This is a genomic window from Dactylosporangium sp. NPDC005555, assembly GCF_040605635.1.
Classification (GTDB): Bacteria; Actinomycetota; Actinomycetes; order Mycobacteriales; family Micromonosporaceae; genus Dactylosporangium.
The window spans coordinates 1-100297 of record NZ_JBEXDG010000003.1; the positions used below are offsets into that span (position 1 = coordinate 1).

Annotated in this window: 95 protein-coding genes, 1 pseudogene and 2 riboswitches; of the genes and pseudogenes, 22 read left to right on the forward strand and 74 right to left on the reverse strand. The window is 72.6% G+C overall.

Going from position 1 to position 100297, the window contains the following annotated elements; translation table 11 throughout:
- Window positions 1-631 precede the first annotated feature (631 nt).
- Window positions 632-1900 carry a tyrosine--tRNA ligase gene (gene tyrS, locus ABZS58_RS04295; protein ID WP_354777448.1) on the reverse strand — a complete coding sequence of 423 codons (1269 nt, stop codon included), beginning with the start codon at window positions 1898-1900 and terminating at the stop codon, window positions 632-634.
- A 119-nt stretch (window positions 1901-2019) separates the two neighbouring features.
- Here tyrS and ABZS58_RS04300 point away from each other — a divergent pair, with 119 nt between their 5' ends.
- From ABZS58_RS04300 to ABZS58_RS04310, 3 genes are read left to right on the forward strand one after another with little or no spacing between them, the layout of a single operon-like run.
- Entirely contained in the window at window positions 2020-2340 is a 321-nt protein-coding gene (locus tag ABZS58_RS04300; protein ID WP_354777450.1) for an antibiotic biosynthesis monooxygenase, read from the forward strand.
- 3 nt (window positions 2341-2343) lie between these two features.
- Complete coding sequence (locus ABZS58_RS04305) at window positions 2344-3840, forward strand: class I SAM-dependent methyltransferase (protein WP_354777452.1); 1497 nt, start codon at window positions 2344-2346, stop codon at window positions 3838-3840.
- A 32-nt stretch (window positions 3841-3872) separates the two neighbouring features.
- Window positions 3873-4829 (forward strand): NADP-dependent oxidoreductase, encoded by a 957-nt coding sequence (locus ABZS58_RS04310; RefSeq protein ID WP_354777454.1) that lies wholly within the window; start codon window positions 3873-3875, stop codon window positions 4827-4829.
- A gap of 114 nt (window positions 4830-4943) precedes the next feature.
- On the opposite strand, the gene ABZS58_RS04315 is transcribed toward ABZS58_RS04310, so the two are convergent.
- Together ABZS58_RS04315 and ABZS58_RS04320 are read right to left on the reverse strand one after the other, a co-directional pair.
- Window positions 4944-5723 carry an SGNH/GDSL hydrolase family protein gene (locus ABZS58_RS04315; protein ID WP_354777456.1) on the reverse strand — a complete coding sequence of 260 codons (780 nt, stop codon included), beginning with the start codon at window positions 5721-5723 and terminating at the stop codon, window positions 4944-4946.
- Window positions 5723-6094: a helix-turn-helix domain-containing protein gene (locus tag ABZS58_RS04320; RefSeq protein ID WP_354777458.1), complete on the reverse strand. Its 372-nt coding sequence runs from the start codon at window positions 6092-6094 to the stop codon at window positions 5723-5725. The genes ABZS58_RS04315 and ABZS58_RS04320 overlap by 1 nt, the downstream gene beginning before the upstream one ends.
- A 69-nt stretch (window positions 6095-6163) precedes the next feature.
- Here ABZS58_RS04320 and ABZS58_RS04325 point away from each other — a divergent pair, with 69 nt between their 5' ends.
- Complete coding sequence (locus ABZS58_RS04325) at window positions 6164-6799, forward strand: NAD(P)H-binding protein (protein WP_354777460.1); 636 nt, start codon at window positions 6164-6166, stop codon at window positions 6797-6799.
- Window positions 6800-6833: 34 nt separating this feature from the next.
- Here ABZS58_RS04325 and ABZS58_RS04330 read toward each other — a convergent pair whose 3' ends face one another.
- Together ABZS58_RS04330 and ABZS58_RS04335 are read right to left on the reverse strand one after the other, a co-directional pair.
- On the reverse strand, window positions 6834-7448 hold the full coding sequence (locus tag ABZS58_RS04330; RefSeq protein ID WP_354777462.1) for a hypothetical protein: 615 nt from the start codon (window positions 7446-7448) through the stop codon (window positions 6834-6836).
- A 64-nt stretch (window positions 7449-7512) separates the two neighbouring features.
- On the reverse strand, window positions 7513-8217 hold the full coding sequence (locus ABZS58_RS04335) for a hypothetical protein (RefSeq protein WP_354777463.1): 705 nt from the start codon (window positions 8215-8217) through the stop codon (window positions 7513-7515).
- Between the two features lie 120 nt (window positions 8218-8337).
- On the opposite strand from ABZS58_RS04335, the gene ABZS58_RS04340 reads away from it, so the two are divergent.
- The 3 genes from ABZS58_RS04340 to recQ all read left to right on the forward strand — a co-directional run bounded on the left by ABZS58_RS04340 (window position 8338) and on the right by recQ (window position 11853).
- Window positions 8338-9420, forward strand: coding sequence for a hypothetical protein (locus ABZS58_RS04340; RefSeq protein WP_354777465.1), 1083 nt, complete (start codon window positions 8338-8340; stop codon window positions 9418-9420).
- A 168-nt stretch (window positions 9421-9588) separates the two neighbouring features.
- The gene (locus ABZS58_RS04345; protein ID WP_354777467.1) at window positions 9589-9939 is read left to right on the forward strand and encodes a YciI family protein; all 351 of its coding nucleotides are present in this window, start codon (window positions 9589-9591) and stop codon (window positions 9937-9939) included.
- A 75-nt stretch (window positions 9940-10014) separates the two neighbouring features.
- Window positions 10015-11853, forward strand: coding sequence for a DNA helicase RecQ (gene recQ / locus ABZS58_RS04350; protein ID WP_354778026.1), 1839 nt, complete (start codon window positions 10015-10017; stop codon window positions 11851-11853).
- Between the two features lie 140 nt (window positions 11854-11993).
- On the opposite strand, the gene asnB is transcribed toward recQ, so the two are convergent.
- Window positions 11994-14114 carry an asparagine synthase (glutamine-hydrolyzing) gene (asnB, locus tag ABZS58_RS04355; RefSeq protein WP_354777469.1) on the reverse strand — a complete coding sequence of 707 codons (2121 nt, stop codon included), beginning with the start codon at window positions 14112-14114 and terminating at the stop codon, window positions 11994-11996.
- Between the two features lie 189 nt (window positions 14115-14303).
- Between asnB and ABZS58_RS04360 the strand changes: the two genes are divergently transcribed.
- A complete protein-coding gene (locus ABZS58_RS04360) occupies window positions 14304-16475 on the forward strand; it encodes a transglycosylase domain-containing protein (RefSeq protein WP_354777471.1) in 2172 nt (723 codons plus the stop codon).
- Between the two features lie 10 nt (window positions 16476-16485).
- Here ABZS58_RS04360 and ABZS58_RS04365 read toward each other — a convergent pair whose 3' ends face one another.
- A complete protein-coding gene (locus ABZS58_RS04365) occupies window positions 16486-17328 on the reverse strand; it encodes a C39 family peptidase (protein ID WP_354777473.1) in 843 nt (280 codons plus the stop codon).
- Window positions 17329-17484: 156 nt separating this feature from the next.
- Window positions 17485-17627: riboswitch (cyclic di-AMP (ydaO/yuaA leader) on the reverse strand.
- Window positions 17628-17916: 289 nt separating this feature from the next.
- On the opposite strand from ABZS58_RS04365, the gene ABZS58_RS04370 reads away from it, so the two are divergent.
- The 3 genes from ABZS58_RS04370 to ABZS58_RS04380 all read left to right on the forward strand — a co-directional run bounded on the left by ABZS58_RS04370 (window position 17917) and on the right by ABZS58_RS04380 (window position 20556).
- Window positions 17917-18774, forward strand: a complete 858-nt coding sequence (locus tag ABZS58_RS04370; protein WP_354777475.1) for a hypothetical protein — start codon at window positions 17917-17919, stop codon at window positions 18772-18774.
- A 110-nt stretch (window positions 18775-18884) separates the two neighbouring features.
- Entirely contained in the window at window positions 18885-20024 is a 1140-nt protein-coding gene (locus tag ABZS58_RS04375; protein WP_354777477.1) for an Ig-like domain-containing protein, read from the forward strand.
- A 133-nt stretch (window positions 20025-20157) separates the two neighbouring features.
- A complete protein-coding gene (locus tag ABZS58_RS04380) occupies window positions 20158-20556 on the forward strand; it encodes a cupin domain-containing protein (RefSeq protein ID WP_354777479.1) in 399 nt (132 codons plus the stop codon).
- 56 nt (window positions 20557-20612) lie between these two features.
- Here the strand turns inward: ABZS58_RS04380 and ABZS58_RS04385 are convergent, their stop codons facing one another.
- The 5 genes from ABZS58_RS04385 to ABZS58_RS04405 all read right to left on the reverse strand — a co-directional run bounded on the left by ABZS58_RS04385 (window position 20613) and on the right by ABZS58_RS04405 (window position 25575).
- A complete protein-coding gene (locus ABZS58_RS04385) occupies window positions 20613-21209 on the reverse strand; it encodes a DNA-3-methyladenine glycosylase (protein WP_354777481.1) in 597 nt (198 codons plus the stop codon).
- Window positions 21206-21850: a TetR/AcrR family transcriptional regulator gene (locus ABZS58_RS04390; RefSeq protein WP_354777483.1), complete on the reverse strand. Its 645-nt coding sequence runs from the start codon at window positions 21848-21850 to the stop codon at window positions 21206-21208. The genes ABZS58_RS04385 and ABZS58_RS04390 overlap by 4 nt, the downstream gene beginning before the upstream one ends.
- Window positions 21851-21922: 72 nt before the next feature.
- Window positions 21923-23548, reverse strand: coding sequence for an MFS transporter (locus ABZS58_RS04395; protein ID WP_354777485.1), 1626 nt, complete (start codon window positions 23546-23548; stop codon window positions 21923-21925).
- Window positions 23549-23687: 139 nt separating this feature from the next.
- A complete protein-coding gene (locus ABZS58_RS04400; protein ID WP_354777487.1) occupies window positions 23688-24452 on the reverse strand; it encodes a GNAT family N-acetyltransferase in 765 nt (254 codons plus the stop codon).
- Window positions 24453-24456: 4 nt separating this feature from the next.
- On the reverse strand, window positions 24457-25575 hold the full coding sequence (locus ABZS58_RS04405) for a M20 family metallopeptidase (protein ID WP_354777489.1): 1119 nt from the start codon (window positions 25573-25575) through the stop codon (window positions 24457-24459).
- 120 nt (window positions 25576-25695) lie between these two features.
- On the opposite strand from ABZS58_RS04405, the gene ABZS58_RS04410 reads away from it, so the two are divergent.
- A complete protein-coding gene (locus ABZS58_RS04410; protein ID WP_354777491.1) occupies window positions 25696-28464 on the forward strand; it encodes a BTAD domain-containing putative transcriptional regulator in 2769 nt (922 codons plus the stop codon).
- Here ABZS58_RS04410 and ABZS58_RS04415 read toward each other — a convergent pair.
- The 3 genes from ABZS58_RS04415 to ABZS58_RS04425 form a co-directional block, all read right to left on the reverse strand.
- Complete coding sequence (locus ABZS58_RS04415) at window positions 28444-29139, reverse strand: hypothetical protein (RefSeq protein WP_354777493.1); 696 nt, start codon at window positions 29137-29139, stop codon at window positions 28444-28446. The genes ABZS58_RS04410 and ABZS58_RS04415 overlap by 21 nt on opposite strands.
- On the reverse strand, window positions 29136-30062 hold the full coding sequence (locus tag ABZS58_RS04420) for an ABC transporter ATP-binding protein (protein WP_354777495.1): 927 nt from the start codon (window positions 30060-30062) through the stop codon (window positions 29136-29138). Before ABZS58_RS04420 ends, ABZS58_RS04415 begins: the two co-directional genes overlap by 4 nt.
- Before the next feature lie 76 nt (window positions 30063-30138).
- Complete coding sequence (locus ABZS58_RS04425; protein ID WP_354777497.1) at window positions 30139-30498, reverse strand: GntR family transcriptional regulator; 360 nt, start codon at window positions 30496-30498, stop codon at window positions 30139-30141.
- Window positions 30499-30598: 100 nt separating this feature from the next.
- Between ABZS58_RS04425 and ABZS58_RS04430 the strand changes: the two genes are divergently transcribed.
- Both ABZS58_RS04430 and ABZS58_RS04435 read left to right on the forward strand, forming a co-directional pair.
- Window positions 30599-31063, forward strand: a complete 465-nt coding sequence (locus ABZS58_RS04430; RefSeq protein WP_354778028.1) for a hypothetical protein — start codon at window positions 30599-30601, stop codon at window positions 31061-31063.
- A gap of 44 nt (window positions 31064-31107) precedes the next feature.
- Window positions 31108-31518, forward strand: coding sequence for a ribonuclease domain-containing protein (locus ABZS58_RS04435; RefSeq protein ID WP_354777499.1), 411 nt, complete (start codon window positions 31108-31110; stop codon window positions 31516-31518).
- A 53-nt stretch (window positions 31519-31571) separates the two neighbouring features.
- On the opposite strand, the gene ABZS58_RS04440 is transcribed toward ABZS58_RS04435, so the two are convergent.
- A complete protein-coding gene (locus tag ABZS58_RS04440) occupies window positions 31572-31757 on the reverse strand; it encodes a DUF4236 domain-containing protein (RefSeq protein ID WP_354777501.1) in 186 nt (61 codons plus the stop codon).
- Window positions 31758-31838: 81 nt separating this feature from the next.
- Here ABZS58_RS04440 and ABZS58_RS04445 point away from each other — a divergent pair, with 81 nt between their 5' ends.
- A complete protein-coding gene (locus ABZS58_RS04445; RefSeq protein WP_354777503.1) occupies window positions 31839-32210 on the forward strand; it encodes a PH domain-containing protein in 372 nt (123 codons plus the stop codon).
- Here ABZS58_RS04445 and ABZS58_RS04450 read toward each other — a convergent pair.
- The 24 genes from ABZS58_RS04450 to ABZS58_RS04565 form a co-directional block, all read right to left on the reverse strand.
- Window positions 32207-32452 carry a zinc-binding dehydrogenase gene (locus ABZS58_RS04450; protein ID WP_354777505.1) on the reverse strand — a complete coding sequence of 82 codons (246 nt, stop codon included), beginning with the start codon at window positions 32450-32452 and terminating at the stop codon, window positions 32207-32209. The genes ABZS58_RS04445 and ABZS58_RS04450 overlap by 4 nt on opposite strands.
- Window positions 32453-32492: 40 nt before the next feature.
- Complete coding sequence (gene argH / locus ABZS58_RS04455; protein WP_354777507.1) at window positions 32493-33932, reverse strand: argininosuccinate lyase; 1440 nt, start codon at window positions 33930-33932, stop codon at window positions 32493-32495.
- A gap of 54 nt (window positions 33933-33986) precedes the next feature.
- Window positions 33987-34493 (reverse strand): arginine repressor, encoded by a 507-nt coding sequence (argR, locus tag ABZS58_RS04460; RefSeq protein ID WP_354777509.1) that lies wholly within the window; start codon window positions 34491-34493, stop codon window positions 33987-33989.
- Entirely contained in the window at window positions 34490-35398 is a 909-nt protein-coding gene (argF, locus tag ABZS58_RS04465) for an ornithine carbamoyltransferase (protein ID WP_354777511.1), read from the reverse strand. The genes argR and argF overlap by 4 nt, the downstream gene beginning before the upstream one ends.
- The gene (locus ABZS58_RS04470; RefSeq protein WP_354777513.1) at window positions 35398-36564 is read right to left on the reverse strand and encodes an acetylornithine transaminase; all 1167 of its coding nucleotides are present in this window, start codon (window positions 36562-36564) and stop codon (window positions 35398-35400) included. The genes argF and ABZS58_RS04470 overlap by 1 nt, the downstream gene beginning before the upstream one ends.
- Window positions 36565-36646: 82 nt before the next feature.
- The gene (argB, locus tag ABZS58_RS04475; protein ID WP_354777515.1) at window positions 36647-37531 is read right to left on the reverse strand and encodes an acetylglutamate kinase; all 885 of its coding nucleotides are present in this window, start codon (window positions 37529-37531) and stop codon (window positions 36647-36649) included.
- Complete coding sequence (gene argJ, locus ABZS58_RS04480) at window positions 37528-38703, reverse strand: bifunctional glutamate N-acetyltransferase/amino-acid acetyltransferase ArgJ (protein ID WP_354777517.1); 1176 nt, start codon at window positions 38701-38703, stop codon at window positions 37528-37530. Before argJ ends, argB begins: the two co-directional genes overlap by 4 nt.
- Window positions 38704-38785: 82 nt before the next feature.
- Complete coding sequence (gene argC, locus ABZS58_RS04485; protein ID WP_354777519.1) at window positions 38786-39796, reverse strand: N-acetyl-gamma-glutamyl-phosphate reductase; 1011 nt, start codon at window positions 39794-39796, stop codon at window positions 38786-38788.
- A gap of 64 nt (window positions 39797-39860) precedes the next feature.
- On the reverse strand, window positions 39861-42578 hold the full coding sequence (locus tag ABZS58_RS04490) for an AAA family ATPase (protein WP_354777521.1): 2718 nt from the start codon (window positions 42576-42578) through the stop codon (window positions 39861-39863).
- Window positions 42579-42680: 102 nt separating this feature from the next.
- Window positions 42681-43895: a hypothetical protein gene (locus ABZS58_RS04495; protein WP_354777522.1), complete on the reverse strand. Its 1215-nt coding sequence runs from the start codon at window positions 43893-43895 to the stop codon at window positions 42681-42683.
- A 61-nt stretch (window positions 43896-43956) separates the two neighbouring features.
- Entirely contained in the window at window positions 43957-44982 is a 1026-nt protein-coding gene (locus ABZS58_RS04500; protein ID WP_354777524.1) for an NAD-dependent epimerase/dehydratase family protein, read from the reverse strand.
- Between the two features lie 9 nt (window positions 44983-44991).
- Complete coding sequence (locus ABZS58_RS04505; RefSeq protein ID WP_354777526.1) at window positions 44992-45828, reverse strand: glycosyltransferase family 2 protein; 837 nt, start codon at window positions 45826-45828, stop codon at window positions 44992-44994.
- Window positions 45829-45913: 85 nt separating this feature from the next.
- Window positions 45914-47125 carry a nucleotide sugar dehydrogenase gene (locus ABZS58_RS04510; RefSeq protein WP_354777528.1) on the reverse strand — a complete coding sequence of 404 codons (1212 nt, stop codon included), beginning with the start codon at window positions 47123-47125 and terminating at the stop codon, window positions 45914-45916.
- Window positions 47126-47438: 313 nt separating this feature from the next.
- Complete coding sequence (gene pheT, locus ABZS58_RS04515) at window positions 47439-49925, reverse strand: phenylalanine--tRNA ligase subunit beta (protein ID WP_354777530.1); 2487 nt, start codon at window positions 49923-49925, stop codon at window positions 47439-47441.
- 1 nt (window position 49926) lies between these two features.
- The gene (pheS, locus tag ABZS58_RS04520; RefSeq protein WP_354777532.1) at window positions 49927-51012 is read right to left on the reverse strand and encodes a phenylalanine--tRNA ligase subunit alpha; all 1086 of its coding nucleotides are present in this window, start codon (window positions 51010-51012) and stop codon (window positions 49927-49929) included.
- A 134-nt stretch (window positions 51013-51146) separates the two neighbouring features.
- Window positions 51147-51944 (reverse strand): RNA methyltransferase, encoded by a 798-nt coding sequence (locus ABZS58_RS04525; protein WP_354777534.1) that lies wholly within the window; start codon window positions 51942-51944, stop codon window positions 51147-51149.
- 1 nt (window position 51945) lies between these two features.
- Window positions 51946-52308, reverse strand: coding sequence for a 50S ribosomal protein L20 (gene rplT / locus ABZS58_RS04530; RefSeq protein ID WP_354777535.1), 363 nt, complete (start codon window positions 52306-52308; stop codon window positions 51946-51948).
- 86 nt (window positions 52309-52394) lie between these two features.
- On the reverse strand, window positions 52395-52589 hold the full coding sequence (gene rpmI, locus ABZS58_RS04535; RefSeq protein ID WP_354777537.1) for a 50S ribosomal protein L35: 195 nt from the start codon (window positions 52587-52589) through the stop codon (window positions 52395-52397).
- A 218-nt stretch (window positions 52590-52807) separates the two neighbouring features.
- Window positions 52808-53497, reverse strand: a complete 690-nt coding sequence (gene infC, locus ABZS58_RS04540; protein ID WP_354777539.1) for a translation initiation factor IF-3 — start codon at window positions 53495-53497, stop codon at window positions 52808-52810.
- A gap of 140 nt (window positions 53498-53637) precedes the next feature.
- Complete coding sequence (locus ABZS58_RS04545; RefSeq protein ID WP_354777541.1) at window positions 53638-54093, reverse strand: PH domain-containing protein; 456 nt, start codon at window positions 54091-54093, stop codon at window positions 53638-53640.
- 10 nt (window positions 54094-54103) lie between these two features.
- Window positions 54104-54958 (reverse strand): ATP phosphoribosyltransferase, encoded by an 855-nt coding sequence (gene hisG / locus ABZS58_RS04550; RefSeq protein ID WP_354777543.1) that lies wholly within the window; start codon window positions 54956-54958, stop codon window positions 54104-54106.
- 46 nt (window positions 54959-55004) lie between these two features.
- A complete protein-coding gene (locus ABZS58_RS04555) occupies window positions 55005-55274 on the reverse strand; it encodes a phosphoribosyl-ATP diphosphatase (RefSeq protein ID WP_354777545.1) in 270 nt (89 codons plus the stop codon).
- 69 nt (window positions 55275-55343) lie between these two features.
- On the reverse strand, window positions 55344-56375 hold the full coding sequence (locus ABZS58_RS04560) for a Gmad2 immunoglobulin-like domain-containing protein (RefSeq protein ID WP_354777547.1): 1032 nt from the start codon (window positions 56373-56375) through the stop codon (window positions 55344-55346).
- Window positions 56372-56929, reverse strand: a complete 558-nt coding sequence (locus tag ABZS58_RS04565; RefSeq protein ID WP_354777549.1) for a SigE family RNA polymerase sigma factor — start codon at window positions 56927-56929, stop codon at window positions 56372-56374. The genes ABZS58_RS04560 and ABZS58_RS04565 overlap by 4 nt, the downstream gene beginning before the upstream one ends.
- Before the next feature lie 126 nt (window positions 56930-57055).
- On the opposite strand from ABZS58_RS04565, the gene ABZS58_RS04570 reads away from it, so the two are divergent.
- Window positions 57056-57556, forward strand: coding sequence for a hypothetical protein (locus ABZS58_RS04570; RefSeq protein ID WP_354777551.1), 501 nt, complete (start codon window positions 57056-57058; stop codon window positions 57554-57556).
- A 70-nt stretch (window positions 57557-57626) separates the two neighbouring features.
- Here ABZS58_RS04570 and ribH read toward each other — a convergent pair whose 3' ends face one another.
- From ribH to rpe, 6 genes are all read right to left on the reverse strand, one after another.
- On the reverse strand, window positions 57627-58103 hold the full coding sequence (ribH, locus tag ABZS58_RS04575; RefSeq protein WP_354777553.1) for a 6,7-dimethyl-8-ribityllumazine synthase: 477 nt from the start codon (window positions 58101-58103) through the stop codon (window positions 57627-57629).
- Window positions 58103-59296, reverse strand: a complete 1194-nt coding sequence (locus ABZS58_RS04580; RefSeq protein WP_354778030.1) for a bifunctional 3,4-dihydroxy-2-butanone-4-phosphate synthase/GTP cyclohydrolase II — start codon at window positions 59294-59296, stop codon at window positions 58103-58105. The genes ribH and ABZS58_RS04580 overlap by 1 nt, the downstream gene beginning before the upstream one ends.
- Before the next feature lie 128 nt (window positions 59297-59424).
- Window positions 59425-60018, reverse strand: coding sequence for a riboflavin synthase (locus ABZS58_RS04585; RefSeq protein WP_354777555.1), 594 nt, complete (start codon window positions 60016-60018; stop codon window positions 59425-59427).
- Between the two features lie 3 nt (window positions 60019-60021).
- Window positions 60022-61056: a bifunctional diaminohydroxyphosphoribosylaminopyrimidine deaminase/5-amino-6-(5-phosphoribosylamino)uracil reductase RibD gene (ribD, locus tag ABZS58_RS04590; protein ID WP_354777557.1), complete on the reverse strand. Its 1035-nt coding sequence runs from the start codon at window positions 61054-61056 to the stop codon at window positions 60022-60024.
- A 123-nt stretch (window positions 61057-61179) separates the two neighbouring features.
- Window positions 61180-61324: riboswitch (FMN riboswitch) on the reverse strand.
- Between the two features lie 69 nt (window positions 61325-61393).
- Window positions 61394-62347 (reverse strand): response regulator, encoded by a 954-nt coding sequence (locus ABZS58_RS04595; RefSeq protein WP_354777559.1) that lies wholly within the window; start codon window positions 62345-62347, stop codon window positions 61394-61396.
- A gap of 37 nt (window positions 62348-62384) precedes the next feature.
- Complete coding sequence (rpe, locus tag ABZS58_RS04600; protein WP_354777561.1) at window positions 62385-63044, reverse strand: ribulose-phosphate 3-epimerase; 660 nt, start codon at window positions 63042-63044, stop codon at window positions 62385-62387.
- A 72-nt stretch (window positions 63045-63116) separates the two neighbouring features.
- Between rpe and ABZS58_RS04605 the strand changes: the two genes are divergently transcribed.
- Window positions 63117-63611: a hemerythrin domain-containing protein gene (locus ABZS58_RS04605; protein WP_354777563.1), complete on the forward strand. Its 495-nt coding sequence runs from the start codon at window positions 63117-63119 to the stop codon at window positions 63609-63611.
- 95 nt (window positions 63612-63706) lie between these two features.
- Here the strand turns inward: ABZS58_RS04605 and ABZS58_RS04610 are convergent, their stop codons facing one another.
- The 3 genes and pseudogenes from ABZS58_RS04610 to def form a co-directional block, all read right to left on the reverse strand.
- The gene (locus ABZS58_RS04610; RefSeq protein WP_354777565.1) at window positions 63707-65149 is read right to left on the reverse strand and encodes an RsmB/NOP family class I SAM-dependent RNA methyltransferase; all 1443 of its coding nucleotides are present in this window, start codon (window positions 65147-65149) and stop codon (window positions 63707-63709) included.
- 260 nt (window positions 65150-65409) lie between these two features.
- Window positions 65410-66348: pseudogene (gene fmt / locus ABZS58_RS04615) on the reverse strand (methionyl-tRNA formyltransferase); the annotation flags it as partial.
- Window positions 66345-66890, reverse strand: a complete 546-nt coding sequence (gene def, locus ABZS58_RS04620) for a peptide deformylase (protein ID WP_354777567.1) — start codon at window positions 66888-66890, stop codon at window positions 66345-66347. The gene def and the pseudogene fmt, both read right to left, overlap by 4 nt.
- Window positions 66891-66939: 49 nt before the next feature.
- Between def and ABZS58_RS04625 the strand changes: the two genes are divergently transcribed.
- The 3 genes from ABZS58_RS04625 to ABZS58_RS04635 are packed head-to-tail and all read left to right on the forward strand — an operon-like array spanning window position 66940 to window position 70290.
- Window positions 66940-67995 (forward strand): amidohydrolase family protein, encoded by a 1056-nt coding sequence (locus ABZS58_RS04625; RefSeq protein ID WP_354777569.1) that lies wholly within the window; start codon window positions 66940-66942, stop codon window positions 67993-67995.
- A 10-nt stretch (window positions 67996-68005) separates the two neighbouring features.
- On the forward strand, window positions 68006-69727 hold the full coding sequence (locus ABZS58_RS04630) for an ABC transporter ATP-binding protein (RefSeq protein WP_354777571.1): 1722 nt from the start codon (window positions 68006-68008) through the stop codon (window positions 69725-69727).
- Window positions 69724-70290 carry an AAA family ATPase gene (locus ABZS58_RS04635; RefSeq protein WP_354777573.1) on the forward strand — a complete coding sequence of 189 codons (567 nt, stop codon included), beginning with the start codon at window positions 69724-69726 and terminating at the stop codon, window positions 70288-70290. Before ABZS58_RS04630 ends, ABZS58_RS04635 begins: the two co-directional genes overlap by 4 nt.
- Before the next feature lie 259 nt (window positions 70291-70549).
- Here ABZS58_RS04635 and ABZS58_RS04640 read toward each other — a convergent pair whose 3' ends face one another.
- The 12 genes from ABZS58_RS04640 to pyrR all read right to left on the reverse strand — a co-directional run bounded on the left by ABZS58_RS04640 (window position 70550) and on the right by pyrR (window position 85618).
- Window positions 70550-72841 (reverse strand): primosomal protein N', encoded by a 2292-nt coding sequence (locus ABZS58_RS04640; protein ID WP_354778032.1) that lies wholly within the window; start codon window positions 72839-72841, stop codon window positions 70550-70552.
- Between the two features lie 236 nt (window positions 72842-73077).
- Entirely contained in the window at window positions 73078-74274 is a 1197-nt protein-coding gene (gene metK, locus ABZS58_RS04645) for a methionine adenosyltransferase (RefSeq protein WP_354777575.1), read from the reverse strand.
- 120 nt (window positions 74275-74394) lie between these two features.
- Window positions 74395-75624, reverse strand: coding sequence for a bifunctional phosphopantothenoylcysteine decarboxylase/phosphopantothenate--cysteine ligase CoaBC (coaBC, locus tag ABZS58_RS04650; protein ID WP_354777577.1), 1230 nt, complete (start codon window positions 75622-75624; stop codon window positions 74395-74397).
- A 6-nt stretch (window positions 75625-75630) separates the two neighbouring features.
- Complete coding sequence (gene rpoZ / locus ABZS58_RS04655; protein WP_033356843.1) at window positions 75631-75897, reverse strand: DNA-directed RNA polymerase subunit omega; 267 nt, start codon at window positions 75895-75897, stop codon at window positions 75631-75633.
- Between the two features lie 145 nt (window positions 75898-76042).
- Window positions 76043-76363 (reverse strand): integration host factor, actinobacterial type, encoded by a 321-nt coding sequence (gene mihF, locus ABZS58_RS04660; protein ID WP_033356842.1) that lies wholly within the window; start codon window positions 76361-76363, stop codon window positions 76043-76045.
- Between the two features lie 120 nt (window positions 76364-76483).
- Complete coding sequence (gene pyrF / locus ABZS58_RS04665; protein ID WP_354777580.1) at window positions 76484-77326, reverse strand: orotidine-5'-phosphate decarboxylase; 843 nt, start codon at window positions 77324-77326, stop codon at window positions 76484-76486.
- Entirely contained in the window at window positions 77323-78306 is a 984-nt protein-coding gene (locus ABZS58_RS04670) for a quinone-dependent dihydroorotate dehydrogenase (protein WP_354777581.1), read from the reverse strand. The genes pyrF and ABZS58_RS04670 overlap by 4 nt, the downstream gene beginning before the upstream one ends.
- A gap of 213 nt (window positions 78307-78519) precedes the next feature.
- Window positions 78520-81822 (reverse strand): carbamoyl-phosphate synthase large subunit, encoded by a 3303-nt coding sequence (gene carB / locus ABZS58_RS04675; RefSeq protein ID WP_354777583.1) that lies wholly within the window; start codon window positions 81820-81822, stop codon window positions 78520-78522.
- Window positions 81815-82927, reverse strand: coding sequence for a glutamine-hydrolyzing carbamoyl-phosphate synthase small subunit (gene carA / locus ABZS58_RS04680; RefSeq protein WP_354777585.1), 1113 nt, complete (start codon window positions 82925-82927; stop codon window positions 81815-81817). Before carA ends, carB begins: the two co-directional genes overlap by 8 nt.
- The gene (locus ABZS58_RS04685) at window positions 82924-84141 is read right to left on the reverse strand and encodes a dihydroorotase (protein WP_354777587.1); all 1218 of its coding nucleotides are present in this window, start codon (window positions 84139-84141) and stop codon (window positions 82924-82926) included. Before ABZS58_RS04685 ends, carA begins: the two co-directional genes overlap by 4 nt.
- Window positions 84138-85052: an aspartate carbamoyltransferase catalytic subunit gene (locus tag ABZS58_RS04690; protein ID WP_354777589.1), complete on the reverse strand. Its 915-nt coding sequence runs from the start codon at window positions 85050-85052 to the stop codon at window positions 84138-84140. Before ABZS58_RS04690 ends, ABZS58_RS04685 begins: the two co-directional genes overlap by 4 nt.
- The gene (gene pyrR, locus ABZS58_RS04695) at window positions 85049-85618 is read right to left on the reverse strand and encodes a bifunctional pyr operon transcriptional regulator/uracil phosphoribosyltransferase PyrR (RefSeq protein WP_354777591.1); all 570 of its coding nucleotides are present in this window, start codon (window positions 85616-85618) and stop codon (window positions 85049-85051) included. The genes ABZS58_RS04690 and pyrR overlap by 4 nt, the downstream gene beginning before the upstream one ends.
- Before the next feature lie 190 nt (window positions 85619-85808).
- Here pyrR and ABZS58_RS04700 point away from each other — a divergent pair, with 190 nt between their 5' ends.
- Window positions 85809-86297: a transcriptional regulator gene (locus tag ABZS58_RS04700; RefSeq protein ID WP_033356835.1), complete on the forward strand. Its 489-nt coding sequence runs from the start codon at window positions 85809-85811 to the stop codon at window positions 86295-86297.
- A 96-nt stretch (window positions 86298-86393) separates the two neighbouring features.
- On the opposite strand, the gene ABZS58_RS04705 is transcribed toward ABZS58_RS04700, so the two are convergent.
- From ABZS58_RS04705 to efp, 3 genes are read right to left on the reverse strand one after another with little or no spacing between them, the layout of a single operon-like run.
- Window positions 86394-87338 carry a DUF559 domain-containing protein gene (locus ABZS58_RS04705; protein WP_354777593.1) on the reverse strand — a complete coding sequence of 315 codons (945 nt, stop codon included), beginning with the start codon at window positions 87336-87338 and terminating at the stop codon, window positions 86394-86396.
- Window positions 87339-87349: 11 nt separating this feature from the next.
- Window positions 87350-87757 (reverse strand): transcription antitermination factor NusB, encoded by a 408-nt coding sequence (nusB, locus tag ABZS58_RS04710; protein WP_354778034.1) that lies wholly within the window; start codon window positions 87755-87757, stop codon window positions 87350-87352.
- 50 nt (window positions 87758-87807) lie between these two features.
- Window positions 87808-88365 carry an elongation factor P gene (gene efp / locus ABZS58_RS04715; RefSeq protein ID WP_354777595.1) on the reverse strand — a complete coding sequence of 186 codons (558 nt, stop codon included), beginning with the start codon at window positions 88363-88365 and terminating at the stop codon, window positions 87808-87810.
- Between the two features lie 114 nt (window positions 88366-88479).
- Between efp and mptB the strand changes: the two genes are divergently transcribed.
- A complete protein-coding gene (mptB, locus tag ABZS58_RS04720) occupies window positions 88480-89859 on the forward strand; it encodes a polyprenol phosphomannose-dependent alpha 1,6 mannosyltransferase MptB (RefSeq protein ID WP_354777597.1) in 1380 nt (459 codons plus the stop codon).
- A gap of 179 nt (window positions 89860-90038) precedes the next feature.
- Here mptB and aroB read toward each other — a convergent pair whose 3' ends face one another.
- The 10 genes from aroB to ABZS58_RS04770 all read right to left on the reverse strand — a co-directional run.
- Window positions 90039-91100, reverse strand: coding sequence for a 3-dehydroquinate synthase (gene aroB / locus ABZS58_RS04725; RefSeq protein ID WP_354777599.1), 1062 nt, complete (start codon window positions 91098-91100; stop codon window positions 90039-90041).
- Entirely contained in the window at window positions 91097-91594 is a 498-nt protein-coding gene (locus ABZS58_RS04730) for a shikimate kinase (RefSeq protein ID WP_354777601.1), read from the reverse strand. The genes aroB and ABZS58_RS04730 overlap by 4 nt, the downstream gene beginning before the upstream one ends.
- Window positions 91591-92769 carry a chorismate synthase gene (gene aroC, locus ABZS58_RS04735; RefSeq protein ID WP_354777603.1) on the reverse strand — a complete coding sequence of 393 codons (1179 nt, stop codon included), beginning with the start codon at window positions 92767-92769 and terminating at the stop codon, window positions 91591-91593. Before aroC ends, ABZS58_RS04730 begins: the two co-directional genes overlap by 4 nt.
- Window positions 92770-92826: 57 nt before the next feature.
- Window positions 92827-93621 carry a shikimate dehydrogenase gene (locus ABZS58_RS04740; protein ID WP_354777605.1) on the reverse strand — a complete coding sequence of 265 codons (795 nt, stop codon included), beginning with the start codon at window positions 93619-93621 and terminating at the stop codon, window positions 92827-92829.
- On the reverse strand, window positions 93622-94815 hold the full coding sequence (gene mltG, locus ABZS58_RS04745; protein WP_354777607.1) for an endolytic transglycosylase MltG: 1194 nt from the start codon (window positions 94813-94815) through the stop codon (window positions 93622-93624).
- Between the two features lie 21 nt (window positions 94816-94836).
- Window positions 94837-95304: a Holliday junction resolvase RuvX gene (gene ruvX, locus ABZS58_RS04750; RefSeq protein WP_354777608.1), complete on the reverse strand. Its 468-nt coding sequence runs from the start codon at window positions 95302-95304 to the stop codon at window positions 94837-94839.
- 88 nt (window positions 95305-95392) lie between these two features.
- Window positions 95393-98053 (reverse strand): alanine--tRNA ligase, encoded by a 2661-nt coding sequence (gene alaS / locus ABZS58_RS04755; protein WP_354777610.1) that lies wholly within the window; start codon window positions 98051-98053, stop codon window positions 95393-95395.
- On the reverse strand, window positions 98050-98316 hold the full coding sequence (locus ABZS58_RS04760) for a hypothetical protein (RefSeq protein WP_354777612.1): 267 nt from the start codon (window positions 98314-98316) through the stop codon (window positions 98050-98052). The genes alaS and ABZS58_RS04760 overlap by 4 nt, the downstream gene beginning before the upstream one ends.
- Window positions 98317-98373: 57 nt before the next feature.
- A complete protein-coding gene (locus tag ABZS58_RS04765; RefSeq protein ID WP_354778036.1) occupies window positions 98374-98823 on the reverse strand; it encodes a DUF948 domain-containing protein in 450 nt (149 codons plus the stop codon).
- A gap of 201 nt (window positions 98824-99024) precedes the next feature.
- Window positions 99025-100297 (reverse strand): hypothetical protein (locus ABZS58_RS04770; RefSeq protein WP_354777614.1); only part of this gene is annotated, 1273 nt, incomplete at its 5' end.

Genomic DNA, 100297 nt, shown 5'->3' on the forward strand with positions numbered 1-100297 from the left:
CCGCCCACGATCCAAAGACCGCGGCACGGGGTCAATCAATTGGCACTGGCTTAACAAGCACCCTGTTGAGTTCTCAAACAACCAACACACACCGCAGACCTTGACTGTTGTCAGTCTCGGATCTTCCGGGGCATTTCTTACCGTTCTAGTTTAGCATATCCGCTTTGCGGTGTCAAGTCCGGCTCGCCGTACTTTGTCCCGTTTCACGGACACACAACAACTCTTCCGGTAGCCCGGCCGAGTGTCGTATGGTGTCGGCAGGACGTCCGCTGCGGCTCGTTTGAGCGACCCGCTTGCCTCGTCCGTGTCCCTGCCGGGGGTAAACCTTACCCGCTTCGCGTCCCGCATCCAAATCGACGAAGTCGACTGCTTGCTGTCCGCCCCACGGGCACGACCTTCGGCCGGTCACCCGGTCTCTGGCCGTTCGAGCTTCCGGCAGGCCGTCCGTCGCGTCTTGCGCGCCGCCCGTTTCCCTGCCGGTCATCTACGTTACCCGGCTTCCCGATCACCACCAAATCGATCACTCACTCGGTGGTGGTCCTGGTGCCCTGTCGCGCAGAGCGCCACCGGGCAGGTGCCCCGTGGCGCTCGCAAAAGCTACGTGGATCGCTGCGACAGAGTCAAATCGAGGTCAGTCCGAGCCGAGCTCGACCCCGGCGAACGTCCGCTTTCCCTTTCGCAGCACCAGAAGACCACCAGCGAGGGCCCGCTCCGCGGGGACGATCTCCTCCGCGTCGGTCACCCGCTCGTTGTTCACGTACGCACCGCCTTCGGCAACCGTCCTGCGTGCCTCGTTGCGACTGCTGACCAGGCCTGCCGCGATGAACAGATCAGCCACCGAGGTGCCTGGCGCCACCCGTACCAACCCTGCCTCGGACAATGCGGCCCGCAGTGTCGACGCGGAAAGCGTCGCGAGCTCCCCGCGGCCGAACAGCGCCTGCGAAGCGCCGATCACCTGCTCCGTCTCGTGCGCACCGTGCACGATCCGGGTGATCTCCTCGGCGAGCCGGCGCTGCCCGAGCCGGGCGGCGGGGCGGTCGGCCGTCTCCTTCTCCAGGGCCTCGATCTCCTCCCTGGACAGGAACGTCAGCTTGCGCAGCAGCCCGCCGACCAGGTCGTCCTCGAGGTTCACGAAGTACTGGTACAGCGCGTACGGCGACGTCATCGACGGATCCATCCACAGGCTTCCGCCGCCGGTGGACTTGCCGAGCTTGTCCCCCGCGCTGTTGACCAGCAGCGGCGTCGCCAGCAGGTGCACCGATTCGCCGGTCACCCGGCGGATGAGATCCGTGCCCGCCGTCAGGTTGCCCCACTGGTCGCTGCCACCCGTCTGCAGGCGGCACCCGTGCCGGCGGAACAACTCCAGAAAGTCCATGCCCTGCAGGATCTGGTAGCTGAACTCGGTGTAGCTGATGCCCGCGTCGGAATTGAGGCGGGCGCTCACGGCGTCCTTGGTCAGCATCTTGTTGACCCGGAAGTACTTGCCGATGTCGCGTAGGAAGTCGATCGCGGACATGGGCGCGGTCCAGTCGAGATTGTTGACCATCCGCGCCGCGTTGTCGCCGGTGAAGTCGAGGAACGGCTCGATCTGCCCGCGGATCCGCTCCACCCACTCCGCGACCGTGTCCGCCGAGTTGAGCTGGCGCTCCGCGGTCGGGCGCGGGTCGCCGATCAGGCCCGTCGCCCCGCCGACCAGCGCCAGGGGTCGATGGCCCGCGAGCTGGAGCCGGCGCACGGTCTGGATCTGCAGGAAGTTGCCGATGTGCAGGCTCGGCGCGGTGGGGTCGAAGCCGCAGTAATACGTCAGCGGCCCCTTCGCCATCTCGGCGCGCAATTCGTCGAGGTCCGTCGAAAGCGCGATCAGGCCACGCCATTGCAGATCATCAAGCACATCGGTCACGCCGCGATTCTCGCACCCGTCCCTTGCCCCGGCCCACCGACTTGTCGTCGTCCGCGGCGTCGGTACCGCCGAAGCCCGGCCGACGGGAAATGTCGGTGGGGGTCGCTAGGGTTGGTGGCATGGCGGTTGTGAAGATCAACGCGATCGAGGTCCCTGCAGGTGCCGGCCCTGAGCTGGAGCGACGGTTCGGCGCGCGGCACGGTGCCGTGGAGGGGTCGAAGGGGTTCCTGGGCTTCGAGCTGCTGCGCCCCGTGGCCGGCGAGACCCGCTACTTCGTCTACACGCGGTGGGAGACCGAGGAGGACTTCCAGGCGTGGGCGAAGGGGCCCGCGATGGAGGCGCACTCGGGTGAGCGGGCCAAGCCGGTCGCGTCCGGGTCCAGCCTGCTGGAGTTCGAGGTCGTGCAGAGCGCCGACCCGGCACCCGCCGCCGAGGGCTGAGGCGTGGAGCGCTTCGTCCTGTTCCCCGGCCGCCATCACCTGCTGACCAGGTTCCAGGCGGAATACCTGCGCGGGCTCGCCGGTGACGGCGGGCGGACGGTCGTGTGGGCGGTGACGAGCGCCAACCATCAGAACACCAAACGCAACCCCGTCGGCTATGACCGGCGGCAGGCGGCGATCGAGCGGTTCAGCGTCCAGGAGGGGCTGCGGTCCCTGGTGGTGCCCGTGTTCGACACCGCGCACACCGACCGGTTCGCCGACGTCACCCTCAAGAGTGTCGAGTCGGTGCTCGGCCGGACCCTGACCCCGCACGACACGGTGGTGGCGTGCTCGACGCCCGAGGTCGCGACGATGTATGCCGAGCTCGGGTTCACGATCGCCGGCGTCGAGGCCGAGCACGACCCGGTGCCGGACCGGCCGTGGGACGCGCTGCTGCGGCTCGCCGCCGGCGACCCCGCCTGGCGGGAGGCGGCGCACCCGGCGAGCGTCGACGTCTTCGACCGGTATCGGCTCGGCGAGCAGGTCGCCCAGGTCGTCAACGACCCGGTCGTCGGCGAGGAGGGCGGCCTCACCACCACCCGTGACTACCGCACCTATGCCGAGGCGTTCGAGGCCAGCGCCGAGCGCAAGTGGGATCTCGTGCGCCGGCACGTGCGCCCGGGCAGGATCGTCGACGTCGGCTGTGGCGCCGGGGCGGTCCTCGCCCTCGCCGACCGGGAGCCGGCGCTGCGCGAGAGCGACCTGATCGGCGTCGAGGTCGCCAGGCACCTGTTCGAGGAGTGCGTGCACCGCAAGGCGCAGGGCTGGTTCACCAACCCCAACGTCTACTTCTACTGCCGCAATGTGCTGGGCGGCGCCGTGTTCGCGCCGCGGTCGGTCGACACGACGCTGACGTTCGCGCTGACGCACGAGATCTGGTCCTATGGGCAGCGGATGGACTCGCTGCGCCGCTTCGCGCAGGCCATCTATGACCACACGGTCCCCGGCGGCGTCTGGATCAACTCCGACGTGTGCGGCCCCGACAACCGCGACCTGCGGGTGCGGCTCGCGCTGCAGGGTGCCCCCGCGGAAGCGCTCGCGGACCTCTCGGGCATGTCCCGCGACGAGATCGCCGCGCACGTCGAGGGGCTGCCCACCCGGGCGCGGCTGGAGCGGTTCGCCGCCGACTTCCACTTCCCGCTGCCGTTCGACGCCCGGCCCGACGGCACCGTCGGGATCGCCCTCGGCGACGCGATGGAGTTCCTCACCCACAAGGACTATCCCGACAACTGGCTGTCGGAGGCGCACGAGCAGTTCTGCGGCCTGGAGTTCGCCGACTGGAAGGCGCTGCTGACCGACATCGGCTTCGAGGTCGACGGCGCGTCGCACTCGTGGCGCAACGACTGGATCGTCGAACATCGGGTAGCTCCGGTCGCGGCGCTGTCGGCCCTGGACGGCACACCGCTGCCGTGGCCGGACACGCATGTGCTGCTGGTCGCCCGCCGGCCGCTCAACACCTGACCCTTTTTCCGCACTTTGCCGAGGTGGTGCACGTGAAAGCGCTGCGGTATTCCGAGTACGGTCCGCCGAGCGTCCTGCACATCGTCGACGTGCCCGAGCCGCAGCCGGGGCCGGGACAGATCCGGATCCGGGTGCGTGCCGTCGGCATCAACCCGTTCGACTGGAAGGTCCGCAGCGGCGCCTTCGGCGACACGACCCCGACCCGGCTGCCGGTGATCCCGCACGGCGACGTGTCCGGCGTCGTGGACGCCGTCGGCCCCGCCCTTCCCGCCGACGCACCTGACGCCGCGGGCTCTTCCGCCGTCCCGGGGGGCGGTGCGGGCGTGCGGGTGGGTGACGAGGTGTTCGGGCTGGCCGCCGGTGGGGGCGCGGCGGCGTTCGCGGTGCTGAAGCTGTGGGTGGCGAAGCCGCCGGGGATGTCGTTCGAGGAGGCCGCCGGCCTGCCCGGGGTCGTCGAGGCCGCCGGCCGTGGTCTGGCACTCCTCGGCCTTGAGAAGGGCCAGACCATCGTCGTCAACGGCGCCGCCGGCGGCGTCGGCATCGCCGCCACCCAGCTCGCCGTCGCCCGCGGCGCGACCGTCATCGGCACCGCCAGCGAACGCAACCACGACTTCCTGCGCTCGATCGGCGCTGTCCCCGTCACGTATGGCGAAGGTCTCGCCGACCGCGTCCGCGCCGTCGCGCCGCAGGGCGTCGACGTCGCTCTCGACGCCGCCGGCCACGGCGCCGTCGCCGAGCTCGTCGCGCTCACCGGCGTCCCCTCCGACGTGGTCAGCCTCGCCGACTTCGACGCACCGAAGCTCGGCGCCCGCGTCACCGACGGTTCGGAGGGCCGCGCCTGGCAGACCCTGGACGAGGCCGCCGACCTCTACCGGCAGGGCCGGTTCACGATGCCGGTCGAGCGGGTCTTCCCGCTGTCGGAGGCGGCCGCCGCGCACGACCTGAGCCAGTCCGGCCACGTCCGCGGCAAGGTCATCCTCGTTCCCTGACCGCGCCTCCGGAGCGGCCCGCCTCCGGAGCGGCCCGGACCCGGAGCGGCCCGGACCCGGAGCGGCCCGGACCCGGAGCGGCCCGGACCCGGAGCGGCCCGGATCTTCCAGGAGTCAGGTGCCGGGGAGCTCGACCGGCGACGGGTCCGGACGCTTGGGGAAGCGGTCGTCGCCGGACGACTTTCCGCGCAGATGCCGGCCGACCCACGGCAGCAGGTGCCGGCGTCCCCACGCCAGCTCCGCCCGCAGCACCTCGTGCCTGCGGCGCAACGGCGCGGCCGGCATCGGCAACGTCCACGTGTCGTCGGTGCCGGGCAGACCCGCGGCATGGGCGAGGGCGGCCGCGATGCGTTCGTGGCCGGCGCTGTTGGCGTGCAGCCGGTCGTCGCTCCACAGCCGCGGGTCGGACGCGACCGGGTAGGCGCCGAGGTCGAGCAGCACCGCCCCGCTGTCCGCGCACGCCTTGCGGATCGCGGCGTTGAGAGCGAGGACCCGGCCGCGCAGCGGCTTCGCGATCGGCATCACAGGCGCCGGGTCGGGCAGCGTGAACGTGAGGACCGTCGCGCCCCGGCCGACGAGCGCCTCCTGCATCGCGCGGAGGTCACCGGCGACGGCGGCGACGTCGAACGAGCCGCGCAGGATGTCGTTCATGCCGGCGACGACCGTGGCGAGGTCGGGTGCGAGATCCAGCGCCGGCCGCAGTTGCTCCGACCGGATCCGGGCGGTGGTGCGGCCCCGGATCGCCAGGTTCGCGTACTCGAGCGGATGCCCGGGCTGCGCGCGGGCGACGTGGGTGGCGAAGCGGTCCGCCCACCCCCGGTAGCCGCCGGCGCCGTCCGGATCGTCCATGCCCTCGGTGGTGCTGTCGCCGATCGCCACGTACCGGTGGAACATCACGCACCCCCGCGGGCGTAGTCGTCGCGGGCGTCGAGGACCGCGGGAAGGTGCTCGGCCACCCAGACGCGGCAGGCGTCCATGGCGGGGAACAGGGTCCGGCCGAGGGGCGTCAGCGCGTACTCGACGCGCGGCGGGACCTCGGCGTACGCGGTCCGCGTGATCATGCCGTCGCGTTCGAGCGCGCGCAGCGTCTCGGCGAGGACCTTCGCGGAGACGCGGCGCATCGGCACCCGTAGCTCGGAGAAGCGCCGTGGCCCGTCCCGCAGGCAGACCAGCACCATCCCGCCCCACTTGGGACCGATCTGGAACGGCGTGGCGTTCGACGGGCACGCGGGGTCGAACAGGTCGCGCGGTAGCGGTTCGCTCACGCAGCCGAACGTAGCGCACCCCTCGGTTACCTTGCAGTTACCGGCGTCTCGCGTTCTACGGTCCCCGGCATGACCTCTTTGGTGGTGTTCGGAGCGGGTGGACGGGCCGGCCGGCGGATCACGGCCGGCGCCCGGGAACGCGGACTGCGGGTGACGCCGGTCGTGCGTGACCCGGGCCGGTATCCGGGCCTGGCGGGCGCGGTCGCCGGCGACGTGACGGACGCGGCGTCGGTCGCGGCCGCCGCCGCCGGGCACGACGTCGCGGTCAGCGCGGTCTACACCGCCGACGTCGACCCGGCCCGCCTGTACGGCGACGGCACCCGCTCCCTCCTCGACGGCCTGTCCCGCGCCGGGGTCGGGCGGCTGCTGGTGGTCGGGCTGGCGACGACCCTCGTGGGCGCCGACGGCGCGAAGGTGTACGAGGCCGCCGACTTCCCCGACGCCTACCGCCCGTTCTCGCTCGGCCGCGCGGCGGAGCTGACGGCCCTCGAGGCCGGCGGCGACCTGGTGGACTGGGTGCTGTTCACGCCGACGATGCACCTGGTCGACGGGCCCGGCACCGGCGCCTACGAGGTCTTCGACGACCGCCGGCTGGTGGACGGGACGACGACGTACACGGATCTCGCGGCGGCGATGCTGGACGAGGCGGTGTCCCCCGCGCACCACCGCACCCAGCTCACCGTCCGGAGCCGGCCCGCTCCCTGAAAGGCCGCCCGGACCGCCGCGCGCGGGGCCTGCGTCACGACTGGGCGAACGCCTCGAACTGCTCGGCCACGCCGGCCAGGTCGTCCTGCACCGACTCGTCCCGCTCGTCGCCGACCACGGTCTCCAGACGCCAGCGGCGCTGCTCGGGCACGAACGAGACGCGGATCGACGACCCGTCGCCGCGCCACAGCACAGCCGACGGATTACCGGCGTCGAGCCGGCCGAGGAACTCGCGGATGTCCTCGCCGGTCGGATGGTGCGCGAGCGAACCGTCCTCGGTCGACAGCCGCGGCACCGGTACGCGCAGCAGCCGGCGTGGCTGCCACAGTGCGGCAGGCTGGTGCCGGCCGGGCCGCTGGAAGCAGAGCAGCTCGCACTCGTCGGCGAGCTTGTGCACGAGATGCAGCGGCTCCTCCGGCGTGTCCGGCTGGAGGCTCAGCAGCACGTGCGTGTCCGCCGCGACGACCGGCCCGGCCAACCACGCCGCGTCGATCCCGGCGAGCACCTCGCGGTGGAACCGCTCGATCCCCGGGTCCGGCGTGGCCCATCCCGTGTCACCGCGCCGCAGCGCCTCGAACCGGTCGACGCCCTGCTCAACGGTGATCGGCCGGCCCTCGAACCAGACACCGACCTCGATCAGTTCTGCCATGGAAGACCACCGTACGGAACCGCCAGAAACCGGCGCAACTCAGCCACGCAGCGTCTCTGGTCGATCACCCGGCCGATCCGGGTCCGGCAGCGGTCCGCAGCGTCATCAGGTCGGCGAGCCCGGCCGCGTCCGGCATGGCGAACGGCAGCACCCCGCCGTCGTGCAGCACCACCTCGACGACGTCGAACGGCAGCACGCCGACCCTGCCCCAGTCGGTGACCCGGAGCGGCCGGGCCTGCCGCACCGCCGCGATGTCCGTCCACGAGACGAGGATCGGCGCCCGGCCCGGATCGGGCCCGCCGGCTCCCGGCGGGCCCGGTGCTTCGGCGCCCGCCCCGGCCCGTCGCGCGGTGGGCCGGGGCGGGCTCGGGGGCGGCGCCCGCCGCGCCGTGGCGTGCCGCGCCGCCGTCCGGTGCCGGGCCGCGACCTGGCGCAGTCGTGACCGGCGCAGCTCGACCAGGAGCCCGAGCGGCCGCGGGGTGAGGCGCACCGGCACACCCGCGCCGAACAGGAACGCCGAGCCGACGCCGACCTCCCACAGCCCGACGGCGCTGTCCAGCGCCAGGTGCCCGGCCCACACCTGGGCCCCGCCCGCATGCGCCGCCCGCTGCCGGTGACGGCTCCACCACTGCCCGGCCAGCACCGGCGTGACCAGGCCGGCGCACACGGCGGCGAACAGCGCGATCGCCTTCCACAACCCGGCGAGCAGCAACGCCACCGGGACCGCCAGGACGAGAGCGGCCCACCACGGACGCCCCCGGTCCCCCACCCCGCCATGGTGACGCACGCCGGACCCCACCCGGCCTCGGCGAACGCTCCCGCCCCGGCCACCTCACGCCAAATACCGCCCGAGGTTTGTGCTCGTGCAGGCGGAGCGTGAGGATGGGCCATGCTCTCGACCCTGGTCACCCAGCCGGCGGCACCGTCCACCACCCCGGCGACGCTCCCGCCGGCGCGGGACGTGGCCGGGGCGCGGCGGATGCGGTCCGGACTCAGCGCCGTGGTCGCGGGCCTCACACTGCTCGCCCTGGCAGGGTGCGGGTCCGGGGGGCAGGGCGCCGCGCAGGCCGCCCAGCCCGCCCCGTCGGGCAGCGGCGCCGTGGGCAGCCCCTCGGCGGGGCCCTCCGCGACCTCCGCGGCGGCCGTCCCGTCACCGTCGGGTGCGGTGACGGTCGCCGTGCCGGCCGGGGTGACGGCGGGGATCGTGATCTACGACCGGCAGTCGGGGACGTTCGTCATGCAGCAGAAGGCGAGCTGGCGGTTCAGGTCGGCGTCGCTGGTGAAGCTGCTGATCGCGCTGGACTACTTCTGGGAGCGGGGGCCGTCCTACACGGTGCCGGCGGCGGACCGGCCGAAGCTCGACGTCATGCTGCGCAGCAGCGACGACACCGCCGCGACCGGATTGTGGAAGGCGGGCGGGCAGCGGGAGATCGTGACCCGGATGGTGCAGCGGCTGGGGCTGCAGGACACCGCACCGCCGCCGGTGGGCCAGCCGGGCTACTGGGGATACACCGCCGTGAGCGCGGGTGACCTGGTTCGGGTGTACCAGTACATCCTCGACGAGGCGCCGGCGCCGGTGCGCGACGTCATCATGGGCGACCTGCACCAGTCGACGAAGTGCGGGACGGACCGGTACGACCAGTCGTTCGGCATCCCGGGTTCGTTCCGGAAACCGTGGTCGGCGAAACAGGGCTGGTCCGGGTTCGGCGACAACCCGGCGACGCCGTGCGTGGCCGGCGCGTCCCTGCCGCGCGGTGACGGGCAGGGACGGTTCGTGGACGCCGCCGCGCCCAACCAGCCGGACCTGAGCGGCGAGGTCCTGCACACCACGGGCACGGTCGGTGACGGCGACCGGTACATCGTGGCGGTGCTGTCGGTGCATCCGGACGGGACGCAGTTCGCGAAGGCGGCCGCGGCGTTGACGAACCTGACGAGGTCGCTGCCGCTGCCCGCCGCGGTCAAGGCCGGCTGAGCCTGCCGCGCCGCAGGCTCGACCTGGTTCAGGAGGCTGCCGGGGTACGGCTGAACGCGCGGCACACCGCACCCACCCGAACGAAAATTTCTGCGCGGTGCATGTCGAGCGACGGCCGCCGGCACCGACCTGTCCCCAGAAGGCATCGACGCTGAAGGAGCGACACCCGTGAAGTATCTGCTGCTGATCCACATGAACCCGGACGTCTGGGCGACGCTGACGCAGACCGACGTGGACGAGGTGATGGCCGGGCACGATCGGTTCATCACGACGATCACCGAGTCGGGCGAGATGGTGAGCACCCTCGCCCTGGCCGATCCGAAGGAGAGCGCGGTGGTCCGGATCAGGGCCGGCGCGCAGACGGTCACCGACGGGCCGTACGTGGAGGCCAAGGAGTTCCTCGCCGGCTTCTACCTGGTCGAGTGCGAGTCCAAGGAGCGGGCGGTGGAGCTCGCCGCGATGATCCCCGACGCGAAGTGGAACGCCATCGAGGTGCGCCCGATCGTGTTCAGCCAGTAGCCGCGTCGTCCACCGATCGTCAGGGCGGCGATTCTTGTCGGTCGCCGCTCGTAGAATCGCCGCGTGGACAGCACCGTGGGGGTTGAGACGGCCGGGCCGGCGATCGAGGTCCTGCGCCGGGTATTCGGCTATGGCACGTTCCGGGGCAGCCAGCAGGAGATCATCGAGCACGTCATCGGCGGTGGCGACGCGCTCGTGCTGATGCCGACCGGCGGCGGCAAGTCGCTGTGCTATCAGATCCCGGCGCTGGTCCGCGAGGGCACCGGGGTGGTGATCTCGCCGCTGATCGCGCTGATGCAGGACCAGGTCGACGCGCTGACGGCGCTGGGTGTGCGGGCCGGGTTCGTCAACTCGACGCTCGACTTCGACAGCCGCCGGGCGGTCGAGGCCGCGTTCGTCGGCGGCGAGCTCGACCTGCTGTATCTCGCGCCGGAGGCACTCGCGTCGCCGGGGACGATGCGGCTGCTGGAGCGGGGACGGATCGGGCTGTTCGCGATCGACGAGGCGCACTGCGTGTCGCAGTGGGGCCACGACTTCCGGCCCGACTACCTCAACCTCTCGGTGCTGCACGAGCGGTGGCCCGACGTGCCGCGGATCGCGCTGACGGCGACCGCGACGACGACCACCCACAAGGAGATCGCCACCCGGCTGGGGCTGGCCGAGGCGCGGCACTTCGTGTCGAACTTCGACCGGCCCAACATCCAGTATCGGATCGTGCCGAAGCAGGAGCCGCGGCGGCAGCTGCTGGAGCTGCTGCGCACCGAGCACCGCGGCGACGCCGGCATCGTCTACTGTCTGTCGCGCTCCAGCGTGGAGAAGATCGCGGAGTTCCTGAAGGACAACGGCGTGCCCGCGCTGCCCTATCACGCGGGGCTCGACGCGCGGGTCAGGGCGGACAACCAGTCGCGGTTCCTGCGGGAGGACGGCCTCGTCATGGTCGCGACGATCGCGTTCGGGATGGGCATCGACAAGCCCGACGTGCGCTTCGTCGCGCACCTGGACCTGCCGAAGTCGGTGGAGGGCTATTACCAGGAGACGGGCCGGGCCGGGCGTGACGGCCTGCCGTCCAACGCGTGGCTGGCCTATGGGCTGCAGGACGTGGTCCAGCAGCGCAAGATGATCGAGGGGTCCGAGGGCGACGCCGCGCACCGGCGGGGGCTGGCCCGGCACCTCGACGCGATGCTGGCGCTGTGCGAGACGGTGGAGTGCCGGCGGGTGCAGCTGCTGGCCTATTTCGGGCAGCAGAGCGGGCCGTGCGGCAACTGCGACACGTGCCTGAGCCCGCCGGAGTCCTGGGACGGCACAGTGCCGGCGCAGAAGCTACTGTCGACGGTGTTCCGGCTGCAGAAGGAACGCAACCAGAAGTTCGGCGCGGGGCAGTGCATCGACATCCTGCTGGGCAAGAAGACCGACAAGGTCGTGCAGTGGCACCACGACGAGCTGACGGTGTTCGGGATCGGCGCCGATCTGCGGGAGGCCGACTGGCGGGCGGTGGTGCGGCAGCTGCTCGCGCAGGGGCTGCTCGCGGTCGAGGGTGACTACGGCACGCTGGTGCTCACCGACGACAGCGCGGAGGTGCTCGGCCGGCGGCGGCAGGTGATGCTGCGCCGGGAGCCGGAGCGGCCCGTCTCGGCGGCGAAGGTCGCCAAGCAGCGCGGCGCGGCCGCCGCGGCGGAGCTGCCGGCGCAGGCGGCGCCGCTGTTCGAGCGGCTGCGTGCGTGGCGTTCGGCGACGGCGAAGGAGCAGGGCGTCCCGGCGTATGTCATCTTCCACGACGCGACGCTGCGGCAGATCGCCACGGAGGCCCCGACGACGCTCGCGCAGCTGTCGACGATCAGCGGTGTCGGGGAGAACAAGCTCGCCAAGTTCGGCCAGCAGGTCCTCGACGCCCTCGGCGACCCGGACCCGTCGTGACCGGCGGCGCCGCCCGCACCTCCCCGCGGACGGCACCCGGTCGGCTGCGGGAAGGTGCGGCCGTGGCCGGCGGCCGGTCCGCCGGCCGGCTCACCGCGTGGGACCCGCAGGCGGCTCGATCGATGCGCGGGTGACGGCCGTCACCCGGCGCCCACGGGGCGGGGGCGGCGCTCGGGCAGGACCGGCACGACCGAGCCGTCGACGAAGATGCCGTGCCACAGGGAGAACGACAGCAGGATCCACAGCTTCCGGGCGTTGTCGGCGTCGCCGCGTTCGTGCTGTCGCAGCATTTCGTGCGCGTAGTCGAGGTCGATCAGGTGCCCCGCCCCCGACGTGGACAGCACGTGGTGGGCCCATTCCGCGAGCTCCGTGCGCAGCCACCGCCGGGCCGGCGTCGGAAAGCCGAGCTTCGGCCGGTCGGTGATGAAGTCCGGCACGATGCCCGCGAGGGCCCGGCGCAGCGCGTACTTGGTGGTCCGGCTGCCGGCCGGCACCTTCAGCCGGTCGGGCAGCCGCGACATGACCTCGAACACGCCCCGGTCCAGGAACGGCACGCGCAGCTCCAGCGAGTGCGCCATCGACATCCGGTCGGCCTTGGTCAGGATGTCACCGGGCAGCCACGTGTTGACGTCGATGTGCTGCATGGTGGTGACGTCGTCGAGGTCCGCCGCCTCCGCGTAGAGCGCCGAGGTCACGTGCTGGTGGCCCACCCCCGGCCCGCCGCCCCGGAGGATCCGTGCCTTCTCCTCGTCGCCGAGGACACGGGCGTTGCCGAAGTACCGCGTCTCGATCGGCGTCGTGGCCCGCAGCAGGTAGCTCTTGCCCTTGACCCCGTCCGGGACCACCCGGGCCAGGGCGCGCAGGCCGCGCTGGATCGGTTCGCCGAGGCGGCTCACCGGCGCGAGGGAGCGCGGCTCCCGGTAGATGGTGTAGCCGCCCGCGAGCTCGTCCGCGCCCTCGCCCGACAGCACCACGGTGACGTGTTCGGCCGCCGTCTGCGCCAGGAAGTACAGCGGGACGATCGACGGGTCGGCGACCGGGTCGCCCAGGTGCCAGATGATGCGCGGCAGCGCCTCCATCACCTGCTCCGGCCTGACGATGGTGGGCACCAGTTCGACGCCGAGGTGCCGGGCCGACTGCTCGGCCACGTCGAACTCGGAGTACGCGGTGGCGGTGTCGAAGCCGGCGGTGAAGGCGCGCAGGCGGGGATGGACCTCGGCGGCGAGCGCGACGATGGCGGTCGAGTCGATCCCGCTGGACAGGAACGCGCCGACCGGGACGTCCGCCCGCAGATGGCATCGCACGCTCTCCCGCAGCGCGTCGCGCAGTTCGTCCACGATGGACGCCTCCGAGACCGCCGGGTCCGGCCGGAACCTGGGCCTGGCCACCCGCCGGACCACCGGCGGGTAGCCGAACGCACGGGTGAGCAGCCCGCCGCTGGGCAGCCGCGCGATGTGCCGGTGCAGGGTGTGCGGCTCGGGCACGTACTGCATCGTCATGTAGAGCGACAGCGCGGTCTGGTCGAGTTCCCCGCCGGCGATCCCCAGCAGCGGCGGCTTCTCGCTGGACAGCCACAGTCCCTCGGAGGTCGGCATGTAGTACAGCGGTTTGATCCCGAACTGGTCCCGCGCCGCGTGCACCGTCTCGGTGGTCTCGTCCCAGAGGGCGAAGGCGAACATGCCACGGAACCGGCCGAGCGCCTCCTCGCCCCAGTAGTGGTAGGCGGCGGCGACCACCTCGCTGTCGCCGTCCGTGGCGAACTCCGCGCCGTGCACGCGGATCAGTTCCTCGCGCAGCGCCTCGAAGTTGTAGATCTCGCCGTTGAAGACCAGGGTCCACCGGCCCGCGTCCGGCCCGCTCGGCGGATACCGCAACGGCTGCCGGCTGCCGTGCACGTCGATGATGGCGAGCCGTTTGAAACCGGCCGCCACGCACTGTCCGGCCCTTTCCAGGGCCATGTCGTCGGGGCCGCGGTGGTCGAGCAACTCCAGTTGCCGTTCCACCTGGCCAAGGGTCTCTGGGGAGATGGCGAAGTCCGCCACGTACATCAGGAAGCCGCACATGGCGTCGTTTCCCTTCGGTCGCCTCGCGTGGCAGCGGTGTCGGACTGCGGACCGCTCTGTGTCGGCGGTCGCCGGTGAGCCGTCGCCGGTGAGCTCCGGCCGGTGCCGGCTGAGCCCCCGCTCGAACGGCCACAGTGCGCCGCGCGATCCAGCCGAACAGAGCCCGTCCGGTCCGGCGCGCGATTGCCCGGCCGTCATCCGATCGCTCCTCACCAGGGGGATCACCGGCCTGCGGGCGGGTGAACCCCGCCCGGGGGTGACGATCCGGGCGGCCGGGCGCCTCCTGCCGTTTCGCCCGGCACCCCCCGGGTAGCGGCGCGCCGGTCACATCGGTCCATCTCGGATCGGCGGCAAGCGAACCACCCGTTGTCTCATGGGGAGAAGCCAATGCGCCTCGTCCGCGCCCGAAGCCGGCCCGCGCACACCGCCGGCGCCAGACGTGCGGCAGCCGGGGCGCCGAGGCGCTCGGCGCTCGCACGCGGGCTCAGCGGGGTCGGCAGACTCGTGCTGTGCGGCGTCGTCTCGGGTCTGGTCGTGGCCGCCGGCGTGCTCCCGCTCGCACTCATCGGCGGCTCCACGGTGAACGCCGGCCGCGACGTCTGGAAGAACCTCCCGGCGGACCTGGCGCTGCCACCGCCGCCGCAGGTCACCTACGTCTACGCCAATGACGGCAGAACGCTCATCACCACGTTCTACGACGAGTACCGCAAGGACGTGCCGCTGGAGCAGATCGCACCGGTGCTCCAGCAGGCCGTCGTCGCGGCCGAGGACACCCGCTTCTACCAGCACAACGGTGTCGACGGCAGGAGCGTCCTGCGCGCGCTGGTCTCCAACGGCCGGGGCGGCGCCCAGCAGGGTGCCTCGACGCTGACGATGCAGTACGTCCGCAACGTGCTGAAGAACGACCCGACCCTGACGCCGCGGCAGCGGGTCGACGCGGTCGCCGACACGCCCGCCCGCAAGGTGCGCGAGATCCGCTACGCGACGATGCTGGAGGCGCACCTGAGCAAGCAGGACATCCTCCAGGGTTACCTGAACATCGCCTACTTCGGCGCCGGCGCCTACGGCGTCTATGCCGCCAGCCAGACGTACTTCGGCAAGTCGGCCCTGGAGCTGACGCTGCCCGAGGCGGCGCTGCTCGCCGGGCTGCTGCAGTCACCGGACGGCGACAACCCGATCAGCGGCAACCGCGACGCGGCCCTGCAGCGCCGGGCCTACACGCTCGACGCGATGACGAAGATGGGGGTGATCAGCGCCGCGGACGCGGCCGCGGCGCAGGCCCAGGAGCTGAAGCTCAACGAGCGCGACCTGCCCAACAACTGCGTGTCCGTCCCGCAGGCGCACAACGACTGGGGCTTCTTCTGCGACTACTTCCGCCAGTGGTGGGGCAGCCAGCCGGAGTTCGGCGCCACCCGCGCCGACCGCGACGAGGCGCTGCGCACCGGCGGCTACACGGTGGTCACCTCGCTCGACCCGGGGATCCAGGCGGCCACGCTCAGCCAGTCCCTGAGCGTCTACGGCTACGGCAGCGCGCGGTCGATGCCGCTGGCCGTCGTCACCCCCGGCAGCGGCCGGGTCCTCGCGATGGCCGTCAACCGCCACTACAGCCTGGATCCCAACCCGCCGCAGCATCCGCGGTACCCGAACACCGTCAACCAGCTCGTCGCGGGCGGGGGCGGCGTCGCCGGGTATCAGGCGGGTTCGACGTTCAAGATGTTCACCATGCTCGCCGCGCTCGACGCGGGCATGCCGTTGAACACCAGGTTCAACGCACCGAGCCGGCTGGCGTCCATATGGCCCGGCAGCGGCCCGGGCAGCTGCGGGGGCAGGTGGTGCCCGGGGAACGAGTCCCCGAGCTGGATGAACGGGGACCGGACGATGTGGAACGGCTTCGGCCGCTCGGTCAACACCTACTTCGTCTGGCTCGAACAGCAGGTCGGCGCGCGCCGCGTGGTCGAGATGGCGCAGCGGCTCGGTATCACGTTCCGCTCCAGCGAGGACGCTGCGATGGCGGCCAAGGCGGACCAGTGGGGATCGTTCACCCTCGGCGTCGCCTCGACCACACCGCTCGACCTCGCCAACGCCTACGCCGCGGTCGCCGCCGGCGGCCTGTACTGCCAGCCGCTGCCCGTGCTGTCGATCACCGACAGCACCGGCAAACCGGTCGACGCCGCCACCCCGAAGTGCCGGCAGGTGGTCAGCCCCGACGTGGCGGCCGCCGCGACCGACGCGGCACGGTGCCCGGTCAGCCGGTCGTCGGCGTACGGCAAGTGTGACGGCGGCACGGCGGAGAACGTGTCCGGCATCCTGGGCGGCCGCCCGGTCGCGGGCAAGACCGGCAGCTCCGAGTACAACTCGACCGAGACGTTCGTCGGCTTCACCCCGCAGATCGCGGCGGCCGGCATCGCGGTGAACGCGGACAACCCGAACGACCACGTGGGCAGCGGCGTCGCCGGCTCGGTCAACGCCGCCGTCGCGCAGAGCATCGCGGCCGCGCTGCGCGGTCAGCCGGCCCAGGCGTTCCGGCCACCCAGCCGGGTGCGGGCGCTGGGCCGCTGACCGCGCCGCGTCAGGCGGAGTATCCGCGCAGGGCGACCCAGTGCGCGAGCTTGGCCGTCGTCAGCGTGTAGTACCCGACGCCCAGGGCGTCCGCGGGGTCGGCGATCTTCACCGTCGTGCCGCCGTTGCTGTACCCCACCACCGTGAGGTAGTGGCCGCCCGGGTACGAGTGCGAACCCCCCTTGTCGTCCACGGTGGAGCCGGCGATGTTGGCGACCACGGCGTAGCCGTTGGTGATCGCGTTGACGACGTCCGCCTGCATCTGGTCGATCTCCGCCTGGGTGGCCGACTGACCGGTGATGTAGTGCGACTTGTAGAAGGAGGTCTTCGTGTACGCGTTGAGCGACCGCGTGGTGTCGTCGGCGGAGTCGGTGCCGTTGACGGTCGTGCGCAGGCTCTGGGCGACCTCGGACTGGGACGGGTACATCTCTCGCGCGGTCAGTGCGATCCGGGTCGCCGCCGGGCCGCAGAAGTAGAAGTTCTCCTGCCAGGCGAACCGGTACGCGAGTTCCTTCGCCGCCGGGGCGGCCGGTGTGGTGGCGGCGGGCGGGGCGGGCTTGGACGGTGCCGCAGACGGCGCCGCACCGGCGCGGGTCTTCGACGGGGTGCCCGCGGCGTCGGGCGCCGCCTGCGTGCGCTGCCGGTCACGCGCGGTCTGGGCGACGCCGGATCGCGACGGATCCGCGGAGGTCAGCGACTGCGTGTCGGCCGCCGGTGCGGGGGCCGAGGCGTGCACGGCCACGCCGACGGCCACGGTCACCGCGAGGACCGCCGCGGCGGCCGCGATCGGCAGCACGCGGGAGCGCGACGGGACCGGGTTCTGGTGGTGCCTGGGTTTGTACAGGTAACTCACGGGTACCTCGACAGACATGCTGGATGACGGCTGCTGTTGCCGGTGCCGGACGTGATCCGGGCGCAGGCCGGTGCGGTGAGGGCCGGTGGCTACCGGGCCGGGCCGCGGGTCGAGGTGCCGCGACACGGGTGATGCCGGGTCAGTGGCTGCACGGAGTGCTCCTTCCGGTGCCGCCTACCGGGTTAGCTGACGGGTTCGGGCGGGAAGATCGCCCTACCTCGAGGCTCAGGCCCCGCGGATTCACCCCGGTGGTGCTTGGTTCCCCGGCTCGCGTGGACGCGACTCAGCGGATCCGCCGCGGTGTCATCCGAGGTGGGTGACGGTGGGCCGGGCGGATGCGAGGGACCCTACCGGGGCGGCGGGAAGGCACCGGATCCGCCACGCTCCGCGGCTACCGGGCGTGACGACGCCGTGGCGAACGGCCCGGGTGCAGACCGCGGGCGCACGGGCCGCCCGCCGGTCGGATGCGGCGTGCCCCGGTGCACCTCGCCGGCCGCGCCCCGGCTCGGTGCGGCACGCCCAGTGTCCGGTCGGCTGCTTCGCACGCCTGGCACGACCCCGGATCCGGAGTCACCCTAGGCTCGCCGGATGCTCCCGGGCGCCGACGATGACCAGCAGTTCAGCGGTGCGCACGTGCGCGGTCCACGCCACCTGCGCCGCTCCCGCCGCGGGAGGCACGCGGCCCGCTTCCGGCTGCGCGCACCCGTGCCGCCCGAGATCCGCCGGTACGCCGTGATCACCGCCGCGGTCACGGCGATCGGCCTGTCCCCGACGCTGTCGTCGTCGGCCGGACCCGGCCCCGTGCCGGTGAACAGTGCGGCGCTCGCCGTCGACGCCGGACGTTCGGCGGCCGACGGGCCCGCCTCACGCAGCCGCGCCCGGAAACCCGCCGACGGTGCGGGCACCGTCCCGCCGCCGGCGGCGAAGGCCACTCCGGCACCGACGAAGGCCGCCCCGGCACCGTCCGCCGCGCAACCGGCATCGCCGGCGGCACCGGCGGCGCCGTCGCCGACCGTGCACGCGCCGGTCGGCGGGCTGACCCAGGCCGAGATGAACAACGCCGTCGCGATCGTCGACGTCGCCCGGCAGCTGAGCCTGCCGCGGCGCGCGGCCGTCGTGGGGATCGCCACCGCACTGCAGGAGAGCCACCTGCGGAACCTCGCGAACCCGAACCTGCCGCAGTCGCTGCAGCACCCCAACGAGGGCGTGGGGTACGACTACGACTCGGTCGGCCTCTTCCAGCAGCGGCCGAGCTGGGGTTCGATCAGCCAGCTGATGGATCCGCACGAGTCCGCACGCAGGTTCTACGCGGCGCTGACCCGGATCCAGGGCTGGGAGCAGCAGGCCGTCACCGTCGCGGCGCAGCAGGTGCAGCGGTCGGCCTACCCGGACGCCTATGCGAAGTGGGAAGGGCTCGCACAGCAGATCGTGGACGCCGTCATGTAGGGATTCCGCCGCGCCGCCCCCGGGATCCCTCGCAGGGTCACTCGTTTACCGCCCCGGCCTCGCCCGGATGCGCACGACGATGCCCCCATGTCCATGCACAGGCAGAGAACATGAGGGGGCCCAGCCGGACCGCGGTGACCCTGGTCGCGCTCGCGGTGGGAGCGCAGTTGGGCCTGACGGCGTGTCACAGTTCGGCGAAGAAGCCCACGGCGGCGAAATCGGCCGCTCCGCCGGCGGTCGGGCTGGCCGTCACCCCGGCGGGGGGCGAGTCAGGGGTGCCGGTCAGCACCGAGATCGGCACGAAGGTGAACGACGGGAAGATCACCGAGGTAGCCCTGACCGACGCGGCGGGCCAGCGGGTCTCCGGCGAGTTCCGGGACGACGGCTCGTCCTGGGTGCCCGCCACCGCGCTGCGCTACGGCACGGCGTACACCGCGAAGGTCACCGCCGTCGGCACCGACAACAAGCCCGTGACCCGGGAGACGGCCTTCACCACGGCGGCGAAGCCCAGCGGACCGGTCGTCACGTCCGATCTGATGTTGACCAACGGCGGGACCTACGGCGTCGGCATGCCGATCGTCGTGCAGTTCGGCTCCGACGTTCCGCAGGAGTCACGCGCCGCCGTGCAGCAGCGTCTCTTCGTGAAGACCGATCCGCCGCAGGCCGGTGCGTGGCACTGGTTCGGCGGCCGGCAGGTGATGTACCGGCCGGAGCAGTACTGGCAGCCGGGCACGAAGATCACCGCACGGAAGGCGCTCAACGGCGTGCGGATCGGCGCCGGCCATGCCGACGAGGACTTCGCGGCGACGGTCACGATCGGCCGGAAGCTGACCATCGACATCGACAACGCCACGAAGCAGCTGAGTGTCTACCAGAACGACGCGCTCGTGCGGACCATGCCGGTGAGCCTCGGCAAGCCGTCGACGCCGACGTCGAGCGGCGTCACCGTGGTCATGTCGCGGGAGGCCTCCACCGTGTTCCGCACCCCGGAGTACACCGTCGCGGTGCAGTACGCCATGCGGCTGACGTGGGGCGGCCAGTACATCCACGCCGCGCCGTGGTCGGTGGGCGACCAGGGTCAGCGCAACGTCTCCCACGGCTGCACCAACGTCTCGACCGCGAACGCGAAGTGGCTGTACGAGCAGACACTCGTCGGTGACCCGGTCACCACGCGCAACACCGGGGTGCCGCTGGACCCCGGCGACGGCTGGACCGCGTGGGACCTGTCCTGGGCCGACTACAAGGCCTGACACGTCCGGTCCAGCAGCTCCGATCCAGCGAGTTCCGATCCAGCGAGTTCCGATCCAGGGAGGAAGGTCCATGGAAGTCGTCCGTGCCCCGAGCCGAGGCCGGCAGGCCCCGCAACAATGCTATTCCGGCGTCGTGTGGATCGACCGGGACGTCACCGCGCTGGAGCCGTCCCACCTGCAGGCGTTCCATGCGCTGTTCAGTCCGGGCGCACGGACGGCCTGGCACCGCTGCCCGTACGGGCGGATCCTGACCGTCCTGCACGGTGTGGGCCGGGTGCGGCGCCGGGGCGGCCCGGTCCATGAGGTGCGCGCCGGGGACACCGTCGTCGTCCCGCCCGGTGAGTGGCACTGGCACGGCGCCGCGCCGAACACGTACATGGCGGTGGTGTCCACCCACGAGACCGGACCGGACGACACCGGCACGGAATGGGGCGAGCACGTGACCGACGCCGAGTACCGGATGCCACCGCTCACCGCGATGATCCGGCCGCCGGACTCGGACCGGGTCCCGCAGCGCGAGGCGTGCTGGTAGCGGGCGCCGGGGCAGAACCCGCCGGCGAGGTTCGCCGTGCAGGTCCCGCGAAGGACCTACGCGTCGGGCGTGGACCGTTTCGGGACGTGGCGGCGGTAGCCGCTGACGGTCGGGTCACCGGTGAGCCAGAAGCGCCACGGCACGTCGTGCGCGCCGGTGACCCCGACCCTCGGGCCGCTGGAGACCCCGGCGGCGGGCGGAGCAGGCGGCGGCCGCAGCAGGGGCGGGTCGCCGAGGAGGTACGTGCCGTAGAAGTCCCGGTCGACGCCGAGCGCCGTGCACAGCCGGGCCGGGCCGCGGGCCAGCTCGGCGTCGGTGCGGGCGGCGGGGCGGCGGGCCCGGGCGGCGGGCAGCCCGTCGACGATCTCACCGGCGCGCAGCAGGACCGCCGACGCGGTGCCCTCGACGCCGGTGACGACGTTGACGCAGTAGTGCATCCCGTAGGTGAAGTAGACGTACGCGTAGCCGGCCGGCCCGAACATGATGGCGTTGCGCGGGGTGCGGCCGCGGTGGGCGTGGGAGGCGGGGTCCTCGCCGGTGCCGGAATACGCCTCGACCTCGGTGAGCCGGACGGTCACCCCACCGGCGGTGAGGGTGCAGCCCAGCAGCGCCCGCGCGGCGACGTCGACGGGCCCCGTGAGGTCGAGGTTCATCCGGTGATCCGGCCGATGCGCAGGACGAGGACGTCGACCGCCTCGTCGAACGGCGGCCACGGGAAGCCGGGCACGAACTGGCGCATCATGACCGCGCCGTGCAGCGACGTCCACAGGGTGCTCGCGTCGGCGAACGGGTCGGTGCTGGCGGAGCGACCGGCGGCGACGCACGCGGCGAGCCCGTCGACGAGGACCTCGAAGGCCTGCAGCCGGCTGCGCCACCGCGGCGGCACGTCCTGCATCCGCAGCGGGGTCTTCAGCTCGGGGCGGCCTTCTCGGAGCCGGCCGAACAGGACCCGGTAGCGGGCCGGCTCGCGCTGGGCGAAGTCGACGTAGGCGTGGCAGCCGGCGAGCAGCGACGCGACCGGGTCGTCCTGAGCCGTGCCGACGGTGCTCAGGATCAGCCGGCGGAGCCGTTCGAACGCGATGTCGAGGACGGCCTCGACGATGGCGTCGCGGTCGGCGAAGTGCGCGTAGATCGACGGGGCGGAGATGCCGGCCTCGCGCGCGACGGACCGCAGGGTGATCGCGGCCTCGTCGCCTTCGCGCTCGAGGATGCGCTCGGCGGCGGCGACGATCTCGTCACGCAGGAGGCCGCCCTCGCCCCTGCGGTTGCGGGTGCGGCCTCCCGGATTGCTCATGCCGCCGCCTGCGGCGTCCGCCTGAGCTGAACCTGCATCATGATTCGCGCGCGAAGCTCGCTCATCGGTCCATCATGCCGGTTGCCGGATCAGGGCCGCCCCGGCGGGCGCACCGTCCACGGCTTTTCCGGCGGCGGCAGGTGTACCGGCCGGAGCGCCGTCCACGGTGGTTCCGGCGGCGGCAGGTGTACCAGGCCCCGGTGCCGCGTTCAGCACCGGTGCCACCGGCATGGAGGCGCTGTCCGAGGCCGGGCGGATGAGCGCGACCGCGAGGGCCATCAGCAACGCGATCCCCGCCGCGACCAGCGCCCCGCGGTCCATGGCGGCGGTGAAGGCGGCGTCGGCGGCGTCCAGGACCCGCTGCGCCTGGGCGGGCGGCATCGCGGCGGCCGCGGCGTGGGCGGCGGGCAGGTCGGCGCCGGGCAGCACCAGGCCGGGGTCCGCCTTGTACGCCGAGGAGACCACCGTGCCGAGGACCGCGATGCCGAGGACGCCGCCGAGCTCCCGGATGACGCTGTTCAGGGCGCCGGCCGTCGAGCCGTACTCGGCGGGGACGGAGCCGCTGATCTGCAGGCTGGCGGGGGCCATCATCATGCCCATGCCGAGGCCGATGACGCCGGTGCCGAGGGCGACCTTCCAGAACTCGGTGTGCACCCCGGTCGTGGACAGCGAGAGCAGCCCGACGACGGCGAGGGACAGGCCGAGGACGAGGGTCCACCGCACGCCGAGCCGCTTCGACAGCAGCGCCGACGTCGCGGACGTGGTCGCCATGGCCAGGGCGAACGGCATCGCGCCCAGCCCCGCGACCAGGGGGCTGTACCCGTGGACGAGCTGCAGGTACTGCGACAGCTCGAACAGCGTGCCGAACAGGACGAAGAAGACGACGGCCAGGGACAGCGCGGCGAGCAGGAACGTCCGGTTGGCGAACAGGTCGAGCCGCACCAGCGGCGACGACGCCCGCAGCTGCCAGGTCACGAACGCCGCGGACAGCACCACGGCGGCGCCCAGCTCGGCGAGCCCGGTGGCGGCGGTCCAGCCCCGCGACGGAGCCTGGATGACGAAGTCGACCAGCAACGCGACCGCCGCGGTGGACAGCAGCGCGCCGAGGATGTCCAGGCGACCGGTCCGTACCCGCGGAACCGCCGGAACCAGGCGGAACACCGCGACGAGCGCCGCGGCCACCAGCGGCACGTTGATCCAGAAGGCGCTGCTCCACGAGTAGTGCTCCAGCAGCGCCCCACCGGTCACGGGCCCGATGAGCACCCCGATGCCGGCCGCCGCCGACCAGGCCGCGAACGCCTTCGGCCGCTCGGCGGGCGTGAAGATCCGGGTGATGATCGCGAGGGTCGCCGGCATGACGAACGCGGCGCCGAGCCCCATCACCGCCCGCCACGCGATCAGCTGCGACGGCGTGTCCGACAGCGCGGCGACCGCCGATCCGCCGCCGAAGACCGCCAGGCCGCCGATGAGCGCCCGCCGCGAGCCGATCCGTGCGCCGAGGCTGCCGGCGAGGATCAGCGCCGCCGCGAAGACGAGCGTGTACGCGTCGGTGATCCACTGCAGGTCGGAGGTGGTGGCGTGCAGCCCGTGCGCCAGGGACGGCAGCGCGGTGTTGAGCACGGAGTTGTCGAGGGTGACGGCGACGAGGGTGAGGCTGAGCACCGCGAGCGCGGCCCACCGGCGCGGATGTTCGGACATCGGAGACCCCTAACGGACACGTGTATTTACGCCCGTAAGGTTAACCATGTCAGCTAACGCATGTAAAGTTAGCTGGGCGGGCTGCGGGACGTGGCCGTCGTCACCTCCCTGCCCCCTCCGGCACGGCCACGTGCCGCGTCTACGGCTCCTCCAGCAGGTAGCGCCCGTCGCGGGTGAGGCCCGCAACCCGCCAGCCGGCGGCGAGGCGCCCGGCCATGGCCGCGCGCACCGCGAGCCGCCACCGCGTCGCCGCCGCCGGGTCGCTCGCCCGCAGCTCCTCCACGTCGGCCGGGATCTCGACCAGCACCTGCCCGGGACCGGCGGCGGCGACCTCGGACGGCGTGCCGTGCGCGGCGGCGACCACCTCGGGGGCGTCGAGCCGCCACACGAGCAGCAGCCGGTCGCTGAGGTCGCCGCTGTTGATGCCGTCGGCCATCGCGCCGTAGAACTCGGGCAGGTAGCGCACCGCCCGCCCGCCGAGCTTGCGCAGGTTGAAGTGCGCGTTGCGCAGCACCAGGGGGTCGTACGTCCAGCGCACCTCCGGCACGTCCCGGGCGAGGGTCCACGCCCGCTGGTGCTGCTTGAGCGCGAACCCGACGCCGCTGCCCAGCCCGCCGGGCTCGACGCCGGCGACGTAGGAGTGCAGGTGCGGGGTGCCGGTCCCGTCCCGGCCGAAGAAGCCGACGGCCGCCCCGGCGAGCGTGCCGCCGCGGTACGCCCCGGCGACGTAGTTGCCGGAGTGCGCGTACGTGCGCAGCAGGCCCGGCGCGGCGACCTCCGCCGGGTGCCCGGCCCGCCACACCCGCTGCAGCAGCAGCGACACGTCCTCGAAGGAGACGGTCTCGCGCACCTGCACCCCGGCGCGCGCGGCCGCCGCCGCGGCGCACTCCCAGGCATCGTTCAACGGGTCACCGGCCGATCGCGTCCACGAGACCCGCGACGAGGGCGGCCCGCTCCGGCATGCTCGCCAGGTCGGACCACTCACCCTCGGCGTGCGCCTTGCCGCCGATCACGCCGAGCCCGTCGAGGGTCGGCACGCCGATGCCGGCGGTGAGGTTGCCGTCGGAGCCGCCGCCGACCGCCTCGCCGACGAGCGGGGGCAGGCCGAGCTCCGCGGCGACCCGCCGGGCGAGCGCGAACATCGACGCCGACGCCGACTCGGGCATCGCCGGGCGGGACGGGCCGAGCTCGACGGTCAGCTCCGCGCCCGGCAGGACCGGCCGCAGGCCGCGCAGCGCCGCGTCGACCCGGACCAGCTCCGCCGGGTCGAACGCCCGGACGTCGACGCTGAGGCGGGCGGCCGCGGGCACGGTGTTGCTCGTCGTCCCGGCGGTCGAGTCGGTCGGGGTGACGGTCGTGCCGGGCGGGGCACCGAGCGCCGCGACCCGCAGCACCTGGTGCGCCAGCTCCACGCCGGCGTTGATGCCGAGGTGCGGAGCGACCCCGGCGTGCGACGCCCGGCCGGCGACCCGCAGCGAATAGTGCGCGATGCCCTTCCGGGCGATCTTCACCTTGCCCCCGGAGCTGCCCTCCAGGATGAGCGCGCCGGCCGCGCCTGCGGCGGTGTCCTCGATGAGCGCCTGCGACGTCGGCGAGCCGATCTCCTCGTCGGAGTTGCACACGACCGCGACCCCGTCGAGGTCCGCGACGGCGGCCAGGGCCTCAAGGGCATGGAACAGGACGACGAGGCCGCCCTTCATGTCCACGACGCCGGGGCCGGTGCACCGGTCACCGTCGACGGTGAAGGGCCAGCGGGCGAGGGTGCCGATCGGCCACACCGTGTCGAAGTGCCCGACCAGCACGACCCGCACCGGCCCGTCACCGAACCGCCATCGCAGGTGCGGGCGGTCGGCGACGACGACCCGCTCCGGCGCCCGGCCGGTGCACCGGCGGCCGAGCTCGGCGACGACGTCGGCGCATCTGGCCAGGGCGGCGAGGTCGGCGGACGGTGACTCGACGGCGACGAGTCCGGCAAGGTCCTCACGCAGCACGGGCGCGGCTGCCCGGAGTTTCTCCAACGCGCTCATCGATCCAACCTAACTCCGATCTTCACCGGGGACCTCCGATGCGCGCGCACGGTTGCGTCGCCGAGAGTCGGACACCCGGCGGCGCGCGGCCGCGACCGTCGATAGGTTCGGGGAGTGCGGGTGAGGCTTCTCGGTCCGATCGACGTGCTCGTCGGCGGTGCCGCGCGCCCCGTGCGGGGTCAGCGGCGCAAGGCGGTCCTCGCGGTCCTGGGGCTGCACCCGGGCGAGGTCGTCAGCACCGGCCGCCTCGTCGACCTGGTGTGGGGCGACGCGCCCCCGCCCAATGCCGTCAACGCGTTGCAGAGTCACGTGTCGTACCTGCGGCGCACCCTCGACGACAAGGCGGCGATCACGTCCCGCCCGCCGGGATATCTGCTCAGCGGCGACGGCACCGACGTCGAGGTCGCCGAGCGGCTCATCGCGGCGGGCCTGCAGGCAGGGCTGGACCCGGCGACCCGCGCCCGGCACCTGCAGGCCGCCCTCGAACTGTGGCGGGGCACGCCGCTGGAGGACACCGGCGGGCTGCCGTGGCTCGACGAGCAGGCGGAGCGGCTCGGCCAGCTGTGGCTGCGCGGGCGCCGGGGGCTGCTCGAGGCGCGGCTCGGTCTCGGACAGCACGCGCAGCTGCTGCCGGACCTGGAGCGGCTGACCCGGGAGCACCCGTTCGACGAGCAGCTGCACGGGCTGCTGATCCTCGCGTTGTACCGGCTGGGCCGGCAGGCCGACGCCCTGGCCACGTTCCGCCGGCTGCGCGCCACGCTGGACGACGACCTCGGCATCGAGCCGGGTGCGGCGCTGCGCGAGCTGGAAGGGGCGATCCTGCGCCAGGACCCCGGCCTCGCCGCGCCGTCCGGGGAGACGATCGCCGTGCACCGGGACACCGTCCCGGCGCAACTGCCCCTGGCGGTGCGGGCGTTCGCCGGGCGGACGGACGAGCTCGCCCGGCTCGACAAGCTCCTGGCCACCCACGACCGGGCCGCCCACGACCGGGCCGACGGCGGCGAGGCGGCGGTCGCCGTCGTCACCGGCACCGCGGGCGTCGGCAAGTCCGCGCTCGTCGTGCACTGGGCGCACCGCGCCGCCGAGCAGTTCCCCGACGGCCAGCTGTACGTGAACCTGCGCGGCTTCGACCCCGGCGGCCGCCCGGTCGACCCGGCCGACGCGGTCCGCGGGTTCCTCGCCGCGTTCGGCGTCGCCGCCGAGCGGACCCCCGCCGACCTCGCCGCGCAGGCGGGGCTGCTGCGCAGCCTCCTGGCGGGCAAACGGGTGCTGATCGTGCTCGACAACGCCCGCGACGCCGCACAGGTCCGGCCGCTGCTGCCCGGCACGCCCGGCTGCCTCACCGTCGTCACCAGCCGCGACGCGCTCACCTCCCTGGTCGCGCTGGAGGGCGCGCTGCCCGTCACCGTCGACCTGCTCAGCCCCGGCGAGGCCGGTGACCTGCTGATCCGCCGGCTCGGCGCGGCCCGGGCCGCCGGTGAGCCCGCCGCCGTCGCCGAGATCGTGGCCCGCTGCGCCCGGCTGCCGCTCGCGCTCGCCGTCGTCGCCGGGCGGGCCGCGACCCGGCCGGAGCTGCCCCTGGCGGACCTCGCCGCGTCGCTGCGGGCCGCCGGGCCCCTCGACGCCGTCGCGGGCGACGACCCGGTGTCCGACCCGAGGGCCGTGTTCTCGTGGTCGTACCGGGCGCTGCGGCCCGCCGCCGCGGAGCTGCTGCGCCGGGTGAGCCTCGCGCCCGGCACCGACCTCGGCGCCGACGCGATCGCCAGCCTCGCCGGGGTGCCCGCCGCCGCGGCCCGCGCGCCGCTGTCCGAGCTGCTGCACGCCAACCTCGTCTTCGAGGACGCGCCCGGCCGGTTCTGCCTGCACGACCTGCTGCGCGCGTACGCCGCCGAGCAGGCCGCCGTCCACGACGCCGCGCCCGGCTACCGGCTCGCCGTGCACCGGCTCCTCGACCACTACCTGCACACCGCCGACGCCGCCGCCCGGCTGCTCGACCCGTCCCGCGCCCCGCAGCGGCTCGGCGACCCGCAGCCCGGCACCGTCGTGCCCCGCCACGCCGGCCGCGACGAGGCCCTCGCCTGGTTCGACACCGAGCGGGGGCCGCTGCTCGCCGCCGTGCACCTCGCCGCCGACGCGGGCTTCGACCGGCACACCTGGCAGCTCGCGGCGGCGCTGACCGCGTTCCTCGACCGGCGCGGCCAGTGGCACGACCTCGCCGCCGTCCACGAGGCCGCGGTGCGCGCCCAGCGCCGCTCGGGCGATCACACCGGGCTCGGCGACGCCGCGTGCGCGCTCGGCCGCACGTACGCGCGGATCGGCCGCCACGAGGACGCCGAACATCATCTGGGTGCGGCGATGTGGGTGCACGAGCAGGTCGGCGACGTCGCCGGGCTGGCCCGCGCCGGCTACCACCTGGGCTGGCTGGCGCTGCACCTGGACCGCCTGCCCGAGGCGCTGACCCTCACCGAGCAGGCGCTGCACCGCTTCGAACGGCTCGGCGACCGGCTGTGGCGGGCCCGCGCCCTCAACGCCACCGGCGCGATCCTCGGCCGGCTCGGCGAGCACCGGCAGGCGCTGCAACGCTGCCGGGAGTCGCTCACCGAGACGATCGCGCTGGACGACCGGCACGGCGAGGCGGCCGCGTGGGACGCCGTCGGTCACGCGCACCACCGGCTCGGCGACCCGCGCCAGGCGATCGCCTGCTTCGGGCACGCGCTGCGGGCCTATCACGAGGTCGGCGACCGCTCCGGCGAGGCGGCCGTGCTGGCCCACCTCGCCGACGCCCACGACGACGCCGAGGACCCGGTGGCCGCGGCCGGGCACCGCCGCCGCGGCCGGTCGATCCTCGCCACCCTCGACGGCCAGGTCTCAGGCGGTCGCCTTCCGTAGTGCCGTCCACGACAGCACGGCCAGCGCCACGACCACGATCGACGGCAGGCCCGCGAACAGGGCCAGCGCGCTCTGGTCGGCGAGCCAGTGCCCGACCGCCGGCCAGTGCCCGTACTTCGTGATCAGCCCGGCGGTGAGGCCGAGGACGACCACGACGACGCTGATCGCGCCGAAGACGCCGTTGGTGCGCCACCGCACGTACACGGCGCCGAAGGTGATCCCGATGAGGCTCATCAGCAGCATCGGAACGCCGTACAGGAGCAGCTGGGCCGGCACGCTGAACCTGTCGATGAACCCGATGCCGAAGAACCACACCCGCAGCCCCCAGCCGCCGGTGGCCTGCTCGATCGCCTGCAGGATGACGAGCAGCACAGCGTAGAGCGCGGTCTGCGCGAGGGTGAACAGGCCGAGCGCGGCGCTGAACTCGCGCCGGGTGACGCTCATGCCGAGCGTGAACGGGAACTGCTGCGCGACCGCGACCGCGCCGAACGCCAGGCCCGTGAAGTAGACGCTCGCGAGGCCGCCGGTCACGCCCTTGTCGCCGATCTCGCCGCCCATCGAGCCGAACACGAACAGGTTCACGGCGAAGGAGAGGAAGAGGATGACGAGCGGCCACAGCAACCCGTCGCGGCGGCCCGCCGCGTGGAGCCGGGCGACGGCGAAGACGCGGTTCATGAGACGGCCTCCCGGGCGTCGGTAGGGGGTGTCGAGCCGCCCGGCGAGTTCCGGCCGGGCTGCGAGGCGCTGGTGATGCGGACGACGAGCTGCTGCAGCGAGACGGGCTCCACCCGGACGCCGGCCTCGCGGGCACGATCGGCGGAGACGGTGCCCCGCACGGTGGCGCGGGTCAGCCCGCCGAGCCGGTCGCGGTGCAGCTCGTCGGTGTTGGCGGTGAGCGCGTCGACCGCCGTCGCCGGTCCGGTGAGGGTGACGACCTGGCCGCGCAGGGTGTCGACGGCCTCGGACAGCACGATCCGGCCGCGCTCGATGAGCAGCACATGCTCGATGAGGTCGCTGACCTCGTCGATGAGGTGCGTGGACAGCACGACGGTGCGCGGGAACTCGGCGTAGTCGGCGAGCAGCCGGTCGTAGAACAGCTGCCGGGACACGGCGTCGAGGCCGAGGTACGGCTCGTCGAAGAACGTCAGCGGGGCGCGGGACGCGAGGCCGACGATGACGCCGAGCGCGGACAGCATGCCGCGGGACAGCTTCTTCACCGGCCTGCCGACCGGCAGCTGGAAGTCGGCGACCAGCGATCGGGCGAACGCCTCGTCCCAGGCGGGGTGCAGCAGCCGGCCGGCGAACAGGACGTGCCGGACCTTGAACGTGTCCGGGTAGCGCTGGCTCTCCTTGACGAAGCTGATCCGCTGGAGGACGGCCGCGTTCTCGACCGGGTCGGCGCCGAAGACGCGGATGGTGCCGCCGGTGGCGAACTGCTGCCCGGTCAGCAGCTGCATGAGGGTGGTCTTGCCGGCGCCGTTGCGGCCGAGCAGGCCGTAGATGCCGTTGCGGTGCAGGTCGAAGCTGACGTCGTCGAGGGCCGCGACCGGCCCGAACCGCTTGGACACGCCCTGCACGGACACGACGGGGGCACTCATGACGCCGCCCCGCCGCGCTCGCCGGCGCCACGAGGCACGCTCGGGCACCGCACCATGATTCGCTCACGCAGTTCGCTCATCGCTGCTCCTCGTAGCGGTCGATCATCGTCTTGAGCTCAGCGGGGTGGATGCCGAGCTTCGCCGCCTCGGCCAGCAGCGGCTGCAGGAACTGCTCGCCGAACTGCTCCTTGCGGCGTTGGCGGAGCTTGGCCTGCGCGCCGGGGGTGACGAACATGCCGATGCCTCGCTTCTTGTAGAGCACGCCGTCGTCGACGAGCTGGTTGACGCCCTTGCCCGCGGTCGCGGGGTTGATCCGGTGGAAGGCCGCGAGCTCGTTGGTCGACGGGACCTGCGACTCCTCGGGCAGGGACCCGTCGATGATCGAGTTCTCGATCTGCTCTGCGATCTGCAGGAAGATCGGCCGGCCGTCATCCATCAGCTGGGTTCGTCGGTTCATTACTCATGTAACTAACCATGCAACCTTGGCACCGCCACCGTCAAGCCCGCGGGACGGGTAGCGTCGAGGCGTGCAGAAGATGGCATGGCTGGCCGTGCGCGACCGGGACCCCGCGCCGGCGCTCGGGCTCACCGAGATCGGCGAGACGGACTGGCGGGCGGGCGTCGACCTGGCCTACTTCACCGACGACCGGGTGATCGTCACGCGACCCGTCGACGGATGGATCCTGGTCCTCGGCATGGCGCTCATGAGGGACCGGCCCGACGTGACCGGGCTCTCGGCGACCCTGGACACCGAGGTGCAGTTCTTCTCGTCACATCGGGCGCTGCAGGTGTACCGCTGGCAACGCGCCCGCTCGGGAGATCTGCTCCGGTCGTTCGCCGTCTCCGACGGCGAGGTCGACGAGCTCGGCGAGGCCTCCGAGCTGGAGCGCTCCTTCGGCGAACTGGTCGACGACGGCGACGTGCACGCGGTGGCGGCGCAGTGGAGCGTCGACCCCGGCACGGTGAACGTCCCCGTCCGGGTGTTCACCAGTAGGACATAGATAGGATCTTCCATACGTCGATGTCCATGCCGCAGGCTCGACGCATGACTCGCCTGCTCTCGCAGCTCACCCTCGCCCTGGTGCTGGTCGCCGCGCTGATCACCGGGCCCGCCGTCGTGGCACCCTCGACCGCCGACGCGGCACACGCGTCGGTCTACTCCTCGTGCACCATCTCGGGCTGCTCCACCGCGCGCACCGCCCGGTCCGGCTGGAGCTCACTGGGCTTCCCCACCGCGCGCAACTGGTACACGTGGCCGTACGGGCAGTACAACTTCGCCGGCGGCCAGTTCTTCAACCGGGAGGGCCAGCTGCCGTCGGGCGCGACCTACTACGAGTACGACGTCGTGCCCCGCAGCCGGGGCGCGGCCCGCGACGCGAAGCGCATCATCATCAACCGCAGCACGGGCGTGACCTGGTACTCCCCCGACCACTACGCGAACTTCTACCGGCTCTGACCTGATCCCCCGAGACCCCCGGGCCCGTCGTGGCCCGGGGTGTCACCGTCGGGTCAGCTGCCGCCGCGGCGGCCCCGGCTGCGCCACGAGAACGGGCCGGGCAGGTCGTAGCGGTGCGCCCTGGTCTTCGAGTTCCACGACCACTTCCCGATCTTCAGACTCCAGGAGGACAGGCCCTTCGGAGTGAAGTTCAGCACCAGTGGGCCGAAGCGCATCGCCTTGCGGAACAGGATCGGCACGGGTCCTCCTCGGGGGTGTGCCGTCCAGGATGACCTATGCGCGCCAGCTACCGGGTTGAGGGGTCGGTCTACGTTGGACACATGGCCCAACAGGTGAAGTACGACCGCCGTGAACAGTACGAGCAGATCGTGTCAGGTCTGCTACCCGGCGAGACCATCATCGCCGTCTACGACGCCGTCGGCATCGGCACCGGGTTCATCGGCCTGACCGACCGCCGGGTGATCCTGCAGGACCGCTCGTTCGTCGGCAAGCGCCTCGCCCTCACGTCGATCCCCTACTCGAAGGTGACCGCGGTCTCCATCGTGAGCAACAAGTCGTGGGTCGGCAGCTTCTTCAGCAGTGGCAACATCGCCCTGCACGTCGGCACGCACACGTATGAGATCGAGGTGCGCGGCGTGGAGAAGACCCAGCACATCCACAACGTCGTCCTGCACTACGCCGCCTCGCACTAAGGCGTCAGGACCAGCTTTCCCGTGGTGTGCCCCAGCTCGCCGAACTCGTGGGCGGATCCGGCCCCGGCGAGGGGGAAGACGCGGTCGACGTGGACCGTGAGCCGGCCGTCCAGGACGAGCGCGGTCAGGTGCTCCAGGCCGGCCCGGTCGGGCTCGGCGAGCAGGAACACCCCGCCGGCCTCGATGGCGGCGGCCTCGTCGGCGCGCAGCACCGACGCGGCGCCGAGCGTGTCCTGCGTCACCCGCCGCATCATCGGCACGCGTCCCCCGTCGCCGGTCTCATCATTCGGACGGTAGCACCGTCTCCGCGGCCCAGGACCGCCAACGGTCGAGCTTGCCACCGGCGATGGCGAGCTGGTCGGAGACCGGCCCGGGACCCGTCGAGCCCGGCGTGGTGCGCGCGGCCAGGGCGCCGCGGACCGAGAACACCGTCCGGACGTCCGGCGTCAGGTGCGGGCTGACGGCCCGCAGGTCGTCGTCGGAGACCTCGTCGAGGCCGACGTCGCGGGACGCGGCGATGACGACGAGCTTCCCGGTGATCTCGTGCGCGTCGCGGAACGCGACCCCCTGCCGGACCAGCCACTCGGCGACCTCGGTCGCGAGGGTGTAGCCGACGGGCGCCTGCTCGGCGAGCCGGTCGACCCGGACCGTCATCGTGGAGATCATGCCCGCGAGGGCGGGCAGGACCAGCTCGAGGGTGTCGACGGCGTCGAAGACGGGCTCCTTGTCCTCCTGCAGGTCCCGGTCATACGCGAGGGGCAGGCCCTTGAGCATCGCCAGGACGCCGGTCAGGTGGCCGATGAGCCGGCCGGACTTGCCGCGGGCCAGCTCGGCGATGTCCGGGTTCTTCTTCTGCGGCATGATCGACGACCCGGTCGCGAACGCGTCGTCGAGCTGCACCCAGCCGAACGCGGGGGTCGTCCACAGCACGACCTCCTCGCCGAGCCGCGACAGGTGCACGCCGGTGAGGGCCGCGATGAACAGGAACTCGGCGACGAAGTCGCGGTCGGAGACGGCGTCGATCGAGTTGGCGGCGGCGGCGTCGAAGCCGAGCTCCTTGGCCACCTGCGTCGGGTCGAGCGGCAACGACGACCCGGCGAGCGCACCGGCGCCGAGCGGGCTGACCGAGCTGCGCACGTCCCAGTCGCGGAGCCGGTCGAGGTCGCGCAGCAGCGCCTGCACGTGGGCGAGGAGCTGGTGCCCGAACGCGATCGGCTGCGCGGGCTGCAGGTGCGTGAAGCCGGGGGCGGGCGTGTCGACGTGCCGGGCGGCCTGCTCGACGAGCGCGTCGGCGAGCTCCACGATCCGGCCGGCGACGCCGCGGGCGTGATCGCGCAGGTACAGCCGGAGGTCGGTGGCCACCTGGTCGTTGCGGGACCGGCCGGCGCGCAGCTTCCCGCCGAGCGCGCCGAGCCGCTCCAGGAGTCCGCGCTCCAGGGCGGTGTGCACGTCCTCGTCGTCGACCGTCGGCCGGAACTCGCCGGCGGCGCAGGCGGACTCGAGGTCGTCGAGCGCGGCGAGCATCCTGCCGAGCTCGTCGGCGTCGAGCAGGCCGGCCCGGGCGAGGACCCGCGCGTGGGCCCGGGACCCGGCGATGTCGTACGGCGCGAGGCGCCAGTCGAACTGGACGCTCACCGACAGCCGGGCGAGGGCCTCGGCGGGCCCGCCGGCGAACCGGCCGCCCCACAGCCGGGTCGGGGACTCAGAAGACGAAGTTGCCACGCGACGATCCTTCCATATCTTGCTTTCGTGCAAGATCGCGGTATTTGCCGAGCCCTACTTCGACTGGCCGTCGAGGTGTGCCCATTCGGTGAGCTTCGCCGCGAGAGCCTCCCCGGCCGTCGGGCGTCCCTGCGGGTCGGGCGCCTCGCGGGCGACGACCATGATCGTGTCGTCGCCGGCGATGGTGCCGACGATGTCGGGAAGGCCGGTGCGGTCGATCGCGCTGGCCAGGAACTGCGCGGCGCCCGGCGGGGTGCGCAGCACGACGAGGTTGCCGGAGCAGTCGACGCCGGTCAGCAGCTCCCGCAGCAGCCGGATCAGCCGGGTCGGGGCCTCCTCCGCGGGGCGCAGCGCCCGCTCGCCGTCCTCCGGGATGAGGTACTCGCCGCGCACCTTCACGGCCCGCAGCTCCTCCAGGTCCCGCGACAGCGTCGCCTGCGTCACCTGGATCCCGTCCCCGGCGAGCAGCTCCGCGAGCTCCGTCTGCGACCGGACCGCCGACCCGCGGATCAGCCCGGCGATCCGCTCGTGCCGCGCCGCCTTCGAGACGGGTGTGCTCACGCCTGGTCCAGCAACCATGCGAGGAGTGCCTTCTGGGCGTGCAGGCGGTTCTCGGCCTCGTCCCAGATCGCGCTCTGCGGGCCGTCCATGACCTCGGAGGTGATCTCGTCGCCGCGGTGCGCGGGCAGGCAGTGCAGCACGATCGCGCCGGGGTCGGCGTTCGCCATGAGCGCGGCGTTGACCTGGAACGGGCGGAACGGTGTGACCCGGTCGAGCCCGTCGCCCTCCTGGCCCATCGACGTCCAGGTGTCGGTGACGACGACGTGGGCGCCCTTGACCGCCTCCGCCGGGTCGGTGATCCACTCGACGCTGCCGCGCCGCCGGGCGGCCTCCAGGACGGCCGCGTCGGGTTCGAAGCCGGCCGGGCCGCTCAGCCGCACCCGCATGCCCGCGGTCACGCCCGCCAGGGCGTAGGAGTTGGCCATGTTGTTCGCGGTGTCGCCGAGGTACGTGAGCACCCGGCCCCCGGTCGAGCCGAGCCGCTCCCGGACGGTGAGCAGGTCCGCGAGGAGCTGGCACGGGTGGAAGCCGTCGGTGAGCGCGTTGACCACCGGCACCGTCGCGTGCCCGGCGAGCTCCGCGACCCGGGCGTCCACTCCTGCCCGGATGACGATCGCCGACACGTAGCGGGACAGGACCTTCGCCGCGTCGCCGATGTCCTCGCCGCGGCCGAAGTGGGTGCTCTGCGCGTCGATGATGATCGGGCTGCCGCCGAGCTCGGCGATGCCGGCCTCGAACGACACCCGGGTCCGCAGCGACGGCTTCTCGAAGATGACGGCGATCGCCTTCGGCCCGGCGAGGGGCTTGAGCCCGTACCGGTCGGCCTTCATCGCCGCGGCCAGGTCGAGGATCTCCGCCTGGTCGGCCGGGCTCAGGTCGTCGTCCCTGAGCAGGTGGCGGGGCATCAGGCCCGCACCGCGTCCAGGGCCGGGCCGAGGGCGGCGACGAACGCGTCGGCCTGCTCGTCGGTGAGGATCAGCGGCGGGGCGATGCGCAGCACGTCCGGCTGCGCGGCCTGGGCGAGGAAGCCGGCGTCGCGCAGCACGGCGGCGAGCGCGCCCGCGGCCGGGCCGTTGAGGACGATGCCGAGCAGCAGCCCGGCGCCGCGGACCTCCCTGGTGAGCGGGTGCCCGAGCGCCTCGACACCACGGCGGATCCGCTCGCTGAGCTGCTTCACGTGGTCGAGCAGACCCTCGGACTCGATCGTGTCGAGCACCGCCAGGGCAGCGGCGCAGCAGACCGGGTTGCCGCCGAACGTGGAGGCGTGCATGCCGGGGCCGAGCAGCGTGGCCGCGTCGTCGAACGCGATCATCGCGCCGAGCGGCAGCCCGCCGCCGAGCCCCTTGGCCAGGGTGACGACGTCGGGGCGGACCCCTTCGGCCTGGTGGGCGAACCAGTAGCCGGTCCGGCCGATGCCGGTCTGCACCTCGTCGAGGGCGAGCAGCGCACCGTGCCGGGCGGTGATCTCCCGGGCCGCGGTGAGGTAGCCGGCGGGCGGGACGACGACGCCGGACTCGCCCTGGATCGGCTCGAGCAGCACCATCGCGGTCGCGTCGTCGACGGCGGCCTCAAGGGCGGCGACGTCACCGTACGGGATGTGCACGACCTCGCCGGGCAGCGGCAGGAACGGCACCTGCTTCGCCGGCTGCCCGGTGAGCGCGAGCGCGCCCATGGTGCGGCCGTGGAACCCGGCCTGCGCGGCGATGATCTTCGTGCGGCCGGTGCGGCGGGACAGCTTGAACGCCGCCTCGTTGGCCTCGGCGCCGGAGTTGCCGAAGAACACGGCACCCGGCCGGCCACCGAGGTCGAGCAGCCGCTCGGCGAGCGCGACGACCGGCGGCGACGCGAACAGGTTGGACACGTGGCCGAGCGTGGAGATCTGCGCGGTCACGGCGGCGACGACCGCCGGGTGCGCGTGGCCGAGCAGGTTGACCGCGATCCCGCCGAGGAAGTCCACATAGGAGCGTCCGGCCTCGTCGACGACGACGGCCCCGCTGCCGCTGACGAGCCCCAGCGACGGCGGCCCGTACGTGTTCATCACCGACGCCTCGAACCGCTGCACGAGCGTCATGCCGTCATCTCCGCTGCGCTCCGATGCCGGCATGCGCCGAACCTGTCACACGATGAGCGGCCCGAGCCGCTCCGCTGGCCGCTCATGCGCCCACCACCATCGTCCCGAACCCTTCCGATGTGAACACTTCCAGCAGCAGCGAGTGCGGGACCCGGCCGTCGACGACGTGCGCGGCGGGCACACCGCCCTTGACGGCGCGCAGGCACGCCTCCATCTTCGGCACCATCCCCGACTCCAGGGTCGGCAGCAGCTCCGCGAGCTCGTCCGCGGTCAGCCGCGAGATCAGCGACTCCGGGTCCGGGTAGCGGGCGTAGAGCCCCTCCACGTCGGTGAGGACGACGAGCTTGCGGGCCTTGAGCGCGACCGCGAGGGCGCCGGCGGCGGTGTCGGCGTTGAGGTTGTGCAGCACCCCGTCCGCGTCGGGCGCGACCGTCGACACGACCGGGATCCGCCCGGCGGCGATGAGGTCCGCGACGGCACCGACGTTGACGTGCTCGACGTCGCCGACCTGGCCGACGTCGACCGGCTCACCGTCGACGATCGCGGGCCGGCGCACCGCCGTGAACAGGCCCGCGTCCTCGCCGGACATGCCGACGGCGTGCGGGCCGTGCTCGTTGATGAGCCCGACGAGCTCCCGGCCGACCTGCCCGACGAGCACCATCCGGACCACGTCGGCGGTTTCCGGGGTCGTGACGCGCAGGCCACCCTTGAACTCGCTGGCGATGCCGAGCCGCTTGAGCATCGCCGAGATCTGCGGGCCGCCGCCGTGCACGACGACCGGCTTGATGCCGACGTGCCGCAGGAAGACCATGTCGGCGGCGAACGCGCGCTTCAGCTCGTTGTCGAGCATGGCGTTGCCGCCGTACTTGACGACGATGGTCGAGCCGGAGAAGCGCTCCAGCCACGGCAGCGCCTCGATGAGCGTGTTCGCCTTGCCCAGGGCGATCCCGAGGTTGCGCCCGTTCACGACGAGTAGGCCGAGTTCTCGTGCACGTAGCCCATGGACAGGTCGTTGGTCAGTACCGTCGCGGCGGCGGCACCCGCGTGGAGGTTGACGGTGACCGTGACCGCCCGCGCGCTGAGGTCGACCTTGGAGCGGTCCTCCCCGGCGGCGCCGCCCTTGCAGATCCACACGCCGTTGATGGCGACGTCGACCTCGTCGGGCTCGAACGCGGCCTGCGTGGTGCCGATCGCGGCGAGGATGCGGCCCCAGTTGGGGTCGTTGCCGAAGAACGCGGTCTTCACCAGGTTGTTGCGGGCGATCGACCGGCCGACCTCGACCGCGTCGTCTTCGCCGGCCGCGCCGGTGACCTCGATCGCGATCTCCTTCGTCGCGCCCTCGGCGTCGGCGATGAGCTGCTCGGCGAGGCTCGCGCAGACGGCGGTGACCGCCTCGGTCAGCTCCTCGGGCGTCGGCTGGATCCCGGCGGCGCCGCTGGCCAGGAGCAGCACCGTGTCGTTGGTCGACATGCAGCCGTCGGAGTCGATCCGGTCGAACGTGACCCGGGTCGCCTGCTTGAGCGCGGCGGTGAGCACGTCCGCGTCGGCGACGGCGTCGGTGGTCAGCACCACCAGCATCGTGGCGAGCCCCGGCGCCAGCATGCCGGCGCCCTTCGCCATCCCGCCGACGGTGAACCCCTGTCCACTGTGGACAGCGGTCTTCGGCACGGTGTCGGTCGTCATGATGGCCTGCGCGGCGTCCGCGCCGCCGTCGCGCGCCAGGCCGCGGGCGGCGGCGTCGACGCCGGACAGCAGCTTCTTCAGCGGCAGCCGCTCGCCGATGAGGCCGGTGGAGCAGACCGCGACGTCGCCGGCGCCGACCGGGAAGCGTGACGCCCGCCCGGACAGCACGGCCGCGGTGTGCTCGGCGGTGGCGTGGGTGTCCTGGAAGCCGGCCGGTCCGGTGCACGCGTTGGCGCCGCCCGAGTTGAGGATGACCGCCCGCACGATGCCGGCCCGGAGCACCTGCTGGCTCCACAGGACGGGCGCGGCCTTGATCCTGTTGCCGGTGAAGACGGCCGCGGCCGTCCAGTCCGGCCCGTCGTTGACGACCAGCGCCACGTCGAGCGCGCCCGCGGTGGCCTTGATGCCCGCGGCGACCCCGGCTGCCCGGAACCCCTTCGGCGCGGTCACGGTCATGCCGTCGCCTCCGCTGCGCTCCGGCGCCGTCCCGACTGACCGGCGACACGGTTCACGGTTCCTCCGCTGCGCTCCGGCCCGTTCACGGCGCGATCCCGTCGGCGGTGAGCCCGGCACCCTCGGGCAGCCCGAGCATCAGGTTGGCGTTCTGTACGGCCTGACCGGCGGCGCCCTTGACGAGGTTGTCGATCGCGGAGACCACGATGATCCGGCCGCTGTCGACGTCCACGGTCGCCTGCAGGTGAGCGGCGTTGCTGCCGAACGTCGACGCGGTGTGCGGCCACTGCCCTTCCGGCAGGACCTGCACGAACGGCTCACCGTCGTAGGCCGCGGCGAGGATCTCGCGCGGATCGGTGGTCCTGCGCGCCTTCGCCGTCACGGTGGCGAGGATGCCCCGGGGCATCGGCGCGAGGACCGGCGTCATCGACAGCGTCGTCGCGCCGGTCGCCTGCTTGATCTCCGGGACGTGCTGGTGCGCGCCCGCCTTGTACGGCGACAGCGACCCCATCACCTCCGACGCGAGCAGGTGCACCTTGGCGGACCGCCCGGCGCCCGACGTGCCGGAGGCCGCGACGACCACGACGTCCTCGGGGTCGGCGACGCCGGCGGCGATCAGCGGCGCGAGGGCCAGGGTCACCGACACCGCATAGCAGCCGGTGTTGGCCACCCGGTCCGACGCCGCGATCCTCTCCCGCTGGCCGGGGAGCTCCGGCAGCCCGTACGTCCACGTGCCGGCGTGCTCGCCGGGGTAGTACTTCGTCCAGTCCGCCGCGGCCCGGAGCCGGAAGTCGGCGCCGATGTCGACGACCTTCACCGACTCGGGCAGCCGCGCGGCGAGCGCCGCGGACTCCCCGTGCGGCAGGGCCAGGAACACCAGGTCGGCACCGGCTTCGGTGAGGACGCCGGCCTCGGTGGGCGCCAGCACCACGTCACGCAACGACCGCACGTGCGGGTGCACGGTGCCGATCTTCGACCCGGCCTGCGCGAACCCCGTGGCGACGGCCAGGTCGAGGTGTGGATGCCCGGCGATCAGCCGGAGCAGCTCCCCACCCGCGTAGCCTGACGCCCCAGCGACAGCGACTCGTATTCCCATGCGGTCAACTGTATCGCTATGCATCGCCGTGTTTCAAGCGCATTGCGGCGCGCATCACCCGCGACTACTCAGGGTCGAGGACCCTGGCGAGCTGGGCGCGGTTGCGGACGTTGAGCCGCCGGTACAGGCGGGTGAGGTTCGCCTCGACCGCCTTGATCGACAGGAACAGCGCGCGGGCGATCTCCCGGTTGGTCGCGCCCGCCCGGACGAGCTCGACGATGCGCCGCTCGGTCTCCGACAGGCCGGCGCCGCGGCCGCCGTCGAGGCGGGCCAGGTCGGCGGCGGCGACCTCGCGCCACGGGTGCGCCTCGGCGGCGGCGTAGCGGCGCACGGCCTCCGACAGGGCCGCGCGGGCCGCGCCGCGGCGGTGGGCGCGGCGCTCCAGGCCGCCGAGCGTGTAGTACGCCCGGGCGACCTCGAGCGGATACGGGTGGTCCTGCCACTCCTCGATCGCCCGGTGCAGCGCCTCGGCGCCCTCGCGGGCCTCGCCGGTGGCGGCGGTGAGCACGGCGCGGGCGCGGGCCAGGCCGAGGAAGACGATGGTGCGGTCGAGGTGCCTGGCGTGCTTGTGCACCTCGTCGAGGACCTCGGCGGCCTCCGCGCGGGCGCCGGCGCCGACGAGCGCCTCGATGAAGTCGGCGTGCCACGGCAGGACGCCCGGGTCGAGGCGGCCGAGCCGCTGGTCGAGGGCGTAGGCCTCGCGCATCGCGTCGGCCGCCGCGACCGGGTCGCCGCGCAGCATGTGCACGAGGCCCGAGGACGCGTACGCGAGTTTGATCCAGTCCTCGTCGCCGGCGGCGAGGCAGGCGGCGAGCCCGCGTTCGGCGTAGCCGGCCGCTGCGGTGGCGGTGCCGCCGCCGCTCTCGGCGAGGGCGGCGACGAGGTAGCCGGGGCCCGGGGTGGTCTCGACGTCGACGTAGAGGCGCACGCATTCGCGGCCGGCGGCGACGGCGTCGGCGCAGCGACCGGCCCGCCAGTAGATGCCGGCGACGGAGACGAGGACGGAGGCGAGGTCGCGGACGGTGCCGGCGCGTTCGACGGCGATCCGCAGGGCCTCGATGCGCCGGACGGCCTCACCGGTCTCGCCCTTGAAGAGGCGGCTCATCGCGGCGACCTGCCGGGCTGCGACGGTCGCCGGGGTCAGGGAGAGGCCGCGGGCGAGCTTGCCGGCGCGCTCGAGGTATTCGTCGCCCTGCGTTCCGAGGAGGATGTTGCCCTTCCAGCTGAGCACCTCGACGAGGCGTTCCATGTCGCCGCACAGCTCGGCGGCCTCCTCGGCGCGCTTGAGCTCGGCGAGCGCGCCTTCGCCGTCACCGTCGTAGTAGGCCTTGACGCCTTTGTACAGCCGGACGTGGGCGAGCAGGTCGGGGGTGTCGACGGCCTCGACGAACGCGGCGTCCAGCAGCGGCCCGGAGTTGGAGTGGTCCTCGCCGGACATCTCGACGAGCAGCAGCCGGGCGCCGATGCGGGTGCGCCGGTCGGCGGCGTCGCGCAGCGCGGCGGTCGCGTGCCGGCGGGCGTCGGCGGGCGATCCCGCCGCATACGCGTACTGGGCGGCGCTGAGCCTTCTGACGGCGCCGACGCCGGGGGTGTCGCGCGGGGTCCGGTCGGCCGCGAGCGCGGCGAGGTCGGCGGCGACCGCCGGGGCACCGCGCAGCCGGGCCGCGGACGCCGCGTCGGCGAGGCACTCGGCGAGGGCCTCGTCGGGCTCGGGCCGGGCGGCGGCGAGGTGCCTGGCCCGGTCGACGGGGTCGGAGACCGTGTCGGCGAGCCGCTCGTGGGCCTCGCGGCGGGCGGCGGCGGTCGCGTCGGCGTAGACCATCTCCCGCAGCAGTGGATGGCTGAAGCGGATCCCGCCGTCGGCGTCGACGTCCAGCACCGACGAGGCCAATGCGGCGTCGAGGTGGTGCTCGGCGATCCCGCAGCGGTGCAGCAGGGCGAGGCTCGGGCGGGCGGCGGCGGCGATGACCAGCAACGCGGGCCAGTCGGGCGCGGGGAGGAGGGCGAGCCGGGCGGCGAGCAGCTCGCGGAGCCGGTCGGGGACGGGCAGCGGGTCGGTGGTCGGGACGGGCGCGACGCCGAGCGCCCGGCCGAGCTCGACGGCATACAGCGGATTGCCGGCGCTGGCCTCGTAGATGCGGTGCAGGTGGGCGCGTCCGGCCTCGGCGCCGAACCTGGCCCGGAGCAGGTCGGCGACGTCGCTCTCGGGCAGCGGCGGCACCTGCAGCGTGATGCCCGGTGGCGGGCACAGGTCGAGCCGGGTGGCGCGGTCGCCGTCGGGGACGCGCTCGGCGGCGAGGATGCGCACGGGCGCCTCGCCGAGCCGGCGGGCGACGAACCGGAGGACCTCGGCGCTGGGCTCGTCGATCCACTGCACGTCGTCGAGGACGAGCAGGACGGCGCGCTCGGCGGCGAGGGCGCGCAGCAGCTCGAGGACGGCGAGGCGCACGGCGAGCTGGTCGTGCGGGGTCGCGGGCAGGGCGCTGCGCAGCAGGGCGCCGTCCAGTGCCGCGCGCAGGTGCGGCGGGAGGTGCTCGGCGGCGTCGGGGGCGCCGTCGAAGAGGTCGACGAGCGCGAGATACGGCAGGTCGGCCTCGGCCTCGGCGGCGGCCGCGCGCAGCACGAGCGCGTCGGTCTCGCCGCCGGCGATGGCGTCGAGGATGGTGGACTTCCCGATGCCGGCGGGGCCGTAGAGCAACACGCCGCCGCCGCCCGTGAGCCGCTCACGGGCGTGAGCCAGGAGACCAGCGCGGCCGAACGGCGCGGCCGGCCAGGTGCTCACCACCACTGTTCCACCACGACGCCGAGTCTCTCCTGAACGCCACCGCGCCGCAATGTCTGCCGAACTGCCGCGGTCGTCCGGGCGTCGCGATGTTGAACACTGTCAGCGGAGCCGGTCGCAGGGCAGGACGGCCTCCCAGCCGAGCACCGGCCACTGTGCGGTATGGACCGTCACCCTCAGCAAACGGGGCTCCGCTTGGCATTGGGCGCGTGCGGCCGCGACGGTCGTGTCCCAGCGCGGGAGGCCGTCGGTGTAACCGCCCGGTCGCAGATTGGCGATGTTCACCGCGGCCAGAAGTGTCGCCAACGCGACAAACGGGACGGTCCCGCGGAGGCTGTCGCCGGGGAGTGCCAGTGCGACCGCGGCGGCGATGTTGGGCAAGGTGATCAATACCAGGTACCGGCCCTCGGGGGATCCGTGCACGGCGAGCTGGAAGGCGCCCGCGCCGGCCGCGAACCCGGCGAGCAGCGCCGCGAGCCGCCACCGCGGCCGGGTGAGGCGCAGCAGCGCGACGGCGACGATCGCGGCGGGGACGGCCAGGCCCAGCAGCGTCAGGAGGCGGTCCGGCTGCGTGGCTGACTGCGTGGCCGGCTGGGTGAGCCACGCTTCGCCGAGGAACGAGCGCGGCACCCCCCAGCGCAGGTACATGTGGGCGACGTCGACCGGGTTCAGCACGGGCCGCTCCCCCACGTCCCGCCGCGAGCCGCCGAGCAGCAGCGGCACCAGCTGCAATGCCGCACCGGGCAGGAGCACGAGGACCCGCAGGAGCGCGTCGCGGTCGCGGTGCCGGGCGAGCCGCAGCAGCGCGACGGGCACGAGCAGCAGCCCGAGGATCGAGTTGAGCACGGCGAGGGCCGGCACGACGACGGCGGCGACCCGGGCGGACGGCCGCGGCGGGGTCCACAGCAGCATCCAGAGTCCGGCGTACACGAGGGGGAACTGCAGCTGCGCGAGGGTGTTGGGCACGTAGCCCATGGGCACCGCGGCGGTGGCGCCGATGACCAGCGCGGCCGGGGTGCCGAGGCGGTCCCGGGCGGCGGCGGTCACCGCCACGGCGAGCAGCGCGGTGAGCACGGCGGCGACGGAGGCGTTCAGCGCGGCCGCCCACGAGACCGGGAAGAGGGCGATGAACGCGAAGCACGTGCGGGCCACGGTGTGGAAGTAGCCGTTGAAGGGCGTCGCGAAGGGTTCGTACCAGGGCAGGTTGAGCGCGTCGGTGAGGAACTCCTGCCCGTCCTCGGCCCAGACGCTGTTGAGGCCGCCCCGGAGCAGGCCGACGACGGCGAAGCCCAGCCCGGCCCAGCGCAGCGTGGTCACACCCGGTCAAACGAACGGGCGCCCCACACCGTCGTGCGGGGCGCCCGTCCTGCGGCCGGTGTTACAGCTTGCCGTCGGCGACGGCCTGGGTCACCCACGGGATGACCTCGTCGAGCATCTCGTCGAGCGAGGTCTCGGCCGAGTACCCGAGGACCTCCTTGGCCTTCGACACGTCCGGGACGCGCTTCTGCACGTCGTACTCGTACGGGTCGTCGGAGACGACGCTGAACGGCACGTCGGCGCCCTTGATCTTCTTCCAGATGACCTCGGCGAGCTCCAGCACCGTGGTCGACTCGGCGGTGGAGATGTTGAAGTCCTGGTTGACCGCGTCCTCGTGCTCCATCGCGGCGATGATGCCCTTGGCCAGGTCACCGCCGTAGGTGTAGTGGCGGACCTGGTCGCCGGCGCCGAGGATGTGCAGCGGGTCCTGGCCCTTGACGATCTTCTGCACCAGGTCGGGCACGACGTGCGACATGGCGAGCTTCACGTTGCCGGACAGCACCTCGACCTCGCCGAGCGCGCGGCCCTCGCCGACGCCGACGCAGTTGAACGGGCGCACGATCGTGTAGGGCAGCTTGTACTGGTCCCAGGCGGCCTTCGCGTAGTACTCGACGGCGAGCTTCTGGAAGCCGTACGACGACAGCGGCGGCGGCACGAGCCGCTCGTCGCCCTCCTTCGACGGCCAGTGCGTGGTCGACTCGAACACCATCGACGACGACAGGTAGGTCATCTTCTTGAGGGTGCCGTCGCGGTGCGCCTTGATCGCCGCGTCGCAGGAGGAGGCCATGATCCGCTCGTTGGTGGCGAGCAGGTCGTAGGCGTAGGCGTGGAAGTAGGAGATGCCACCGATCATCGCGGCGCCGGCGATGAAGTGGTCGCAGCCGTCGAGCAGCTCGGTGACCAGGTCGACGTCGCGGGCGTCGCCCTCGACGAAGCGGTAGTCGGGGTGCGAGTCGTAGCTACGGGTGACCGGACCGTACTTCGAGTAGTTGTCCAGGCCGACCACCTGGTAGCCGCGGGACAGCAGCTCCTCGACGACATATCCACCGATGAAGCCGGCCGAGCCGGTGACCAGGACCTTTGGCACAGACACTCCTTAGTTCTGAACTGCTTCGTGATTGCTGGAAAAGTTGTCCACCGCGAGCGGCGCGGTCGAGGCCGCGCGGGCCGCCTGCGCGTCGTCGCGGGCCGCGGAGGATCCGGGACGCTTCGCGACCTGCTCCATGGTGAGGCGGCGGCCGAACGCGAACCGCCACCACCTCAGGTAGCTGGGCAGGAACCGGCCGACGTCGAACCGGGACTCGCCGAGCTGCCGGTCGAGCCAGATCGTCGGGATCTCCGCGACGGGCAGCCGCAGCCGGGCCGCCTTCGCGGTGAGCTCGATGCCGATCTCGAAGCCGGTCTTGCTCTCGATGCCGACCTGCCGGACGAACGCCGTCGAGTAGGCCTTGAAGCTGTTGGTGGCGTCGCGGGTGCCGACCCGGGCGAACATGTACAGCGTCCGGCCGGCGCCGCGGGACAGGGCCCGCTTGAAGCGGGGCCCGCCGACCTGCTGCCCGCCGGGCATGTACCGCGACGCGGCCGCGACGACGACACCCCGCTCGACGAGCCGGGCGAGGTCCTCGATCTGGCGCGGGTCGTCGGAGCCGTCGGCCATGGTGACCACGGCGACGGGGGCGCGGGCGACGTCGATGCCGAAGCGGATCGCGTTCGCCGGGCCGCGCCCGTAGGTGTTGAGCACGGTGCGGACGCGCGGGTCGCGGGCTGCGACGCTCTGCGCGAAGGGCACGGTGGTGTCCTCCGGCATGTCGTGCACGACGAGGATCTCGGCGGGCATGAGCACGGCCCGCAGGATCCGCTCCAGGCAGGGCACGATCGCCTCGCCCTCGTTGTACACGGGAATCACCACAGAAACCTGCGGCACCAGGCTCATACGCGCACCTCCGCTACGCTCCGGCGCCCGCATGACCGCTCACTGCGACATTGTGTGACCGACCCTCCGCTGCGCTCCGGGCCGCTCACACCCGCACCCCCTTGTTGGTGATGCCCCACATGTCCGCGACCGGGATGTCGGTCTGCAGGTCGCGGTACTCGGGGTGCGGTGCGGCGATGATCAGCAGATCGGCCTTGGCCAGGACCTCGTCCTGGGACACGAACCGGTCGTCCTTGACGTACGGGTCGCTGCAGAGGGTCTCCTTCGCCTTCAGCATGACGACCTTGCGCAGCTTGTAGGCCAGGGACTCGCGGATGTCGTCGCTGCCGCCCTTGAACGCCATGCCGAGGATGCCGACCGTCATCTCCGACAGGTCGAAGCGCTCCTGCAGCTTCGACACGACGTAGAGCGGCAGGCCCTCGTTGATCAGCATGGCGCTGTGGCCGAGGACGAACGTGTTGTTGGTGAACGCCGCCAGCTGCATCGTGTCCTTGAGCAGGCACGGACCGGCGGCGAAGCCGGCACCCGGCATGTCGTTGGCGCGCGGGTACTGGAAGCGGATGGCGTGCCGGATCCGCTCGAAGTCCAGGCCGAAGTCGTTGGACATCATCCAGAACTGGTTGGCGGCGGCGAACTTGATGTACCGCCACGTGTTGGTGAACAGCTTCGCGAGCTCGGCCTCTTCGGGCTCCAGCCGCACGATGTCGGTCGCCAGGTTGCGGAACAGCTTCTCGGCCCGCTCCACCGCCACCGGGTTGCGGGCGGCGACGATCTGCGGCAACTCGAACAGCTCCGTCATCGCCTTGCCCTCGGCGATGCGCTCCGGGCAGAACGCCACGTCGGCCTTGACCCCGAGACGCGCGATGAGCTTCTCGGTGAGGGCGGTGACGCCGGGGTGCACGGTGCTGCGCAGCACGATGAGCTGACCGTCGCGCAGGTAGTCCGCGCAGCGCTCGATGGCCGCGGGGACCGCGCCGATGTTCGGGTTGAGGTGCTCGTCGACGGGCGTGCCGACGATCACGACGAGATGCTCCGCCGACGCGACGCTCGCCGGGTCGGTGCTGGCGGTGAGCCTGCCGTCCTTGACGGCGGTGGCGAGCGGCTCGGCCGCGCCCTCCTCGTCGAACGGCAGACGGCCTTCGTTCACCACGGCGACCGCGGCCGCGTTGATGTCGTACAGGGTGACCTGCAGGCCGCGGGAGGCCATGGCGATGCCGAGCGGCAGTCCGACCCTGCCACAACCCCCGATGATCACGACGTCGGTCGTGAAGCCTGCCGATGCACTATCGTCTGACACGCGCTGCCCCTCCAGGAGAGCCGAGATCGAAGCCGGCGCTTGGCGCGGGCCGAGCCTTCAGGATGACCTCACGCCTGGTGACCAATGGTGACCAGGCGGAGGATGGCTCAGCGCCGTGACGGTATCACTTCCGCACATCCGGCTCCTGACCCGTTCAGGGTGAAGCGTCCCTGCCCACGCCTTTCCGGCCAGCGGAAATGGTTCTCGGTCCGATATCTGACGGTGTCCTGACGCCGTGCTCGACCGTTGTGACCATCCGTTCGGGCGGCCGCATCTGACCGATGCGACCGCCCGTATTCGGCTGTGCGGAGGGTCACGCCCCGCGGAGCGTCGCGCCGAACCGGTCAGCCGCCACGGCGACCGCGGCGTCGCGGGCAGCGAGGGCTTCCTCACCCGTGAGCGTGCGGTCCGGCGCACGGAACGTCAGCTTGTAGGCGAGGGACTTGCGGCCCTCGCCGAGCTGCGTGCCTTCGTACACGTCGAAGAGCCGGACGGATTCGAGGAGGTCGCCGGCGCCGGCGGTGAGCGCGGCCTCGACCTCGCCGGTCGGGGTCGCGGCGTCGACGATCAGCGCCACGTCGAGCAGCGCCGTCGGGAAGCCCGACAGCCGCGGCGCGGTGGAGACGCCCGGCAGCGGCAGCGCGTCGAGGTCGAACTCCATCGCCACGGTGCGGCGGGGCAGGTCGAGGTCGGCGCAGACGGCGGGGTGCAGCTCACCGGCGTGCCCGACGACGGTGTCGCCGACGAGCAGCGCGGCGCAGCGCCCCGGGTGCCACGGCGCGACCGCGCCGGGTCCGGTCGCGGCGCGGACGGTGATCGTCACCCCAGCGGCCTCGGCGGCGACGCGGGCGGCCTCGACGGCGTCGGCCCAGTCGGCGGGGCGGCCCGCGCCCCACCAGCCGGCGGGTTCCGCGTCGCCGGCGATGACGGCGGCGACGTGCCACGGCTGGTGCGGCAGGAGCGCCTCGGCGGCCCGCAGGTCCTCGGCGGGCGGCGGACCGTCGACGCCGGCGGCCGGCGCGACCTTGACCGGCCCGTCGGGCAGGAAGACGGTGCCGAGCTCGAACAGGGCGACGTCCCGCAGGCCACGGCCGAGGTTGCGGCGCAGCGCGCCGAGCAGCGGCGGCAGCAGCGTGGTGCGCATCCCCGGCTCCTCCTCCGACAGGGGGTTGCGCAGGAGCACCATGTCGCGGCGCGGGTCGCCGGCCGGGATCCGCAGCGCGTCGAGGGTCGCGTCACCGACGAACGGGTAGCACAGCGACTCGGTGAACCCCGCGTCGGCGAGGGCCCGGCCGACGGTCCGGCGGCGGCGCTGGGTGACGGACAGGCCGGCGCCCGGCGGTGCGATCGGCAGGACGCTGGGGATCCGGTCGTACCCGTCGAGGCGCAGCACCTCCTCGACGAGGTCGGCCGGGTCGACCAGGTCCAGCCGCCAGCTCGGCGGGGTCACGACCGCGCGCCCGTCCTCGACCTCGACCGCGGCGCCGATCATCGTCAGCACCTCGACGACCCGCTCGGTCGTGTAGTCGATGCCGGCGAGCTCGGACGGGCGGGTGACGGCCATGGTGACCGGCGCCGGCGGCGCGACGGCGTAGACGTCGGTGACCCGGGGGCCGACGGTGCCGCCGCCGTGCTCGGCGAGCAGTGCCGCGGCCCGCGCGCACGCGGCGGCGGTGATCTGCGGGTCGACGCCGCGCTCGTAGCGCTTGCCGGCCTCGCTGGGCAGCTTGTGCCGGCGGATCGTGCGGGCGACCGACAGCGGGTCCCAGTGGGCGGCCTCCAGGAGCACGTCGACGGTCGTCGACGACACCTCGGTGGTGCTGCCGCCCATGACGGCGGCGAGGGACACCACACCGGAGTCGTCGGCGATGACGATGTCCTGCGGGTCGAGCGCCCGCTTCACGCCGTCGAGCGTCGTCAGCTTCTCCCCCGCCGCGGCGCGGCGCACGACGAGGGCGCCGGTGAGCCGCTCCAGATCCCACGCGTGCATCGGCTGGCCGGTCTCGACCATCAGGTAGTTGGTGATGTCGACGGGCAGCGAGATGGAGCGGATGCCGGCGACGGCGAGCCGCGCCTTCATCCACTGCGGGGTCGGCGCGGCCGGGTCGACGCCACGGACGGCGACGGCGGTGAAGCGGTCGCAGGCGACGCTGTCACGCACGTCGATCGGATACGCGTCGGTGCCGTCACTCTCGATCGGCACGACCGCCGCGACCGGGTCGCGGTAGGCGCCGCCGAGGGAGTGCGACAGCTCCCGGGCGAGGCCCCGCACCGAGAAGCAGTAGCCCCGGTCGGGGGTCACGTTGACCTCGACGACGATGTCGTCCAGGCCGACGATCGGCCGGGCCTGCGTGCCGGGCGCCGCGGTGTCCGGCGGCAGCACGATGATGCCCTCGTGCTCGTCGGAGACGCCGAGCTCGCGGGCGGAGCAGATCATGCCGTTGGAGATGTGCCCGTAGGTCTTGCGGGCGGCGATCGCGAAGCCGCCGGGCAGGACCGCGCCGGGCAGCGCGACGACGACGAGGTCGCCCTCGGCGAAGTTGCGGGCGCCGCAGATGATGCCCTGCGGCTCGGCGTTGCCGACGTCGACCAGGCAGTAGCGGATGGGCTTCTTCAGCCCCTGCAGCTCCTCGATCGACTCGACCCGGCCGACGACGAGGGGACCCTCGACCGACGCGCCGGCGTCGGTCATCTCCTCGACCTCGAGGCCGACCTTGACGAGGGCCTTCTCCAGGCCGTCGGCGGTCAGGTCCTGCGGCAGGTCGACGTGCTCACGCAGCCATGACAAAGGAACGCGCATCTCAGGCCTCCCATCCGAACGCCCGCGCGTAACGCACGTCGCCCTCAACCATGTCCCGCATGTCGCCGGCCGCGTTGCGGAACATCAGCGCCCGCTCGATGCCCATGCCGAACGCGAACCCGGAGTACTCGTCGGGGTCGATGCCGCAGGCGCGCAGCACCCGCGGGTTGACCATGCCGCAGCCGCCCCATTCGACCCAGCGGGCGCCGTCGCGGTGGTGCGGGAACCACATGTCGATCTCGGCGCCCGGCTCGACGAACGGGAAGTAGGACGGCCGCAGCCGGGTCTCCGTGCCGGGGCCGAACAGACCCTTCACGAAGTGGTCGAGGGTGCCCTTGAGGTGCGCCATCGTGATGCCCTTGTCGATCACGAGGCCCTCGACCTGGTGGAACACCGGGGTGTGGGTCGCGTCGAGCTCGTCGGTGCGGTAGACCCGCCCGGGGCAGACGATGTAGATCGGCGGCTGCCGGGTGAGCATCGTCCGCGCCTGGACGGGCGACGTGTGCGTCCGCAGCACGATCCGCGAGTCCTCCTCGCGGGCGGCCCCTCCAGCTGCGATGAAGAACGTGTCCATCATCGAGCGCGCCGGGTGGTCCGGGTGCATGTTGAGGGCGTCGAAGTTGTACCACTCCCACTCGGCCTCGGGGCCCTCGGCGACCTCGTAGCCCATGCCGACGAACAGGTCGCCGACCCGCTCCATGATCTTGGTCAGCGGGTGCTGGACGCCGCGCGGGCGGCGGCCGGTCGGGAGGGTGACGTCGACCGTCTCCTCGACCAGGACGCGCTCCTCGCGCTCGGCGGTCAGCGCGGCGAGCCGGGCGTCGAACGCCGCCTGCACCGCGACGCGGGCCTCGTTGACGCGCTTGCCCGCGTCGGCCTTCGCGGCCGGGGGCAGCGAGCCGATCTCGCGCCTGGCGAGGGAGATCGCGGCGCGGTCGCCGAGGTGCTGCGACTTGAGCGCGGCGAGGGCGTCGAGGTCGCCGGCACCGGCGAACGCCTTGTCGGCGGCCGCGACGGCGTCGTCCAGGGCGTCCTGGGCGAGCAGCATCGCCTGCTTGGGGTCATACGGATCATTGCGATACGTCATCGGACTCTTCCCACGCGAAAAATGGCCTCGGACAGTGTAGAGAAGGCGCCCGCCGGCTGTGGGAAGGTGTCAGGAGGAGAAGACGCGTCCTGTCCGCCCACCGTCGCCGGCGGGCCAGATAAACAGGCGCGTGCTCACATCGACTCCTTCAACGCTTTCGCCGAAGCGTACAGGCAGACCGCGGCGGCCGCAGCCAAGTTCAGGCTCTCCGCCCCGCCGAGGACGGGCACCCTGACCCGCGCGTCGGCGGCGTCCTTCAGCGGCTGCGCCAGCCCGTGCGCCTCGGATCCGAACAGCCAGGCGGTCGGCCTGTCCAGGTCGGACATTTCGAAGAGATCCGATTCGCCGTAGCCGTCGGCCGCGAGGATCCGCAGCCCGTGCCGCCGCATCGCGTCGACGGCGGCGACCGCGGCGCGGGCCCGGACGACGTCGACGTGGAAGAGGCTGCCGGCGCTGGATCGGACCGCTTTGCCGTTGTACGGGTCGACGCTGTCCCCCGCGAACACCACCACGCTCGCCCCGGCGGCGTCGGCGGTGCGCAGGACGGTGCCCGCGTTGCCCGGGTCCCGGATGTCGGCGCAGACCGCGACCAGCCGCGGCTTGCGCGCCAGCGCGTCGGCCAACGGCACGTCCCGCTGGGCGCAGACCGCGACGACGCCCTGCGGCTGCACGGTCTCGGTGAGCGCGGCCAGGGCCTCGTCGTCCACGACGCTGACCCGCGCCGTTTCGAGGAGGGCCGCATGGCGGGTGAGCGCGTCGGCGGTGCAGAACACCTCGACGGCGACGCCGGCGGCCAGGGCCTCGCGGACCGCCTGGGGGCCTTCGGCGAGGAAGCGGCCGGTCTCGTCACGGTCGCGGCGGCGCTGCAGGCGCCGGGCAGCAACAACCCGGGGGGTCCGTGTGGTGAAGACCGCCCCGGGTTGCCGGATCACGTCAGGCTGCGGCAACGGCCGTCTTCGCCACCTCGACCAGACCGCTGAACGCCTTCGCGTCGTTCACGGCCAGCTCGGCGAGGATCTTGCGGTCCACCTCGACGCCCGCCAGGCGCAGACCCTGGATCAGGCGGTTGTAGGTGAGGCCGTTCGCGCGGGAGGCCGCGTTGATCCGGGTGATCCACAGCTGGCGGAAGTCACCCTTGCGGTCACGCCGGTCCCGGTAGGCGTACTGCATCGAGTGCAGCATCTGTTCCTTGGCCTTGCGGTACAGCCGCGAGCGCTGCCCGCGGTAGCCGCTGGCGGTCTCCAGGACGGTGCGGCGCTTCTTCTGGGCATTCACTGCCCGCTTCACGCGTGCCACGGTTCGTTACTCCTCATGCGAGACCGGCCCGGGACATGCGGGCCGGTCGGAAAAGTCCAGGAAAGGGGGGCGTGCGACGCCGCGTGTTACAGGCCGAGCATCTTCTTGACGCGAGTGGTCTCGGTCTTCGCGAGCTCGACAGAGCCGCTGAGCCGGCGGGTCCGCTTGCTGGACTTGACCTCGAGCAGGTGACGCTTGCCGGCCGGCTCGGCGAGAAACTTGCCGCGACCGGTGACCTTGACGCGCTTCTTCATCCCGGAGTGCGGTTTGAACTTCGGCATGGCTGATGTTGCCCTTCCATGTGCGGCGCGCCAGAGCCGGCACCCTCCCCGTCAGGACGGGAGGGTGCCGTGGCGCACCGGCGCACAGGCCGGGACGACCGCTGTGCGGGTCCCGCCCGCACGACGCGGTCGTTGTCGGTGGATCGGTGGTGCCGCCGGGCCGGTTCCGGCCCGGTTGGTGCGTGTCGCGCGGCGCCGCGGCGTGCTGCGAGCCGCCGCTATCCCTGGTCGGCGGTGACGACCTCGGGCAGGACGGCGGCTTCGCCCTCCGGCACGGGACCGTCCTCGGTGCGACCCTCGCGGGTCGCGACCGCCGCGGCCTTCACATTGCGGTGCGGCGCAAGGACCATGATCATGTTTCGACCGTCCTGTTTCGCGGACGCCTCGACGAAGCCCAGCTCCGAGATTTCCTCCGAGAGCTTGCGCAGCAGCCGGAACCCCAGCTCCGGGCGGCTCTGCTCGCGGCCTCGGAACATGATCGTTACCTTGACCTTGTCGCCCTGCTTCAGGAACCGCATGACGTGACCCTTTTTGGTCTCGTAGTCGTGCGGGTCGATCTTCGGGCGGAGCTTCATCTCCTTGATGACGGTCTGCTGCTGGTTACGCCGGGCTTCCCTTGCCTTGAGCGCGCTCTCGTACTTGAACTTGCCGAAGTCCATGAGCTTGCAGACGGGCGGGCGTGCCATGGGCGCAACTTCGACCAGGTCCAGGTCCACGTCGGCGGCCAGCTGGAGTGCGCGCTCGAGCGGGACGATGCCCACCTGCTCACCCTCCGGGCCGACCAGCCGGACCTCACGTGCCCGGATCTGCTCGTTGACGCGTGGCTCGACGCTGATGTGGCCTCCTCGATCGGTGCTTGTCTGGTGTGCCGACCGAAGCGGAAAAGCCCCCGGATGCGCAGCGCGCATGCGAGGGCCCAATCGACCACACCGCCCTCACATCGGGGGCCGTGCGGTCGGACCGGGACCCGGCTGCCCTGAGCTGCACGGGTGGGAGTCTGGAACTCCGCTTCGAACACGCCACGGATGCGACGTGCGGTCGACTCCGGCTACTCTACCACGCTGCCGGCCAGCGACGCCGTGTGCAGGGCCCGCAGCTGCCGGGCGGCCTTGACGGCATGGTCCTTGTCGGCGATCTGCACCGCCATCACCGCGACCCGCTCGTCGTCGTGCAGGTCCAGGGTGAGCCACGGGGAGCCGCGGCCGAACGTGACCGCCCGCACCACGTCCCACGGCAGATCGTAGGAGCCGATGATGTTCTGCACCCGGACGCCGGTCTCGTCGGCCTCGACCTTGGGCCGGGCCATCAGCAGGATGGCGAGCGCGGCGCAGATCCCCAGCCCGATCATGGCGGCCTGGTCACCGCGCTGGAAATAGCCCGGACCGTCGCCGGTCTTGCCGTGCAGACCCATCGCGATGAGCGTGAAGACCACCACGACCACGGCGGCGAGGATGAAGGCGATGATCCTGGCGCGCCGCGGACGGGCGAGAACGGTGCTGCTCACACCGACGAGACTACAGGCGGCACGCGTGGATGCCGGTCACCAGGATGGCGCGGGCGCCCACCTCGTACAGCTCGTCCATGATCCGGTGCACCTCGTCGCGCTGGACCATGGCCTGGACGGCGACCCAGCCCTCCCGGTGCAGCGGCGACACCGTCGGCGACTCGATGCCCGGGGTCAGCGCGACCGCCGCGTCGAGCGCGTCGGCCCGCACGTCGTAGGCGAGCATCACGTAGCGGCGGGCCACGAGGACCCCCTGGAGGCGGCGCAGCAGCTGGGCGACCGCGGGCGGCAGGTCACCGGTCCCGCTGCGGCGCACCAGCACCGACGACGACCTGAGAATCGGCTCGCCGAAGGTCGCCAGGCCCGCCTGCCGCAGGGTCGCCCCGGTCTCGACCACGTCGGCGATGACGTCGGCGACACCGAGGCGGATCGCGTTCTCCACGGCGCCGTCGAGCCGGATGACCTCGGCGGTGACGCCGTGCCCGGTGAAGTAGCGCTCCATCACGCCCGGGTAGGCGGTCGCGACCCGCAGCCCGGCCAGGTCCGAGGGCTTGTCGCCGGTGATCGAGCCGGGCACCGCGGCGAAGCGGAACGTCGCCTTCCCGAAGCCCAGGTCGAGCAGCTCCTCGGCATCACTGTCGGCGTCGATGAGCAGGTCCCGGCCGGTGATGCCGAGGTCGAGGTCGCCGGAGCCGACGTAGGTGGCGATGTCACGGGGACGCAGGTAGAAGAACTCGACGTCGTTGGCCTCGTCGCGGCAGAGCAGGTCCTTGGGGTCGGAGCGCTGGCGGTAGCCGGCCTCCTGGAGCATCTGGGCGGCGGGACCGGACAGGGTCCCCTTGTTGGGCACGGCGATCCTGAGCATGGAAGGGCCTTTCGGAGACAGGGTGGGGACGGACGCGGCTACCGGCCTACAGATGTCGGTAGACGTCCTCCAGCGACAACCCTGTCGCCAGCATCAGGCACTGCACCTGGTAGAGCAGTTGCGACAGCTCCTCGGCGGTGCGCTCGGCACCCTCGTGCTCGGCGGCCATCCAGCTCTCGGCGGCCTCCTCGACGACCTTCTTGCCGATGAAGTGGACGCCCTTCTCCAGCGCGGCGACGGTGCCGGAGCCCGGGGTGCCCGCGGCCGCCTTGGCGGTCAGCTCGGCGAACAGCTCGTCAAAGGTCTTCACGGGCACGGATTCTCGCAGGCCCGGCCGCGAAAGGGGAATCGAGATCACGACAGGCGTGTCGTCGCTCACCCCGGTTCAGCCGACGGTGAAGTCGTGGTCGTCGACGCCCTGGACGCTGCCGTCGGCCACCGACACGTAGTACGCCTCGATGACGTACCGGCCGGGCCCGAGCGTCAGCGGCACCCGCGCCTCGCCGACCGCCGGCGCCCCCACCGACAGCTGCACGACCTGCTCGAGCACGGCAGTGCCGCCGGACGCGCGGATCCGCAGGTTGACGGTGCCCTCGTGGACGATCCCGGCCAGGTGCACGGTGAACGTCCGGCCGACCCGCTGCCCCTGCTGCGGGTCGATCACCCACACCGGCGCGTAGATCTCCGACGGCGGCAGCTGCCTGACGGGCCTGCTGGTGTCGACCGCGTTCCACAGCTTCGGCACGGCCGCGCCGTCGACCGTGATCCGCACGCCGTCGATCCGCTTCACCGACGTGTACGTGGCCGCCGCGGCGACCGTCGACACCAGCTGCTGCACCGCGAGCGCCGGGGTCCCCGACCGCGGGCCGGGGCCGACGTCGGCGAGGTCGACGGCGACGATCCTCCCGTCGATGGTGACCCCGCGCACCGTCACGGAGTCCGGCCACAGCGTCAGATAGTCGGGGTCCGCGGCGCTGCCGTGCCGCAACGCCTCCCCGATCGCGGCCGCGATCCGGTGCGTGTCGTCGTCCGCCGTGAGCGGCAGGTCGTGGAACTCCCTGACCAGGCGGTCGTTGCGCGCGTAGTACACCGGCAGTTGCACCGTCACGGGACCGCCGGTCGAGGCGGGCACGCTCGGCGGTGGCGTGGGCCGGGCGAGGCCGGTCGTCGCCGGCGCGACCGGCCGGCGGTCCTGCGGGGTGCCCGACGGGGGCACCCGGTCGGGGACGAACACGGCGACGGCGAGCGCGATGACCGCCGCGACCGCGGCCGCCGCGGTCAGGACCGCCCAGCCGCCGCCCCGCCGCCGCGCCTCGACGCGGCCCCTGATCGTGGGCAGCGCGTCCGGCGCGACCTCGACGGTGTCGACCTGCGCGCGCAGCGCGGCCCGCAGCCGGTCCTCCGGTGACATCCTCATGGCGCCTGCTCCAGGCTCTCCCGCAGGGCGGCCATGCCCCGGGACGCGTGGCTCTTCACCGAGCCCTTGCTGACCCCCATCGCGTCGGCGATCTCCGCCTCGGACAGCTCGCCGTAGTACCGCAGCACGATCGCCTCCCGCTGCCTGGCCGGCAGCCGGCGGACCGCCTCCAGGACCTCCCGGTGCCGCAGCAGGGCGAGGGCGCCGCTCTCCGCGCTCGCCACCGTCGGCTCGTCGTCCGGCCGCCGCGCCGCGACGAAGCGGTCGGCGACCCCCCGGCGCCGCAGCGCCGACCGCGCGCCGTTGACGACGCTGGTGCGCAGGTAGCCGAGGGCCTTGTCCGCGTCGCGCAGCCGCCACCAGCGCCGGTGCAGGCCGACGTACGCGTCCTGGACCACGTCCTCGGCGGCCGGCTCGTCGTGCAGCAGCAGCACCGCCAGCCGCACGAGCCCCCGGTAGTGCGCCGAGAACAGCGCCGTCACCGCGTCGTCGGCGCTCCAGTCGCGCACGACGTCGCGGGCGGGCCCGGCGTCACGGGCGGGCTCGGCTAGCACCGCCCTACCGTCCCATGGCGTGGTCCCCACGTCGGCCGTCACGCACCTACGACGCGCCAAGTGGCCATCTGGTTTACCGCTATCACCCGAAAGGCGAACTCCGCGCACCCTGGATATCGTGGGCCGGTGGAAACCGTGCCGAAGTACACCGACGAAGAGTGGGGGCTCCTCGTGGGCCTGCCGCAGTCCGTGCTGATCGCCGCGTCCCAGGCCGAGCGGGACGGCAGCCGCCGGACCCGCGAGGAGTGGACGGCCGGCATGACCGCCATCGCCGACGGCCGCGACTCCGCCAGCGACCTGGTCCGCACCGTCGCCGCCGACGTGGTCGCCCGGCAGGGTGACATCGAGGAGGGCCTCGTGGGTGGTCAGGAGCCGCCGATCATCGAGTTCCCCGACCGCGAGGCCGGCATCGCCGACGTCATCGAGCGGGCGAAGGCCGCCCACGAGCTCCTGGCGGCGAAGGCCGCCGACGCGGACGCCGAGTCCTACCGCTTCTGGCTGATCACCCTCGCCGACCAGGTGGTGAGCGCGGCGAAGTCCGGCGACGTGCTCGGCTTCGGCGGCGAACTGGTCACCCCGGCCGAGCGCGCCTTCCGCGACGAGCTCGCCGCCGTGCTCGAAGTCTGAGGCGCCCCTCGTGATCCGGAAGACGTGTTGTCGCCTGAGCGGCACAAAGTCTTCCGGATCACGGGAAGGGTCAGGACTTGGCGACCTGGCGGAGGGCGTGGGCGGCGTCCAGGGCCGCGAGGGTGGCCGAGTAGCCCTTGTCCTCCGGCGAGCCCGGCAGTCCCGCCCGGGCCCGCGCCTGGTCGAGGTTGTCGACCGTCAGCACGCCGTGCGCGACCGGCGTCGACTCGTCCAGGGCGACCCTGGTCAGCCCGTCCGTCACCGACTGGCACACGTATTCGAAGTGGGCCGTGTCGCCGCGGACCACGACGCCGAGGGCGACCACCGCGTCGAAGCGGTGCGCGAGGGCCTGCGCCAGGACCGGCAGCTCGACGGCGCCGTCGACGCGGGCGACGGTGATGTGGTCGACGCCTGCTGCCTCGCCGGCCTCGATCGCCCGGTTGAGCATGTGGTCGACGAGCTCAGCGTGCCACCGGGTGGCCACGATGCCGAGCGTCAAACCGGTGCCGTCCACCCGCTGCAGCACGGGCGCCCCAATACCAGACATTACGCAAGTCCTTCCGCGACCTCGTCGAGCTCGTCCAGCAGGTGCCCCATGCGGTCCCGCTTGGTGCGCAGGTAGCGCACGTTCTCCGGGTGCGGCCGGGTCGGCAGCGACGCACGGCTCAGCACGGAAAGACCGTACCCTTCCAGGCCCGCGCGTTTCGCCGGGTTGTTCGTCAACAGGCGCATCGTCTTGATGCCGAGCTCGACGAGGATCTGCGCGCCGGTGCCGTAGTCGCGGGCGTCGGCGGGCAGGCCGAGGTCCAGGTTGGCGTCGACGGTGTCCCGGCCGAGGTCCTGCAGCTGATACGCCTGGAGCTTGTGCATCAGGCCGATGCCGCGCCCCTCGTGCCCGCGCATGTAGAGGACCACGCCGCGGCCCTCGGCGGCGACCATCTTCATGGACGCCTGCAGCTGCGGGCCGCAGTCGCAGCGCACGCTCGCGAAGACGTCGCCGGTGAGGCACTCGGAGTGGACCCGCACGAGGACGTCCTCGCCGTCGCCGAGGTCGCCGTAGACGAGCGCGATGTGCTCGCCCGCGTCGAACTCGGTCGTGTAGCCCACGGCCCGGAACACGCCGTGCTCGGTCGGCAGCCGGGTCTCGGCGACCCGGTCGACCTGCTTCTCGGTGTGCCGGCGGTAGGCGATGAGGTCCGCGATGCTGATCAGTGCCAGGTCGTGCAGCTCGGCGAAGGCGCGCAGGTCGGGCAGGCGCATCATGGTGCCGTCGTCGTTGACCATCTCGCACAGGACACCCGCGGGGCGCAGCCCGGCCATCGTGGCCAGGTCGACGGCGGCCTCGGTGTGCCCGGCGCGGCGCAGGACCCCGCCGTCCTTGGCCCGCAGCGGCACGATGTGCCCGGGACGGGACAGGTCGGTCGGCGCGGTGTCCTCGGAGGCGAGCAGGCGGATGGTGCGGGCCCGGTCGGCGGCGGAGATGCCGGTCGTGCCGCCGAAGCGGGCGTCGACGGTCACGGTGTACGCGGTGCCCCGGCGGTCCTGGTTCGTGCGGTACATCGGCGGCAGGTCGAGCCGGTCGGCCTCGGCCTCGGTGATCGGCACGCAGATGTAGCCCGACGTGTAGCGGACCATGAACGCGACGAGCTCCGGGGTGGCGAACTCGGCGGCGAAGATGAGGTCGCCCTCGTTCTCGCGGTCCTCGTCGTCCACGACGATGACCGCCTTGCCGGCGGCCATGTCCTTGACCGCCCGCTCGATCGGGTCCAGGGTCGTGGCGGGGGCGCTCGCAGCGCCGCCCTCGCCGTCCTGCGGCGGCACCGCGAGGCCGAGACGCACCTGAGCCTCGCCGCTTCGCTCCGTGGTGCTCATGCCTTCGCTCCCAGCAGCTTCTCGACGTACTTGGCCATGATGTCGACCTCCAGGTTGACCTTTTCGCCGACGCCTCTGGCACCGAGCGTCGTGAGCTTGAGCGTGGTCGGGATGAGCCCGACCGAGAACGTGTCGTCGGTGATGGCCATGACCGTCAGCGAGATCCCGTCGACGGTGATGGACCCCTTTTCCACGACGTACCGCGCGAGCTGAGGGGGAAGGGAGAACGTGACGGTCTCCCACTGGTCGCCGGACTCCCGGGACAGGACCGTGCCGACCCCGTCGACGTGGCCCTGCACGACGTGGCCACCGAGGCGGGTGGCCATGGTGGCGGCGCGCTCCAGGTTGACCGGCGAGCCGGCGGCGAGCGAGCCGAGCGTGGAGCGGTCCAGGGACTCGCCCATCACGTCGGCGGTGAAGACGCCGCCGGCGTTGTCCACGACGGTGAGACAGACGCCGTTGACGCTGATGGAGTCGCCGTGCGCGGCGTCGGAGGTGACCGTCGCGCCGCGGATCGACAGCCGGGCCGAGTCGCCGAGCGGGTCGATCGCGACGACCGTGCCGAGCTCTTCGATGATGCCGGTGAACACTGGTCACGCACCTCTCACTGTTGCCGTCAGGCGCACATCAGGCCCGATCATGGCGACGTCGACAACGTCGAGCGTCAAAGCTTGCGAGATCGTCGAAATTCCCGCGCCGGCCAGGGCGGCCGGTCCGGCGCCGAGCAGCTTCGGGGCGAGGTAGGCGACGACCCGGTCGACGAGGCCCCCGGCGAGGAACGCGCCGGCCAGGGTCGGGCCCCCTTCCAGGAGCGCCGTGCGGACGCCCCGCTCGTACAGCTGCCGCAGCATGTCCTGAAGGTCGACCCTGCCGCCGCCAGGTGCGGTGGCGACCCAGGTCGGCGCCGAGCCGTCCAGGACCTTCGCGGCAGGTGGTGTACGACTGCCGCCCTCCACCACCACCCGCAGCGGCTGCCGCGCCGCGGGGCCGCCGTCGGTGCGGACCGTGAGCTGCGGATCGTCCGCGAGGACGGTGCCGATGCCGGCGATGATCGCGTCGACGCCGCCCCGGATGCGGTGCACGTCGGCCCGCGCCTCCGGCGAGGTGATCCACTTGCTGGTGCCGTCGGCGGCGGCGGAGCGCCCGTCGAGCGTCGCGGCGAACTTCCAGATCACGTAGGGCGTGCCCCGCCCGACGGCGGTCAGCCAGCCGATCATGGCGTCCCGCGCGGCGGCGCGTCCCTCGCCGACGTCGACCGTGATCCCGGCCGCGCGCAGCGTCTCCGCGCCGCCCGCGGCCACCGGGTCCGGGTCGCTGACGGCGACGACGACCCGGTCGACGCCGGCCGCGATGAGCGCCCGGGTGCAGGGTCCGGTGCGACCCGTGTGGTCGCAGGGCTCCAGGGTGACGTAAGCGGTGGCTCCCCGGGCCCGGTCACCGGCCGCGGCGAGGGCGTTGACCTCGGCGTGCGGCCCTCCGGCGGGTGCGGTGCGGCCCTCACCGACGACGTCGCCGCCGGGGCCGACGAGGACGCAGCCGACGTTGGGGTTGGGGCTGGTCTCCCCCAGGCCGCGCAGCGACAGCGCTACGGCGCGCCGCATGTGCCCGGCGTCTGCGTCTGCGTCCATGGCCCTCTCCGCGCGGTGTGGTCACACGCGTCAGGGCTGATGGGGACGGCTGCGGGCGGGGACAAGGAAGCGCATGTGCGCAGGCCAGCCCCCAGGCGACCGTCGAGACGGACACCGGATCCCGCGCGCTGAGCTCCCATCCGGACTATGACCGTCGGCCCTGGACTCACACCAGATCCACCGGTCGACGGCTTCGACCGGGTCGCGGGCTCGCGGTCTACGACCGCTTACCGCCGGTTCGGAATTTCACCGAGCCCCGCCAGCGCGTGGTGGGTACGTAACCCGAGTCTTGCACATGAACGCGGCGACCGACCCGGTCCTTACCGAGGGACGTTTGTCACAGATGCACAGCACTACGCCGGTCGACAGCGACGTAGTTGCCGTTGTGCTTCTTCGCCACGGACTTCATGTCGGTGGCGACGGCGATGACCTCGCGGGGGTCGGTGAGCTGCCCGGTGGCGCCGGTCTGGCCGATCGCGACGCCGATCGACAGGGTCACCAGGTTGGCCTGCTGGACCTCGCCGTTGCGCTGCACGACATCGACGAAGCCGCGCTCGGCGTCGGCCGGGTCGTAGAGCCCGTCCGACGCCGTCTGGAACTCCAGGATCGCCTTCGACAGCATCGGTTTGAGCTGGTCGGGGCTGCACACGACGAGGAAGTCGTCGCCGCCGATGTGGCCGAGGAACGCCGGTGGCAGCCCGACCTCGACGACGGCGCGGTGCAGCGCCCGGGCGAGCGCGGTGATGAACTCGTCGCCGCGGGCGAACCCGTAGACGTCGTTGACGGCCTTGAACCGGTCGATGTCGACGTGGGAGACGGCGTAGTCGGTGCCGGCCCGGGCCCGGTCGGTGATCTCGCGCAGGATCCGGCTGTTGCCGGGCAGCCCGGTCAGCGGCGACACCTCACGGTTCTCCTGGTTGCGGCGCAGCGTGGAGCGGACCCGCGCGACGAGCTCCAGGGTGTCGAACGGCTTCACCAGGTAGTCGTCGGCGCCCGCCTGCAACCCGATGACCTTGTCCGCGGTCTGCCCGCGCGCGGTCAGCAGGATCACCGGGATCGGCGCCGTCATCGGGTCGGCGCGTAGCCGCCTGGTCAGCTCGAGCCCGTCGAGCTGCGGCATCATCCAGTCGACGACGGCGAGGGCCGGCATGTGCTCCTCGATGAGGCGCAGCGCGGTCGCACCGTCGTGGGCGAGCAGCACCCGATAGCCCTCGAGCCTGAGGTTGACCTCGATGAACCGGGCGATGTCGACGTCGTCGTCGACAACGAGGATGGTGTCGGGCTCGCTCATGCGTGTCCTCCGCGCTTCCTCGGCCGCTCGCGTCCGCTCAGCCGCTCGCCAGGGCGCGGAGCCTGCGCACCGCGGCGGCCGGGTCCTCGGCGCCGAAGACGGCGGTGCCGGCGACGAACGTGTCGGCACCCGCTTCGGCGCAGGCCGCGATCGTATCGTCGGCCACTCCGCCGTCAACTTCAATGCGGAGCTCCAGATGGCCCGCGTCGACGTGCCGCCGGGCCGCGCGGACCTTGTCCAGCAGCTCCGGGATGAACGACTGGCCGCCGAACCCGGCCTTGATCGTCATGATCAGCAGCAGGTCGAAGTGCGGCAGCAGGTCCAGATAGCCCTCGACCGGCGTGTCCCGGTCGATCGCCAGCCCGGCGCGGCTGCCCGCGGCCCGCAGGTCCTTCGCGATCGCCGCCGGGTCGGTGGCCGCCTCCGCGTGGAACGTGACGTTGTAGGCGCCCGCCTCCGCGTACTGCGTCGCCCACCGCGCCGGGTCCGCGATCATCAGGTGGCAGTCGAACGGCAGCGTCGTCGCCTTGCGCAGGCTCCGCACCACCGGCAGCCCGATCGTCAGGTTGGGCACGAAGTGGTAGTCCATGACGTCGACGTGCAGCCAGTCGGCGCTGCCCTCCACCGTCGCGGCGGACTCGGCGAGCCGGGCGAAGTCCGCGGCGAGGATGGACGGTGCGATCACGGTGTTGCTCACACGAGCACTCTAGGCGACGGCCCGGCTCCGGCAGCGGTATGGGTTCGGCTGGGTATGGGGGACAATCGACGGATGGTTGATGTCGTCGATGTGATCGTCGCCGATCACGTCCGGTTCGAGACGCTGCTCCGCATCCTGCGCGACCGCGCCCACCCGGACCTCGCGGAGCACCGCCGGCGCACCCTGACCGAGCTCGCCGACCTGCTCGTCGCGCACGCCACGGCCGAGGAGTCCGAGGTCTATCCGAAGCTGCGCGAGCTGACCGGCGGTGACGGCCATGTCGAGCACGGGGAGGACGAGCACCTCGACGGTCACCGGCGGCTGCTCGCCCTCCTCGATGTGCCGGACGTGACGTCGACGACCTTCGACAAGGCCGCCAGCTTGCTCGCGAACTCGCTGTACCACCACCTCGACGAGGAGGAGCGGACCTTGATCAACGACGCCCGCGGCCTCGACACGGCGACCCGCCAGGCGCTCGGCGACGCGTGGATCGCCGAGCGCGACCGCCTCATCGGCCAGTCCTGCGGTGCCCGCGAGGTGGTCGCCGCGCTCCTGCCGCCGTCATGAGCCCGCCGTCATGAGCCCGCCGTCATGAGCCCGGTCTCATGATCCCGGGCGGTGCCGGTGGCAGGACCGGCTCCGGCCGCCGCGACCGTCCGGGATCATGAGGCGGAGCGGCGCAGCAGGGCGAGGAACATCGCGTCGGTGCCGTGGCGGTGCGGCCAGAGCTGCACCGTCGGGCCCGTCCCGAGGTCGGGCAGCGAGCCGGGCAGGAACGCGCGGGCGTCGAGCAGGTCCAGGTCGATCGAGGACCTGCGGGCAGCCTCGGTGACCGACACCTCCGTCTCCGCCTGGTGCGGGGAGCAGGTGACGTAGGCGACCACCCCGCCCGGCCGGACCGCCCGGAACGCGGCCTGCAGCAGCTCCCGCTGCAGCCGGGTCAGCGGCGGCAGGTCCGACGGCTGGCGGCGCCAGCGCGCCTCGGGGCGGCGGCGCAGCGCGCCCAGGCCGGTGCAGGGGGCGTCGACCAGGACCCGGTCGAAGCCGCCCTCGGGCAGGTCGGCGTCCTTGCCCACGTCGCGGCCGTCGGCGTGGATCGTGTACACCGGCAGCCCCTCGGTGGCCTTGGCGACCAGCTCGGCGCGGTGGTGGGCGACCTCGACGGCGGTGACGTGCGCGTCGCGGTCGCGGGCGAGCGCGCCGAGCAGCCCGGCCTTGCCGCCGGGGCCGGCGCACAGGTCGAGCCACCGCTCGTCCCGGCCGTCCAGCGGCGCGGCGGCGAGGGCGGCGGCGACGAGCTGACTGCCCTCGTCCTGCACGTGGGCGCGGCCGTCGCGGATCGCCGGGATGCCCCCGGGGTCGCCGCCGCCGGACAGGACCACGGCGTACGGCGAATACCGCCCGACGGTCGCGCCCCGCAGCGACGCCGCGAACGCCGCGGGGTCGATGAGGCCGGGGCGGGCGCACAGGTGCACGGGCGCCGCGAGGTTGTCGGCGTCGAGGGCGAGCTCCGCCTCGTCGAGCGAGCCGAGCGCGTCGGTGAACGCGCGCACGATCCACTGCGGGTGCGCGTGGTTGAGCGCGGCCGCCTCGAACGGGTCGGCGGGCGCCAGCCGCGACAGCCACGCGTCGCGGTCGGACTCGGCGACGCGGCGCAGGACCGCGTTGGCGAAGCCGGCGGCGCCCGGGACCAGCGAACGGACCAGATCGACGGTCGTGGCGACCGCCGCGTGCGCGCCGACGCGCATGTTGAGCAGCTGATACGCGCCGATGCGCAGCGCGTCGCGGACGGGCGGGTCGATGCGGTCGACGGCCCGGTCCGCGGCGGCGGCGACGATCGCGTCGAGGGTGCCGGTCTGGCGCAGCGTCCCGTAGGTCAGCTCGGTCGCGAACGCGGCGTCGCGGCCGGTGACCCCGGTCTCGCGGAGCAGCTTCGGCAGCACGAGGTTGGCGTACGCGTCGTCGCGGTGCACGGCGGCCACGGCCTCGTATGCGGCCTCGCGGGCGGGGTCGATCGCGGGCCGGCCACCGCGCGGCGGCCGGACGAGCCGGTCGTCGCGGGCACCCGCCGGGCGCGGCCCCGGCCCCCGCTGGGGCGACCTCAAGACGAGGCTCCGGAGGACGGCGCTCCGGAAGCCGAGCCACCGGACGACGACGCCCCTGAAGGCGGCGCTTCGGAGGACGACGCTTCGGAGGACGACGTCGCCCCAGAAGACGGCGACGCGGAAGACGACGCTCCGGACGACGAACCACCGGAGGACGACGCCCCGGACGACGGCGCTTCGGAGGACGACACCGCCCCGGAAGACGGCGACGGCGTGTCGGGCGAAGCCCCGGACGACGGCGCGGCGGACGCCGGGACGCCGAGCACGACGCCGGACTCGATGCGGGCGCCGCGGGCCCAGGCGTCGGCCGGCATGGCCTTCTTGCCGGGTGCGGTGACGGTGCCGAGCGCGACGGGAACCGTGCCGGTGCCGACGAGGACCCTGTTGCGCTCGACGGCGACGACACCCGGGCTGAGGGTCGCTCCCCCGCCGATCACCGAGGCCGCGGTCACCGGGGTGACGGGGCCGAGCTTCAGCCGGTCGCCGCGCAGCGTCGTCCACGCGCCGGGCGCGGGCGTGCACGCCCTGACCCGCCGGTCGACGGCGAACGCCGGGTCCTCCCACCGGACGAGCGCGTCGTCGACGGTGAGCTTCGGAGCGCTGGAGATGCCCTCGTGCGGCTGCGGCACGGCGGTGATCTCACCGGAGGCGATGCCGTCCAGCACGGACACCAGCAGCTGGGCGCCCGACACTGCGAGCCGCTCCAGCAGGTCGCCGGACGTGTCGCGGGCGCCGACCGGCTCGGTGAGCGTGCCGAAGACGGGACCCGTGTCGAGCCCCTCCTCCAGGAGGAACACGCTGGCCCCGGTCATGTCGTCGCCGTGCAGGACCGCGTGCTGGACCGGCGCCGCGCCGCGCCACGCGGGCAGCAGCGAGAAGTGCAGGTTGATCCACCCGAACCGGGGGATGTCGAGCGCGACCCGGGGCACCAGCGCGCCATAGGCCACGACCGGGCAGCAGTCGGGCTCCAGGGCGGCCAGCTGCGCGAGGAACTCCGGCTCGCGGGGGCGCGCGGGCGTCAGCACCGGGATGCCGCGCTCGGCCGCCCAGGCGCTGACCGGGGACGGCACCAGCTGCCGGCCGCGGCCGGACGGCGCGTCGGGGCGGCTGACGACCGCGACGAGCTCGTGGGAGGAGGCGGCGATCGCGTCGAGGGCGGGCAGCGCCACCGCGGGCGTGCCCGCGAAGACGATCCTCACCGGCCGAACAGACCGTGCGGGCTGGTCTTCACGACCGGCGGGGCCTCGGGGTTGTACCACTCGGCGGCACGGATCTCCTTCATCGCCTGCTTGCGCCGGTCGGCGTCGAGCCGGTCGACGAACAGGACCCCGTCGAGGTGGTCGGTCTCGTGCTGCGCGCAGCGCGCCATCAGCCCGGTGCCGACGATCTGGACCGGGTCGCCGTGCTCGTTGAAGCCCTTGGCGATCACGTGCTGCCGGCGCTTGGTGTCCACATAGACGCCGGGGATGGACAGGCAGCCCTCGGGGCCGTCCTGCTCCTCCTCGTCTGGGAACTCCAGGACCGGGTTGACCAGGTGCCCGATGACGTCGTCGACGTCGAAGGTGAACACGCGCAGCCCCACACCGATCTGCGGGGCGGCGAGGCCGGTCCCGTTCTGCTGGCCCATGGTGTCGAGCAGGTCCTTGACCAGCTTGCGCAGCTCACGGTCGAAGTCCACGACACTGTCGGCGGGTGTGCGCAGCACCGGGTCGCCGAAGATGCGGACGGACTGGACGGTCAAACGAGGCACCCCAAATCTGATTCGAGTCAAGCAAGTCTAGTGTGGCGCGATGACGAGCCTGCACCTGCGTGGCACCGTGCTCCCGGAGGGTGACGTCCGCGACATCTGGGTCGTCGGCGACCGGCTCACCTTCACCCGCCCGCCGGGTGGGAGCACGTCCGTCCACGAGGGCGGGTTCATCCTGCCAGGGCTGGTCGACGCGCACGCGCACCTCGGGCACGACGCCGGGACCATGGCGTTCGATCCGGCCCTGTTCGAGGCGGCCGCCCTCGCGTACGCCGGCGACGGCACCCTGCTGCTCCGCGTGCCCGGCCATCGGGAGCCCGTACCGACGCCGCTGCGGCAACGGCAGGACCTGCCGCGGCTCGTCACCGCCGGGCCGTGGCTGGCGTGGCGGGGGCTGGAGGAGCTCGACGACCTGCAGACCGTGCCCGCGGACCTGACCGCCGCAGGGGTGGCGCAGGCACTCGCCAACGACGGCTGGTGCAAGACCTACGGCGACTGGGAGTTCGACAGGGCGAAGACGCCGCAGCCGGTGCTGCGGGAGCTCTGCGACGCCGTGCACGCGGTGAACGGGCGGGTGGCCGCGCACTGCCAGACCGCCGAGGGCACCCGCAGCGCCGTCCTGGCCGGGGTGGACTCGATCGAGCACGCCTGGTTCCTGACCCCGGACCTCCTCGACGTGCTCGCCGCGCGGGGCGGTGCGGTGACGCCGACGTGGAGCGGGTTCGCCGGCCATGTCAGCAACGTCCGGACGAAGCCGGAGGGACCGCGCAAGGACTGGTTCCTCGGTGGCGTCGAGAGCCTGCGCGTCGCGACCGTCGACGCGTGGGAGGCCGGCGTGACCGTCCTGGCCGGCACCGACTCGCTCGGCCACGGCGACGTCGTCGCCGAGATCGGGCACCTGATCGCCGCTGGTCTGCCGCCGGCCGCGGCGATCGGCGCCGGGTGCTGGGACGCCCGCCGGTACCTGGGGTTCCCGGGCATCGAGGAGGGCGCGCCCGCCGACCTCGTCGCCGTCGCCGAGGACCCGCGGGTGACGCCGGGGGCGCTGCGACACCCGTCACTGGTGCTCCTCAGGGGACGCACAGCGAAACGGCGCTAGCCTCGGCCAGGTGGCCACCACCGTCTCGCTGCGTTCGCTCCTGCCGTACCTGAGTGACCACCGCCGGACGCTCGTCGTCGTCGGCGGGCTGTCGCTGCTCGGCTCCGTCACCACCCTCGCCCAGCCGCTGCTGACCCGGGACGTCCTGGACAAGCTGCAGGCGTCCGAGGCGATCGGGCGGACCGTCCTGCTGCTCGTCGTCGTGCTCGCCGCGGTCGCGCTGCTCAACGCGCTGCGCGACTACCTGCTGCAGCGCACCGCCGAGGGGCTGGTGCTGACCGCGCGGCGGCGGCTGACCCGGCACCTGCTGCGGCTGCCGATCGCCGAGTACGACCAGCGCCGCACCGGCGACCTGCTGTCCCGCGTCGGCGCCGACACGACGCTGCTGCGGGCCGTCGTCACGTCCGGGCTGTTCGAGACCGTCACCGGCGCCGTCATGGTCGTCGGCGCCGCCGTCGCGATGCTGCTGCTCGACCCGATCCTGTTCCTCACCGCCGGCGGCGGGCTCGCGCTCGGGCTGTCGATCGCGGTGATCTTCTCCCGCCGGGTCCGGCCCGCGTCGCAGGAGGCGCAGGCGCGCATCGGCGACATGACCAGCGCCGTGGAGCGGGCCCTGTCCGCCGCGCGCACGATCCGGGCCAGCAACGCCGAGGACCGTGAGGTCGCCACCGTCGAGACCGGCGCCGAGGAGGCGTACAAGGCGGGCGTGCGGATCGCGAAGCTGCAGGCGCTCGTCGGGCCGGCCAGCATCGCCGCGATCCAGGGCGCGTTCCTGCTGCTGCTCGGCGTCGGCGGCGCGCGCGTCGCGAACGGCACGATCTCCGTCGGCGACCTGGTGGCGTTCGTCCTCTACCTGTTCTTCCTGGTCATGCCCTTGGGTCAGGCGCTGCACGCGTACACCCAGCTGCAGACCGGACTCGGTGCCCTGCAACGCATGCAGGACATCCTGGACGTGCCCCTCGAGGAGGACGCGGGCACGGCCACGGTCGCCACGACCCCGGTCGCCGTCGCGTTCGAGGACGTCACGTTCGGCTATGCCGCCTCGCTGGAGCCGGTCGTCCGCGAGGTGTCGTTCCAGGTGGCGTACGGCACCCGCACCGCCCTCGTGGGCCCCTCCGGGGCCGGCAAGTCGACGATCCTGCAGCTGGTCGAGCGCTTCTACGACGCCACGTCCGGCACCGTCCGGGTCGCCGGCGCCGACGTGCGGGACCTGCCCCGCCAGACCCTGCGCGCCCAGCTCGGCTACGTCGAGCAGGAGGCTCCGGTGCTCGCCGGGACACTGCGGGAGAACCTGCGGCTCACCACGCCCGGCGCCACCGACGCGCAGATGCTGGAGGTCCTCGACGCGGTCAACCTCGCCGAGGTCGTCGACCGGACGCCGCTGGGCCTGGACGCGCAGGTCGGCGAGGGTGGTGTGCTGCTGTCCGGCGGCGAGCGGCAGCGCCTGGCGATCGCCCGGACGCTGCTCGCGGCGCCGCCGATCCTGCTGCTGGACGAGCCGACGTCCAACCTCGACGCGCGCAACGAGGTGGCATTGCGCCAGGCGATCGACACCGTGGCGCACAATCGGACGATGATCGTCGTCGCGCACCGCCTGTCGACCGTGGTCGACGCGGACCAGATCGTGGTCATGGAGGCGGGCCGGGTCGTCGCCGTCGGCCGGCACGCCGACCTCCTCGGCTCCAGCGACCTGTACCGCGAGCTCGCCACCAATCAGTTGCTGGTCGCGTGAGGGGACCGGGGACGGTCTGGGTCGTCGCGGGGCCGCCCGGGGCGGGCAAGTCGACGGTCGCGGATCTGCTGATCGGGCTGCTCGACCCGGCGCCGGCGCTGCTGGACAAGGACACGCTCTACGGCGGGTTCGTCTCGGCGACCCTCGCGGCCGCCGGCCGGTCCCCGGGCGAGCGCGAGGGTGTCTGGTACGACGCGAACGTCAAGCTGCACGAGTACGCCGGGCTGGCCGCCGCCGCCCGCGAGATCCGCGCCCGGGGCTGCTCGGTGGTGCTGTCGGCGCCGTTCACCGGGCAGATCTCCGACGCGGGCCGCTGGGCCGGGTTCGTGTCCGCCCTCGGCGGCGACCCCGTGCACCTGGTGTGGGTGCGGTCCGACCCGGCGACGCTGCGGGCCCGGCTCGTGGCCCGCGGCTCGCACCGCGACGGCCAGAAGCTGGACCGCTGGGACGACTTCCTCGCCGCGATCCCGCCGGACCGCCCGCCGGTCGTCCCCCACCGCGAGGTCGACAACCGCGACGGCGCCCCACCCCTGGAAACCACCCTCGCCGCATTCCTGCGGTGAGCCGACCCGGCCCTGCGGTAAAGCGGCCCTGATCCCGGCAGCACGAGCACCCGCGCCACGGTCCGTGGGTGGCGTTCGGCGTATGGCGGGGTGAACACGTCGCCTTTTCCCGGATTTTTCTGAAGCGGACCGGTATTCCGCGGCGTGGAGCACCGGTCCGCTTCCTGAAAATTGCCGAAGGGCGACGCGTTCGCCCGCGACACGCCCGACGTTGACGACAGCCCGCCCGCAGCCTCTGCGGGTGGCGGCAGGTCGAGCGTTACAGCAGGTCGAGGGGGTCGACCTGGACGCGGACCGGGTCGGCGGCCCTGCGGGCGGAGCGCAGGCCGGCGGCGGAGCGCAGGGCGAGGGCGAGGGCCCGGCCGGCGGACCTGCCGGTGCGCACCAGCATGCGTTCCTGGCCGTCGGCGGCGGGGACCGGGCCGAGGACCTCGGCGCCGGGCGGGAGGTTCGCGGCGGCGAGGAGGTCCGCGACCGCGGCCGGGGTGCCGGTCAGCGACGCCATCCGCATCACCGGCGGGAAGCCGAGCTCGCGCCGGTCGGCGAGCTCACGGGCGGCCAGCCAGCCCGGGTCGAAGCGGACGAGCGCCTGCACCACCGCGAGCGACGCGTCCGCGACGACGACGACCGTGCCGGTGCGCCGGGTCAGGGCCGCCGCGGTCAGCCACCGGCGCAGCGCCTCCTCCGTGCCGCGCAGGTCGGCGCGGGTGAGCAGGGCCCAGCTGTCGAGCAGGAGCACGGCGCCGTACCCACCGTCGGCGACCGGCTCGGCGCCCGGGGTCGACACGACGATCGACGCCTGGCCCGGGACCCGGTCCAGGACGCCGTCGCGCCCCGAGGTCCGCACCGGCGTGTCGGGGAACGCGCGGGCCAGTTCCTCCGCGGTGCGCCGCGCGCCGACGACGGACGCCCGCAGGCGCCGGCTGCCGCACTCGGGGCAGGCGTACGCGGCGGCGACCCTCCCGCACCACCGGCACAACGGCGGCGCGGTCGCCGACGGCAGCGCGAGCGGGCCGGAGCAGTTGGGGCAGCGCGCCGCGGTGTAGCACTCGGCGCAGGCGACCGACGGGATGTACCCGCGCCGCGGCACCTGGATGAGCACCGGCGCGTCGCGCAGCAACGCGTCCCGGGCGGCCCGCCAGGCGGCGGTCGGCAGCCGCGCCGAGACCGCGCCCGGGTCGCGGGCCATCTGCTCGTCCTCGCCGACGGTCACCACCTGCGGCATGTGCCGGCGCAGCACGCCCCGGGCGGCAGCCACCTCGATCGCCCAGCCGGTCTCGATGAGTTGCTGGGCTTCCGCCGTACGCGCGAACCCGCCGACGATGATGCCGCATCCTGCCTGCTCGGCGCGCGCGAGCAGGACCTGCCTGGCGTGCGGGTAGGGCGCCCTGGGCTCGGCGTGCAGGTCGTCGCCGTCGTCCCAGATCGCGACGAGGCCGAGGTCGTCGACGGGCGCGAAACACGCGGCTCGGGTGCCGATGACGACCCGCGCCCGGCCGCGGGAGGCGGCGAGGAAGCGCCGGTACCGCTCAGCGGGCCCGAGCGCGGCCGACAGCGCGACGTGCGCCCCGGCGCCACCGAGGGCGGTGGTCATGGCCTTGTCGAGCCGGTCCAGGTCGCGGGCGTCGGCGACGACGATCAGGGAGCCCCTGCCACCGGCGAGGGCGCTCGCCGCGGCCTCGGCGAGCCTGGCGGGCCAGTCCTCCCCGGGCAGCGCGGTCCACACGGCGTGCGGCCGCCGGCCGTCACCGAGCGCCCGCAGCAGCGCGACCCCCGCGGTGTACTGCCGCCATCCCGCCTCACTGACCGCCGGGACGTTGCGCCCGCCCTCGGTTGCCGGAGACATCCCGGCAGCCGCGCTCGCCCTGGCGACCGGCTCTCCGGCAACCACGCCTGCCTTGGCGACCGGCACCCCGGCGGCCACGTCTCCCGCAGCAGCGGATCCCACGGCGGCCACCCCTCCCCCAGCGGGGGGCATACCGGCAGGCGCATCTCCCGCAGCGGCGAAGCCCTCGGCCGCGGACTTCCCGGCCGCAGCGGCTCCCGCGACGGCGGATCCCGTAACGGCGGATCCCGTAACGGCGGGCCTCCCGGCGGCCGCGCCTCCCGCGACGGCGCCTCCCGCGACGGCGCCTCCCGCGACGGCGGACCGTTCGGCGGATGTGCTCGGCGAGGAGGCCCGGCCCCCCGCGGCCGCGTCTGCCCCGGCGGCCGACTTCTCGGCGGCCGCGTGGCGGGGCGGGATCGCCAGGCGGAGGACGTCGGACATGGTGCCCGCGTAGCGGTCGGCGATCTCCCTGGCCAGGGCGGCGATCTCCGGCCGCAGCACAGGCTCCGGCGACACGACCTTGTCCAGGAACGTGAGCTTGCCGTCGTGGTCCGACTCCGTGACCCGCTCGAGGAGGTATCCGTCGGCGAGCTGGCCGGCGAAGCGGACCTTCACCCGTACGCCGGGCTGCGCGGCGGCGTCGAGGGCGGCCGGCACCAGGTAGTCGAACGGGCGGTCGAGGTGTGGCAGCGGGACATCGACGCAGATGCGGGCGACCGGCAGCTCGGCGGCGGCCTCACGGGGCGGCGCCGACTTCGCCGTGCGGGCCTTCCCGGCGGTGCGGGCGTTCCCGGCGACCCGCTCCGCGGCGGCCTTCCCTGCCGGCTTTCCGGCGGTCTTCCCCGCCGGCTCCAGAGATGGGAAGAGACCGTCCTGTGATAGGTCCCCAACCGGGCCGGAAATAGACGTTGGCCGATCAATCCCGGTATCAGATTGATCGGCCAACGTCGAAGTGCCGATCAGGCGCCGGCGGCGGACTTCAGCTCTGCGGTCCGGCTCGCCTGCTCCCACGTGAAGCCGGGCAGCTCGCGGCCGAAGTGACCGTAGGCCGCGGTCTGCTGATAGACCGGCTTGAGCAGGTCGAGGTCGCGGATGATCGCGGCCGGGCGCAGGTCGAAGACCTCGTTGATGGCCTTCTCGATCCGCTCGACCGGCACGACCTCGGTGCCGAAGGTCTCCACGAACAGCGAGACGGGGTGCGCCTTGCCGATCGCGTAGGCGACCTGGACCTCGCAGCGCTCGGCCAGGCCCGCGGCCACGACGTTCTTGGCGACCCAGCGGGTGGCGTACGCCGCGGAGCGGTCGACCTTCGACGGGTCCTTGCCGGAGAACGCGCCGCCGCCGTGGCGGGCGTAGCCGCCGTAGGTGTCGACGATGATCTTGCGGCCGGTGAGGCCGGCGTCGCCCATCGGGCCGCCGATCTCGAAGCGGCCGGTCGGGTTGACCAGCAGGCGGTAGCCGTCGGTCTCCAGGCCCAGGCCCTCCAGTTCGGGGGCGATGACGTGCTCGCGCACGTCGGGGGTCAGCAGCGACTCGAGCGAGATGTCGGGCGCGTGCTGGCTGGACACGACGACCGTGTGCAGGCGGACCGGGCGCAGGCCGTCGTATTCGATGGTGACCTGCGTCTTGCCGTCGGGCCGCAGGTAGGGGATGGTGCCGTCCTTGCGGACCGCGGAGAGGCGGCGGGCGAGCCGGTGCGCGAGCGCGATCGGCAGCGGCATGAGCTCGGGCGTCTCGCTGCACGCGAAGCCGAACATCATGCCCTGGTCGCCGGCGCCCTGCAGGTCGAGGTTGTCGCCGCCGGAGGAGCCCTCGCGGACCTCGATGGCCGAGTCGACGCCCTGCGCGATGTCGGGCGACTGGGCGCCGATCGACACGCTCACGCCGCAGGAGGCGCCGTCGAAGCCCTTCTTCGACGAGTCGTACCCGATGCCGAGGATCGTCTCGCGGACGATCTTGGCGATGTCGGCGTAGGCAGTCGTGGTCACCTCACCGGCGACGTGGACCTGGCCGGTGGTGATCAGCGTCTCGACGGCGACCCGACTGCGGGCGTCCTGCGTGAGGAGCGCGTCGAGGATGCCGTCGCTGATCTGATCGGCGATCTTGTCCGGGTGACCTTCGGTGACCGACTCTGACGTGAACAGGCGGCGGGCCAATGGTGCTCCTCAGGGATACGGCGTCGGTTGTGGTTTCGCAGCAGTGTACGACCTGGCGCTCGCGAACCTCTAAAGGCATGGTCGAGCCTGGACGGCCACCACGCTGCGGAACCGCCACGATCAGGGGAAACGGGCGACAACCCGGTCCAAAATCCTATCGGCTAGGTCGTCTTTGGACAGTTCGGGCAATGCGTCACGGGTCCCGTCGGCGCCGAGGATCACCGCCTGGTTGTGCTCGGCGCCGAACGTCCTGTCGATCCCGACCTCGTTGACGACGATGAGATCCGCCCGCTTGCGGAGCAGCTTTTCGTGACCGTTGGCGACGGCCTGCTCGATCGAGGCGGTCTCGGCGGCGAACGCGACGAGCACCTGCCCGTCGGGCTTCGCGGCGCCGAGCTCGGCGGCGATGTCGGGGTTGGTGACCAGCTCCAGGGTCGGCGCCGTGCCGTCCACCTTCTTGATCTTGCCCGGGGCGAAGACGGCGGGCCGGAAGTCGGCCGGCGCGGCCGCCATGACCACGGCGTCGGCCTTCGCGGCGGCGTCCAGGGTCGCGACCCGCAGCTCCTCGGTGGTGGAGACCCTGACCAGGTCGGCGCCGGCCGGGTCGGGCAGCGACACGTTCGCCGAGATGAGCGTCACCCGCGCGCCGCGGGCGACGGCGGCCCGCGCGATCGCGTAGCCCTGCTTGCCGGAGGACCGGTTGCCGATGAATCTGACAGGGTCGATGGGCTCGCGTGTACCGCCGGCGGTGACCACCACGTGCCGCCCCACCAGGTCCGGGGTCAGGTCGCCGCGGCGCATGAGCCGCTGGGCGGTGGCGAAGATCGCGGCCGGGGCGGGCAGCCGGCCCTTGCCGGTGTCGGCGCCGGTGAGCCGTCCCACGTCGGGCTCGAGGACCAGCGCGCCGCGCGCCCTGAGCGTCTCGACGTTGGCCCGGGTGGCGGGGTGCTCCCACATCTCCGTGTGCATCGCGGGCGCGAAGAGCACCGGGCACCGGGCGGTGAGCAGCGTGTTGGTGAGCAGGTCGTCGGCGAGCCCGTGCGCGGCCTTGGCCAGCAGGTCGGCGGTGGCGGGGGCGACGACGACGAGGTCTGCCTCGCGGCCGAGCCGGACGTGCGGCACCTCGTGGGCTCCGGTCCAGACGTCGGCGCTGACCGGCTGCCCGGACAGGGCGGCCCAGGTGGCCTCGCCGACGAACGTGAGCGCCGCCGCGGTCGGCACGACCCGCACCCGGTGACCGGACTCGGTCAGCAGCCGCAGCAGCTCACAGGCCTTGTAGGCGGCGATCCCGCCGCCGACGCCGAGAACGACCCGCGGCCGGTCACCGGCGCCGCCGTCCTCGGCGTGCATGTCGGACTAGACCTCTTCGATGCGCTCGGCGGTCAGCAGGCCGCTGTTGATCTCGCGCAGCGCGATGGACAGCGGCTTCTCCTGCGGCGTGGTCTCCACCAGGGGACCCACGTATTCGAGAAGGCCCTCACCCAGCTGGCTGTAGTAGGCGTTGACCTGACGGGCGCGCTTCGCCGCGAAGATCACCAGCGCGTACTTCGAGGTGGTCTTCTCCAGCAGCTCGTCGATGGGCGGGTTGGTGATGCCCTGGGGGTCTGCCACGGTTCCGGCCACGAAACAACCTCACGACTTCCAATTGACAGCTCGCTAACCCGTAAACCCTACCAGCCTGCCCAAACGCCAACGCGCCCGGACCGTTGGAACGGTCCGGGCGCGTCGAGGTCTACACACTGGTCCGGGGGGACCTACCTGGCGGCAGTCACTTGCCGCCGGCGAACTCCCCGAGCAGTGCCTTGCGCTGCTGGTCGCCGAGGCCGCGAAGGCGGCGGCTGTCGGCGATCTTCAGCTTCTCCATGATCTGCGTCGCGCGGATCTTGCCGATGCCGGGCATTGCCTGCAGCACGGCCGAAACCCGAAGCTTGCCGACGACGTCGTCGGACTCCGCACGATCGAGCACGGCAGCGAGGGTGGTCTTCCCCTGCTTCAGTTGCTCCTTCAGCTCAGCGCGAGCCTTACGAATCTCAGCCGCCTTTTCCAATGCGGCTGCGCGCTGTTCCGGGCTCAGTGACGGGAGCGGCACCAGGTCTCCTCAGGTCCCTTGAAAAGAATGTTGATGGTCTAGCGCCGGGAAAACTAGCGGTCACGAGCCATTTCGGCAACGTGAGAATCCCATGATCGACGGCCGGTGGCGGACTGATGATCAGCCGGTGACCGCCAGAGCGGCCGCGCACTCGTCACGCGCCCGCTCCGCGGCGGCACGCAGCGTGGCGACGTCCGGGCCCGCGCCGAGGATCTCCCGGGAGTACGACGGCAGCACGTCAGAGGCTTGATCACCGAACGCGGCGCGCAGTCCGTCGGCCCTGCCGCCCTGAGCCCCCAGGCCCGGCGCCAGGATCGGGCCATTGAGGTTCGTCAGGTCGTGGCCGTGCTCGCCGAGCGTCGCGCCGATCACCACGCCGATGTCGCCAAGTGGGGCCACACCCGCGTTGAGCTGGGAAATCTCGTCGATGACGGTCTGCGCGACGGTCCTGCCGGAGGCGCCGACGGCCCGCTGGACGGACGCACCCTCGGGATTCGAGGTGAGGGCGAGGACAAACGCGCCGAGCCCGTTCGCGGCCGCCTTGTCGAAGATCGGGCGCAGCGATCCGACCCCGAGGAAGGGGCTGACGGTGATCGCGTCGGCCCTCAGCGGGGCTGCTGAATCGAGGTAGGCGTCGGCGTACGCGGCGGCCGTGGAGCCGATGTCACCCCGCTTGACGTCGAGAATCACAAGCGTCCGGGTGCCGTCGAACTGTCGGATAGTTGACTCCAGGACCGCTATGCCCCTGGAGCCGAAACGCTCAAAAAAGGCAGACTGCGGCTTGATCACCGCCACCCGGTCGGCCAGGGCCTCCCCCACCGTCCGACTGAACGCTTCCAGGCCCTTGACATCGTCGGAGAGCCCCCAGGCGGCCAGCAGGGAGGGGTGAGGGTCGATCCCCACGCACAGTGGTCCCAGCGCGTCCGTGGCGGCCCTCAGCCGGGCTCCGAAGCGGTCGCTCACGTCTGCTCCCTCGTGGCTTGCACGGCCTGCCGTACGAGGCGGGGACCGCGGTAGATGAGTCCGGTGTAGAGCTGCACGAGCGACGCCCCGGCGTCCAGCATCCGGGTCACGTCGCCGCGGGTGGTGATCCCGCCCACGCCGACGACCGGCAGGCCGCTCTCCTTGGCGACGAAACGCACGACCTCCAGGGCGCGCGCGGCCAGGGGGCGACCGGACAGGCCGCCGGTCTCGGCGGTCGTCACGCCGGGCCGGGCGATGGTCGTGTTGGTGGCGATCAGCCCGGCGACGCCGTGGCCGAGGCACACGTCCAGCAGCTCGCCGAGCGCGGTGTCCGTGAGGTCCGGGGCGACCTTGACCAGGATCGGCCGGCGGTCCCGGTTCTCGGCCTGCAGCGCGCCCAGGAGCGCCGACAGGTGGGCCCTGTCCTGCAGCTCCCGCAACCCCGGCGTGTTCGGCGAGCTGACGTTCACGGCGAAGTACGCGCCGTGCTCGTACAACACCCGGAAACTGCTGACGTAGTCCTCGACGGCACCGGTCAGCGGCGTCACCTTGGACTTGCCGAGGCTGATCCCGAGCGGCACGGGCAGCGGCCCGAGAGCCCGCAACCGCGCCGCGAGCGCCTGAGCGCCGGCGTTGTTGAAGCCCATCCGGTTGACGATCGCCTCCTGCTCCGGGAAGCGGAACAGGCGGGGGCGGTCGTTGCCGGGCTGCGGGTGCCAGGTGACGGTGCCGACCTCGACGAAGCCGAAGCCGAGCCGTGGCCAGGCCCGCAGCGCCCGGCCGTCCTTGTCCATGCCGGCGGCGAGCCCGACCGCGTTCGGGAAGTCGATCCCGAACACGGTCCGGCGCGCGCCGGCCGGGCTGTGGGCCCGTCCGGCCGGCACCCGCGACAGCCAGCGCAGCGTCCGCTCGTGCACCGCCTCGGCGTCGCCGCCGCCGAGGCGGAACAGGACCGGGCGGACGAGACGTTCGTAGCTCACGACACCGCCTCCGGCGTCGCCGCGAGCCAAACCTGCACTATCTGCTCGCGGCCCGAGCCGCTCCGCTGGCCGCTCACGACACCGCCTCCGGCGTCACCGCGAGCCAAACCAGACCCGAGCCGCTTCGCTGGCCGCTCACGACGCCGCCTCCGGCGTCGCCGCGAGCCAAACCTGCACCACCCTGCTCGCGGCCCGAGCCGCTCCGCTGGCCGCTCATCGCGAACCGCGCAGGGCCGCGTGCAGCTCCTGCAGCGGCCGGACGGTCATCTCGCCGCGCAGCAGCGCCTCGATGCCCATCACGGCGGCCGCCGCGCCCGGCAGCGTGGTGATGCACGGAATGTCGGCGACGACGGCGGCGCTGCGGATCTCGTAGCCGTCCTGCCGGCCGCTGGAGCCCTGCGGCGTGTTCATCACCAGGGCGACCTCGCCGCTCGCGATCATCGACACGGCGTTGCGGCCGCCGCCCTCCTCGAAGTGCTTCGGCACGATCTCGCAGGCGACGCCGTACCGGCGCAGCACCTCACCGGTGCCGGCGGTGGCGACGATCGAGAAGCCGAGGTCGGCGAGGCGCTTGATCGGGAACACGATGCCGCGCTTGTCCCGGTTGGCGACCGTCACCAGGACGGTGCCGGTGGTCGGCAGCGACCCGTACGCGGCGGCCTGGGACTTCGCGAAGGCGTGGCCGAAGGACGTGTCGATGCCCATGACCTCGCCGGTCGACTTCATCTCGGGGCCGAGCAGGTTGTCCACGCCCTTGCCCTCGATGGTGCGGAAGCGCTTGAAGGGCAGCACCGCCTCCTTGACCGCGATCGGCGCGTGCTCGGCGGGGGTACCGCCGTCGCCGGTCTCGGGCAGGAGGCCTTCGGCGCGCAGTTCGGCGATCGTGGCGCCGAGCGCGATGCGGGCCGCGGCCTTCGCCAGGGGCACCGCGGTCGCCTTCGACACGAACGGCACGGTGCGCGACGCGCGCGGGTTGGCCTCCAGGACGTACAGGACGTCGTCCTTCAGCGCGTACTGGACGTTGAGCAGGCCCTGGACGCCGATGCCGCGGGCGAGCGCGACGGTGTAGCGCCGCACCTCGTCGAGGTGGACCCCGGCGAGGGTGATCGGCGGCAGGACGCAGGACGAGTCGCCGGAGTGGATGCCGGCCTCCTCGATGTGCTCCATCACGCCGCCGATGTAGACCTCGCCGTCCTTGTCGCACAGCGCGTCGACGTCGATCTCGATGGCGTCGTCGAGGAAGCGGTCGACGAGCACGGGGTGCGCCGGGGAGATCTCGGTGGCCCGCCCGATGTAGCCGCGCAGGGTCTCCTCGTCGTAGACGATCTCCATGCCGCGGCCGCCCAGCACGTACGACGGGCGCACGAGCACCGGGTAGCCGATCTCGTCGGCGATGAGTTTCGCCTCGGCGAAGCTGGTCGCGGTCCCGTGCGCGGGCGCGGTCAGCCCCGCCCCGATGAGGAGCTTGCCGAACGCGCCGCGGTCCTCGGCCAGGTCGATCGCGCCGGGCGAGGTGCCGACGATCGGCACGCCCGCGTCGGCGAGCTGCTGGGCGAGGCCGAGCGGGGTCTGCCCGCCGAGCTGGACGACGACGCCGATGACGCCCGGGCCGCCGGCGGCCTTGCCGGACTCGTGCTCGGCGTGCACGACCTCCAGCACGTCCTCGAACGTGAGCGGCTCGAAGTACAGGCGGTCGGCGGTGTCGTAGTCGGTGGAGACCGTCTCCGGGTTGCAGTTGACCATGACGGTCTCGTAGCCCTTGGCCCGCAGCGCCATGACCGCGTGCACGCACGAGTAGTCGAACTCGATGCCCTGCCCGATGCGGTTCGGCCCGGAGCCGAGGATGAGGACCTTCGGCCGGTCCGACGGGACGACCTCGGTCTCCTCCTCGTAGGTGCTGTAGTGGTACGGGGTGCCCGCGGCGAACTCGGCGGCGCAGGTGTCGACGGTCTTGTACACCGGCCGCAGACCGAGGCGCTGGCGCAGGCTCCGCACCCCGTCCTCGCCGGCGAACTCGGGGCGCAGCGCGGCGATCTGCCGGTCGGACAGGCCGGCCCGTTTCGCGGTGCGCAGCAACGGCTCATCGAGGACGGCGGCGCTGAGGATCTCCGCGCGCAGGTCGACGAGCGCGGCGATCTGGTCGACGAACCACGGGTCGAAGCCGCTGGCCTCGCAGACCGCCTGGACGCTGTGGCCCTCGCGCAGCGCGCGTTCGGCGGTGTACAGACGGCCGTCGTGCGGCGTGCGCAGGGCTTCGAGCGCGTCGGTCCCCGGTGTGTCCGGTGTGGTCCAGAAGCCGGCGGCCTTGGTCTCCATCGACCGCATCGCCTTGCCCAGGGCCTCCTGGAAGGTGCGGCCCATCGACATGGCCTCGCCGACCGACTTCATGGTGGTCGTGAGCTCGGCGTCGGCCCCGGGGAACTTCTCGAACGCGAACCGCGGGATCTTCACGACCACGTAGTCCAGGGACGGCTCGAACGCCGCCGGGGTCTTGAGGGTGATGTCGTTGGGGATCTCGTCGAGGGTGTAGCCGATGGCGAGCTTCGCGGCGATCTTCGCGATCGGGAAGCCGGTCGCCTTGCTCGCCAGGGCGCTGGAGCGGGAGACGCGCGGGTTCATCTCGATGACGACCAGGCGGCCGGTCTGCGGGTGCACCGCGAACTGGATGTTGCAGCCGCCGGTGTCGACGCCGACCTCACGCAGCACGGCGATGCCGAGGTCGCGCAGCCGCTGGTACTCCACGTCGGTGAGCGTCATGGCGGGCGCGACGGTCACCGAGTCGCCGGTGTGCACGCCCATCGCGTCGACGTTCTCGATGGAGCACACGACGACGACGTTGTCGTGCTTGTCGCGCATCAGCTCGAGCTCGAACTCCTTCCAGCCGAGCACGCTCTCCTCGATGAGGACCTCGTGCACCGGGGAGGCGACCAGGCCGCCGCCGGCGAGGCGCTCCAGGTCGGCGTCGTTGTGCGCCATGCCGGAGCCGAGCCCGCCCATGGTGAACGACGGCCGGATGACGACCGGCAGGCCGAGGTCGGCGACGGTCGCGCGGACCTCGTCCATCGAGTGGCAGACCCGGCTGCGCGGGGTATCGCCGCCGGCCTTGGCGACGATGTCCTTGAACAGCTGCCGGTCCTCGCCGCGCCGGATGGCGTCGATGTTGGCGCCGATCAGCTCGACGCCGTACTTGTCCAGGACGCCGGCCTCGTGCAGCGCGACCGCGGTGTTGAGCGCGGTCTGCCCGCCGAGCGTGGCCAGGAGCGCGTCGGGGCGCTCCTTGGCGATGACCTGCTCGACGAACTCCGGGGTGATCGGCTCGACGTACGTGGCGTCGGCGAACTCCGGGTCGGTCATGATCGTGGCCGGGTTGGAGTTGACGAGGCTGACCCGCAACCCCTCCGCGCGCAGGACACGGCACGCCTGGGTGCCGGAGTAGTCGAACTCGCACGCCTGGCCGATGACGATCGGGCCGGAGCCGATGACGAGGACGTGCCGGAGATCGGTCCGCTTAGGCATTGGTTTTCATCAACTCCGCGAATCTGTCGAACAGGTAGTCCGCGTCGTGCGGCCCCGCTGCCGCCTCCGGGTGGTACTGGACGGTGAAGGCCGGCGTGTCCAGGCAGCGCAGGCCCTCCACGACGTTGTCGTTGAGGCAGACGTGGCTGACCTCGACCTCGCCGAACTCGGTGCTGGTGCGCCCGTCCAGGGGCGCGTCGACGGCGAAGCCGTGGTTGTGGCTGGTCACCTCGACCTTGCCGGTGGTCCGGTCGATGACGGGCTGGTTGATGCCCCGGTGGCCGTAGCCCAGCTTGTACGTGCCGAACCCGAGCGCGCGGCCCAGGATCTGGCTGCCGAAGCAGATGCCGAAGAGAGGGATTTTTGCCGACAGTACCGATTTGGCCAGTTCCACTGGACCGTCGGCGGTGGCCGGGTCGCCCGGGCCGGGCGAGAAGAACACCGCGTCGGCGTTCAGTGCCCGGATCTCGTCGAGGGTCGTCGCCGCCGGCAGCACGTGCGTGGTCACCCCACGGGCGGCCAGGCGGCGCGGGACGTTGCGCTTGATGCCCAGGTCGATCGCGGCGACGGTGAAGCGGTGCTCGCCCTCGGCCTCGACGGTGTAGCGCTGCGGGGTGCTCACCTCGGCGGACAGGTCGGCGCCGAGCATCTGCGGCTGCTGGCGGACCCGCTGCAGCAATCCGTCACGGTCGTCGTCGACGCTGGAGACGCCGACGCGCATCGCGCCGCGCTCGCGCAGGTGCCGGGTCAGCGCCCGGGTGTCGACGCCGCTGATACCCACGATGCCCTCGACGGCGAGGCGGTCCTGGAGGCTGCCGGAGGCGCGCCAGTTGGAGTAGGAGCGGGCCGGGTCACGCACGACGTAGCCGGCGACCCAGACGCGGTCGGACTCGTCGTCCTCGCCGTTGACGCCGGTGTTGCCGATCTGCGGCGCCGTCTGCACGACGACCTGCCGGTGGTACGACGGGTCGGTCAGGGTCTCCTGGTAGCCGGTCATGCCGGTGTTGAACACCGCCTCGCCGAAGGTCTCCCCGATGCTGCCGAAGGCCTCGCCGCGGAAGGTGCGGCCGTCCTCCAGTACCAACAATGCTGCTCTGCGCTTCACCGAGTCGCCTTTCCGTTCAACACCGTCGGCTCGCCGCGCAGGTAGGTCGCCTCGACGCGACCGCGCAGCTCCATCCCGGCGTAAGGGGTGTTGCGCGACCTGCTGGCCAGGGCGGTCGGGTCGACCGTCCACCGGACCGACGGGTCGAAGATCGTGATGTTGGCGACGCCGCCGACCTTCAGGGCGTGACCGTGGCCGCTGAGACCGGCGATCCTCGCGGGCGCGACGGACATCCAGTCCGTGATCCTGTCCCACTGCGGCCCCATCGTCTGTACGACGATCGCCAAGGCGGTCTCCAGGCCGAGCATCCCCGGCCTGGCGTACGCCCACTCGCACTCCTTGTCCTCGACGCTGTGCGGGGCGTGGTCGGTCGCGACGCAGTCGATCGTGCCGTCCTGCAGGCCCTTGCGCAGCGCGAGCACGTCGGCCTCGGTCCGCAGCGGGGGGTTCACCTTGTACACCGGGTCGTAGTCGACGGCGAGGTCCTCAGTGAGCAGCAGGTGGTGCGGCGTCACCTCGGCGGTCACCCGCCAGCCCTTCGACTTCGCCCAGCGGATCAGCTCGACGCTGCCGGCGGTCGACACGTGGCAGATGTGCAGGCGCGCGCCGACGTGCCCGGCCAGCAGCACGTCCCGGGCGATGATCGCCTCCTCGGCGACGGCGGGCCAGCCGGTCATCCCGAGGCGGGCGGCGACCTCGCCCTCGTTCATCTGCGCGCCGGTGGTCAGCCGGGGCTCCTCGGCGTGCTGGGCGATCACCCCGTCGAACGCCTTGACGTACTCCAGGGCGCGGCGCATGAGGCGCGGGTCGTGCACGCAGTGGCCGTCGTCGGAGAACACCCGGACGCGGGCGGCGGAGTCGGCCATCGCGCCGAGCTCGGCGAGCTGCTCGCCGCCGAGGCCGACGGTGACGGCGCCGATCGGCTGCACGTCGACCAGGCCGGCCTCGCGGCCGAGGCGCCACACCTGCTCGACGACGCCGGCGGTGTCGGCGACCGGGCTCGTGTTCGCCATGGCGCAGACCGCCGTGTATCCACCGAGGGCGGCGGCGCGGGATCCGGACTCGACGGTCTCGGCGTCCTCGCGGCCCGGCTCGCGCAGGTGGGTGTGCAGGTCCACGAGGCCGGGCAGCGCGATCTTCGGACCCTTCTTGTCCGGATCTATCGCGACAATGACCCCGTCCTCGACGGTGATCTCTCCCAGGTGCGTGATCACGCTTTGCCTCCGAGCAGCAGGTAGAGGACGGCCATCCGCACGGAGACCCCGTTGGCGACCTGTTCGACGATCGTGGAGCGCGGCGAGTCGGCGACCTCCGGCGCGATCTCCATCCCCCGGTTCATCGGCCCGGGGTGCATGACGATCGCGTGCTCGGGCAGCCGCCGCATGCGCGGCACGTCGAAGCCGTAGCGCCGCGCGTACTCCCGCTCCGAGGGGAAGTACGCCTGGTTCATTCTTTCCCGCTGGACGCGCAACATCATGACGACGTCGGAATCCGGCACGACGGCGTCGAGGTCGTAGGACGTCTCGGCGGGCCACGCGCCGACCCCGACGGGCAGCAGTGTCGGCGGCGCGACGAGCGTCACCTTCGCGCCGAGGGTGTGCAGCAGCTGGACGTTGGACCTGGCCACCCGCGAGTGCAGGACGTCGCCGACGATGGTCACGTTGAGCCCTGCCAGCCGCTTGAGACGGCTGCGCATCGTGTACGCGTCGAGCAGCGCCTGCGTCGGGTGCTCGTGCGTGCCGTCGCCGGCGTTCACGACGCTGCCCTCGACCCAGTTGGCGAGCCGGTGCGGCGCGCCGCTGGCCGGGTGCCGGATCACGACCGCGTCGGCGCCCATCGCCTGCAGGGTGAGGGCGGTGTCCTTGAGACTTTCACCCTTCGAGACGCTGGAGCCCTTGGCGGAGAAGTTGATGACGTCGGCCGACAGCCGCTTCGCGGCCGCCTCGAACGAGATCCGCGTCCTGGTCGAGTCCTCGTAGAACAGGTTCACCACCGTGCGCCCGCGCAACGCGGGGAGCTTCTTCACCTCGCGCCCCGCGATGCTCGCCATCTCCGCCGCGGTGTCCAGCACCAGCGTGGCGGTGGCGGCGTCCAGGTCGGCGGCGCTCAGGAGATGCTTCATCATGCCTGGCCCCCCTTGCTCCTGATCACCACGGCGTCGGTGCCGTCGTGCTCGGTGATCGACACCCGGACGCTCTCGTCGATCGAGGTCGGGATGTTCTTGCCGACGTAGTCGGCCCGGATCGGCAGCTCGCGATGGCCCCGGTCGACGAGCACCGCCAGCTGGACCGTCCGCGGCCGGCCGAGGTCCTTCAGCGCGTCCAGCGCCGCGCGGACCGTTCGGCCGGAGAAGAGGACGTCGTCGACGAGGATCACCCGCCGCCCGTCCACACCGCCCGGCGGGACCTCCGTGTGACCCAGCGCACGGGTCGCCTGCAGGCGGAGGTCGTCCCGATAGAGGGTGATGTCCAACACACCCACGGGGATCTCCGCACCCTCGAACGTGGCGATCCTGGCGGCCAGCCGGCGAGCGAGCGGAACACCCCGGGTAGGTATGCCCAGCAGCACCGTTTCGGTGGCTCCGGACGTCTTTTCCAGAATCTGATGGGCAATCCGGTCAACCACACGGGCGACATCTGCCGCCGTTAGGATGGTTTTGCCCAGCTCAGCGCCTGTTGTCGGGGTCGACAAACCAGACCTCCTTCCCCGCCTCACCGGACGGGTCGTTAAAGGACGTCGAACGGCAACCACCCTAACAACCGCCCTGACCTGGGCAACGGATGGGTCTCGACCACTTGACCCCGCGTCTTCCGCCAGTTACGGTCACGCTCCGTAGCGATCGCTGGGGAAACCCCTCAGGCCAGTGACTGGGAGTGTCCGTATGCCGTCTGAGTACGCCAAGTCTCTTGGTGCTCGCCTGCGCTCCATTCGACAGCAGCAGGGGCTGTCTCTGCAGGGTGTCGAGGAGAAGTCGGCAGGGCGCTGGAAAGCCGTCGTCGTCGGTTCGTACGAGCGGGGCGACCGGGCCGTCACCGTGTCCCGCCTGGCCGAGCTGGCCGAGTTCTACCGTGTGCCCGTCGCCGAACTGCTGCCCGAGGGCAGTGGTGTGCGTCACGAGCCCACCAACAAGATCGTCCTGGACCTGGAGCGTCTCTACGACGCCGGCGCCGAGGACCTCGCCTATGTGGCCCGCTACGCACGGGCCATCCAGCAGCAGCGCGGCGACTACAACGGTCGTGTGCTGTCGATCCGCGCGGACGACCTCCGCGCCTTGGCGATCGTCTACGACGCGTCGCCGTCGGGCCTGGTCGAGCGGCTCAACGAGCACGGCGTGCTCGTCACCGATCCGCGCAGCCTGTTCCAGTCCTGATCGTCCCAAAGGGGGCCGCTGACGCGGCCCCCTTTTCCGGACTTCAAGTTGACCTTGGAGACTTTGTCTTACCCGGGTGAGACAAAGTCTCCAAGGTCAACTCGGGCTCCACCCGGCCGCGCGCAGAGCGGCCCGCAACTGCCGGACGACCGTGTCGGGGTCGCGCCGGATCTGCCAGGCGGTGAAGCGCAGCAGCCGGTCGCCGGAGATCGCGATCTCGTTGTGCTGGGTCATGTCGGCCGACCAGGCCCGCACCTCCATGTGCTGGGCACCGTCGATCTCGACGTGCACGCCCCACTCCTGGAACAGCGCGTCGCGGTACCGCTTCCGCCCGCGGCTGTCGTTGCGCACCACCTGACGGCTCGGGTCGGGCAGGCCGTTGCGCCGGCAGAGCTGCAGGAACTGCACCTCGGAGATCGAATGCGATCCGCCTCGCGCATCGTCGACGGTCTGCCGGATCAGCGCCTCGCGGCGCACCCCCCGCAACCGGCCGAGGACAGCGAGGACCTCGCCGCTCAGGACCAGCCGCTGCTGGAACGCGGCCGCGATGACAGCGGTCGCCTCCGCGTCGTCCCGGGCCCACTGCGCGGCGTCCACCAGTGACCGAGCCGCCACCGTCGCCGGCGGCAGCCCCGCGGTGAGCACGTCACCGGTCGGCAGATACGCCGTCCGGCGGATCACGGTGTCCGGTGGGACCAACGTCACTCGCCGTTTCGCGGTGATCAGAATCTCGGTGTAGGGCTTGCGGTATCCCTTGAGGCCCAGGATCTCCAGCGCGCTGAACGCGGCGAGCGGCCCACGGGTGGCCAGCACGCCGATCCACCGCTGCTGCGGGATGCCGATCGGTCCGGTGTGCGCCACGAAGATCGACCGGACCGGTTGCTGCCACCGACCTGCGGCCACCCGGTAATAGAGGGCGTTGCGGGTCAGGTGGCGCAGGGCCTGGCGGCGGGAGATGACATGGTGCTGGCGGAACAGCAGGTGGTCGAGCGGATCCGCGTCGTCTGGAGGCGGATCACGCTCGACCGAGGTCCAGCTCACAGCCGCACGGTCTACGTGGCGTAGTCGGCGATCCGGCCGAGGATGCCGTTGAGGAAGCGCGGGGAGTCGTCGGTCGACAGGGTCTCCGCCAGCTCGACGGCTTCCGTGATGGCGACCGGGTTGTCGATCTCGTCGTTGTACAGCAGCTCGTACACCGCGATGCGCGCGAGATTCCGGTCGACCACCGGCATCCGCTCCAGGGTCCAGCCCTCGGCGTAGCTGGACAGCAGCTCGTCGATGCGGACGGCGTGGCTCTCCACGCCCTCGACCAGCTGGACGGTGTAGGGCAGGTAGCCGGGCTTCGGCTCCTCGAGATTGGCCACGTAGGACGTCAGGACCGCCCCGCGCGGCTCACCGCGCAGGTCGGCCTGGTAGAGCACGTCGAGGGCGCGCTTGCGGGCCTTGCGCCGCGCGGTCATCTGCGCGGTGACGTCGCCCCCGAGGAAGGAGCCCCCAGTGAAGGACACGGTCAGGACCGGCCGAGGTAACGGCTGTCGCGGGTGTCGACCTTGATCTTCTCGCCGGTCGTGATGAACAGCGGCACGTTGACCGTGGCGCCCGTCTCGACCGTGGCCGGCTTGGTGCCGCCGGTGGAGCGGTCGCCCTGCAGGCCGGGCTCGGTGTAGGTGACCTCCAGGACCACCGACGTCGGCAGCTCGACGTACAGCGGCACGCCCTCGTGCGTCGCGACCGTCACCTCGGCCTCGGGAAGCAGGAACTTCGTGCCCTCGCCGACCGTGCCGGACGGGACGGAGATCTGCTCATACGACTGGAGATCCATGAACACGTAGTCTTCGCCGTCGATGTACAGATACTGCATCGTGCGCTTGTCGACGGTGGCGGTCTCGACCTTCGTGCCGGCGTTGAACGTGCGGTCGACCACCTTGCCGGACAGGACGTTCTTGAGGGTGGTCCGCACGAACGCGCCGCCCTTGCCCGGCTTCACGTGCTGGAACTCAACAACGGCCCACAGATCGCCGTCGAGGTTGAGCACCAGGCCGTTCTTCAGGTCGTTCGTGGTTGCCATGTGGATAGACGTCACTTTCGTCAGTTGGTCCGGGCGGCATGATGCCGGCGGAAAGGCCCGAAGCAGTGTACCGGTCGAGCCGATCCCCGTTCATGTCGCCTTAGCCACGGAGACATGAAACTCAGCCAGTGTGCCGGGGTGAGAGTCAACCGTACCCTGGGTTTCGCGGGTTCCGTCGCCATCGCGGTGGGTGGCGTCGCGGCGGGCGCGCTGCCGCGCGACGACCTGTTCGAGCACTGGCCCGTGGTCCGGGAGCTGCGCGCCTTCCCCCTGGCAGGGGTCGCCTGCACCTACTTCGGCCTGGCCCTGCTGTGCGGCGCGTGGCTGCGCATGCGCTCCACGCTGGACGGGCAGCGCCCCGCCGACCTGATCAGGACCATGCTGTGGTGGGCCGCGCCGCTCGCCGTGACCGCCCCGATGTTCAGCCGCGACGTGTACAGCTATCTCGCCCAGGGCGCCATGGTGCAGCGTGGCCTCGACGCGTACCGCTGGGGCCCGTCCTCCCTCGGCGGCCCTCTCGCCCTGGACGTGCCACCCATCTGGCAGGACACGCCGGCGCCCTACGGACCCGTGTTCCTGCGCTGCGCGTCGGCGATCGTCGCGGTGACCGGGGAGCACACCGTCGCCGGCGTCTGGGCGATGCGGCTCGTCGCGCTGATCGGCGTCGCCCTGGTCGCCGTGTGCCTGCCCGGCCTCGCCGCCCGCTTCGGCGTCGCGCCGCAGCGCGCCCTGTGGTTCGGTGCGCTCAACCCGCTGCTCCTGCTGCACCTGGTCGCCGGCGCCCACAACGACGCCCTCATGGTCGGCCTGGTCGCCGCCGGCCTGCTCGCCGCCGTCCGCGACCGCCCGCTCCTGGGCGCCGCCCTCATCGTCGCCGCCGCGCTCGTGAAGGCCCCCGCGATCCTGGCCCTCGTCACCGTCGTCATGCTGTCCCGCGGCCGCTCCGCCGCCCTGATCCGGGCCACGGCCGGCGCGGCCCTCGCCTTCATCGTGCTGCAGGCGGCCTCCGGGCTCGGCCTCGGCTGGATCGCCGCCCTGCGCACCCCCACCACCGTCCGCAACGGCCTGTCGCTGAGCACCGACATCGGCATGCTCCTCGCGGAAGCCGGTCATCCCGGCGCGATGGCGATCATCCGGGTCGTCGCGGCCGCCGCCGGCTGCGTCCTGGCCGGCTGGGCGCTGCTGCGCGCCCCGAACCCTGTGGCCGGCCTGGGCCTCGCTCTCGCCGCGATCGTGCTCTGCGGGCCGGTCGTGCATCCGTGGTATCTGCTCTGGCCGATCGTCCCGCTCGCCGCCGGCCTGCGCCACCCCCCGCAGGCCGCGGTCCGCCTGTCGGTGGGCATCGCGATGTTCCTGCTGCCGTTCGGCGCCCCCGGCTACCCCGAGGCCGTCGTCGCCGCCGCCTTCGGCACCGTCGCGGGCGTCCTCTACCTGCGCCTGCGGCCTCCGTCCACCGCCCTCCACCCCAGCCCGGTCCCAGCCGCCACCGCCTGAGGAGTCCCCACCGCCCCGATACGCACCCGCTCAGGCGGCCCGCCCCGGACAGGGCTCCCCCGCCAACCGGCGGCGGGGCCCACCCGGACCATGCGCTGAGGGTCAGGTGACAACCGCGCCGCCGGCGGCGAGCGAGGGAAGGCCGAAGCAGGTCGGCGCGGTCGGGCACGGATCAGGGGTCAGGAGGCGACCGCTCCGTAGGCGGTGAACAGCAGGTCGTCGGGTGGGCCGGCCAGGGTGCCCGGGGTGGCGAGGCCGTCCAGGACGACGAAGCGCAGCGTCGCGCCGCGGGCCTTCTTGTCGACGCGCATGGCGGCGTGCAGGTCGGGCCAGGCGGCTGCGTCATACGTGACGGGGAGGCCCAGCAGGGTCAGCACGCTGAGGTGCCGGGCGGCGACGTCGGCGGGCAGGCGGCCGGTGAGCCTGCCCAGCTCGGCGGCGTAGACGAGGCCGACGGAGACCGCGTGGCCGTGTTTCCAGCGGTACTGCTCGCGGCGCTCGATGGCGTGGCCGAGGGTGTGGCCGTAGTTGAGGATCTCGCGGAGGCCGGACTCGCGCAGGTCGGCGGAGACGACGCGGGCCTTGACGGCGACGGCCCGCTCGACCAGGGAGGAGAGCACCGGGCCGTGCGGGTCGAGGGCGAGCGCCGGGTCGGCCTCGATGAGGTCGAGGATGGTGGGGTCGGCGATGAAGCCGCACTTGACCACCTCGGCCATGCCGGCGCGCAGGTCGTCGACGGGCAGGGTGTCAAGCGTCGACAGGTCGCAGACGACGCCCACCGGTGGGTAGAAGGCGCCGACGAGGTTCTTGCCGGCGGCGGTGTTGATGCCGGTCTTGCCGCCGACGGCGGCGTCGACCATGCCGAGGAGGCTGGTCGGGACCTGGACGAGCCGGACGCCGCGCAACCAGCTCGCGGCGACGAACCCGGCGAGGTCGGTGACGGCGCCGCCGCCCACGCCGACGACGGCGTCGCTGCGGGTGAAGGCGGCCTCGCCGAGGGCGTCCCAGCAGCCGGCGGCGACGGCGATGTCCTTGCCGGCCTCGGCGTCGGGGACCTCCAGGGGCAGGACCCCGTGGCCGGCGGCGCGGAGCGCGGCCATGACCTGCTCGGCGTGCCCGCGGACGGGGCCGGCGAAGATGACCGCGACCTGCGCGGCCCCGCTGACGAGGGCGGGCACCTGGTCGAACAGGCCCCGGCCGATCAGCACCGAATAGCCGGAGACGTCGACGACGGCGGTCACAGCTTGCCCGCCAGCTCTTCGGCGATGTCCTCGGGCGTGCGGGCGTCGGTGGCGACGGTGACCGTGGCGACCTGCTCATACAGCGGCCGGCGCTGGTCGAGGAGATACTTCAGGGTGGCCCGCGGGTTGAGGGCGAGCAGCGGCCGCCCGCTGCCGAGCCCGACCCGGGACACGGCCCCGGACAGCTCGACGGTCAGGTAGACCACGGTGTGCCCGGCCAGCAGGTCACGGGTCTCGGCGGCGAGGATCGCGCCGCCGCCCAGGGCGAGGACGCCGTCGAACGAGGACAGCGCCGAGGCGACCGCGGAACGCTCCAGCGCCCGGAAGTGGTCCTCACCCTCATCGATGAAGATCTCCGGGATCGGCTTGCCGGCGGTGGCCTCGATGTCGGCGTCGACGTCCCGGAACGGCACGCCCAGGGCCGAGGCGAGCAACGTGCCGACGGTCGTCTTCCCCGCTCCCGGAGGCCCTACCAGAACAGCGCGAGGACTCACCGGACCACCAGATGGTCGAGGTAGGAGGCGACGTTGCGCTGGATCTCCGCCACCGAGTCGCCGCCGAACTTCTCCAGGGCCGCCTCGGCCAGGACCAGCGCGACCATCGACTCGGCGACGACGGCGGCGGCGGGGACCGCGCACACGTCGGAGCGCTGGTTGATCGCGGTCGTGGCCTCGCCGGTGGTGATGTCGATGGTCTGCAGCGCCCGGTTGAGCGAGGAGATCGGCTTCATCGCGGCGCGGACCCGCAGCGGCTCGCCGGTGGTGATGCCGCCTTCGAGGCCGCCGGCCCGGTCGGTGACCCGGCGGACGCCCTCGGCGGTGGGAATGATCTCGTCGTGCGCCTGCGAGCCGCGGGAGCGGGCCTGCGTGAACGCGTCGCCGATCTCCACACCCTTGATCGCCTGGATCGACATGAGGGCGGTGGCGAGGCGCGCGTCGAGCTTGCGGTCCCACTGGACGTGGCTGCCGAGGCCCGGCGGCACGCCGTAGGCGAGGACCTCGACGATGCCGCCGAGGGTGTCGGCGTCCTTCTTCGCGGCGTCGACCTCCTCGACCATGCGGGCGCTCGCGTCGGGGTCGAGGCAGCGCAGCGGGTCGGCGTCGAGGCGGTCGAAGTCCTCGGGGCGCGGCAGCAGGCCGGGCTTCGCGGCGACGGAGCCGAGCTCGATGACGTGGGAGACGATCTCGACGCCGAGGGCCTGGCGCAGCAGGTGCTTGGCGACGGTGCCGACGGCGACCCGGGCGGCGGTCTCCCGCGCGCTGGCCCGCTCCAGGATCGGCCTGGCGTCGGTGTGCCCGTATTTCTGCATGCCGGCGAGGTCTGCGTGGCCGGGCCGGGGCCGGGTCAGCGGCGCGTTGCGGGCCTGCGCGGCGAGCAGCTCGGGATCGACCGGGTCGGCCGCCATGACGGTCTCCCACTTCGGCCATTCGCTGTTGCCGACGCGGATCGCGACGGGGCTGCCCAGCGTGAGCCCGTGCCGGAGGCCGCCGATGAACTCGACCACGTCCTGCTCGAACGCCATCCTCGCGCCGCGGCCATAGCCGAGACGTCGACGGGACAACTCTGCCGCCACGGACGCGCTCGTCACTTCGATGCCGGCGGGAACACCCTCCAGAATCGCGACGAGTGCCGGGCCATGCGACTCACCTGCGGTCAACCAGCGCAACACGTCGGCAAGTCTGTCACGGGGATACGACAAGTCCCACAGTGAGGTACGGACCGCCCGTCAGACGGGACGCAGCGCCGCCCGCATCGCGGCCACCGGCGCCGCGGTGCTGGTGAAGAGCTCGAACTGGTCGACCGCCTGCCACAGCAGCAGATCGAGCCCGGACACGATCGCGCACCCCGCATCCGAGGCCGCGGCGGCCAGGGGTGTCGGCCACGGCTCGTAGATCGCGTCGAACACGACGGGCCGCCCGGACCAGTCGGCGAGGGCCAGACTGTCCGCGGCACCCTTCGGCACCGTGGAGATCACCACCGGAAACGCGGTGCACGACGGCAGCGCGTCCCACACGGCGTGTTCGAGCGAGACGTCCAGCGCCGAAGCCACCGGCAGCAGTTCCTCGTATGCGGAAAGACGTCGCGTGTACAGCGTGACGTCGGCGGACAAGGATGCCGCTGCGGCGATGGCGGCCCGCGCGGTCCCGCCGCCGCCGAGCACGGCCAGCCGCGGCGTCCGGGCGACCCCGGCCTCCAGCAGCGCCCGCACCATCCCCGGCGCGTCGGTGTTGTAGGCATGCCACCCATACGCCCGGCGCACGAGCGTGTTGGCCGCGCCGATCGCCGCCGCGAACGGGTCGACCATCGCGGCGACGTCCAGCGCGACCTCTTTGAGCGGCATGGTCAGCGACAGCCCGGCCCAGTCGGGCCCGAGCCCGGCGACGAACGCGGCGAGGTCGTCCGTGCCGCATTCGATCGCCGTGTACGTCCAGTCGCGCAGCCCGGCGGCGGCATAGCCGGCGTTGTGGATCGCCGGTGAGCGCGAGTGGCTCACCGGCCGGCCGAGGACCGCCGCCCGCACCTACTTGACGCCGTTCTTCTGGGCCTGCGCCCACAGCTTCTCGAACTCCGGGAACGTCTTCGCGTAGGCGGTGTTGCCGGCCGTGTCGATGGCGAGGAAGAAGTAGTAGTCGTGCTTCGGCGGGTTGATCGCCGCCTTCAGCGCGCTGGTGCCGGGCATGCTGATCGGCCCGATCGGCATGCCGGGGACGTCGTGGGCGTTGTACGGGTTCTTCTTGTTGTGCAGCTCGGAGTTGAGCAGCTCGGTCGAGGGCTTGGCGCCCTTGCCGGTGATCCGCAGGTAGTAGTTGACGGTGCTGTCGACCTGCAGGCAGTTGCACGGGAACTTGCCGGAGTAGACCCGGTTGTAGAGGACCCGGACGATGCCTTCCTGGTCCTTGTCGAGGCCCTCGACCTGGGCGATCGACGCGGCGATCAGCGCCTCGTACGGCGAGATGCGCAGCGAGCTCTGCACGCCGTCGATGAAGCCGAGCGAGTCGATCTCCTGGTTGAACCGGTTGATGATGATCTTCAGTACGGTGGTCGCGTCCTTGACGTTGGGCGGGAAGTCGTAGGTCGCCGGGAAGAGGAAGCCCTCGATGCTCTTGGCGACCTCCTTCTTGTCCTGGCGGGTGAACCACACGTCGGACAGGCCGAGCGCCTTGGTGTCCTGCGACGCCTTCTCGAACTCCTCATACGGGATCTTGGTGACCTCGGAGAGCTTCTTGAAGGTGTCCTGATAGGTGAGGCCCTCCGGGAGCGTCACCTTGTTGACCAGGCGGCTCTTCGGGTCGAGCATCAGCGACAGGGCGTCGGCGGCGCGCATCTGCTTGCGCAGCTTGTAGAAGCCCGGCTGCAGCTTCTTGCTGCGCTCGTCCTTCTTCGCGGCCTCGACGAACGCCTTCGCGCTCTTCACGACATCCTTTTCCACCAGCGTGGCGGCGATGTCGGCGGCATACTGGTCCTGGAGGACCTCGACCGTCACCTCACCGGTGCCACCGCCGTTGTAGTCCGCAGCGGTGAACATGTCCTTGACCCGGTCCACGCCGATATAGGCCCCGAATGCGAGGCCCCCGAAGACCAGCAGACTGATGAAGAGCGCGAGGAAGGTCTTCCCGCCACGCCCCTTCCGCCTGCCACGGGGACTGGACGCGGCGCGGCGCCGATGTCTGCTGGGCCGCTCCTCGTCGTCCCAGCCCAGGTCAAGCTCGCCCATCTGTCCTTCGCCTCCTGGCACTCAGCCGCGAACGGCCCGTCGCGCGTCGAGCCATCGTTGCAGGATCTCCACCGCGGCCACCTGGTCGATGACCGCGCGTTGCCGCCTGCCCCGGACGCCGCGCTCCGACAGCCTACGTGTTGCCGCCGCCGTGGACATCCTCTCGTCCGTCAGCAGGACCGGCACAGGGTCCGCCAGCACGGCCAGACGGTCGGCATATTGCCTGATGAGGACCGCGGCGGGCCCTTCCTTGCCGGCCAGGTTGATTGGCAGGCCGACAATGATCTCCACCGCTTCGTGCTCCGCGACCAGTCGCAAGATTTCGGACATGTCCGAAGAGACCTTGTCACTCTCGGTGACCTGATCGCGCGGGAGGGTGGCAACGGGCGTGGCGAGGATCCCGTCGGGATCGCACATCGAGACCCCGACGCGGACGCTGCCGACGTCGACCCCGATCCGCCGGCCCCGTGTCCACGGCTGAGTCGTCACGGGTAGCACCCTATGCGCACCGCGCGGCCCGCGAACGCTCGCGGGTAGGTGAATTGACGAATTCACCTACCCGCATACGAACGAACATCTACAGGGCGCGCTCGACCGCCGCGAGCAACACCGGCGCCTGATCGGCCGGCACGCCGCCGCCCTGCGCGAGGTCGGCGTTGCCGCCGCCGCGGCCGGACAGGGCGCCCTTGACCAGGTCACCGGCGGACAGGCCGCGGCCCTTCGCGGCCGCGTTGAGCCCGACGACGAGCGACGCCTTGCCGCCGGCGCGGGCGGTGACGGCGACGACCGCCGGCCGGTCCCCCGGGATCCGGCCGCGGATCTCCTGCACCAGGGTGCGGACCTCGTTGGCCGAGGTGCCTTCGGGTGCTTCGGTACCGACGTACGCGACGCCGTTGATGTCCCTGGCCGCGTCGGCGAGCCCGCCGGCACCGGCGAGGACCAGCTGGGTGCGCAGCTTCTCCAGCTCCCGCTCGGCGTCGCGCAGCTGCGCGACCGTCTGCTCGACCCGGTCGGCGACCTGGTCGCCGGGGACCCGGAACAGCTCGGCGAGGCGGGACACGAGGACGTGCTCGCGCGCCAGGTGACCGAACGCGTCGAGACCGACGAGCGCCTCGACGCGTCGTACCCCCGAGCCGATCGACGACTCGGAGAGGATCTTGACCAGGCCGAGCTGGCTGGAGCGCTCGACGTGGGTGCCGCCGCACAGCTCGCGCGCGTAGTCGCCGACCTCGACGACGCGGACCTCGTCGCCGTACTTCTCGCCGAACAGCGCCATGGCGCCGAGCTTGCGCGCCTCCTCCTGCGACGTGATGAACGCGTGCACGAGGAGGTCCCGCAGCAGCACCTCGTTGACCTGCTGCTCGACGTCGTGCAGGACGCTCTGCGGCACGGCGCCGGGGGTGTTGAAGTCGAAGCGGAGCCGGCCGGGCGCGTTGAGCGAGCCCGCCTGGGTCGCCGACTCGCCGAGGAAGTTGCGCATCGTCTGGTGGATCAGGTGGGTCGCGGTGTGCGCCCTCGACACGGCCCGCCTGCGCCCGGCGTCGATCTCGGCGAACGCGGACTCGCCGGCCCGGATCTCGCCCTCCAGGACCTTGACCCGGTGCACGATCAGGCCGGGCAACGGCGTCTGCACGTCGAGGACCTCGGCCTTGCCGCTGCCGGTGGTGATGACGCCCAGGTCGGGCATCTGACCGCCGCCCTCGGCGTAGAACGGGGTCGCGTCCAGGACCAGGGAGATCTCCTCGCCCTGGGTCGCGGCGGCGGCGCCGAGCAGCGACCGCACCGACGACTCCCGGGCGACCTCGCGGTATCCGGTGAACTCGACCGGCCCGCCCCGCTCCAGGGCCTCGCGGAACTGCGACAGGTCGGCGTGGCCGGTCTTGCGGGCCTTCGCGTCGGCCTTGGCGCGGGTGCGCTGCTCGGCCATGAGGCGGCGGAAGCCGTCCTCGTCGACCGTCAGGCCCTGCTCGGCCGCGATCTCCAGGGTCAGGTCGATCGGGAAGCCGTACGTGTCGTGCAGCTGGAACGCCTTGTCGCCGGGGAGCACGGACTTCGACGCCGCTTTCGTGTCGCTCATCGCGACATCGAGGATCGTGGTGCCGGCCCGCAGCGTCTGCAGGAAGGCCTCCTCCTCGCCGTAGGCGTAGGAGGAGATGCGGTCGAAGTCGGCGGCGACCTCCGGATACGACGGCGCCATGCAGTCCCGGGCGATCGGCAGCAGGATCGGCAGCGCCGGCCCCTCGTGCCAGCCGAGGAGGCGGATCGAGCGGATCGCGCGGCGCAGGATGCGGCGCAGCACATAGCCGCGGCCCTCGTTCGACGGCGTCACACCGTCGGAGATCACCATGAGCGCGGTGCGGACGTGGTCGGCGATGACGCGCAGCCGCACGTCGTCGGGGTGCGACTCGGACGCGACCTGCGAGGTGACCTGGCCGTAGCGCTTGCCGGTCATCTCGGCGGCCTTGGCCAGGATCGGGTTGACCTCGTCGATCTCGTACAGGTTGTCCACACCCTGCAGGATCGAGGCGATGCGCTCCAGGCCCATGCCCGTGTCGATGTTCTTGGCCGGCAGCTCACCGACGATGTCGAAGTCCTCCTTCGACCGCACGTTGGTGATCTCGTACTGCATGAAGACGAGGTTCCAGTACTCCATGTAGCGGTCCTCGTCGACCTCCGGCCCGCCCTCCTTGCCGTAGGAGGGGCCGCGGTCGTAGTACAGCTCGGAGCACGGACCGGCCGGCCCGGGGATGCCCATGGACCAGAAGTTGTCCTTCTTGCCGCGGCGCACGATCCGCTCGGCGGGCAGCCCGGTCTTCTTCCACAGCTCGATCGCCTCGTCGTCGTCGAGGTAGACCGTCGCCCAGATCCGCTCCGGGTCCAGCCCGAAGCCGCCCTTGTCGACCGGGTTGGTCGACAGGTCCCAGGCGAGCTTGATCGCGCCTTCCTTGAAGTAGTCGCCGAAGCTGAAGTTGCCGTTCATCTGGAAGAACGTGCCGTGCCTGCTGGTTTTGCCGACCTCGTCGATGTCCGGCGTGCGGATGCACTTCTGCACGCTCGCCGCCCGCGGGTACGGCGGGGTGCGCTGCCCGAGGAAGAACGGCACGAACTGGACCATGCCGGCGTTGATGAACAGCAGGTTCGGGTCGGCGATCGCCGGCAGCGGCGCGCTGGGCACGACCGTGTGCCCCGCCCCCTCGAAATGGGCGAGGAAACGACGCTTGATCTCCGCGGTCTTCATCGGTGCTGCCGGCCTTCCGGGTAAAGGTCTTCGTCCAGGGTCGAACCATCGGTGAACGCGGCGTGGATCTCGGCCTCACGCTCCGCCATGCCGTCGCGCACGTCGTCGACGAACCCCCGGACCGTCCCGGCGAGACCGGCGGCCGAGTCCCGCGCCTGCGCGGCGATGCCCTGCGGGGTGAAGGCCTGCGCTTTCTTCGCCACCGCGCGGACCACGAGCGCACCGATGGCGAGTCCGATCCCGAGCCACAGCAACCGCCGCATGGCTCAACCTCTCTCTGTTTGCGTTTGTCAGGTGGTGTACGGGCAGCGAACGGCCGGTCAGGCCCGCTTGCGCCGGGACTGCTTGATCTGTTCGCGGACCTCGGCCTCGTCGGCGGCGGCACGGCGGTTCGCGGCGGCCTTGCGGACCCCGTAACCGAACGCGGCGACCTTCACGAGCGGGTTCGCGGCGGCGGCGCTGACCACAGTGGACAGGTTCGCCACGTTGGCGCTCACGTGCGACACGTTCTCGGTGATCGTGTCGATGCGGGCGAGCTGCATGTTGACCCCGTCGAGCGTGGTGTGCACCTGGTTGAGGGCCACGTTGACGTTGTCGATCGTGGAGTTGACCCGCTCCAGCATCGGGGTCGTCTGGTCAGCGACGTCGCGCAGCGCGCCCGTCGCGGCGTCGATCGTGTGCCGGACCCTCAGGATCGGCACCGCGAGCACGAGCACGAGCACGAAAAAACCACCCGACGCCACCAGCGCCGCGATACCGCCCAGGGACACGGACACGCCCGCTTCCTCCTTCACCCGCGTGGATGCGCTCATCCAACGGAGGAACCCTACCCTCCGTGATGTAGGCGCGCTTCTCGACCGGCCGTCAACCGCCGCTCTGCTCCCCGCCCGGCGGTGCTCCGCCGACCGGTATCAGCGTCAACCGCCGCTCTGCTCCCCGCCCGGGCGGTTCTCTGCCAACCGGTATCAGCGTCAACCGCCGCTCTGCTCCCCGCCCGGGCCGTAGCTGATCCGGTTGAACACTTTGATCGTGGCCACCGCGAGCGGGCAGATCGCGGTGGGCGCCGGGCCCGGGCTCTCGATCTCCGACGGTTGTGGACCCGGGTCCGCGGACGGGGACTGACTGGCCGGTGCCTTCGCCGTCGGTTTGCCGGGCTGGGACGGGTTCACCGTCGGCCTGGCGTTCTTGACGTCGCAGACGGCCGCTCGTACCCACAGATCCAGGACATACTCGTCGCGCTGCCAGCACGTTTCGATGCCGTCGACGCCTTCGGCCTGGCAGTCGGGGATGTCCCACTCGACCCAGCCGGCGTCCTTGAGCTTGCCGACGAACGCCCGGTTGGTCTCCTCCGGCCCGCGCGCGGACTCCCACGTGCGCTGCCGGGACCTGCACTCCTTGATGCACCACCGGCTGCCGAGGGCGCCGTCGGTCGGGTTGCGGGCCGCCCACTCGGGCAGGTTGAGGTTGTCGAGCTCCACGAACACCGGGTCCCTGGTGAACTCGCGGATCACGAAGAACGCGGCGGGCGCGCTGACCACCGCGAGCACCACGAAGATGATCGTCGCGAGTCGCAGCTGCCGGACCCGCTTGGCCTGCGCGAGCTGGAGCAGCCCGAACGGCGCGACCTGCGTCGTGGACTCCCAGTCGAACGCCCCCGGCGTGGTGGCGGTGCCGCGGTACGTGGTCGCGGGGTTGGGGTCGAACCGCGCGAGGTCGACGAACGGCTTGGGCGGCGCTTCCCCGGGCTGACGGGCCACGCCGTACGGCGACGGCCGCCCGCCGGGCCCTTGCGGCCCACGCTGCTGCGGCCCGCCGCGCTGCAAGCCCTGAGGTCCGGGGCCGCGGCCGTGCGGGTCGCCGCTCTGGGGACCGCGGCCGTGCGGGTCGCCCTGCGGACCGGGGGTGCGTCCGTGGGGATCGCCGCTCTGGGGGGCGGGGATGCCGCCGGTCTGGGGGCCGCCGCCGGGGCCGCCCCGTCCGGCCTGCGGTCCCGTGCCCTGGGTGCCGGTGGGGTGGGAGCCCGCGTTGTGCGCCGCGGCGGGCTGTGATCCGGCGCCACGCGGGCCCGCGGAGCCGTGTCCGCCCCGGCCCTGCGCGGCGGCGGGACCCGGTTCGGCGGCGAAGCGGCCGGTGAGCTCGGCGCCGGACCCGGCACGGCGCTGGGCCGGTGGGGTGGCGCCGGCGGCGAACCTGCCCGGGGGCTCCCCCGCGGCCGCCTCGAAGGACCGGCGGCCACCGCTCTGC

Bases quoted from the DNA above. Each gene is read 5' to 3' on its own strand.
- ABZS58_RS04330 (WP_354777462.1), bottom strand. From the start codon at position 7,448: ATGGCAGAACTGATCGAGGTCGGTGTCTGGTTCGAGGGCCGGCCGATC.
- ABZS58_RS04425 (WP_354777497.1), bottom strand. From the start codon at position 30,498: ATGGATGACGGCCGGCCGATCTTCCTGCAGATCGCAGAGCAGATCGAG.
- ABZS58_RS04390 (WP_354777483.1), bottom strand. From the start codon at position 21,850: ATGAGCAATCCGGGAGGCCGCACCCGCAACCGCAGGGGCGAGGGCGGC.
- ABZS58_RS04690 (WP_354777589.1), bottom strand. From the start codon at position 85,052: ATGATGAAGCATCTCCTGAGCGCCGCCGACCTGGACGCCGCCACCGCC.
- ABZS58_RS04560 (WP_354777547.1), bottom strand. From the start codon at position 56,375: ATGAGGATGTCACCGGAGGACCGGCTGCGGGCCGCGCTGCGCGCGCAG.
- ABZS58_RS04405 (WP_354777489.1), bottom strand. From the start codon at position 25,575: ATGAGCGCGTTGGAGAAACTCCGGGCAGCCGCGCCCGTGCTGCGTGAG.
- ABZS58_RS04340 (WP_354777465.1), top strand. From the start codon at position 8,338: ATGCTCTCGACCCTGGTCACCCAGCCGGCGGCACCGTCCACCACCCCG.
- rpmI (WP_354777537.1), bottom strand. From the start codon at position 52,589: ATGCCGAAGTTCAAACCGCACTCCGGGATGAAGAAGCGCGTCAAGGTC.
- ABZS58_RS04420 (WP_354777495.1), bottom strand. From the start codon at position 30,062: ATGAGTGCCCCCGTCGTGTCCGTGCAGGGCGTGTCCAAGCGGTTCGGG.
- alaS (WP_354777610.1), bottom strand. From the start codon at position 98,053: ATGAAGACCGCGGAGATCAAGCGTCGTTTCCTCGCCCATTTCGAGGGG.
- ABZS58_RS04580 (WP_354778030.1), bottom strand. From the start codon at position 59,296: ATGGCCGCCGGCAAGGCGGTCATCGTCGTGGACGACGAGGACCGCGAG.
- ABZS58_RS04360 (WP_354777471.1), top strand. From the start codon at position 14,304: ATGCGCCTCGTCCGCGCCCGAAGCCGGCCCGCGCACACCGCCGGCGCC.
- ABZS58_RS04625 (WP_354777569.1), top strand. From the start codon at position 66,940: ATGACGAGCCTGCACCTGCGTGGCACCGTGCTCCCGGAGGGTGACGTC.
- ABZS58_RS04505 (WP_354777526.1), bottom strand. From the start codon at position 45,828: ATGAGCCTGGTGCCGCAGGTTTCTGTGGTGATTCCCGTGTACAACGAG.
- ribD (WP_354777557.1), bottom strand. From the start codon at position 61,056: ATGGACGCAGACGCAGACGCCGGGCACATGCGGCGCGCCGTAGCGCTG.
- argF (WP_354777511.1), bottom strand. From the start codon at position 35,398: ATGCCCCGCCACCTGCTCAGGGACGACGACCTGAGCCCGGCCGACCAG.
- pheT (WP_354777530.1), bottom strand. From the start codon at position 49,925: ATGCGCGTTCCTTTGTCATGGCTGCGTGAGCACGTCGACCTGCCGCAG.
- ABZS58_RS04605 (WP_354777563.1), top strand. From the start codon at position 63,117: ATGGTTGATGTCGTCGATGTGATCGTCGCCGATCACGTCCGGTTCGAG.
- ABZS58_RS04395 (WP_354777485.1), bottom strand. From the start codon at position 23,548: ATGTCCGAACATCCGCGCCGGTGGGCCGCGCTCGCGGTGCTCAGCCTC.
- ABZS58_RS04415 (WP_354777493.1), bottom strand. From the start codon at position 29,139: ATGAACCGCGTCTTCGCCGTCGCCCGGCTCCACGCGGCGGGCCGCCGC.
- ABZS58_RS04325 (WP_354777460.1), top strand. From the start codon at position 6,164: ATGACCTCTTTGGTGGTGTTCGGAGCGGGTGGACGGGCCGGCCGGCGG.
- hisG (WP_354777543.1), bottom strand. From the start codon at position 54,958: ATGCTCAGGATCGCCGTGCCCAACAAGGGGACCCTGTCCGGTCCCGCC.
- nusB (WP_354778034.1), bottom strand. From the start codon at position 87,757: ATGACCGCGCGGCGCAAGGCCCGCAAGCGCGCCCTCGACGTGCTCTAC.
- ABZS58_RS04315 (WP_354777456.1), bottom strand. From the start codon at position 5,723: ATGTTCCACCGGTACGTGGCGATCGGCGACAGCACCACCGAGGGCATG.
- mltG (WP_354777607.1), bottom strand. From the start codon at position 94,815: ATGGGCGAGCTTGACCTGGGCTGGGACGACGAGGAGCGGCCCAGCAGA.
- pheS (WP_354777532.1), bottom strand. From the start codon at position 51,012: ATGACGTATCGCAATGATCCGTATGACCCCAAGCAGGCGATGCTGCTC.
- argC (WP_354777519.1), bottom strand. From the start codon at position 39,796: ATGGGAATACGAGTCGCTGTCGCTGGGGCGTCAGGCTACGCGGGTGGG.
- ABZS58_RS04385 (WP_354777481.1), bottom strand. From the start codon at position 21,209: ATGAACCTCGACCTCACGGGGCCCGTCGACGTCGCCGCGCGGGCGCTG.
- efp (WP_354777595.1), bottom strand. From the start codon at position 88,365: ATGGCAACCACGAACGACCTGAAGAACGGCCTGGTGCTCAACCTCGAC.
- ABZS58_RS04595 (WP_354777559.1), bottom strand. From the start codon at position 62,347: ATGAGCGAGCCCGACACCATCCTCGTTGTCGACGACGACGTCGACATC.
- ABZS58_RS04430 (WP_354778028.1), top strand. From the start codon at position 30,599: ATGGCATGGCTGGCCGTGCGCGACCGGGACCCCGCGCCGGCGCTCGGG.
- argJ (WP_354777517.1), bottom strand. From the start codon at position 38,703: ATGACCGTGACCGCGCCGAAGGGGTTCCGGGCAGCCGGGGTCGCCGCG.
- ABZS58_RS04435 (WP_354777499.1), top strand. From the start codon at position 31,108: ATGACTCGCCTGCTCTCGCAGCTCACCCTCGCCCTGGTGCTGGTCGCC.
- ABZS58_RS04700 (WP_033356835.1), top strand. From the start codon at position 85,809: ATGCCGTCTGAGTACGCCAAGTCTCTTGGTGCTCGCCTGCGCTCCATT.
- carB (WP_354777583.1), bottom strand. From the start codon at position 81,822: ATGCCTAAGCGGACCGATCTCCGGCACGTCCTCGTCATCGGCTCCGGC.
- coaBC (WP_354777577.1), bottom strand. From the start codon at position 75,624: ATGCACGCCGAGGACGGCGGCGCCGGTGACCGGCCGCGGGTCGTTCTC.
- ABZS58_RS04470 (WP_354777513.1), bottom strand. From the start codon at position 36,564: ATGACGCTCGTGCAGCGGTTCGAGGCGTCGGTGATGAACACGTACGGG.
- mptB (WP_354777597.1), top strand. From the start codon at position 88,480: ATGAAACTCAGCCAGTGTGCCGGGGTGAGAGTCAACCGTACCCTGGGT.
- ABZS58_RS04760 (WP_354777612.1), bottom strand. From the start codon at position 98,316: ATGCGGCGGTTGCTGTGGCTCGGGATCGGACTCGCCATCGGTGCGCTC.
- ABZS58_RS04300 (WP_354777450.1), top strand. From the start codon at position 2,020: ATGGCGGTTGTGAAGATCAACGCGATCGAGGTCCCTGCAGGTGCCGGC.
- ABZS58_RS04370 (WP_354777475.1), top strand. From the start codon at position 17,917: ATGCTCCCGGGCGCCGACGATGACCAGCAGTTCAGCGGTGCGCACGTG.
- ABZS58_RS04375 (WP_354777477.1), top strand. From the start codon at position 18,885: ATGAGGGGGCCCAGCCGGACCGCGGTGACCCTGGTCGCGCTCGCGGTG.
- ABZS58_RS04445 (WP_354777503.1), top strand. From the start codon at position 31,839: ATGGCCCAACAGGTGAAGTACGACCGCCGTGAACAGTACGAGCAGATC.
- infC (WP_354777539.1), bottom strand. From the start codon at position 53,497: ATGCGCGCTGCGCATCCGGGGGCTTTTCCGCTTCGGTCGGCACACCAG.
- ribH (WP_354777553.1), bottom strand. From the start codon at position 58,103: ATGTCTGGTATTGGGGCGCCCGTGCTGCAGCGGGTGGACGGCACCGGT.
- asnB (WP_354777469.1), bottom strand. From the start codon at position 14,114: ATGACGGCCGGGCAATCGCGCGCCGGACCGGACGGGCTCTGTTCGGCT.